Raw genomic sequence first — 108807 nt, 5'->3', positions numbered from 1 at the left:
AGCTCCTTGGGCAGCACCGCGAGGTTGGCCTGCACATGGCCGGGGGCGAGGCCCGCGGTGCTGCCGGTGATCTCGCCGCGGCGGCAGGCGAGCCGCGCCTCGTGGGCGCTGAGGTGCGAGAGGTCGGCGGGTCGGCGGAGGGGAGCGGTCTGCATCGGCGTCTCCATTGCCCAGGAATGAGGCATGGTCACATTCTGTGCGATCGAGCGCCAATCGTGATTCATCATCGAAATCGATAAGCTGCGCTTATGTCTGCCACGTCCCGCCCGCGACCGCGCAGGCGAGGCGGGCAGCGGGCGCGGCGAGGCCGCAATCGGGCGTGTTGGCGTAGGTGGCCGTGAAGACGATGTCGGGCAGGCGGACCGCCGTATTGAGGATGCGCAGCTGGCCGCTCTCGATCTCGCGCGAGACGATCTCCGGCGGGATCACGCAGACGCCGATCCCTTCGAGGGTCATGCGGACGATCGTGGACAGGGAGGCGTTGCTGTAGAGGCGCGGCGGCGGCAGGTTCGAGCGCGCGAGCAGGTCGTGGAGCTGGACGTAAGGGTTGGTGTTCTTCGGGTAGGTGATGATGGGAAAGCGCACGAGGTCGGCCAGCGCCACCTCGCCGGGCCCGAAATCCAGCCGCGGCGAGGCGATCCAGGCGACCGAGTAGCTGCACAGCGGCAGGTTCACGAGGCTCGGCATGGTGATCGGCCCGACCAGGAAGGCGAGGTCGAGGTCGCGGGACAGGAGAGCGTCGCGCATGTTGGGCGAGATGTCGACCGAGAGGTCCACGGTGACGCCCGGATAGGTCTGGCTCATCGCCTCGATGAAGCGCATCAGCCATGTGTGCACGATGGTCTCGGAGACCCCGAGGCGCAGCACGCCCTTCATGGTGCCGGGGCTCGCGATGGCGGCCATCATCTCGGTGCGCAGGCGCAGGAACCGCTCGGCATAGACGAGGAGATCGCGCCCCTTGGCAGTGAGGCAGACCGAGCGGGCGCGCCGCTCGAACAGCTTGACGCCGAACTCCTCCTCCAGGGCAGCGATCCGCTGGGACACGGCCGGCTGCGTCGTGTTCAGGCGCTCGGCCGCTTGGCGGAAGCTGCATAGCGTCGCTGTCCAGTAGAAGATTTCGAGACTTCTCAGGTCCGCCATTCCCCGCCCCGGCTTCGGCCGTGGCGGATTCTGCAGCAAGGACCGTACCGGGCGCCAGCGGCGCCCGCGCGGCAGCGGCGCCCGCGCGCCGCCCTCAGCCGTGCCCCCGCCCCACCACCGTGCGGATCGCGAAGCTCGACTGGATGCGGGCGACGCCGGGAAGCCGGGAGAGCACCTCCTTGTGCAGGCGCTCGTAATCCCCTGCATCCTTCACCTCGATCCGCATCAGATAGTCGGAGAGGCCGGTCATCAGGTAGCAGTCGCGCACCTCCGGGCAGCGGCGCACCGCCGCCTCGAAGCGGTTGAGGAATTCCTCCGTCTGCCGGTCGAGGGTGATCTGCGTCAGCACCACGAGCGGCGCGGCGCCGTCCGGCTCGTCGATCAGGGCCGTGTAGCCGCGGATGACGCCGCTCCTCTCCAGGAGCCTTAAGCGGCGCAAGGTAGCGGAGGGCGACAGGCCGACCTGCGCGGCGAGGTCCGCGTTGCTGATGCGCCCGTCGCCGCGCAGCACGCGCAGGATGCGCGCATCGATGTCGTCCCGGGTCATCGCAGATCCTCTCAATGGGCCGCAGACGATTGCGTGTCCGCTCCCTGTATCGCAGATCCTGCGGCGAAGAGGCGGGACATTCGACGATCCTTGCGCGAGACTCCGGGCCTCAAGCGGTGTCCGGATCGAAGGGGTCGGTGCGATGCGCGTTCTCGTGCTGGGTGGCGGCGTGGTGGGCGTCGCCTCGGCCTATTACCTCGCCCGCGCGGGGCATGAGGTCACGGTCCTCGACCGGCAGCCCGGCGCGGGGCTCGAGACGAGCTTCGCCAATGCGGGCCAGGTCTCGCCCGGCTATTCGGCGCCCTGGGCGGCCCCCGGCATCCCGCTCAAGGCCATGAAGTGGCTCATGATGCGCCACCGGCCGCTGGTGCTCTGGCCGCGCCTGGAGCCGCGCCTCTACGGCTGGCTCGCGCAGATGCTGGCGAACTGCACCGAGGAGGCCTACCGGCGCAACAAGGGCCGGATGGTCCGCCTCGCCGAGTTCAGCCGCGACGCCCTGCGGGAGCTGCGCGCGGAGACCGGCATCGCCTACGACCACCGCGAGAAGGGCACCCTCCAGCTCTTCCGCACCCGCAAGCAGCTCGACCATGTCGGCGAGGATACCTCCGTCCTCGATGAGTACGGCGTCGCCTACGAGGTGCTGGACGAGGGCGGCTGCATCGCCGCCGAGCCGGCCCTCGCGCGGGTGAGGGGCGGGTTCGTCGGCGGGCTTCGCCTGCCGGGCGACGAGACCGGCGACGCGCATCTCTTCACGCAGCGGCTCGCTGCGATCTGCGCGCGGCGGGGCGTGAGCTTCCGCTACGGCGTCACCGTCGCGCGGCTGCGGCACGAGGCCGGGCGGATCACCGGCGTCGAGACGGGCACCGGCGAGGTTCTCACCGCCGACGCCTATGTGGCGGCCATGGGCAGCTACACGCCCGCGCTCCTGCGCCCGCTCGGCCTTGCGCTGCCGGTCTACCCGGTGAAGGGCTATTCGCTGACGCTGCCCGTGACGGACGAGAGCGCAGCCCCCGTCTCGACCGTGATGGACGAGACCTTCAAGGTGGCGATCACGCGTCTGGGCGACCGCATCCGGGTCGGCGGCACGGCAGAGCTTGCCGGGTTCAGCGGGACGCTGCGGGGCCCGCGGCGGGCGACGCTGGAGCGCTCCCTGCGCGACCTCTTCCCGGCCGGCGGGGATGCGCGGCAGGCGCAATTCTGGACGGGCCTGCGCCCGATGACGCCGGACGGCACGCCCATCGTGGGTCCGACCGTCTATGACAATCTCTACACCAATACCGGACACGGCACGCTCGGCTGGACCATGGCCTGCGGCTCGGGCCGGCTGCTCGCGGACCTGATCACCGGCCGCGCGCCCGAGATCGCGCACGAGGACCTGTCGGGCGCCCGCTACCTCAAGGCGGCCTGAGGCGCAGGGCGCGGAACTCGGGTATGGAAGGGGCCTGCTCGCGCCCGACCAAGGGGGCGCGGGGAAGAACCCCTCTCCCGCTCGGGAGAGGGGTTCTTCCCCGCGCGTCGCCCGAGACGATGTGGCAGGGTGAGCGAAGCCACAGGATCCGACTCGTGCCTCACCCCTCCCCCCTTCCCCGCGCCACCCGGGTGGTGCGCCGGGACGACCTCGCCTCGGGCGAGATCATCGACCGCATCGTCCTCGATCACGGCGACCGGCACCGGCGCCGCTTGGCCATGCGGGGGCTCGGCGGGCTCGCCTTCCTGCTCGACCTGCCCGAGCCGACGGTGCTGGAGGACGGCGACGCGCTGCGGCTGGAGGACGGCCGTCTGGTCTGGGTCGAGGCGGCGCCGGAGCGGCTCCTGGAGATCCGGGCGCCCGATCCCCGCGCCCTCAAGCGCCTGATCTGGCATATCGGCAACCGGCACATCCCGGCCGAGATCGGCGACGATGTGGTCTGGATCGCCGAGGACCACGTGCTTGCCGCCATGGTCGAGGGGCTCGGCGGCACCGCGACGCCGGTCGTCCGCCCCTTCCGGCCGGAGGGAGGCGCCTATGCGGGCGGCCATTCACACGACCACGCGCATGACCACGGCCATTCCCACGGCCACGCCCATGGCTGAGGGGCCGGCTCGGGACGCGCTGCTGCTGCTGTCCTGGCTCTCGCCCGGCTATCCGGTCGGCGCCTACGCCTATTCGCACGGGCTCGAATGGGCGGCGGAGGCGGGCGACGTGCGCGACGAGGCGAGCCTGCGGGCTTGGCTCGCCGACGTGCTGGCGCACGGAGCCGCGCGCAACGATGCGATCCTGGCCGCGCACGCCCATGCGGCGGGGGCGCGGGGCGACGCAGAGGCCGCGGCGGCGCTGAACGACCTCGCGCTGGCGCTGGCGCCCTCGCGCGAGCTCCACCTGGAGACGAGCCAGCAGGGCCGCTCCTTCCTCGATGCGACCTGCGCGGCGTGGCCCGTGCCGGCTCTCTCGGCGCTGGCCGGGCGGCTCGCGGGGCCGGTCGCCTATCCGGTCGCGGTCGGGCTCGCGGCGGGGGCCCACGGCATCGCCCGCCCGATGCTCCTCACCGGCTATCTCGCCGCTTTCCTGCAGAACCTCGTCTCGGCGGCCTTACGCCTCGCGCCGGTGGGACAGAGCGCCGGCACGCGGGTCGTGGCGTCCTTAAGCCCCGCGGTGGCGGCCGTGGCGGCGGAGGCCGAGGCGGCGTCCCTCAATGACATCGGTGCCGCGACGGTGCGGCTCGACCTCGGCAGCTTCCGGCACGAGACGCAGTACAGCCGCATCTTCCGGTCCTGAGGCGACGCGGATCGCAACGGGCCGGACGTAAGAGCCCCGAGCGCTCCCCAAGCTCTCCGGCAGCACCATTGACAGGCCAGCGTGGCTACGGCTTTATTCCCGCGCATGTAACACTATAACATTCCATAGGCCGATGCCGCAGCCCCCCTCACCCCGCCTGCCCGTCACCGTCCTGTCCGGCTTCCTGGGCGCGGGCAAGACCACGCTCCTCAACCACGTGCTGAACAACCGGCAGGGCCGGCGCGTCGCCGTGATCGTCAACGACATGAGCGAGGTGAACATCGACGCCGATCTCGTGCGCGGCGGGGCCGACCTCTCGCGGACCGACGAGAAGCTGGTCGAGATGACGAATGGCTGCATCTGCTGCACGCTGCGCGACGACCTGCTCCAGGAGGTGCGCCGGCTCGCCCGCGAGGGCCGATTCGACTACCTCCTGATCGAGAGCACCGGCATCTCGGAGCCGCTGCCGGTCGCCAGCACCTTCTCGTTCCGGGACGAGGCCGGCGAGAGCCTCTCGGATGTCGCGCGGCTCGACACGATGGTCACCGTCGTCGATGCGGTGAACCTGCTGCGCGATTACGGCTCGAACGACTTCCTGCGCGACCGCGGCGAGACGGCCGGCACGGAGGACCATCGCACGCTCGTCGACCTGCTGGTCGAGCAGATCGAGTTCGCCGACGTCGTGGTGGTCAACAAGGCCGACGATGTCGACGCGGACCACCTCGCCCAGGTTCTGGCCGTGGTGCGGGGCCTCAATGCCGACGCGCGCATCGTGCCGGCTCGCTACGGCGAGGTGCCGCTCGATGCGGTCCTGAACACCGGCCTCTTCAGCGAGGAGAAGGCCGAGCGCCACCCGCTCTGGTACAAGGAACTGTTCTCGCCCGAGGCGCACAGGCCCGAGACCGAGGAATACGGCATCCGCTCCTTCGTCTATCGGGCGCGCCGGCCGTTCCACCCGGAGCGGTTCGACGCCGTCCTGCGCCGGACCTGGCCGGGCCTGATCCGCGCCAAGGGGCATTTCTGGCTCGCGACCCGCCCGGACTGGGTGGGCGAGGTCTCGCTCGCCGGGGCGATCGCCCGCACGGGCGCCCTGGGCCGCTGGTGGGCGGCGGTCCCGCGCCGGCACTGGCCGGATCACCCGGAATGGCGCCAGCTCCTCGACCGGCACTGGAGCCCGGTCTGGGGCGACCGGCGCCAGGAACTGGTCTTCATCGGCATGGACCTCGACGAGGCGGCGCTCCGCGCGGCCCTGGATGCCTGCCTCGTCGGCTCGGCGGCGACGGCCCGTTTCGAGCCGCAGCTGTTCCGCCACCTGCCCGACCCGTTCCCGGCCTGGACGGCTGTGGCGGCCTGACCATGGGATTCGTCTCCCTCAAGGCGTGGCGGGCCCGGGCGGCCGCCAACGCGGCCCGGATCGCCGAGCTGAAGGAGCAGCTCATCCCCGGCCTCGGGCTCGGGCCCGAGGACAGCCTCACGGTGAGCGAGATCGCCTGCGCGGATCCCGGCTGCCCGGATGTCGAGACCGTCGTCCTCGTCATGCGGGCGGGCGAGCGGAGCCGCGCCATCCGCATTCCCCGCGCCCTTCACGAGGTCGACGACGCGGACATCAATGCCGCCTGCGCGGAGGAGGGATTTCGGCGGGGGGCGCAAATGCCGTGACGCCGCGCCCCGGCTCCGGAATGGCGCGTTGCCGAGGGCGCACCGTGGTGTCAGGTTCCGTCATCCGCAAACCCGCGGAATAGCCTCGCGCGGCAGCATGACGACATCTCGACACGGCCCCCTGCGGGTCGGCATCGGCGGCCCGGTCGGGTCGGGCAAGACGGCCCTGATGGAGGGGCTCTGCAAGGCGCTGCGCGCCCGCTACGACCTCTGCGCCATCACCAACGACATCTACACCAAGGAGGATGCACGGCTCCTCACAGTAGCGGGGGCGCTGCCCGAGGAGCGGATCATGGGCGTCGAGACCGGCGGCTGCCCGCACACCGCCATCCGAGAGGACGCCTCGATCAACCTCGCGGCGGTGGCCGAGATGCGCCGCCGCTTCCCCGCCCTCGATCTCATCCTGATCGAATCCGGCGGCGACAACCTCGCGGCGACGTTCTCGCCCGAACTCGCCGACCTGACCCTCTACGTCATCGACGTGGCGGGCGGGGAGAAGATCCCGCGCAAGGGCGGGCCCGGCATCACCCGCTCCGACCTCCTCGTCATCAACAAGACCGACCTCGCGCCCCTCGTCGGCGCCGACCTCGCGGTGATGGAGGCCGATACGCGGCGGATGCGCGGGAGCCGGCCTTATGTCTTCACCAGCCTGCGGCAGGGCGAGGGCGTGGAGGAGGTAGCCCGCTTCGTCGTCGAGGCGGGTGGTCTGTAGCCGGCTATTCAGGCGGGCGCGCCGGGTGGACCGGCACCGCCCCGTAGGGCGCCTCGACCCGGCGGCAGAGATAGACCTCCTCCTCCGGGTGGCTCTCGATGGCAAAGCCCGCCGCGCGCAGCATCGCCTCCGTGCAGGCCCGGTTCGGCACCCACCAGTTGGTCGGATCGCCCGCATAGGAATGCTCGATGAAGTGGAGCTTCGGGTAGTCCGGCCGGTCGAAGTGGTCCATCTCGAAGAAGTCGTAATCCGCCCTGATCTCCGGGACGGTCTTGGCGCCCCGCTGCATCGACTGGAAGACCAGCAGGTCCGCCGCCGCGTGGGCGTGGATCAGGTCGAGGGCGAGGAGCGGGTGGCGCAGGTGGTAGAGCACGCCCATGAACAGGACGAGGTCGAAGCGCTCGCCGAGCGCCGCGACGTCGTAGACGGAGCCCTGCCGGAACTCGATCTCGGCGCCGAGCGCCTCGGCGGCGAAGCGGGCCTGCGCGAGGTAGTCCGGATCCTCGTCGAGGCCGACGACGCGGGCGGCGCCCCGGCGCTTCATCTCAATGGCGTAGAAGCCGCCGTTGCAGCCGATGTCGAGCACGCTCCTGCCCGACAGGTCGGAGGGGATCGCATGCGCGAAGCCGCGCCACTTCACGGATGGGTAGTCGCCCAGGAAGTGGTCCGGCGCCGTGAACACGCCGGGCGCGATCTCGATGTTGTGGAACCAGGGGCCGAGCGCAGCGGCCCGGGTGCGGAGGTCGTCGGTCCGGCTCATGCGGATACCCGTTCGTTGATGCTCTCGACCTTGGCGCCCCATTCGCCGAGCACCACGGCGCTGATGGAGGCAGGGCTCACCTCGAAGCGGCCCAGGGCGTCCGGCGCGAGTCCGAGCGCGAAGGCGAGCACGAGCTTGATCAGGTCGGCATGGCTCACGAGGGCGATGCGGGCCTCGCCGTGGCTTGCGCGCAGCTCCTCCAGGGCGCCGACCGCGCGGGCCTGCGCCTCCAGGATCGTCTCGCCGCCGGGCGGGCGGGTCACGTGCCGGGCGGTGTTCCAGAGCGTCCAGCGCGGATCCGCGTGCAGCTCCTCGAAGCTGCACCCCGACCAGGCACCGAAATCGATCTCGTTGAGCGCCGGCAGAACGCGCATCGGCACGCCCGCGGCGGCCGCGATCGGCTCGCCCGTCTCCTGCGCCCGCTCGAGCGGGCTCGCATAGACCGCGTCGAGGCGCTCGCTCTTCAGCCGCGCCGCGAGCGCCCGCGCCTGCGCCCTCCCCTCCTCGCCGAGACGGATGCCCGGCATCCGCCCACACAGCGTGCGGTCGAGATGCCCGTGGGCGGCGTGCCGCACGAGGAAGAAGGTGGTGGTCATGCGCGCGCCGATCTCCCGATGGCTCCGGGGATACTCCCGGAGGGCCTCGGACCAGATAGGCGCGCCGCTTGCCGCGGCCATGGTCGGGAGGCTGGGCCGGATCGGGTTCGATCCGCCCGTCGATATTTTGCCGGTTCACATAACCGGCAAAGGAATGCAAGCCCGACGGCTTGCGGCCGGCAGGACACCGGTGTGATCGTCGCCGGTCCTCTCCGGCCAATTCAGCGTGAGGCTCGTCCGGACCCTGCGTCAGAGGCCGATCAGCGCGGCGATCAGGTCGGCCCCCGCCGCGGCCGAGCGCTCGCCCGCCATGACCGCCCGTTCGGCCGCAGCCGTCTTCGCTCGCACCTCCGCGCTGCCGACGAGACGCTGGTGGAGGCGCTCATGCACCATCGCCCACATCCACTTCACGTCCTGCTCCCGGCGCCTTGCCGCGAGCTCGCCGGAAGCGGTGAGCTTGGCGCGGTGGTCCAGAATCGTGGCCCAGAGCGCATCGAGGCCCAGGTTGGCGAGGCCGGAAATCGTCACGACCGGCGGAGTCCAGGTGGCGCTCGCGGGCGTGAGGATGTGGAGCGCCGCCCGGTACTCCGCCGCCGCGGCCTTGGCGCGCCGGCTCCCCTCCTCGCCGTCGGCCTTGTTGACCGCGATCATGTCGGCGAGTTCGAGAATACCCTTCTTGATGCCCTGGAGCTCGTCGCCGGCCCCCGGCAACATCAGCACGAGGAAGAAATCCGTGAGATCGGCCACCGCCGTCTCGGACTGGCCGACCCCGACGGTCTCGACCAGGATCACGTCGAAGCCCGCCGCCTCGCAGAGCAGCATCGTCTCGCGGGTCTTGGCCGCGACGCCCCCGAGGGTGCCCGAGGAGGGCGAGGGGCGGATATAGGCGTTCGGATCGGCGGCGAGCCGCGCCATCCGGGTCTTGTCGCCGAGGATCGAGCCGCCGGTGCGGGTCGAGCTCGGATCGACCGCGAGCACTGCGACCTTGTGGCCCTGCGCCGTCAGGTTGGAGCCGAGCGCATCGATGGTGGTGGACTTGCCGACCCCGGGCACGCCCGTGATGCCGACCCGCACGGCCTTGCCGGTATGTGGCAGCGCCGCATCGAGGAGTTCGCGTGCGGCGGCCCGATGGTCGGCCCGCTTGGACTCGGCCAGGGTGATGGCGCGGGCGAGCGCGGCACGATTGCCCTGGAGGAGCTGGTCGAGATCGGGAACGGGCACGCGCGTCATCGGGCCTTTCTGCCGGCTCGCCGCCGTGGCGTCGAGGGCGGCCTTTGGCCGATCCACCGAGGGATCCGTGGCGCCGCGGCCACGCGCGCGGATCCTTCGCCGGCCGCCCCGCCCTGGTCACGATCACCCGGCATCACGCGGGCCGAAGCGCGGCCGCGGAGACCCACAGGTGCGACATTCCCCGACTTTGCCCGAACGCCCGACCCGGCGCGGCATGCTGCGCCTCGGCGCCCGCCTCGGCGGCGCGGTGCTCACCGCCCACGCGCTCGGCGGCTGCCTCGCCGAAGGGTTCGTCTCCGGCACGGTCGCAGGGCCCGAGAAGCAATCGGCCCTCGACGTCAGCCCCGTCCTTCTCGTGGCGACGACTCGCCGGCCGGCCCGCGACCCGAAGAATGCCCCCTATTTCACCGACGAGCGCGGGCGGGGCCTAAGCTTCGCGGAGCTGCGCCTCGACGCGCCCGACCGCTCCCTCGTCGGCAAGGTCTCGGCCGTGGTCACGGGCGACTGGACGATCCGCAGCGTGTCGCGGGTCGAGACCGGAGCGGGCGCCGCCACCGCCTTCGCGGATGCCACCCTCGGGCGCGACGTCCTGCTCTACGTCCACGGCTACCGCGAATCCTTCGAGACCGCATCCGTCAGCGCCGCGCGCCTCTCGGACGGCATCCGCTTCCGCGGGGTCTCCGGCCTGTTCACCTGGCCCTCGGCCGGCTCGACCTTCGATTACGGCTACGACCGCGAGAGCGCCCTGTGGTCGCGCGACGCGCTGGAGGACCTGCTGCGGGCGCTGGCCGGCCCGGCGGGGGGCGGGCGCATCCACATCGTGGCGCATTCCATGGGCACGCTGCTCACCCTCGAAACCCTGCGCATGCTGCGCGCGGATGCGGGCGCGGGCGCCATGGCCCGGATCGGCGCCGTAGTGCTGGCCGCCCCCGACATCGACATCGACCTCTTCACCAAGGGGGTCGAGCGGCTGGGGCCGGACGCCGCCAAGATCACCGTGATCTCGTCCACTAAGGACCGGGCGCTGGAGCTGTCGAGCACCATCGCGGGCGGCGTGATGCGGGCAGGCGCAGCCGAGCGCGAGCGGCTCGAAGCCCTCGGCGTGCGGGTGGCCGATGCCTCCGACTACGGCAGCGGCCTCATCAACCACGACCTGTTCCTCTCCAACCCGGAGGTCCAGCAGGTGGTCAAGCGCGCGGTGGCGCGGGCGACGGGCGCCTGATCCGGTTTTCCGGGCGATCGGTTCGAAGGCAGTCTCACCACGCCCGCACGGCGACGGAGCGCAGCCGGACATCCGCATGGTCAAGCAAGCAGCCGGATGTCGGATGGGGCGCCACCGGCTGCGCCGACCCTGACGGATGAAGCCTCAGGATGCGCCATGCGTCGTGCCGCTCAGGGCTTCGGGGCGCCGGCCTTCGTGGTGAAGGTGCCTTCGAAGCGCCCGCGCTGGGTGTCGGCGGTGCAGGCCACCGTCGAGGTGCCGGGCGCGGCAGGCGGGAAGCGGCAGGAGCCCACCGTCATCAGCGTGTCGCGCATCACGGCGCCGTCCGGCCCCTTGCTGGTGAGGATCAGCACGCTCACCGGCTGCGAGGCATCGACGCCGAACTCCTCTTGGCGCTCCTGCTGGGCGCCGGTGCCGCTGAAGCTCACCGCCGTGCCGTCGCTGGACTTGAACTCGAACGCGGTGCGCCGGCCCTGCACGCTGTTCACGAGCTCGTCCGCGCAGGTGGCGCTGGCGTCGCGCCCGCCCAGGACGAGCTTCTCGCAGGTGCCCTTGAGGACGTTGGTCGTGGGCGATTGCCCCCGCGCCTCGACCAGGCAGGCGAGACCGAGGAGCGGCAGGATCGTGATCAGGCGGGGCGGCATGCTGCCGATCTAGAGCATTTTCCGACGAAGTGGACACCGGTTCGTCGCAGAAAATACGGGCAAAGCACCGCGGACACCCCGGTGCCCCCCGCCGTGCTCGCGCCGCAACCCCCGGGGCCTCATGCCGTTACGGCAGGGCGCGCTCCAGGAGGAGGCCGGCCGCCGGGCCGAGATCGCGGCAGCCGAAGAAGCCGTGCTCCCGGCGCAGCCGCGTCTCGGCATAGGCCTCGGCGATCGCCGGGGGCGCCGAGGTCGCGAGGGCCGCGGCGCCGGCGAGCGCGGCAAGCCGCCCGGTCGCGAAGCGGGCCTGCGCCTCCGCATCCGGCGCCTCGAGCGCCTCCGCCACGTCCCGCGCCGCCTCCCGGGCGCCCGGCAGGCCGCGCGCCTCCGTGGCGAGTTCCGCCAGGAGCGATCGCGCCTCCTCGGGCGCCCGGGCGGCGGCGCGCAGCACGTCGAGGGCCATGACGTTGCCCGATCCCTCCCAGATCGCGTTGACCGGCGCCTCCCGGTAGAGGCGGGGGAGCGGGCTCTCCTCCACGTAGCCGTTGCCGCCCAGGCACTCCATGGCCTCGTAGACGAGGGCGGGCGCCGCCTTGCAGACGGCGTATTTGACCGCCGGCGTGAGGAGACGGGCGCGGGCCCCCTCCCCCCGGTCGAAGCTCGCCGCGAGCCGCATCACCAGGGCGGTCTGCGCCTCGACGGCGAGCGCGAGGTCGGCGAGGACCCCCCGCATCGCCGGCTGGTCGGCGAGGCGCTTCTGGAAGACGCTGCGGTGCTGCGCATGATGGAGCGCCAGCGCGAGGGCCATGCGGGCAAGGCCCGAAGAGGCCACCGCGCAGTCGAGGCGGGTGAGCTGCACCATGGCCAGGATGGTGCGGATCCCGCGTCCCTCCTCGCCGATGCGCCACCCGAAGGCCCGGTCGAACTCGACTTCCGAGGAGGCGTTGGAGCGATTGCCGAGCTTGTCCTTGAGCCGCTGCAGCTCAAGGGCGTTCACGCTGCCGTCCGGCCGGTGGCGCGGCACGAGGAAGCAGGCGAGCCCCGCCGGCGCCTGCGCCAGCACCAGGAAGGCATCGCACATCGGGGCGGAGAAGAACCACTTGTGGCCGGTGAGCGCGTAGGTGTCGGCGCCGGTCGGCTCCGCCCGCGTGGAATTGGCGCGGACATCGGTGCCGCCCTGCTTCTCGGTCATGCCCATGCCGAGGGTGACGCCGGCCTTCTCGAACCAGGGCAGGAAGCGCGGATCGTAGCGGCGGGCGGTGATGCGCGGCCACCACGCGGCGAGGTGGTCGGGGGAGGCCGCCAGCGCCGCGACGGCGGCGCTCGTCATCGTCATCGGGCAGAGATGCCCGCTCTCGACCCCCGCGACGATGTGGAGGCGCGCCGCCCGCGCGAGGTGGCCCCGTCCCGCCGGCAGGGGCGGTGCGGGCCCGTCCCAGACCGAGGCGTGGAGCCCCTCCGCGATGCTCGCGCCCATCAGGGCGTGATAGGCCGGATGGAACTCCACGATGTCCGCCCGGCGGCCGCGCGGGTCGTGCGTGCGCAGGCGGGGCGGGTTCTCGTTGGCGAGCCGGCCGAGATCGAGCCGCTCCGCCGAGCCCCAGGCGGCCCCGAAGGCCAGGAGCGCGGGATCCTCGGGATCCGCCCCGTTCGCCCCGAGTGCACCCCGCAGGGCCGCATCGGCCGCGACGAGGTTCACGTCCACGAAGGGCGGGCTCTGGTTGAGGACGTCGTGCGTGTGCATCGCCAAGCCTGCCGGCCAAGCTCTTCGTCCCGGCAGGTCATCCTGCGTGCGGGATGAGGCGGATGCAACCGGCGCTCAGGCGGGCGGATGGGGGTCGGGGCGGGGCGGGCGCACCAGCCAAGTGAGCGACGCGAAGGCGCCGAGCCAGGAGCCGAGCGCCGCGAAGGCGACGTAGACCGCATTCTCCGTGTAGTTGATGACCGCGAAGGCGGAGAGCAGGTACCAGACCGCGCTCCAGTTCGCGGCCGGCACCCGCCGCCGGGCGGCCACCGCCGCGTTGAAGAACACATAGGCGGAATCCGTCACCGCGGTCGCCGCGACGACGCCGAGGGCGATCAGGGGGTCGATCATGGCTGCCTTCCGGGCCGGGACGCGCCGGCGGCAGGATAGCGGACCGACATGCCGCCCTTCCACCCGCCGGCCCGGGCCGCGCGACGGCGGGAGATGATTGCCCTTAGGCCTCTGCGCGGCATATCGGAGCATCCGACCGGGCCTTCCCCGGATGGATCGTGGCATGGATGCAAGCGAGACCCCGGACATCACCAGCGCCGTCTACGGCCTGCCGCCCCCGGATCTGGCGGCGGTTCCGGAGGGCGCGCGGCAGCTCTCGCCGATGCTGCCGGGCGCGGCGGCCCTGGAGGATCTCCCGCCCGGCGCGCTGAGCGAGATCGTGCTCCTCGCCCCGCCGGGCACGGCGGAGCGGCGCGCGGTGCTCGCCCTGGCCTTGCGGGCCTTGCGGGCGGGCGGACGGATCACCGCGCTCGCGCCCAAGGATCGGGGCGGGGCGCGGCTCGGGCGCGAGCTCGCGGGCTTCGGCTGCACGGTCGAGGAGACGGCCAAGCGGCACCACCGCACCTGCCGCGCGGCCCGGCCCGCCGTGCCGGCCGGGCTCGATGCGGCGATCGCCGAGGGCGCGCCCCGGTTCGTCCCGGAGCTCGGGCTGTGGTCGCAGCCCGGGGTGTTCAGCTGGAACCGGATCGATCCGGGGACCGTGCTCCTCCTCGACCACCTGCCACCGCTCTCCGGGCGCGGGGCGGATCTCGGCTGCGGCCTCGGCGTGATCGCCCGGGCGGTGCTGGCCTCGCCGGCGGTCACGGCGCTCGCCCTCGTCGATATCGACCGGCGGGCAGTGGCGGCGGCGCGGCGCAATGTCGAGGATCCGCGCGCGAGCTTCGCCTGGGCGGATGCGCGCCGGCCCGACGCCGTGCCCGGGCGGCTCGATTTCGTGGTGACGAACCCGCCCTTCCACCACGAGGGCAGCGAGGATCAGGGGCTCGGGCAGGCCTTCATCCGCCGCGCCGCGGAGGTGCTGCGCCCCGGCGGCATTTTTTGGCTCACGGCCAACGCGCATCTGCCCTACGAGGCGGTGCTCGCCGGGGCCTTCCGGCAGGTGACGCCGCGGGCCGCCGCGAACGGCTACAAGCTCTACGAGGCCCGCCGATGAGCCGCGTCCCCACCTTTCGCCTCGACAGGCTCCTGGCCAATCTCGGCTATGGCTCGCGCCGGGAGATCCAGGCCCTCGCGCGGGCGGGGGCGATCATCCTCGACGGCGCGCGCTTGCGCGCCGCGGACGAACGCATCCCGGTGACGCGGGACCTGCCCGAGCGGCTCACCGTCGGCGGCGTGGCCCTCGACCCGCCGCCCGGCCTCGTGCTGATGCTGCACAAGCCGACCGGCGTCACCTGCTCGCACAAGGAGGCCGGTCCCCTCGTGTACGGGCTCCTGCCCGAGCGCTGGCGCCGCCGGGACCCGCCCCTCTCCACGGTCGGCCGCCTCGACAAGGAGACCTCGGGCCTGCTGCTGCTCACCGATGACGGCGCGCTCCTCCACCGCATCATCTCGCCGAAGGCCAAGGTGGCGAAGCGCTACCGGGTGGAGCTCGCCCGGCCGCTCGCCGGGGATGAGGGCGCGCTCTTCGCCTCCGGCACGCTGATGCTGGAGGGGGAGGACAAGCCGCTGCTTCCCGTGGAGCTCGTGGCGGAGGGCCCGACGCGGGCGAGCGTGACGCTCACCGAGGGCCGCTACCACCAGGTCCGCCGGATGTTCGCGGCGGTCGGCAATCACGTGACGGCCCTGCACCGCGACCGGGTCGGGCGGCTGGACCTGCCGGCCGACCTCGCCCCGGGCGCCTACCGGATCCTCGGCGAGGCGGAGCTGGCACAGGTCTTCGACGAGGGGCGCTGACCGGCGGGTCCGCGATCGCCTCCGGCGAGCACGAAACGGCCGAGACCGAGCAGGACAAGGCACGCCGCCAGGGTCCTGATCCGGGCGGCGAGCAGGGCCGGCCGGACGCGCGGCCCGGGCGGCCTGTCCGGCCCTCCCGCATCGGGCGATGCGGCGGCGCAGCGTTCGAGGGCGCGCAAGCCCAGGCTCCGGAACCGCGCGTCCCGGCGCGCGAGCAGGAGCGGGCCGATCAGCCTCAGGCAATTCGCACTGCCGCCCTCGACGGCGCGCGCGAACCACGGCAGCGCCTCGCCGGTCCTGCCGCCCTCGACGAGAAGCCGGCCGAGATTGAACTGCGCCCAGCAATCCCCGCCCTCGGCCGCCCGGCGGTACCAGGTCAGCGCGGCCGTGCGGTCGATCGGCTGGGCCCAGCCTTCCTCGTGGAAGCGTCCGAGCATGCCCATCGCCTTGGCGTGACCCTGCGCGGCGGCGCGGCGGAACCACGCATAGGCTTCGCGGTGATCGCGCCGAACCCCATTCCCGTAGAGCAGCAGCGTGCCGACATTGTACTGCCCCCAGGCATGGCCCGCGGCGGCGGCCTTGCGGAAATGGATCAGGGCCTGGGCGTGGTCGACCGGAACGCCCCATCCCAGCTCGTGGCAGCGCCCCACCATGTTGACGGCCTCGATGCTGCCGATGCGAGCGGCGCGGCTGAACCAGCCATAGGCCGCGCCCAGGTCGCGGGGCACAAGACGGCCATCGAGATGCATCTGCCCGAGCACGACCTGGGCGGCCTTGAACCCGTGCTCGGCGGCCAGACGGATCCAGGCCACCGCCTCGTCGCCATCCGCGTCCAGGATCCTCGCCCACTCGGCGGCATCGAGGCGACGCAGGCGCTCCAGCGACGGAGGCTCCCGCCGGGCTGCGCCCGGCCGGCCTGTCGCCCGCGTCATGCGCCTGTCGTTCCGCCGGCTCGGGTGAGGACGACACGGGGGTGGGACCGGGTTTGCGGACTCACGACGCTTCATCTCGATAGTGGGTTCCGTAGAGACCATCTCAAAAAAGCCGAACGCTTGCAAGTCAAGCTACAGAACACAAACTAGAATAGGTACAATGAAAGACTGAGAAGCAAGCAAAGTTTTTGATTGCAACGGCAACGACAATGTTGATAGGGCTGCATTGTAGCTGGTTTTTGAGGATGACGATGAGCGCGCGCGGTTCCGTGTTCGAGGCTGGGTCAAATGCGGCGTTGGGCGTGAGCCTCGCGGCCTCCCTGGGCAGCTTCGCGAGCGGTGCCGCGGCTCAGGAGGCCGACACGGTCGAGCTCTCCACCATCGACATCGCGGGCATCCGGGCCGTGGGCCAGGCGAACACGCTCAACGAGAGCACCGGCCTGTCGCGCCTGCCCGGGCGCGTCCAGGATACGCCCCAGGCCATCACGGTCGTGCCCGGCGAGGTCATTCGCCAGCAGCAGGCCACCACCCTGGAACAGGCCCTGCGCAACGTTCCGGGCATCACCGTCTCGGCCGGCGAGGGCAATGGTGGCCTCAACGGCGACCAGTTCCGCATCCGCGGCTTCCAGGCCAAGAACGACATCTATCTCGACGGGTTGCGCGACTTCGGCGTCTACGTCCGCGACAGCTTCAACATCAGCGACGTCGTCGTCATCAAGGGTCCGTCATCGGAGACCTTCGGCCTCGGCACCGTCGGCGGCGCCATCAACATCGTGTCGAAGCGAGCCTCCCTGGCGGACTTCACCGAGGTCGAGGGGGCGTTCGGCAGCGGGCCGCTCGGACGCTCCACGCTCGACGTCAACCGCCGGATCGACGAGACCACCGCGGTCCGGCTGAACGCGATGGTGCACCGGCAGGACGTCGCCGACCGTGACAACATCAAGAGCGACCGTTGGGGCGCGGCCGCCTCCCTCGGCTTCGGCCTCGGCACGGACACGACGTGGTTCCTGAACTACGCGCACCAGTACACGGACCGGACGCCCGATTTCGGCGTCCCGACGATTCTGCTCCCCGGCACGAGCCGGGCGGTGCCGGCGACCGAGTTGGGGCTGCGGCGCAGCACAGCCTACGCCCGGGCGAGCGACATGGACCGGGCCAATGCCGACCTGCTCACCTCGCTGATGAAGTGGCAGGTCAACGATTGGCTGACCGTCACCAACGATTCCCGCATCGCCTTCTACACCCGCGACTTCTCGTCGACCGCGCCGGTATGCCGGACGAGCAGCTGCGTGCTCGGCTTCCTGCAGGGCGGCAACCCATTCGTCGGCTACAGCGCGGGCGGCGGCCTGAGCTTTCTCCAGGACGCCTGGGGCGCCCAGAACGTCACGACCGCCGTCGCGCGGTTCGAGACCGGGGCCCTGCGCCACGAGGTCGTGGCCGGCATCGACTACTTCTATCAGGCGGATGAGCGCCAGGGCCTGACGATCACCCGCCCCAACCAGCAGATCCGCACGCCCCTCTTCGACAATGCGGGCTTCAGCTTCGCGCGCAACCCCCTCGGGCGCCGGGAGAGCACGGGCAGCAACATCGGCGTGTTCGGCTCGGACCGGATCTGGTTCGCGCCCCAGCTGTCGATCCTGGCCGGAATCCGCTACGACGACTACACGGCCCGCTACCGCACGAGCGCGGCGGCCGCAGGCGTCCCCGCCGGGGAGTTCGGCGCCTGGCGCGAGAGCCGGACCGGCTTCGCCAGCCCCAAGGTCGCCCTCATCCTCGAACCGAACAAGGACGTGACCGTCTACGCGTCGTGGTCGCACGCCACGACGCCGGCCGGCGCCTTCGTCACGCAATCGACCAATATCGAGCTTCCCTCCAGCATCGTCAGCCAGAAGCCGGAGCGCACGAACCTCTACGAGGTCGGCACCAAGATGAGCTTCCTCGACGGGCGCCTCGGCTTCTCGGCCGCGGCGTTCCGGGTGGAGAAGACGAACTCGATCGACGTCGATCCGGTGACCGGGGCGCTGATCCTCGGGTCGCTCGACGCCTACGACGCGCGGCTCGTCAACGGCTTCGAGCTCGGGCTGACCGGCAGCCTGACGGAACACTGGCACGTTCAGTTCGGCTATACCCACCTCGACGGGCGCATCACCGCCTCGGGTGATCCGGTCATCGGCAATCGCACGCCCTTCACGCCCGAGAACGCGGTGTCGGCCTTCACGACCTACAATCTCGCGCCCGCCCTCCAGCTTCCCGGGCGGTTCCTCATCGGCGGCGGCGTATTCTGGGATGACGGCTACTTCCCGGGCGCCGACAACATCACCCGCATCCCCGGCAGTTTCTCCCTCGACGGGCTGATCTCCTACGAGCACGACGGCTACCGGGTCGCGGTCAACGTCTACAACCTCACCGACGCGCTGAATTACGGCGCCGCCTTCTCGAGCCGCGCTGTGCCGCTCTCCGGCCGCACGGTGCTGGTGAGCCTCGGCACCCGGTTCTGAGGCCGGACGGAGGATCGCCGCGTGCTGGTTCACGTCCCGAACGTGCTGACCCCCGCCGAGATCGCGCTTTGCCGCGCACGCCTGGAGGCGGGGGAGTGGATCGACGGCCGCGCCACTGCCGGGCAGCAGGCGGCGCGGGCGAAGCACAACCTTCAGATCCCCGAGGATTCCGACACCGCCCGGGAACTCGGCGAGCTGATCCTGCGGGCGCTCGGGCGCAGCCCGCTGTTCAATGCGGCCGCCCTGCCGCTGCGCGTGCTGCCGCCGCTGTTCAACCGCTACGATGTGGGCATGAGCTTCCGCAATCACGTCGACGGGGCCGTGCGGGCGATCCCCGGGGCCGGGATGCGCCTGCGCGCGGACGTCTCGACCACGCTGTTCCTGACCGACCCGGACGCCTACGAGGGCGGCGAGCTGGTGATCGAGGACACGTTCGGGAGCCACGCCGTGAAGCTGCCGGCGGGCGACATGATCGTGTATCCGGCCACCAGCCTGCACCGGGTCGAGCCGATCACCCGCGGCAGCCGCTGGTCGGCGTTCTTCTGGTCCCAGTCCATGGTCAAGGATGACGGCCGGCGCGCGCTGCTGTTCGACCTGGACCAGGGCATCACGGGCGTGCGGCGGAAGCTCTCGGACGACGATCCGGCGGCCATCGCCCTGACGAGCTGCTACCACAACCTGCTGCGCCGCTGGGCCGAGATGTGAGCGGGGTGCTCTTGCGCGTCCACGATCCCGCCGCGGCCGCCGAGGATGCCCGCCGGCGCGCCCGGACGCGGCGCGCCTTCTGGCTGAAGCAGCTCTATGCCTGGCACTGGGTCAGCTCGGCTCTGTGCCTCGTCGGCATGCTGCTGTTCGCAGGCACCGGCCTCACGCTGAACCACGCCGCGCAGCTGGAGGCCCGCGCGAAGGTCGCGACCCGCGAGGCGCTGCTGCCGGGCGATCTGGTCCCGCTGGTGCAAGCCCTGCCGGCGCGCGGGCGCGGCCCGCTGCCGCCCGCCGTGGCGGATTGGCTGAACCGGCAGCTCGGCATCCCGGCGGGGCCGCGAGAGGCCGAGTTCTCGGCCGACGAGATCTACGTCGCCCTGCCGCGCCCGGGGGGCGACGCCTGGGTCAGCCTCGCGCGCAGGGACGGCAGCGTGCTGCACGAAGTGACCGGCCGCGGCTGGATTGCCTATCTCAACGACCTGCACAAGGGCCGCCACACCGGCCCCGCCTGGTCGTGGTTCATCGACGGGTTCGCGGCGGCCTGCCTGGTGTTCTGCCTGACCGGGCTGGTGCTGCTGTGGTTCCATGCCGGCCGCCGCCCGGCGACCTGGCCGATGGTGGGGCTCGGCCTCGCAGCCCCGCTCCTCATCGCCCTCCTGTTCATCCATGCCTGAGGTCTGCCCCGTGCGCATGCGCGCCACCGCCCTGTTCTCCACCCTCCTGACGGCGCCGGCCGGAGCGGCCGAGCTGAGCATCAGCCTGCAGGTCCCGCGGCTGGACGTGGCCGAGTACCACCGGCCCTACGTGGCGGTCTGGATCGAGCGGCCGGACCAGAGCGTCGCGGCCAACCTCGCCGTCTGGTACGACATTGCCAAGCCTGGGCGCGAGGGCACCAAGTGGCTGAAGGACATGCGGCAATGGTGGCGCCGCATCGGCCGCGAGCTCGACATGCCGGTGGACGGTGTCAGCGGCGCGACGAAGCCCGCCGGGGAGCATGCGCTGCGCTTTTCGGGCGACGCGGCCCCGCTGAAGAGCCTCGAACCCGGCACCTATCAGCTCGTGGTCGAGGCCGCTCGGGAGGTGGGCGGGCGGGAGGTCGTGCGCCTGCCGCTCACCTGGCCCGCCCCCGAGCCTCAGACCCGGGAGACGCGCGGCGCGGAGGAACTCGGCCGCGTTTCCGTCACGCTCACCCCCTGATCCCGGCCCGGGCCGTGTCTGCTCCGGCCGGACCGGACGCCTCTCCCATCGCCTGATTGTCCCCGCATGGTCCGACCGGCCGGTCTCCGCTCCGGCGGACCATGCTCTCGACCGACGAGGCCCGTCATGCCCCTGCCCCGCTCCCGCCGCGCCGCCCTCGCGGCGCTCGCTCTCGCCGCCTCGCCCCTGTCCGGGCCGGCCGAGGCCCACAGGGCCTGGATGCTGCCCTCCGCCACCGTGCTGTCGGGCGACGATGCCTGGGTCACGGTCGACGCCGCGATCTCGAACGACCTGTTCTACTTCGAACATTTTCCGATGCGGCTCGACGGGCTCACGGTGACAGGCCCGGACGGCAAGCCGGTGCCGGCCCAGAACGGCAACACCGGCAAGTACCGCAGCACCTTCGACCTGCATCTCGACAAGCCCGGCACCTACAGGGCGAGCGTGGTCCAGTCGGCCGTGTTCGCCAGCTACAAGCTGAACGGCGAGCCGAAGCGCTGGCGCGGCGCCCCGGAGAACCTCGACAAGGAGGTGCCGCGCGAGGCGGAGGGGCTGCAGGTGACGCAATCGCAGCAGCGCACGGAGGTGTTCGTCACGGCCGGCAAGCCGAGCGAGGCCGCCCTGGAGCCCGGCACGACGGGACTGGCCCTGCGTCCGGTGACGCATCCGAACAGCCTCGTCTCGGGCGAGGAGGCCCGGTTCGTCCTGCTGCTCGACGGCAAGCCGGCGGCCGATGTCGAGGTCGAGGCGGTGCCGGGCGGGATCCGCTACCGCGACAAGCTGAACGAGATCAGGCTGCGCACCGGAGCCGACGGCAGCTTCGCGGTGATCTGGCCGGCGCCCGGCATGTACTGGCTCAGCGCCTCCGTGCAGGACGCCAAGGCCACGCTGCCGAATGCCCGACGGCGGGCGACCTACAACGCCACGCTGGAAGTCCTGCCGCCCTAGAGCATTGTCCGACGAAGTGGATACCGGTTCGTCGCCGGCCATGCGGCACGATCGAGGATCGAGAGCGGTGCGGCGCGTCCTGATCCCCTGCGCGGTGCCGGCCATCGGCCGCGCCCTGCAGGACGGCACCCTGGCCGAGTGGTCCGGCGAGACCATGGGCACGACCTGGTCGGTGAAGGCCGTGGTTCCGGCCGGGTGCCGGACGGACGGGCTTGCGGCCGATCTCGCGCGGCTGCTCGACGGCATCGACCGCGAGATGAGCCAATGGCGGCCGGATTCGGACCTCTCCCGCTTCAACCGAGCGCCGGCCGGGAGCTGGGTCCGGCTGCCGCGGCGTCTGCACGCGGTGCTCGGCGTCGGGCTCGACCTCGCGCGACGGACGCAGGGCGCCTACGACCCGACGATCGGCGCCCTGGCGGATCTGTGGGGCTTCGGGCCGTCCGGGCCGATCTTGCAGAGGCCCGGCCCGGCCGCGATCGCGGCCGCGCAGGCACGCAGCGGCTGGTCGCGCGTGCGGCTCGACCCCGCCGGAGAGGCGGCCTTCCAGCCCGGGGGCGTGCAGCTGGATCTCTCCTCGATCGCCAAAGGCTACGCCGTCGACGCCCTCTCGGAGGCGCTCGGCGGGCGGGGTCTGGCGAGCCATCTCGCCGAGATCGGGGGCGAGCTGCGCGGGACAGGGGTCAAGCCGGACCGCCAGCCCTGGTGGGTCGGGCTGGAGGACCCGCTGACGGCGTCGGCGGAGACGATCGTCGCCCTGCATGGACTGAGCGTGGCCACATCGGGCGACTACCGGCGCGTCCTCGCCTGCGGGGCGGAGCGCCACGGCCATACCCTCGATCCCCGGACGGGCCGGCCGCGCACCAACGACCTGCTCGCGGTCACGGTCCTGCACCCGAGCTGCATGATCGCCGACGCGGCGGCCACCGCCCTGTTGGTGCTGGGGCGTGAGGCCGGGCTGGACCATGCCGATCGCCACGGCCTTGCCGCGCGCTTCCTGTTTCGAACCGCGGATGGCGATGCGGGCGAGCGCATGAGCGCGTCCCTGCGGAGGATGCTCCTGTGAAGGGCGAACCCGCCAAGGGCGTCCGGCTGACGGACGCCGCCATCCGCGCCTGATCGACGGCCGCTCGGGCCCGCGGTCGCGGTGCGGCCTCGACCGGCCTCTGCACCTCAGCGCAGGCCGTTCCACTGCGAGATGTCCTCCTTGGCGAGGCCGCCGACCCGCGCATGGGGACGTCCGCCGGTGGTCATGGCGAGCGCGAACAGGATCTCGTCGGCCCTCGGCGCATCCGCCACCGCGACCGTGATCCCGTCGAAATGCGAGCGCACATAGGCCGCGTCCTTGTGGTGGATCGGCACGTCGAGGACGGCGCCCATCGGACCGACCTTCGTCATCGAGGGCACGATGGCGAGCGCCTGTCCCAGAAGCTCGCGCATGGCGTAGCCGCCCGGCACGTGCCAGAGAGCGCCGTGCTCCAGCTCGCCCGCCGACCCGACCAGCGCGCCCTTGCCGTAGGCCTCGATCCGGCCGGGCTCGTTGCCGAGCGCCGCGAGCAGCTTCGTCGCGCATTCGAGCCCGAGCGGCTTGAGCGCCTCCATCATCGGCACGATGTCAGGCTCGTAGCGGCCGGCGAAGGGATTCCTCACCACGCAGGCGAGCGCGCCCTTGAGCAGGGGCGCGGCGAGCGGCGGGCCGCCATCATGGCGCACCTCCTCGACGGTGACGACGATCTTGCGGACCTCGATCATGGGCCTCTCCCGGCAGGGACGTCCGGCCGCGCCCGGCGCAGCCGTCTGCGCTTTTCCGCCGAAGACGGCGCGGCCGCAACGGGGCCGGGTCGCCTCTGGACCCGCCCCCCTCTTCGCCGCATGGAAGCTTTGGACGATCGCGAGGCTCATCATGGCTCAGACCCCCGTCAGCGCTGCGGCCCCGACCGAGACGATGCACGACCTCGACGTGCTGGTGATCGGCGCAGGGATCTCCGGCATCGCCGCGGGCTATTACCTGCAGACGCATCTCCCGACGAAGACCTACGCGATCCTGGAGGCGCGCGACGCCATCGGGGGCACCTGGGACCTGTTCCGCTATCCGGGCTTGCGCTCGGATTCCGACCTCTACACCTTCGGCTTCAGCTTCCGGCCCTGGGGCGGCGAGCGGTCGATCGCGGACGGAGCCTCGATCCTGCGCTATCTGCGCGAGACCGCCGCGGCCTTTGGCATCGACCGGCGGATCCGCTTTGGGCACCGGGCCCTGCGCGCCGCGTGGCGCTCGCAGGAGGCGCGCTGGCACGTGGAGGTGGAGATCCGCGGCGAGCCGGCGCCCGTGACCTTCTCCTGCCGCTTCCTCTCCATCTGTGCCGGCTATTACGACTACGCGGAGGGCTACCGGCCGGTCTGGCCGGGCATGGAGCGCTTCGGCGGCCGCATCGTGCATCCGCAGGATTGGCCGGCGGATCTCGACCTGACGGGCCAGCGCGTGGTGGTGATCGGCAGCGGCGCCACGGCGGTGACGCTGGTGCCCGAACTCGCCCGCACGGCGGCCCATGTCAGCATGCTGCAGCGCTCGCCGAGCCACATCCTGTCGCTGCCCGCCGAGGACCGGATCGCCAATTGGCTGCGCAGGCGCCTGCCCGCGCGCCTCGCGCACGGCCTCGTGCGGTGGAAGAACATCGGCCTCGGCATCCTCTTCTACCAGCTCGCCCGGCGGAAGCCGGACCTGGTGGCCCGCAAGATCCGCGAGGGCGTGCGTGCCCAGCTCGGTGAGGGCTACGACGTCGCCACCCATTTCACGCCGACCTACGACCCCTGGGACCAGCGCGTCTGCTTCGTGCCGGACGGCGACCTGTTCCGGGCGATCCGCGGCGGCCGAGCCTCGATCGTGACCGACCACATCGAGAGCTTTACCGAGACGGGGCTCGCACTCCGCTCGGGCGCGCAGCTGGAGGCGGACGTCATCGTCACGGCCACGGGCCTCAAGCTGAAGATGCTCGGCGGCATGACGCTCGCGGTCGACGGGCGGCCCGTCGAGGCGTCGAACACCCTCCTGTACAAGGGAATGATGCTGAGCGACGTGCCCAACCTCGCCGTCGCGATCGGCTACACGAACGCCTCCTGGACGCTCAAATGCGAGCTCACCGCGCGCTTCGTCTGCCGTCTGATCGCCCGGATGGAGGCGCGCGGGGACGCGTGGTGCGTGCCGCGCCGGGGCGCTGGCGTGGGCGAGGAGCCGGCGATCGACTTCACCTCCGGCTATATCCGGCGGTCGCTCGCGCTCCTGCCCAAGCAGGGCACGCGCAAGCCCTGGAGGCTGTACCAGAACTACGCCCTCGACCTCGCCGCCCTGCGCTTCGGCGCCCTGGAGGACGAGGCGCTGGAATTCGGGAGGGCGGATCGGCGGCGGCCCATCGCATGAGCCGGGACCGCGTGCGGTGAGCGACGCGGATCCGGGGGCTGCGCTCCGAACGCTGATGGAGATCGCCCTGCTCCTCAATCGAACCTGAGGTGCGGGATTGGCTGCCCTGGAGCGCTCAGGCAGCCGCGGTTTCATCCGCCAGGGTCGGCCCGGACCCGGAGCGGAGCTCTGCGCCGCACAGGCACGACGAGACGGTCTGCGAACGCTCGTTCGCAGGCCGGATCACAGGGTCTCCGCCCCTTCCCGGATTCTCCGCCCCTCGCGCTCTCTCTTTCCCGGATCTCCTTCCGCTGCCGCTGCAGTCGTCCAGGAAAGGGAGGAGCGGACATCCTCGCCTGGGCCGACGCGTCTCAATCGAAACCGAGGAGCGCAGTGGCCGCCAGGGCAGAGCCCCGTCCAGGACCCGCAATCCGTCAGCCCGTGGTGGCGCGGGCGCCGCGGCGCTTGCGGGCGTAGTCGAGCAGCACCTCGTCGGCGCTGGCGGGCAGCACGATCGCCATGGTGGCGAGGAGGTCGCCCCTCGTGCCGTCCTTCCGGGGCAGGCCCTTGCCGCGCAGGCGGAAGGTGCGGCCGGAACTCGTCATCGGCGGGATCTTCATCTCCACCGCGCCCGTCAGGGTCTGGATCCGGACGGGACCGCCCAGCACGGCGTCCTCCAGCGACACCTCGGCGGTCACGCGCAGGTCCGCCCCGTCGATCTGGAAGCGGGAATCGGGCGCGAGGCGGATGGTGAGAAGGGCGTCGCCCGGCTCGCCGCCGCCCCGGCCCAGATGGCCGAGGCCGCGCAGGCGAATCACCTGCCCGTCGGTGACGCCCTTGGGCACCACCACGTCGACCTCGCGGCCCGTGGGCAGGACGAGGCGCAGCTTTGCCTCGCTCGCCACCTGGTCGAGGGTCACGGTGAGTTCCGCCGCGACGTCGTCGCCCTTCTGGGCGGTGGTGCGCGCCCCGGCGCCGGCGCTGCGGAAGGCCTCGCCGAAGAGCTGCGAGAAGATGTCCTCGCCGAACCCGCCCGCGCCCGCGCCCGCTCCGGTGCCGCGCCCGCGCGCCATCGACTCGAAGTCGAAGCCCGAGAACCCGCCGCGCGGCCCGCCCGCGAAGCCTTCGAAGCCCTGGAAGCGCGGCTTGCCCTCCGCATCGATGGCGCCGCGGTCGAACTCGGCCCGCTTCTTGGCGTCGCCCAGGATTTCGTAGGCTTGGTTCACCTCCGCGAAGCGATCCTTCGCCTTGGCGTCGTTCTTGTTGCGGTCGGGGTGGTAGGTCTTCGCGAGCTTGCGGAAGGCCTTCTTGATCTCCGCCTCGGCGGCGGTTCGGCTGACGCCGAGCACGTCGTAAGGATTGCGCATGGTGGTCCGGGTGCCGTTGCGGAGCGTCGGCGCTCCGTGAGCCAGTCGAGCGTCAATGTGGGAGATGTGTTGCCGGATTGCAACGCATGGCTCCCTCCCGGGTCAGGCGGGGGCCCGCGCTGCCTTCAGGCTCTTCAGCTCCCAGGAGCCCCCCGAGGGACGGCAGCCGGTGCCGCGCACGAAGCGGCTGCCGGAGGGCGCGATCACGGTCGCCAGGAAGTTGCGGCAGATCTCGTCATTGGCCACGTAGGGCAGCCCGGTCGGGTTGACCATGCCGCGCATCTTCGATTCGGGGTTGTCCCACTTCACCGGCTGCCCGTTGCCCTGCGGGTCGAGCGCCACGGCGAGCGCCGCCTTCGCCCGGCGCCAATCCTCCGGCGTCAGGTCGCTGCCGAAGCTCTTCGGCGCTACCGGCCCGATGCTCCCGGTGCTGACCGGCTCCGGGGCGGGCGCAGCCGCCTCGGGCTTGGCCTGGAACACCAGGAGCGGCTGGCTGCATCCCGCTAAAGTGAGAAGGCCGGCCGCCGCAACCGTCGTGGCCAGGAGCGCGAGACCGGGTCTCCATGTCGCTTGCGGGATCACTTTACACACGTGGCGACGCATTCCACCTGTTCTCACCGCGGGAACGGCCCCGGCGCCACGGCGTGACCTGCGACGCCGGCCTGCCCCCGCATTCCCGGGTGTCACATGCGAAGGACGATGCCGTGGCTGCGTTAACGAACGGTGATTTCACCGTGAGGTCGGATCCGTGGACCCTGTTCCAGGACTGGTTTGCGGAAGCCGTGGCGTCGGAGCCGGAGGATCCGGACGCCATGGCGCTGGCCACGGCCGGCCGCGACGGGCTGCCGGACGTCCGCATCGTGCTGCTCAAGGGCTGCGACGAGCGCGGCTTCGTCTTCTACACCAACTCCCGCTCGATGAAGGGCATCGAACTCGCCGAGAACCCGCAGGCCGCCCTGGTGTTCCACTGGAAGAGCCTGCGCCGGCAGGTGCGCGCCCGCGGCAGCGTCACGCGGGTGGAGGATGCGGAGGCCGATGCCTATTTCGCCTCGCGCCCCCGCGACAGCCGGATCGGCGCCTGGGCGAGCCAGCAATCGGAACCCCTGGCGAGCCGCGGCACTCTCGAACGGGCCGTGGCCGAGGTGGCGGCGCGCTTCCCGGAGGGCGAGGTGCCGCGCCCGCCCCACTGGACGGGCTACCGTGTCGCTCCGAGCAGCATCGAGTTCTGGCAGAACGGCGCCTTCCGGTTGCACGACCGGGTCCGTTTCACCCGCACGGGCGAGGGCTGGGAGCGCACCCGGCTCTATCCATGATGCTGCGCTGCGGCACCGCGAGGCTGGATTTTCGGCCCTCCGCATCCTAGACCTGATCGTCAACCCGCGCGCCGCGTCCGGCGGCGCGCCCCGCACCGGATTCGAGGAACGGCCTTGGCCCAATCCAGCAACGAACGCCGGCGCGTGATGCTGCTCACGGGCGCGAGCCGCGGCATCGGCCACGCCACCGTCAAGCGCTTCTCCGCCGCAGGCTGGCGCGTCATCACCTGCTCGCGCCACCCTTTCCCGGAGAATTGTCCCTGGGAGATGGGTCCGGAGGACCACCTCCAGGTCGACCTCGCCGATCCCGAGGACACGCTGCGCGGGGTCGCGGAGGTGACGCGGCGGCTCGAGGCGGAGGGCGGCCTGCTCCACGCGCTCGTCAACAATGCAGGCATCTCGCCGAAAGGACCGGGCGGCGAGCGCATGGGCGCCATCGCGACGCCCTTCTCCGACTGGCAGCGGGTGTTCCAGGTCAACTTCTTCGCGCCGATCCTGCTGGCGCGGGGCCTGTGCAACGAGCTCACCCGGGCGCGCGGCTCCATCGTCAACGTCACCTCGATCGCGGGCTCGCGGGTGCACCCCTTCGCGGGCGCCGCCTACGCGACCTCGAAGGCGGCGCTCGCCGGCCTCACCCGCGAGATGGCGGCGGATTTCGGCCCCCTCGGCGTGCGCGTGAACGCGATCTCGCCCGGCGAGATCGACACCTCGATCCTCTCGCCCGGCACCGACAAGCTCGTGGCGCAGATCCCGCAGCGGCGGCTCGGCACGCCCGACGAGGTCGCCAAGGCGATCTACTTCCTGTGCACCGAAGCCTCGTCCTACGTGAACGGGGCGGAACTGCACATCAACGGCGGGCAGCATGTCTGAGGCGATGCCCGGACGCTCCGTTCGGGAATCGCGCCGCGGCGCAGGCAAGCGGATCGCGGATCACGGGGCGGGGCTCGCCTGCCTCGCCGTCCTCGCCCTGGCGGGCGCGGAGCCGGCGCGGGCGGAGCCTTCGGTCTCGATCCTGCCGCTGTCCTTCCGCGTGACCGAGATCCGGGGCCCCGGCAGCGAGGCGGCGCTCGCCGCCGAGACCTCCGGGCTCCTGCCGCGCGCCCGCGCGGGCACCGTCGCGGTGGTCTGGGGCGAGGAGGGCGGCGCCGTGCTGTCGCTCGGCGAGGACGGCCTGTCGACGACGGCGATCCCGGCCGAGGCCGCGCAGGGCCTCGCGGCGGCGGAGACGCCGCGGGGCGCCGTGCCTGGGTCGCGGCGGGCGCTGTCCGGCCCGGTCTCGGCTTACTTGAGCAATCCGCGCAGCGGTCCGGACGGCCATCCGGCCGCTGCCACGGTGACGGTGCGCGAGCGCCAGCCCGTCGCCCGCAGCGCCGACCCGAAGCCGGTCCCGGTCTCGACCGCCACGGTGGCGGCGGGACCGGATGCGGTCTTCACCGGCGGCGCGGTCCAGGCCGTCGATCTCGACGGTCGCCTCCATCTCCTCGCCGCCAGGACCGTGGGCGACAAGGCGAGCCTCGCGGTGATCGGCCGGGAGGGCGAGACCTGGAGCGTGACGGCCGAGACGCCCGCCGAGACCGGGACCGTGGGCCAGGCGGCGGTCGGGAATTTCGACGGGTCGGGCCACGCCACGGTCGCGCTCGTGCGCGCGGCGGCGGGCGAAGGGCGCCTGCAGCACTGGCGGATCGCGCCGGGCGGGGCCGTGCTCGCGGGCGAGGCGCCGGGCTACGCGGAAGCCGGCGCGGCGGCCGACCTCGACGGCGACGGGGTGCCGGAGCTGGCGATCCCGACCCGCGACCGCACCGCGCTCGCGCTCGTCTCGCTCAAGGGCGGCATCAGCGAGCGCGCCCGCGTGACCCTGCCAGTGCCGGCCCGCTCGGGGCCGGTGGTGCTCGGCAGTGGGCGCGGCCTGCATGTGCTGGTCGAACTCGAGGACGGCCGCGTCGCCGACCTGCGCCCGTGACAGCGAGCGACGCGCAGGGCCGGCGCTACCCGGCCCGCCCCTATCTCGCCGCCTCGGTGGCGGTGGTGCGGGACGGGCGGGTTCTGGTCGCGGCCCGCGGCGGCTCGCCCCTGCGCGGGCTCTACTCGCTCCCGGGCGGCCTCGTGGAACTCGGCGAGCCGCTGGCCGAGACGGCGCTGCGGGAGCTGCGCGAGGAGGTCGGCGTCGAGGCCGAGATCGTCGCGAGCCTGACCCCCCTCGAGGTGATCGAGCGGGACGCGGATGGCCGCGTCCTGCATCATTTCGTGATCGTTCCGCATGCGGCGCGCTGGCTTCGGCATGAGCCGGCGCCGGGCGAGGAGGCGCTCGACGTGCGCTGGGTGACCCTCGCGGAGCTGGCGGCCCTGCCCACGACCGAAGGGCTTGCGGAAATCCTGGAACAGGCCGTCGCGGCCGTGGAGGGGAGCGCGTGAGGCTTCGCCTCGCCTTGTCGGTCGTCCTGTGCCTCGCGGCGGCGCAGGCTGCCCTCGCGCAGACCCGTCCGCGCGCGCCCGCCAAGCCGCCGGAGAAGGAGGCGCCCCCTCCCTCGCCGGCCGATCTGCCGGCCCCCTACGACAAGGACCTGCTGCGCCTGTCCGAGATCATCGGCGCGCTGAGCTTCCTGCGCGACCTGTGCGGGCAGGCGGACGCGGCCGAATGGCCCGTCCGGATGAAGGCACTCCTCGATGCGGAGGGCACCAGCCCCGGCCGTCGCGACCGGCTCGCCGGCGCCTATAACCGCGGCTATCGCGGCTACGCGATCAACTACCGGGTCTGCACCGACTCGGCCCGCGAGGCCGCGGCCCGGTTCATCGCCGAGGGCGAGCGCCTGAGCGTGACCCTGGCCGGGCGGTTCGGCGGATAGGGCGCTCTCCACCGAAGTGGATGCCGGTTCGGCGGAAGTGCGCCTCCCCCGGCCGGGCGTCCCGCCGCGTCGGCGGCGAGCGCTACTCCCGCGGCTCGAATTGCAGCGCGGCGCCGTTCATGCAGTAGCGCAAGCCGGTCGGGGCCGGGCCGTCGTCGAAGACATGGCCGAGATGGCCCTTGCAGCGCTGGCAATGCACCTCGGTGCGGGTCATGAAGAAGGAGCGGTCGACCTGCGTCTCCACGGCGCCCTCGATCGGCGCGAAGAAGCTCGGCCAGCCCGAGCCGGATTCGTACTTGGTCTCGCTCTCGAAGAGCGGCTGGCCGCAGCCGGCGCACAGGAAGGTGCCCGGCCGCTTCTCGTGGTTGAGGGGGCTGGTCCCCGCCCGCTCGGTGCCGTGGCCGCGCAGCACCCGGTACTGCTCCGGCGTCAGGCGCTCGCGCCACTCCTCCTCGGAGCGCGCCGCCTCGTCCTTTGCCGTCTCGAACGCACCCATCGGATCCCTCCTCGGCCGCTTCTGTTCTCGCCGGCCGATATGGGGGTTCGCAGCCGGGTCGGCGAGGGCGTCAGGCGGGCGCGCCCACCGTGTCGGCCATGCGGGCGCGGCGGGTGCCGAGGGGCTGCTCGGGGCCCTTCGTGGTGTCGCGGACGGTCTGGTGCTCCATCTCGGCGTTGATCTCGCCGCCGAGCAGCACGATCGTGGCCGAGATCCAGATCCAGGTCATGAAGCCGATGGCGGCGCCGAGAGACCCGTAGGTCTCGTTGTAGCTGCCGAAATGGGCCACGTACCAGGAGAAGGCGATCGAGCCGACGAGCCAGACCACGCCTGCGATCAGGCTGCCGGGCGTCACCCAGCGCCATTTCGGCTCGTCCCGGCTCGGTCCGTAGCGGTAGAGCAGCGCCAGCGCGAAGAGCAGGATCGCGAGCAGGAGCGGCCAGCGCAGGAGCGCGATGTACCATGCCTTCGGGCTGATGCTGATGCCGAAATTCCCAATGAAGTTCAGGATCACCGGCAGCACCACGATGCCGGAGAGCGCCACCACGACGAAGAGCAGGCCGCCCAGCGTGAAGGTGAGGGATTGCAGGTTCAGCTTGATGAAGCTGCGCTTCTCCTCCTCCTCGTAGACGATGTTGAGCGCATCGAAGATCGCCTTCACGCCCGCATTGGCGCTCCAGAGCGAGAGGGCGAGGGTGGTGAAGAAGGTCAGGCCCAGCGTCGTGCCGCCCTTGGACGAGATGCGCTTGACCTGCTCGCCGATGATGTCGAGGGCGCCCGACGGCAGCACGCCCTGGAGCAGGGCGATGTGGTCGTTGATCGTGGCGGGATCGGCGATGAGCCCGTAGAGCGAGACGAGGGCGGCGATGGCCGGGAACATCGCCAGCAGCGTATAGAAGGTCACGCCCGCCGCGACCGAGAGCACCCGGTCCTTCTGGAACTCCAGGTAGACCCGGTAGAGAACGTCCTTCCAGCCCTTGGCGGGCATCTCGGTCGGGGACTCGGCCTTGCGCCCGCGGTCGGCCTCGGTGTCGCCGACCCGCTGCGCGGGCCGGCCGGAATAGGATCTGGCGCCCTCGCCGAAATGCCGGGTCGGGTCGGCGGGCGCGGGGACGTCCTCGGGCCGCCGCGCCGTCACGAGGCGCACCAGCGCGAGACCGAGGAAGACGGTCCACAGGGTCGAGGTCACGCCGCCGGACGAGGCGGGACCGGGTGGCGGATTCGGCGTCATCGGGCGACCATTGGCGAGGGATGCAAAGCCCGCCGGTGCGGGCCGTCGCGGTCACAACGTGGGCGCTGGCCGCGCGTTCCTCGGCCGTGACAGGTCCAGCGCGCGAAAGCCGCGCCGCCGCTGCATCGGTCCCCGTTGTCCTGCCTCCTGCCCTGCAAGGCGGCTGCGGCGGTCAGCTCCGCCCGCTGCGCCGCGCCGACACCAGGGCGAGCGCCGCGAGGTCCTTCGCCCCGTGGCCATGCGCGATGGCCTCGATCAGGCCGTCGCGCAGGAGGCTCGCGAGCGGCATCGGCACGCCCGCCGCCTCGCCGGCCGCGAGCGCGAGGCGGATGTCCTTGGCGCCGAGCGACAGGTTGAAGCCCGGCGGCTCGTAGCGGCCCGCCGCGATCGCGGCGCCGTAATTCTTGTAGACCGGTGCGGCGAAGATGGTGCCGGTGAGGAGGTCGAGAAGATCCGCGGCCGGCACCCCGTGCGCCTCGGCGAAGGCGGATGCCTCGCTCATCGCCTCGATGGCAGCCACCAGCATGAAGTTGCCCGCGAGCTTCACCGCATTGGCCCGGGCGGGCTCCGGCCCGAAGGGCCAGGTCTTCGCGCCGAGCGCGTCGAGGACCGGCTGCGCCCGGGTGATCGCCGCCTCGGGCCCCGCCGCCACGATGGCGAGCTTGGCCGCCGCGGCCACGTCCGGCCGTCCGAAGACCGGAGCCGAGAGGTAGGCCACGCCCGCCCGCTCGTGCAGGGCGGTGAGGTCGCGGGCGAGCGCCACCGAGATCGTGCTCATCCCCACATGGATGCCGGGCAGCTCGGCCTGATCGAGCACGCCGCCCTCGACGATCACGCTGCGCAGGGCCGCGTCGTCCGCGAGCATCGTGATGGCCACCTCACCCCGGAACGCCTCGGCCGGGCTCGCCACCGGCACGGCCCCCTCGGCCCGCAGGCTCTCGGCGGCCTCGGCCGATCGGTTCCAGACCCGCACCCGGTGTCCCGCCTTGACGAGGTTGAGCGCCATGGGCCGGCCCATCCGGCCGAGCCCGAGAAATCCGACATCCATCGCCACCGGCTCCAACTTCGACGGGGATCACCTATGGCTGCAGGGGGCCGCCGCACAGGGGCGTCAGGCGGAGAGCAGGGCCGCCTTGTCGACGCCGAGCGCCTCGGCGACCTCATCGAGCACCTTGTGCTCCAGCTCGCTGATCCCGCCCTGGTCGGCCACGTCGGCGGCGATCAGGAAGACGTCCTGACGCTGTTCGAGCGGCCGGTCGGCGATGGCCGAGAGGAAGCGCAGGTTCTCGATGCGGCCGGCCCGGCTCTTGGCCCGGGCGATTGCCTCGTGCAGCTCCTGCTCCAGCTTCAGGACGCCGTAGGATTTCTGCAGGATCGGGTTCGCGGAGAGATTTGTGAGGGCGGTCTCGATCTCGTCCTCGTCGATCTCGCGGTCGGCCAGGATGACGTTGGCCGCCCCCGAGGCCGCCGCGTACAGGAACGCGGTGTCTCCGGCATACGACATCACGGCCCGGCCGATCCGGGTGAAGGTATCCTGAAACAGCCCCATCGTCTCATCCTTGGCGCGGGCGTTGTCTGCCGCGGGCGAGCCGGCTCCCCGCAGGTCCAGCGGAATCGATGCACACCCTTGGCCGTGCAGGCAAGCTCATCCGTACAACAGTGCGGGTCCGAGATACGCGGACATCAGGGCGCGGCTACACGGCCTCGACCGGAAACACCTGGCTCGGCGCCACGAATTCGTCCTGGGCCTCGACCGTGAGGATCTCGCGGGAGCCGGCCTCCGCGGTGCGGCGCAGGAGCCCGAAGATGGAAGGCCCCATGGCGCCCAGCGCCTCGGCGGCCGAGCGCGTGCGCGCGTAATGGACGAAGAACAGGGCGGCGCTGGCATCTCCCGCCCCGTTCACGTCGAGGGCGAGCCTCGGGGTGCGCAGGCGCCAGAACGCGCCCGCCTCGCCGACCAGGAGGTCGATCGCGTCGGGCGGGGTCTCGGCCGTGTGGAGCGAGGTGACGAGCACCACCCGCGGCCCGCGCGCCTGCACGGCCGCGACCGCGCGCTTGGCCTCGGCGATGGTGGCGCTCGGAAGGCCGGACAGGAAATCCAGCTCGAACTGGTTGGGCGTGACGATGTCGGCGGCGGGCACGGCGTGGTCGCGCATGAATTCGGGCACGCCCGGCCGCACGAAGATGCCGCGGCCGACATCGCCGATCACCGGGTCGCAGCAATAGAGCGTGGCCGGATTCGCGGCCCGCACCCGCGCCACGGCGGCGCCGATCGCCTCCCCGATCTCGGCCGAGCCCATGTAGCCGGACAGCACCCCGTCGCAGGCGCCGAGCACGCCGCGCTCGGCGATGCCCTCGACGAGTTCGCTGATCGACGGGCCGTCATAGACGCGGCCGCGCCACGACCCGTAGCCGGTATGGTTGGAGAACTGCACCGTGTGGATCGGCCAGACCTCGACCCCGAGCCGCTGCATCGGGAAGACCGCCGAGGCATTGCCGACATGGCCGTAGGCGACGTGGGACTGGATCGACAGGATGTTCATCGAGAACCCTCGGGCCCATGGCCACGGTGGTAGCGCGCGGGCGGCCCGCGCTCAATGCCAGGATCCTGTGCGGGATCCCGCCCCGCGCCGATTGCATTCCCGATGCCCGGCCCCACATCCGGGGCGGCTCACCGGTCAAGGTTCATGGACTTCGAGACGATCCGCACCGCCACGCTCGACTTCGTGCGCGACCACCATGCCTGGGCACCCGTCGTCACCGGCATCATCGCCTTCTGCGAATCCCTCGCGGTGCTCTCGCTGTTCGTGCCCGCCACCGTGATCCTGCTCGGGATCGGGGCGCTGCTCGGCGCCGGCGGGATCCCGTTCCTGCCGGTGATGATCGGGGCGGCTGTGGGCGCCATCCTGGGCGACTGGGTCTCCTACGAATTCGGGCGCTACTACAAGGAGGGCGCCAAGCGGATCTGGCCGCTCACGCGCTACCCGGAGATGGTCGCCTCGGGCGAGGTGTTCTGCCACCGCTGGGGCGCCTGGGCCATCTTCATCGGCCGTTTCATCGGGCCGGCGCGGGCGGTGGTGCCGCTCGTCGCCGGCGTTTTCGCGGTGGGCCGAATCCCGTTCCAGCTCGCCAACGTCTCCTCGGGCTTCGTCTGGGCCTTCGTGTGGCTGGCGCCGGGGGCGGGGCTGTTCGGCTTCCTGAAGGGCTGACGGGGCCCTGCCGCCCCTCCGTTTCCGGCGGCGCAGACGCGCGGCCAGAGCGGCATCCGTTCACGGTGGACCGGATGCCGTATGAGCTTGCCGCATTGTCTGCGACGGACCGGCATCCACTTCGTCGGAAAATGCCTATCCCATCGCGCGCTTCACGAAGCGGTCGTCCAGGGTGGTGGCGAGGTCGATCTTGGCGCCCTGCAACTCCGGGTCGAGGGTGCGCACGAGGTCGAGCACGCTCGCCATGCCCTCCTGCGAGGGAATGCCGGTGCGCGAATAGCTCTCGAGCGAGTTCTTCACCGCCTGCACGTAGAGCGGCCGGTCGCCGAAATGATAGGCGGGCGGCACCGTGTCGGCGACCTCCTCGGGCGTCGCGCTCGCCAGCCACTTGAGCGCCTTGACGAAGGCGTTGACGACCTTCTGGGTCGCGACGGCGTGGTGCTCGATCCAGTCCTGCTTGGTGTAGACCACCGCCGCCGGGTTCGGCCCGCCGAACAGCGCGCGGGTGCCGGCCTCCGTGCGGGTGTCGATGAGGATCGCGATGTCGCCGTCAGCCTCGAGCTTGGCGATCACCGGGTCGAGGTGGGAGATCGCCTCGATCTCGCCCTTCTTCATCGCCGCGATGGCGCCCGCGCCGCCGCCGACGCCGATGAGGGGCGCGTCGGTTGCCTTCAGCCCGGCCTTGATCATCGCGTATTGCACGGCGAGCGCCGTCGAGGAGCCGGGCGCCGTCACGCCGATCTTGCGGCCCTTGAGGTCGGCGGGCGACTTCACGGTCTGGGCGAGGTCCTTGCGCACGGCGATGACGATCGCCGGGTAGCGGCCGAGCTCGCAGACCGCCCGCACGTCCTGGCCCTTGGCCTGCATGCGGATCGTGTGCTCGTAGGCCCCCGTCACCATGTCGACCGAGCCGCCGATCAGGGCCTGGAGCGAGCGGGCGCCGCCGCCGAAATCGTTGATGTCGGCCTCGACGCCCTCCGCGGTGAAGAAGCCCTTCCGCTCCGCAATGGTGAGCGGCAGGTAGTAGAGCAGGGGCTTGCCGCCGACCCCGATGCGGACCTTGACGGTCTCGGCGCGGGCTGGCGCCGCGAGGGTGAGCGCGGCGGCGCCGGCGAGGAAGCTGCGGCGGTCCATGAGGGTGTCCTCCGTTGTCCGTTCTGCGTTCAGGCGTGGCCGCCGGCCGGGCCGGGGCGCCAGACGAGCAGCCTGTTCTCGATCAGGGTCACGACCGCGTCGATGACGATCACGAACACGGTCAGGATCAGCATGCCGGCGAAGACCCCGGTGACGTCGAAGACGCTCTCGGCCTCGTGGATCTTGTAGCCGAGCCCCGCCGAGGACCCGAGATACTCGCCCACCACCGCGCCCACGAGGGCGAAGCCCACCGCCGTGTGCAGCGACGAGAACATCCAGGTGAGCGCCGACGGCCAGTAGACGTGGCGCAGGAGGCCGCACTCGTTCATCCCCAGCATGCGCGCGTTGTTCAGCACGACCGGGCTCACCTCGCGCACGCCCTGGTAGACGTTGAAGAACACGATGAAGAACACGAGGGTGAAGCCGAGCGCCACCTTCGACCAGATGCCGAGCCCGAACCACAGGGCGAAGATCGGCGCCAGCACCACCCGCGGCAGGGCGTTCGCCGCCTTGATGTAGGGGTCGAAGACGGCGGCGAGCAGCGCGTTGCGGGCGAACAGGAAGCCGAAGGCGATGCCGCCCAGCGCCCCGAATACGAAGGCCAGCACCGTCTCCTGCAGGGTGATCCAGAGATGGCTCCAGATCTCCGGATTCGTCATCTCGGCCCAGGTGCGCTTGAGGACGTCGACCGGGGTCGAGAAGAAGAACTGGATCTGCCTGGGCTGGCCCAGGATCGGATAGACGGTGAGCACGTGCCAGACGGCCAGGATGGCGAGGCCGACGAGGATCTGCAGGGCGAGGAGGCCGAGGCGGTTCATCGGAGATTTCATGGGGGTTCCGGTCAGCGGGAGGTCACGCCGGGCCGCTCGCATAGGCGCGGGAGACCTCGACCCGCAGGCGGGCCCAGATCTCCTTGTAGAGGGCGTGGAATTGCGGTTCGAGGCGGATCTCGCTGGTGTCGCGGGGGCGCGGCAGGGCGACGGGGAAGTCGCCGACGATCCGGGCGGCGGGGCCGGCCGAGAGCACGACGACCCGGTCGGAGAGGGCGATCGCCTCCTCCAGGTCGTGGGTGACGAAGATCACTGCCTTGCGGTTGGCGGCCCAGAGGTCGAGCAGGAGATTTCCCATGATCTGCCGGGTCTGCGCGTCGAGCGGCCCGAAGGGCTCGTCCATCAGCAGGATCTCGGGGTCGCGGATCAGCATCTGGGCGAGGGCCACGCGCTTGCGCTGGCCGCCCGAGAGCATGTGCGGGTAGCGGTCCGTGAAGGTCGCGAGGCCCACCCGCCCGAGCCAGTCGCGGGCCCGCCCGAGCGCCTCGGCGCGGGGCACGCGCTGCGGCTCGAGGGCGACCGCGACATTGTCGAGGGCGGTCTTCCAGGGCATCAGGGCGTCGGCCTGGAACAGGTAGCCGGCCCGGGCATTGAGGCCCGACAGCCTTCCGCCGAAGACCGTGACGAGGCCGGCGGCGGGCTTCAGCAGCCCCGCGGCGGCGTTGAGGATCGTCGACTTGCCGGAGCCCGTCGGCCCGACCACCGCTACGAATTCGCCGGGCGCGACGGACAGATCGATACCCTCGACCGCCACGTAGCGCTGGCCGCCCTTGAGCGTGAAGGCGATGGAGACGCCCTCGAGGCGCACCGCACTGGCGCTGCGGGCCACCGCGGTGCCGCCGACGAGCCGCACGCCCGTGCGACCCCCTTTACGTCCCTCGGCGAAGCCCTGCTGGCTCATGCGGCTCCCTCCCGTGCCGGGGCCATGCCTCCGGCTGTTGCGGGCGACATTCGGCGAGAGGCCGTCCGAGATCAACCACCTCGTGCCCCTCGCTCACCGGCCGAGCCGGCCACCCTCGGCTGCGACATGGCCGACCATGACAAGCCTGTCGCGACCTGCTGGGATGGCGTTCCCGATTCGATCTCGCCCAGGTTCCTCGCAACCCCTCTCGCATCCGGTCTCCACCGCCTTGTCCGCTGCCCTCTCCCTCCCCCTCGACCGCCGCCAGTCGCCGCTTGCGCTCGGGGTGCAGCGCGGGGTGCGCCGCCTCTTCGCCGAACTCGGCCACGTCACCATCCCGGAATTCACCCTGGCCAATGGGCGGCGGGCCGACCTGATCGCGCTCGGGCCGACCGGCCAGCTGACCATCGTCGAGATCAAGTCCGGCCTGCCGGACTTCCGGGCCGACCGGAAATGGCCGGACTATCGCGATTTCTGCGACCGCTTCTACTTCGCGGTGCCGGAGGACATGCGCACCGACGTGCTGCCCGAGGATACCGGTCTCATCATCGCCGATGCCTTCGGGGCCGCGATCCTGCGCGAGGCGCCCGAGCACGCCCTGGCGGGAGCCCGCCGCAAGGCCGTGACGCTGCGCTTCGCCCATATGGCGGCGGGGCTGCTGCACGCGCTTGCCGATCCGGGCTCGGTGCGGGAGGGAAGCCTGTAGGCATGCGCGTGCGCGACATGGAGCCTGCCGACATCCCCGCCGTGGCGGCTCTGCTCCGGGAGATGCAGGCGTATTACGGGGTGCCCTGCCCGCCGGACGAGACGACCCGCGCCGATCTGAGCGATCTGCCCGCGGGCGTCACGATCCTGGTCGCGGCCGATCCGGCCCCGATCGGTTTTGCGGCGGTCGGCACGACCTATCCGGGACCGGGCCTGCGGCCGGGGCTGTTTCTGAAGGATCTGTTCGTCTCGCGCCCGGAGCGCGGGCGCGGCGCGGGCCGACGCCTGCTCCAGGCGGTAGCGGCCCTCGCGGTGGAACGCGGCTCCGGCCGGGTGGACTGGACCGCGGACGGCGCCAACGCCCCGCTCCTCGCCCACTACGAAGCGACCGGGGCGGCGGCTCATCGGGAGAGGGTGTTCTTCCGCCTGTCCGGCGCGGCGCTGACGCGCCTTGCCGCCGGCCCGCCCGACGCGCCGGCCTGACCTCCGCGCGGCATAGTAAAACTCATGACTCTTTCCCCCTTCCGGTTCGGGGAGAAACGGCCATGCCGAGGAACACGGTCATGGCCTGATTGAGCCGCACCATGTCCTCGTCATCGAGCCGCCCGATAGGCGCGCCCATCTTCGCCTTGGGAATGGTGGTGATCTTGTCCACCATCAGACGGCAGGTCGAGCGCAGGCCGTTGCGCTCGTTCGGCTCCACGACAAGGCGGAACAGCGGTGCGTCGGTCGGGTCCGTGGTGAAGGCGCAAATCGTGATGGAGTCGGTGGCGTCGAAGCTGTCGTCCTGCACGATGACGACGGGACGCGGCTTGCCCGCATAGTCCTTGCCCCCGGAGACGGTCCAGACCTCACCGCGCCTCATTCATCACCCCAATCCGCTATGGCGTCGATGAAAGCCTGATCCTCGCGCGCATGAGCGCTGGCGGCGACCGCCTGCGACTGGCGATGTGCCTGCTCCCGGAAAGAGGGAGCGCGCACGTCCGGCACCCAAATCTGGATGGGTCGTAGCCCCTGGGCGCGGAGCCGGTCGCGATGCTCGCGCACCTTCACCCGCACGGGCTTGGAATTCGATGCCGCAGCCATGATCTGCCTCCATGATGCCAGTTACATGTAACCTATCGTGGCGCATGTCAGCAGGCCAGCCCTTTTCGTCGTGCCGCATCCGCCCTTGCCTGCTTGGAGAGCCTTGAGCGGAGCTGCCGGCCCGCCCGACGCACCGGCCTGATCTCCGCGCGGCGCATTGGACAGGCTTGCCGGAGCGGAGCCATGATCCGCGCCGACCGGCGCGTCGCGGAATGCGCCCGGCGCAAGGGAGGACCGGCATGAGGCTCAAGGGCAAGGTCGCAATCGTGACGGGGGCCGGCGGCGGCTTCGGCGAGGGCATCGCGCGGCGTTTCGCGCAAGAAGGCGCCCGGGTGGCGGTGGTCGACCTGCGGGGGGATGCCGCCGAGCGGGTGGCGGCCGCGATCGGTAAGGCCGCGATCGCGGTCACGGCCGATGTCGGATCGCAGGCGGATGTGGAGCGCGCGGTCGCCCGCACGATGGAGGCCTTCGGCACGCCTCACATCCTCGTCAACAATGCCGGCACGACGCACCGGAACCAGCCGCTGATGGAGGTCGACGAGGACACGTTCGACCGCGTCTTCCGGGTCAACGTGAAGTCGATCTTCCATTTCGTGCGCGCCGTGGCGCCCGCCATGCGCGACAACGGCGGGGGCGTGATCCTCAATGTCGGCTCGACGGCCGGGATTCGGCCGCGGCCCGGCCTGACCTGGTACAACGCCTCGAAGGGCGCCGTGAACCTGATGTCGAAGTCGCTCGCCGTCGAACTCGCGCCCTGGAAGATCCGGGTCAACGCGCTCTGCCCGGTAATGGGCGAGACGGGGCTCCTCGAAGCCTTCATGGGATTGCCCGACACGCCCGAGAACCGGGCGAAGTTCATCGCCACGATCCCCCTCGGCCGGCTCTCGCGCGCGGAGGACATCGCCGCCACCGCCCTCTTCCTCGCCTCGGACGAGGCGGAGTTCCTCACCGGCATCGAGATGCCGATCGACGGCGGGCGGACCGTGTGAGGCAGGGAAGGCTACCTCGCGGCGCAGCCCGTCTGCCGTAATCCCTGTCCCGGGCGCATGCAGCGATAGCGGAATGCGACCCGGGATCCGCACAGGAATCCGCGAAGCGACCGCCTGTCGGCCACGGTGCCGGAGCAGGGAGCTGCCTCGCGGCAAATCCTCGTGCTGGATCCCGGATCCCCTTGCCGTGGCGCTACAATCGTCCGGAAAAGGAATGGAGCCGCCGGTGCGCGTGCGGATCGCCCGACGGCGGCTTCTTCTGCCTCACGCCCGCCCTTGTCTTGGTCCTCTGGTGATGCCATCGGCCGCATGGTGCCGACAGCCGCCGCCGGGATGCGAGGGGACGATGAACTGGGTGGAAGCGATCGGTTATCTCGGGACCGCCCTGACGATCACGTCCTCGGCGATGACGACCATGATCCCGCTGCGCATCCTCTCGATTCTCGCCAGCGTCGCGGTCATCACCTACGGCATCCTCACGGGCAGCCTGCCGGTGGTGCTCACCGAGGCGATCCAGATCCCGTTCAACACCTGGCGCCTCTACCAGATGGTGAAGCTCGTCAGGGATGTGGAGAAGGCGGCGGACGGCGACCTCTCCCTCGACTGGCTCAAGCCCTTCGGCACCTCGCGCCGCTTCAGGGCCGGCGAAGTCCTGTTCCGCATGGGAGATCCGGCGAGCGAGATGTACTACGTCGAGAGCGGCCGTTTCCGCATCGAGGAGCGCGGCATCGACATCGCGCCCGGCGCCATCGTGGGGGAGCTCGGCATGCTCTCGCCCGGCAACGTCCGCACCGCCTCGGTGGTCTGCGCCGAGGACGGGGTTGCGCTCTGCGTGCCCTATTCCGAGGTCAAGCAGCTCTACTACCAGAATCCCGAATTCGGCTTCTATTTCCTGAAGCTGACCAGCGAGCGCCTGTTCCAGGGCACCGGGCAGGGGGCGCGCGGAGCCGTCGCGATCCCCGAGCCGGAGGTGGCCTGATGCCGCCCGCCGGCCGGTCCCGCATGTGATCCCCGCGAAGGAGCCGATGACCGACTTCACCCTCGACCCGCGCCTGGCCGGCGACACGATCGCGATCGGCGACCTGCCGCTCTGCAGCGTGCTGCTCCTCGACGACGCGCGCTTTCCCTGGTTCGTCCTCGTGCCGCGGCGGGCGGGCCTGACGGAGATCACCGATCTACCCCCCGACGAGGCGGCGACTCTGATGCAGGAGATGCGGATCGCAACCGGGGTCATGCAGAGCCTCGCCAAGCCCGACAAGGTGAATCTCGGGGCGCTCGGCAATCTGGTTAGCCAGCTCCATATCCACGTCGTCGGGCGCTTCCGCTCCGACCCGGCCTGGCCCGGCCCGGTCTGGGGCCATGGCACCCGCACCCCCTACCCGCCCCACGCCGCCGCGCAGCTCGTCGAGCGCGCCCGGGCGCTGTTCCAGGCCGCCTGAGGAGGTTTCGTGATCACACCGCTGGACCGGCTCGGCTTCGCGCAGAGCCTTCTCGTCCGCCACTCCGCCGAGCGGACCGGCCCCACCCCGACCCTTGCCGATCATCCGGAGGCGGGCCTCGTCCTGTTCGCCGGGGAGATTCCGGTGCTGCGCCGGGCCGGCGAGAGCGCGAGCGCGATCCTCACGGCCGCCGACGGGGCGCGGGCGCCCGCGCCGCTCCCGCTCCTGTTCCTCGGGCGGGTCGAGGCGCGGCCGGTCTTCGCGGGCGCCCTGCCGGTCGATGCCGCGGCTTCCTACGCCGAGGACCCGTCCTACCGGGTCCTCGACCTGCGCTCCATCGCGGTCGAGGGCGCGGTGCCGCCCGCGGAGCTCGGCCTCCTCGCCACCGCGAAGTCGCTTCTCTCCTGGCACGCGCGCCACGGCTTCTGCGCGAATTGCGGGGCACCGACCACGATCGCCTGCGGGGGCTTCCGGCGCGACTGCTCTTCCTGCGGCAGCCAGCACTTCCCCCGCACCGACCCGGTCGTGATCATGCTGGTCACCCGGGGCGACCATTGCCTGCTCGGACGGCAGGCGCGGTTCCTGCCGGGGGTCTATTCCTGCCTCGCGGGCTTCCTGGAGCCCGGCGAGACGATCGAGGACGCGGTGCGCCGCGAGACCTTCGAGGAGGCCGGCCTGCGCGTCGGCGCAGTGCATTACCGCGCCTCCCAGCCCTGGCCCTTCCCCTCCTCGCTGATGATCGGCTGCGAGGCTGAGGCGCTCCACGACGAACTGGTGCTCGACCGGGAGGAACTGGAGGACGCCCGCTGGTTCTCCCGCGAGGAGGTGCGGCGGATGCTGGAGCGCCGCCACCCGGACGGCCTCCTCACGCCGCCGCCCATGGCGATCGCGAATCTCCTGGTGCGCGGCTTCGCGGACGGGTTCTGATCCGGTCTGCGAACACTCCGTTCGGAGAGCGGATCATCGCGCCCGCTTTAGCGAAGCCGACATCCGCAAGGCGAAACTGTCGATCGGATGTCGGATGAGGCCGCGTCAGCCCAGGCGAGGATGTCCGCTCCGCCCTTTCCCGGGCGCATGCAGCGCCAGCGGAATGCGACCCGGGAAAGGGCGGAGAACCATCCGCCTGAGCAGAGCCGGCGTCGCCTGGCGAAGCAATCGATCGGCCTGCGCTCAGTGCGCCATCAGCACCGGCATGGTGGCGTGGGCGAGGATGTGGCTGGTCGGCCCGCCGAAGATCATCTGGCGCAGGCGGCTCTGGGTGTAGGCGCCCTTCACGAGAAGGTCGCAGCCGAGCGCCTCGGCCTCCTCCAGGTAGATCTCGCCCGCGGTGCGGCGGCCGGCCGCGAGGGTGCGGCCCCGGGCCGAGAGGCCCTCGCGGGTGAGAGCCGCCGCCATCTGCTCGGCGCTCGGCCCCGGCACCATGCCGACATCGATCCCCAGCACCTCGATGCGGGCGGCCTGCCGCAGGAAGGGCTCCGCATAGGCCACCGTGCGGGCGGTCTCGGTGGAGCCGTTCCAGGCGATCAGCACGGTCTCCCCGAGGCTCTGGGGCGGGGTCTGCGGGGCGATGATGAGCGGGCGCCCGCTCTCGAACAGGGCCGCCTCCAGGGTCGTCATGCGCGGACCGCCCTCCCCGCCCGGGCGGCCCACCACGGTGGCACAGAACAGCCGGGCGTATTGAGCCAGGAAACCGTCGCCTGGCGGCGCGTCGGGGAGCCAGCGGTAGCGGGGAGCGGAGGGATTCGCTGCGGCGCTCTCGCGCCCGACCCCGTGCTCCTCCATGAAGGTGCAGAACTGGCTGCCGCAATCGCGGGCCTCGGCGAGATCGGCCTCCTCGTCGCGCACCCAGGTCATGCCGCCCACCATGTCGACCGGCACGTATTCGGCCAGCGCCGGGCGCAGGCCGAAGCCCTCGACGCAGGATCCGAACCGCTGGGCGGTCAGGAGCGCGGTTTCCAGCACGGAATCGAGCAGCGCGTGGCGCGCGACCGGGACGAGCAGGGTCTTCATGGCGGCCTCCGCGCGGATTGCATCATGGCCCTGCATCGGCGTCCAGAGGGGAGAGAGGCCAGAAGGGGCTGGCCCCTCGCGCGGCGGCGCCGAGTCTGCGAGAACCGGAGCATCGCTGCCCCGGGAGCGCTGCCATGCCCCATCCTCTACTCGATTTCGCGCCGGAGGTGCGGTCCGCGCTCGATGCGGGGGCGCCCGTGGTGGCACTCGAATCCACCATCGTCACCCATGGCATGCCGCATCCGCAGAACGTGGAGACGGCCCGGGCCGTCGCCGCCGTGGTGCGCGCGAACGGGGCGGTGCCGGCCATCGTCGCGGTGGTCGCGGGCCGCATCCGGATCGGGCTGCCGGAGGAGATTCTGGACTGGCTCGGCACGGCGAAGGAGGTGCTGAAGCTCAGCCGCGCCGACCTGCCCCATGCCGTGGCGGCGGGCCTCCACGGCTCCACCACGGTCGCCGCCACCATGATCTGCGCCCATCGCGCCGGGATCCGGGTGTTCGCGACCGGCGGGATCGGCGGCGTGCATCGCGGCGTCGAGGAGACGCTCGACATCTCGGCGGATCTCGACGAGCTCGCCCGCACGCCAGTCGCGGTGGTCTGCGCCGGCGCGAAGGCCATCCTCGACCTGCCCCGCACGCTCGAATATCTCGAGACCCGCGGCGTCCCGGTCGTGGGCTACCGCACCGACCGGTTCCCGGCCTTCTGGAGCCGGGACAGCGGGCTTCCGGCGCCGCTGCGCCTCGACACGCCCGAGGCGATCGCCGCCCTGATGCGGACCAAGGAGGCGCTGGACCTCGGCGGCGGCATCCTGGTGGCCAATCCGGTTCCGGAGGCGGACGAGATCCCGGCACGCGAGATCGCCGCGCTGATCGCGACGGCGGTGGCGCAGGCGCGGGCGGCCGGGATCGCCGGCAAGGCCGTGACCCCCTTCCTGCTGTCCCGCCTTCTCGACCTCACGGGCGGGCGCAGCCTGTCCACCAACATCGCGCTCGTGAAGAACAACGCCGCGCTCGCCGCGCAACTCGCGGTGGCCCTGCGGGGCGCGCGGTCCTCGGGCCCGCAGGCCGGCGCGGGCGCGCCAGGGGCCGAGCCGGGTCCCGCGCGTCGGACATCACCCGCGCGCGCCCCGTCCGGCGAAGGTTGGTGAGGCCCGCCGCAGCCGCAGGGCGTTCCCCACCACGAAGACGCTCGACAGGGCCATGGCGCCGGCGGCCAGGACCGGCGAGAGGAGCGGCCCGCCGAAGGCCCGCAGCAGGCCGGCCGCGACCGGGATCAGGGCCACGTTGCAGGCGGGATCGGGAGCTTCGCCCCCTGCGCCGCCTCCACCATGCGGACGATCTGGGCGAGCACCGCATCGGCCCCGACGCGCTCGACCGCGACCTCCAGGCTGCGGGTGCCGTTGACGGTGCCGCCCGTGACGGCGCCTCCGGCTCCTTGCGCACCGGCACCGGCTCGCCGGTGATCATGTTCTCATCCACCGCGGAGGCGCCCGCAACCACGCGCTCATCCGCGGGGAGGCGCTCGCCGGGGCGCACGCGCACGCGGTCGCCCGGGCTCAGGCTCGCCACCGGCACCTCGACCTCTGCCGAGCCGCGGATCAGCCGCGCGGTCTTGGGCGCGAGCCCACGGCCTCGGCCAGGGCCGTCGGGTCGTTGTCCGGCGCGAGGTCGAGGGTCGCGCGGCCGGTCGCGAGGTTGACGGCCACGCCCGAGACGCCCGGCACCGCCTCGCCTTGAGCACGCGCTCGATGCACCCCCTGCAGGACGTGCAGGTCATGCCCTCGACGGGCAGGGTGAGGCGGCGGGCGGTCGCGGTCATGGCAGCATTCTGGTGCGCGCGGCCGATACGGGAATCCGGCGCTGCCTCCGGGATACCGCTCCGCTTCGCGGCGCCTCTGCGCCCGCAACATGGTTTCGCCGCTCTTCGCCGCCAGAGCGGCCCGATGCACCGGATCCACGCAGCCCTGCTCCTCCTCGGCCTGCTTCTCCCTGGCCTCCTGGCGCCCGCAGGCGCTGAGGCCCATCCGCATGTCTGGGTCCAGGCGCGGAGCGAGGTGGTGCTGGACGAGGCCCGCAATCTCGTCGGGATGCGCGTCTCCTGGACCTTCGACCCCGACTATTCCGCCTTCGCGGTGCTGAACCTCGACTCGAAGCGCGACGGGGTGCCGGATCCCGACAAGCTCGCGACGCTCGCCCGCGAGCGCGTCGCGGCGCTGGCCGAAACCGGCTACTTCGTACAGGCGAAGCTCAACGGACGCCCTCTCGCCTTCTCGCCGCCGGGCGACGCCCGGGCCGAATACCGGGACGGGCGGCTGACGCTCTCCTTCACCCTCGCGCCACTCGCCTCGCCCGGCGCCGTGCGGACCCTCGTGGTCACCACCTCCGATCCGGATTTCTACGTCGCCTTCGGCCTCGCGCCCGGCCCCGAGGCGGTGCGGCTCGCCGGCTCGCCGGCCTGCCTCCTCAAGGTGACGCATCCGGCCAAGGAGGCGCGGATCGGCGAGCAGCTCATTCCGGATTCCGAGGCGACCGCCCGTCCGGGCGCCGCGGCTGCGACGGGCGCCGACTACACCGGCCGGGTGCTTGTCGCCTGTCCGTAGCCGTAGGGGCTGCCGGTTGAATGAGCGCTCCCTCCCGGGGCAGCCCCACTGCACCTCAGCATGAGGAGCGGGGTGGTTTCCATGCACGGTGTCTGGGACGGGGATGGGCCTCTGCTTCCGATCAAGGCCCTTCTTGAGGCGTCCGACAATCGCCAAACCGCTCGGTGGCCCGTCGCCTTCAGGCGGATTGCGGCGACGGCACGGGCCGCGCCGGCGGCGTCTCCTCCACCAGCGCCGGGATCACGGCCCGGAAGGTCGAGCCGCGGCCGGGCTCGCTCTCGACGCTGAGACGGCCCCGGTGGCGGTTGAGGATGTGCTTGACGATGGCAAGCCCGAGCCCTGTGCCGCCCTGCTGGCGGCTCGACACGGCATCGACCCGGTAGAAGCGTTCGGTCAGGCGCGGCAGGTGCTCGGGGGCGATCCCGGGACCGTCGTCCTGGACGGCGATCTCGATCTGGGGCGTACGCCCCTCCTCGCACGGGGTGCGGGCGACCCGCACCGCCACATGCGCGCCCTCGCCCCCGTACTTCACGGCGTTCTCCACGAGATTCTCGACGAGGCGCAGGATCTCGTCGCGGTCGCCGAGCACCGCGAGGGGTTCGGGATCCGCCTCCAGGGTCACCGCGACCCCGCGCTCCTCCGCGAGCGGGGTCAGCGAAACCACGATCTGGCGGGCGAGCGGCCCGACATCGATCGGGGTCGTCGGCGGCACGTGGGCCCGCAGCTCGATCCGCGAGAGCGAGAGCAGGTCGTCGATGAGCCGCGTCATGCGCAGCGCCTGCTCGCGCATGATGGCGAGGAAGCGGTCGCGCGCCGCGGGATCGTTGCGGGCCGGCCCCTGCAGGGTCTCGATGAAGCCGAGCAGGGAGGCGAGCGGCGTGCGCAGCTCGTGGCTGGCATTGGCCACGAAATCCACCCGCATGGCCTCGAGCCGCTTGGCCGAGGTGAGGTCGCGCAGGAACAGGACGAGGTTCGGCTGCCCTTCCGCATCCGACGACCCCTGCATGGCCCCGATCTGCACCTCGAAGGTGCGCTCGGTCGGAACACGGGGGGCGTAGAGGGTCTTCAGCGGCTCGCCCGAGTGGAGCACCGTCTCGATGCCGTCGAGCACGGCCGGGTCGCGCAGGGCGAAGGACAGCGGGTATTTCGGGCGCAGGGCCGGCAGCAGGGCGCGGGCCGCCGCATTGGCCTCGATGACGAGGGCGCGCCGGTCGATCAGGATCACCGGGTCGGGGATGTTGGCGAGGAGGGCCTCCGCGAGGCTGTGGCGGGTATCCCGCGCGGTCTCCCGGAGTGGCAGAGACCCTTCCGCGCGCGGCGAGGCCAGCCAGCCGCCCGCCAGGATGCTGACGAGGGCGCAGGCCCAGAACCACGGGTCGGCCGCCCGGTCATGGGCGACGATCGCGACGACGAGGAGGCCCGCGATCAGCGCGCCGCGCCATGCTGCCCGGCGGGCCGGCGCGCTCCGGCGCGGATCGAAGGGAAGGGACGGCATGAGGCCACTCTACGCGGGCCGCGTGACGGGTTCGCGATGGGAGGGAGAGGCGCTCCTCGGACCCGAGGCCTCAGGGATCGCCCATCCGGACGCGGGAACCGGATTCCTCCCCGTACCAACGGCCCAAGATGCTGCCGCATCGGGCCGTTGATACCCGGGACGGAGTTTAGCCCGCCGGCTCCTCCTCGTCCTCGGAGGCCTCGCGGGGGGTCAGGCGCACGCGCTTGGCGATCTCGTAGGCACCGAGCGCCGCGAGCGCGATGACGAAGGGCACCAGATAGTAGCAGACCCGGAACAGCAGCAGCGCGCCGAGCACGGATTCCCGCGGCAGGCCCGAGAGGGCGAGAAGCACGGTGGCCTCGAACACGCCGAGCCCGCCCGGGGCGTGGCTCGCGATGCCGAGCATGGCGGCGAGCACGTAGATCGCCACGAAGGCTTCGAAGCTGACGCCGTGGCCGTTTGGCAGCAGCACGTAGAGCACCCCCGCCGCCGCGCAGACGTCGCCCGCCCCGACCAGCATCTGGCTTAAGGAAACGCCGAGACCGGGCAGTTCGAGCCGCCAGCCCCTCACCCGCACGCTGCGCCGCCTCTGCGTGACCCAGGCGAGATAGCCGAGCACCGCCGCCAGGGCGGCGAAGCCCAGCCCCTGGTTGATCCGGCTGCTGACCGAGGTGAGGCGCGACAGGGGTTCGGCCTCGCGCACGAGGCTGAAGCCCAGGACCGCCCCCATGCCGAGCCAGAAGGTGAAGCCCGCCACGATGGTGAGCGCCGCGATCCGCCCCGGGCTCAGGCCCTTGCCCGAATAGATCCAGTACCGGATCGTGCCTGCCGTCAGGAGCGGGAAGCCGAGGTTGAAGCTCACCGCGTAGCTCGTGAACGAGGCGAGCGCCGTCGTCCGGTACGGCACCCTGATCCTGAGCTGGCGCAGCGCCAGGGCGTCGTAGCAGGTGAGGAACAGGTAGCTCACCGCGACCAGCATCACGGCGAGGCTCACCTGCTCGGCCGTCGCGGCCGTGAAGGCGGCGCGCAGCTCCGACCACGTCACCGTCGAGACGAGTTCGTAGAGGACGCCGAGCGAGATCAGGAACAGGATCGCGCTCGCGGCGGTGCCGATCCAGGCGTAGCGCCGCCTCCGATGCCCGGTCCCCTCGGCCCTGACCTCCGCTCTGACCTCGGGCGGGGGACCCGGATCCTGGCCGGAGGGATCGTCGTCCCGCGGCAGCGCGGTCGGTGCAGCCCGCGCGAGGTGCTTGTCCTCTCTGGCGAAATTCATGTCGTCGGCGTCCGACTCCGCTGGCCGCCGGCGAGACCTGCCCGTCTCGGGAGGCACCCGGTCGGCCCGTTCGGCGGCACTCCGACCGAGCCCCGCTTGCGCCCGCCATTTAGGCGTTTGCGGGCGGGAAGGCCAGACGACCGGATGGCCGGGCGTCCCGAGCAGGCCGGGTCGACCCTTCGTGCCGAGGCGGATTCAGTCCGCCACCGGCATCGCGACGCTGAGGAATGAAACCGGCTGATTGAGCGCTTCCTCCGACGGCACCCTCGACCTCCTCATGCTGAGGTGCTCCTTCGGAGCACCTCAGCATGAGGAGCGGGGCGATTTCCACCCACATTGGTTTCGATTCAGGGCGAGAACCGCGCTCCGAGGCTGTAGGTGTCGCCCCGGAAGATCTGCCGGACATAGGTGAGGGTCTCGCCGCCGCGCCACGTGCGGCGCTCGACCGCGAGGCAGGCGCCGCCGAGCGGCAGGTCGAGGGCGCGAGCGAGGCGCGCTGCGGCGTTGATCGCCGTGATGCGGTGCGAGGCCTCCGTCCAGGGCACGTGGCGCAGGAGCCAGGTGCCCGGCGGCACCCGGGCGAAATCGGCCGCGGCCGCAGCCGGCACGGCCGCGAGGCTGATCAGGCGCTCCTCCCAGGCGAAGGGACGCCCGTCCGCAAGGTGGCGGCAGGTGAGGTCGAGGAGAGGCTGGCCGGGCGTGAAGCCGGATTCCGCCGGCTCCGCCGCCCCCGCCGGACGCTCGCGCCGGGCGACGAGTTCGAGCGCATAGCGGGCACCCCGGGCCTCGATCTCGCTCGGGATGTCGGGGATCTGCAGCACGGCCGATTGCCGGGCGGGCCGGGCCACGAACGAGCCGGCCCGGCGGCGGCGCTCGATCAGCCCCGCCTCGGCGAGGCCGGCCAGCACCTTGTTCACGGTCATGCGCGAGCAGCCGTAGAGGGCCGACAGCTCCGACTCGAAGGGGATGCGATGGCCCGGCGGCCATTCGCCGGACAGGATCCGCCCTTCGAGGTCGCCGCGGATGCGCGCGTTGAGCGTCGCCGCCCGGGTCACGCGGCGAGCCTTGCCAGGGCGGACCGGAAGCGTGCCGCCACCGCCTCGCGCTTCAGGTGCCGGCCCTGCGCCACGACCCGCCGCCCCGCCCGCCAGACGCTCTCCACCGCGCCGTCGCGGGCGGCGAAGATCCAGCCGTCGAGCCACGCATCGCCGGCGCGCTCCGCGAGGGCCGGATGGTCGGGATCGAGGCCGACGATGTCGGCGAGGCACCCCGCCGCGAGCCCGCAGGCCACCCCGAGCGCCTGCCCTCCCCCGGCGAGGCAGGCCTCGACGAGCGCCCGCCCGGTCGAGAGGGAGTGCGGCGAGGTCGCGATGTTGCGCGCGCGCCCCGCGAGGCGCTGGCCGTATTCGAGGAGCCGCATCTCCTCCGCGGCCGAGATCAGCACGTTCGAGTCGCTGCCGATGCCGAACCGCCCGCCCTCGCGGGCGAAGGCGGCAAGCGGAAACAGGCCGTCGCCGAGATTGGCCTCGGTGATCGGGCAGAGCCCCGCGACCGCGCCGCTCCGCGCGAGCCGGCGGGGTCTCGGCCTCGCTTAAGTGCGTGGCATGGATCAGGCACCAACGCCCATCGACGGGGGCATGGTCGAGGAGGAGGTCGACCGGGCGCGCGCCGGTGGCGGCAAGGCACTCCTCCACCTCCCGCACCTGCTCGGCCACATGGATGTGGACCGGCCCACCTCCCGCGAGCGGCAGGAGCGCTTCGACCTCCGCCGGGGTCGCGGCCCGCAGGCTGTGGGGCGCGACCCCGACCACGGCGTCGGGGAGGCCCGCCACGGCCCGGCGGCTTGCCGCCATCAGGTCCGCGAAACGCTCGGGGTCGGTCACGAAGCGGCGCTGCCCGGCGCTCGGCGGCAGCGGGCCGAAGCCGCCATGGGCGTAGTAGACCGGGAGCAGGGTGAGGCCGATGCCCGTAGCGTCAGCCGCCGCCGCGATGCGGGAGGCCATCTCGGCCGGATCGGCATAGGGGGCGCCCGCCGGATCGTGGTGCAGGTAGTGGAACTCGCCGACGCGCGTGAAGCCCGCCTCCAGCATCTCCACATAGGCCTGCGCTGCCACCGCCTCGACGTCGTCCGGCTGCATGCGGTCGACGAACCGGTACATCACCTCGCGCCAGGTCCAGAAGGAATCGAGGCCGGCACCCCGCCGCTCGGCGAGGCCGGCCATGCCGCGCTGGAAGGCGTGGCTGTGCAGGTTCGGCAGGCCCGGAAGCCCGATTACCCCGGTCTCGTCACCGGGGGCGGCGGGCACGCCCCGGGTCACCGCCGTGATCCGTCCGTCCCGGATGTCGAGGGCGACGCCCTCCGCCCAGCCGTCGGGCAGAAGGGCGGAGCGGAACCAGAGCCGTGCCATCGCGGGTCCTCCCCTGACGCGCGGGACGGATGGACAAGGCTCCGCGCGGCCGATTATGTCTATACATACTCGGCGCGCATCGCCATCCCGGCGCAGGAATCGTCCCATGCAGTGCGACCGCCTCTGGCACAACGCCCGGCTCGCCACCCTGGCTGAAAGCCGGCCCGGCCTCGGTCTCGTGGAGGATGGGGTGATCGCTGCCCGCGACGGGCGCATCCTTCATGCGGGGCCCACCGCGGAGGCACCGTCCTTCGCGGCGCGCGAGACGATCGACTGCGAGGGCCGCTGGATCACCCCGGGGCTGATCGACTGCCACACCCACCTCGTCTTCGGCGGCGACCGGGCGCAGGAATTCGAGGCGCGCCTCGCGGGCGCCAGCTACGAGGAGATTGCGCGGGCAGGCGGCGGCATCGTGTCGACGGTGCGGGCGACGCGGGCGGCCTCGGAGGACGATCTCGTGGCGGGCGCGCTCCGGCGCCTCGACGCGCTGATCGCCGAGGGCGTGACCACGGTCGAGGTGAAGTCCGGCTACGGCCTCTCCCTCGCGGCGGAGCGCGCGAGCCTGCGGGCTGCTCGGCGGCTCGGGGCGGAGCGCGACGTCACGGTGACGACCACTTTCCTCGGCGCCCACGCCCTGCCGCCCGAGGAGAGCGACCGGGACCGCTTCATCGACCGCATCTGCGCGGAGATGCTGCCGGCGATCGCGCAGGAGGGCCTCGCCGACGCGGTCGATGCCTTCTGCGAGGGGATCGCCTTCTCGCCGGTTGAGACCGCGCGGGTGTTCGAGGCCGCGCGGGACGCGGGGCTGCCGGTGAAGCTCCACGCCGATCAGCTCTCGAATCTCGGCGGGGCGGCGCTCGCGGCCCGCTTCGGCGCGCTCTCGGCCGACCATCTGGAATATACGGACGAGGCCGGGGCCGCCGCGATGGCTCAGGCCGGCACCGTCGCGGTGCTCCTGCCCGGCGCCTTCTACTTCATCCGGGAAACCAAGGTGCCGCCGGTCGACCTGTTTCGCCGCCACGGCACCCGGATCGCGCTCGCCACCGACTGCAATCCCGGCACCTCGCCGCTGACCTCGCTGCTCCTCGTCCTCAACATGGGCGCGACGCTGTTCCGCCTCACGGTCGAGGAATGCCTCGCGGGCGTCACCCGGGAGGCGGCGCGGGCGCTCGGGCGCCTGCACGACCTCGGCACGCTGGAAGCGGGCAAGTGGTGCGACCTCGCCATCTGGGACATCGAGCGCCCGGCCGAACTCGTCTACCGCATGGGCTTCAATCCGCTCCATGCCCGCATCCGGAGGGGCCGATGAGCAGCGTCGCGATCACGCCGGGCTGCGTTCCGCTCTCCGGCTGGCGCGCCATCCTGGCCGGGGCCGCAATCCGGCTCGACGAAAGCTGCCGGCCCGCCATCGCGCGCGCGGCCGAGGCGGTGGCGGCGATCGTCACCCGGGCCGAGCCCGTCTACGGGATCAATACCGGGTTCGGGAAGCTCGCGACGGTGCGGATCGACGCCGCCGACCTCGCCACGCTCCAGCGCAACATCGTGCTCTCGCACGCGGCCGGAACCGGCGAGCCGATGCCGGTTGCGGTCGCCCGGCTGATGATGGCGCTCAAGCTCGCGAGCCTCGGCCAGGGTGCCTCGGGGGTGCGGCCGGAGACGGTCGCCCTTCTCGAAGCGATGCTGGCGCGGGGCGTGACCCCGCTCGTGCCGGCGCAGGGCTCGGTCGGCGCCTCGGGCGACCTCGCCCCCCTCGCCCATATGACGGCGGCGATGATCGGCGTCGGCGCGTGCATCGACGAAGCGGGCACGCGGATCCCGGCGGCCGAGGCCCTGTCCCGCGTGGGCCTGGAGCCGCTGACGCTCGGCCCGAAGGAGGGGCTCGCCCTCCTCAACGGCACGCAGTTCTCGACCGCCTATGCGCTCGCGGGGCTGTTCGGGGCCGAGGATCTGCTCCGGGCCGCCCTTGTCGCGGGGGCGCTGTCGGTCGATGCGGCGCGTGGCTCGGACACGCCCTTCGACCCGCGCATCCACGCGCTGCGCCGCCACCGCGGCCAGATCGAGACGGCGCGCGCCCTGCGGGACCTCCTCTCCGGCTCGGCGATCCGGGCCTCGCACCTCGTCGGGGACGAGCGGGTGCAGGATCCCTATTGCCTGCGCTGCCAGCCCCAGGTGATGGGGGCGGCCCTCGACCTGCTGCGGCAGGCGGCCGCGACCCTGGAGACGGAAGCCAACGGCGTCTCGGACAATCCGCTCGTTTTCCCCGAGACCGGCGAGGCCCTGTCGGGCGGCAATTTCCACGCCGAGCCGGTCGCCTTCGCGGCCGACATGATCGCGCTTGCCCTCTGCGAGATCGGCGCGCTGTCCGAGCGGCGCATCGCGCTTCTCGTCGATCCGGCCCTGTCCTCGGGCCTGCCCGCCTTCCTGACGCCCCGGCCGGGGCTGAATTCGGGCTTCATGATCCCGCAGGTCACGGCGGCGGCCCTCGTCTCGGAGAACAAGCAGCGCGCCCATCCGGCGAGCGTCGATTCGATCCCGACCTCCGCCAACCAGGAGGACCACGTCTCGATGGCGGCTCATGGCGCGCGGCGCCTGCTGCCGATGGTCGAGAATGCGATGGCGGTGATCGCCATCGAGCTGCTCGCCGCCGCGCAGGGCTGCGACTTCCTGGCGCCGCTGCGGTCGAGCGAGCCCCTGGAGCGGGTGCGCGCGCGCCTGCGCGCCGCCGTGCCGCGCCTCGACGAGGACCGGTATTTTCATCCCGACCTCGCTGCCGCCGCGGCCCTGGTGCGCGGCGGGGCCGTGGTGGAGGCGGCGGGCGTGGGCCTGCCGGGGGTGAGCGGGGGCGTCGCGTGACCCACGCAGCCGCTTCCGAGTTCGGCGCGGGCAGCGCAGGGAACCCCTCTCCCGTGCGGGAGAGGGGCAGGGGTGAGGGTCCCGGACCCTCCCGCAAGATGGCTGAGACGGCAGTGCTGGCAGCGGCACGGTTCAGCCGTCTTGCGGAACCACCTGGTCCCTCGCCCCTACCCCTCTCCCGCACGGGAGAGGGGATCCCGCGCTTCCCGCGCCTTCATCGCAGAGGATGGCATCGTCCCCTCATCAGGCAGAATCGCGCGTCATGACATCCCCCTGGCTCACCGTCCGGCAGGGCACGGCCCCGCTGATCCTCAGCCTGCCGCATACCGGCACGGAGATCCCGCCGGAGATCGAGGCTGCCCTGGTCTCGCCCTGGCTCGCCCGCAAGGACACCGACTGGTGGATCGAGCGGCTCTACGACTTCGCCGCCGGCCTCGACGCCACGATCATCCGCACGGCTTTGTCCCGCACGGTGATCGACGTGAACCGGGATCCGTCGGGCGTCTCGCTCTATCCGGGACAGGCGACGACGGAGCTGTGCCCGACCACCACCTTCGACGGCGAGCCGCTCTACCGGGAGGGCGAGGGCCCGGACGTGGCGGAGAGGCGGACCCGCTGGTTCGACCCCTACCATGCGGCGCTGCAGGGCGAGATCGCGCGGCTGCGGCGGCTCCATCCGCGGATCGTGCTCTATGACTGCCATTCGATCCGCTCGGAGATCCCCCGCCTCTTCCCCGGCCTGCTGCCCCATTTCAACATCGGCACCGACGGGGGCCGGACCTGCGATCCCGCCCTTCAGGACGAGATCGAGCGGATCTGCGCGGCGACCGGGCTGAGCGTGGTCAGCAACGGCCGGTTCCGGGGCGGCTTCATCACCCGCGCCTATGGGTGCCCGGCGGACGGCGTCCACGCGGTGCAGATGGAACTCGCCTGCCGGGCCTACCTGGACGAACCAGTCGGGCCGGTCGGGCCCGAGACCTGGCCTGTGCCCTACGATCCCGTCCGGGCCGCGCCGGTCCGCACGGCCCTCGAATCGATCCTCGCCGCGTGCCTCGCCTTCGGAGCCCGCCCGACATGACCCGCCTCGACAATGCCCGCATCGTCCGCGCTCCCCGCGGCCCCGCCCTCACGGCCAAGAGCTGGCTCACCGAGGCGCCCCTGCGGATGCTGATGAACAACCTCGATCCGGATGTCGCGGAGCGGCCGGGCGACCTCGTCGTCTATGGCGGCATCGGCCGGGCGGCGCGGGACTGGGCCAGCTTCGACCGGATCGTCGCCGCGCTCAAGGACCTCGACGAGGACCAGACGCTCCTCGTGCAGTCGGGTAAGCCGGTCGGAATCTTCCGCACCCATCCGGACGCGCCGCGGGTGCTGATCGCCAATTCCAACCTCGTGCCGCACTGGGCGACCTGGGCCCATTTCCACGAGCTCGATCGCAAGGGCCTGATGATGTACGGCCAGATGACGGCCGGCTCCTGGATCTACATCGGCAGCCAGGGCATCGTGCAGGGCACCTACGAGACCTTCGTGGAGATGGGCCGCCAGCATTACGGCGGCGACCTCGCGGGGCGCTGGATCCTGACCGCGGGCCTCGGGGGCATGGGCGGCGCGCAGCCGCTCGCCGCCACCATGGCCGGGGCCTCCTGCCTCGCCGTCGAGTGCCGGGCATCGAGCATCGAGTTCCGCCTGCGCACGGGCTATGTCGACGTCCAGGCCCGCGACCTCGACGAGGCGCTCGCCCTGATCGACGAATCCTGCCGGGCGCGGGTGCCCCGCTCCGTGGCGCTCATCGGCAACGCCGCCGAGGTCTTCGCCGAGATCCAGCGCCGTGGCGTGCGGCCGGATTGCGTCACCGACCAGACCTCCGCGCACGACCCCGTCAATGGCTACCTGCCCCGGGGCTGGAGCATCGCCGAGTGGGAGGCGCGGCGCGAGAGCGACCCGGACGGGGTCGCGGCGGCCGCCAAGCGCTCCATGGCCGAGCAGGTGCGGGTGATGCTGGCCTTCCACCGGGCCGGCGTGCCGACCGTCGATTACGGCAACAACATCCGGCAGATGGCGCTGGAGGAAGGGGTGGCGGACGCCTTCGCCTTCCCGGGCTTCGTGCCGGCCTATATCCGCCCGCTCTTCTGCCGCGGCGTCGGGCCGTTCCGCTGGTGCGCCCTCTCGGGCGATCCGGAGGACATTTACCGCACCGACGCCAAGGTGAAGCAGCTTCTGCCCGACAATGCCCACCTGCACCGCTGGCTCGACATGGCCCGGGACAAGATCCGGTTCCAGGGCCTGCCGGCGCGGATCTGCTGGGTGGGCCTGGGCGACCGCCACCGGCTCGGCCTTGCCTTCAACGCCATGGTGCGCAGCGGGGAGCTCAAGGCGCCGATCGTGATCGGGCGCGACCACCTCGATTCCGGCTCCGTCGCCTCCCCCAACCGGGAGACGGAGGCGATGCGCGACGGCTCGGACGCGGTCTCGGACTGGCCGCTTCTCAACGCCCTCCTCAACACCGCCTCGGGCGCCACCTGGGTGTCGCTCCACCACGGCGGCGGGGTCGGGATGGGCTTCTCGCAGCATGCCGGCATGGTGATCGTCTGCGACGGCAGCGAGGCCGCGGACCGGCGCCTGGAGCGGGTGCTGTGGAACGATCCGGCCACGGGCGTGATGCGCCACGCCGATGCCGGCTACCCGGAGGCGATCGCCTGTGCGCGGGAACAGGGGTTGGTCCTGCCGAGCCTGGGCTAGCGGATGTTTCGATGCCAGTCGGTATGATACGGCTCCGGTTGATTTCTTCCGAGACGAGGCCGCGCGGGGAACCCCTCTCCCGTGCGGCTGAAATCCCGCCTGTGGCAGCTAACCCCAGCCCTCATGCTGAGGTGCAGGGCGGCTTCCATGCAAGTCAGTGCTCACGGCCGAGGCGCCGGCGATGATGAGGACGGGCGTCACAGGCCGGCTCAGGCCGCGGCGCGGGGCAGCCCGTAGCGCGCCGCCGGCCGGGCGTTCGAGAGATGGGGCAGCATCTGCTGCCGCGCCGCCTCGTAGGCCTCCCAGTCACCGGCATCCGGGAGCGCCGGAATGGTTACGAACTCGCCCGCATCGAGCCCGGCGAGCGCCGCATCGACCATGTCCCCGGGAGTCATGACCCAGGATTCCGGTAGGTTGCCGAGCGGGTTGCCGGCGATCTCCCAGAACTCCGTGCCGGTGGCCCCGGGCAGCACGGCCTGGACCCGCACACCCGTCTGGCCGAGTTCCTTGCGCAGCGACTGGCTGAAGGCGAGCACGAAGGCCTTGCTCCCCCCGTAGACGCCGTTGAGGATCTCCGGGCCGATCGCCACGATCGACGCGATGTTGATGAGGGTGCCGCCGCCCCGCGCCACGAGCCCGGGCACGGCCGCGTAGGTGAGGCGCATCACCGCCGTGACGTTCACGGCGATCATCGCGGCCATGCGCTCGACGTCCGAGGCGAGGAGCGGCGCCGCGGCTCCGAAGCCCGCATTGTTCACGAGCATCGTCAGGCTGTCGTCGGTGCGCAGCACCGTCTCGACGCCGGCAAGCTGCGCGGGATCGGTCAGGTCGGCCGCGATCGTGCCGACGGCGCGGCCGTGACGCGCGGTGATCCCCTCGGCGACCGCCTGGAGGCGCGCGGCGTTGCGGGCAACGAGGATGAGGTCGTGGCCCCGGGCCGCCAGGCGATCGGCATAGACGGCGCCGATCCCCGCCGAGGCGCCCGTGACGAGGGCCGTTCCGCTGTTCCGCTCGGTCGTCATGATCTCTGTCCACTCGAGCCGCGCCGGGGCGGCGATGGCAGGACCCTACGGCTGGACCCCTTCGTCTCAAATGTCGTATATACCACTTTTCAGGACATGGGAGCGACCCGATGCGCAGCGTGGCCTTCCTGCTCTTTCCCGGCTTCCAGATGATGAGCCTCGCGGCCGTGACCGCCTTCGAGCTCGCCAATGCGGCCTCCGGCGATGCCGCCTATACGGTGAACTTCCTGTCGGAGACGGGAGGGCCCGTCGCGAGCTCCATCGGGGCTGCCGTCGAGACGCAGCCCTTCGGGGAGGCCCACCACGACACGGTCGTCGTGGTCGGTGAGCTGTCGGCGGGCCTCGCACCGGCGGGCTTCATCGCCGGCGTGCAGGCGGCGAGCCGGCGTACGCGGCGGATTGCCGGCATCTGCACCGGTGCCTTCCCGCTGGCGCAGGCGGGCCTGCTCGACGGGCGGCGGGCGACCACCCATTGGGCCTATGCCCGCGCGCTTCAGCGCCTCTATCCGGCGGTGAAGGTGGAGGAGGACCGCATCTTCATCGCTGATGGTCCCGTCTGGACCTCGGCCGGGATGACCGCCGCGATCGATCTCGCGCTCGCCCTGATCGAGGAGGATCTGGGGCGTGACATGTCGCGGGCTCTGGCCCGCAAGCTCGTGGTCTATCACCGGCGCTCGGGCGGCCAGTCGCAATTCTCGGCGCTCCTGGAGCTCGAGCCGAAATCCGACCGGATCCAGAGCGCCCTCACCTATGCGCGGCGCAACCTGCGCAACCCGCTGTCGGTCGAGGAACTCGCCGAGGCCGCGCATCTGAGCCCGCGCCAGTTCAGCCGGGTCTTCCGCGCGGAGACCGGGCAATCCCCCGCCAAGGCAGTGGAGAACCTGCGCCTCGAAGCGGCCCGGGCGATGATGGAGGACGGCCGCCACGCGATCGACGTGGTGGCGCGGGAGACGGGCTTTGCCGACCGCGAGCGGATGCGGCGCGCCTTCCTGCGCGCCTTCGGGCAGCCGCCGCAGGTGATCCGCCGCAGCGCCCGCGCCGAGGAGATCCGGGCCGCCTGACCGGCGATGTCCGGAAATGCGGGGTTTACGACATTCCGCCCCCCGGACCGCCAGCCTAGGCTTGGGCATCCGCCTCCTGTCCCCGGGATGCCCTCGCCATGTTCCAGGTCACGATCAACGGCCGCGACCATCGGGTGGATGTCGAGCCCGACACGCCGCTCCTCTGGGTCCTGCGGGACACGCTCGGCCTCAGCGGCACCAAGTACGGCTGCGGCATCGCCCAGTGCGGCGCCTGCACGGTTCTGGTCGATGGTCAGGCGACCCGCTCCTGCCAGCTGCCGATCGAGAGCCTGGGCCCCGCGAAGGTCCAGACCATCGAGGCCATCGAGCAGGATCCGGTCGGCCGCAAGGTGGTGGAGGCCTGGGTGTCGGGGCAGGTGCCGCAATGCGGCTACTGCCAGTCGGGTCAGGTCATGGCCGCCACCGCCCTCCTCAAGCAGACGCCCAGGCCGACCGACGCGGACATCGCGGCCGCGATGACCAATCTGTGCCGCTGCGGCACCTACAACCGCATCGCCGCCGCCGTGCGGCAGGCCGCCGCCTGAGGAGGCCGGCATGACGCAGCTCCCGACATCCGACCTCTCGGCTGCCGTCCCGGTCGTCGCGCCCGAGGGCGTCGCCAATCTCTCCCGCCGCCGCTTCCTCGGCACCGCCGCGGGTGCGCTGGTGCTCGGCATCGCCCTGCCGGGCGGCCGGGCGCGAGCCGAGGCGCAGGGTCCCGCCGAGGGGGCGGGCGCCGTCGCGCCCAAACCCGGCACCCGGGTGCCGGCCTTCCTGGAGATCCGCCCGGACGGCACCGTGCGGCTGCTCAGCCCCTTCGTCGAGGGCGGGCAGGGCATCGCCACCGGCATGGCGCAGATCGTCGGCGAGGAGCTCGACGTGAACCCGGCCCGCTTCCTGGTAGAATGCGCGCCGCCCGGTCCCGACTACGCCGTGGTGAACGGCCTGCGCATGACCGGCGGCAGCTTCTCCACCCGCTCCAGCTACGCGCTGATGCGCCAGCTCGGCGCCACGGCCCGCGACATGCTGATCCGCGCCGCCGCCGCTCGGCTGAAGGTGCAGGAGAGCGAGCTCACCACCCGCGACGGCACCGTCCTGCACCAAGCCTCGGGCCGCGCCCTGCCCTATGGCGATCTCGCCGCCGCGGCCCTGGCGCTCAAGCCCAGCGAGAGCGTGCCCCTGCGCGACCCGAAGGACTTCCGCTACATCCGCCAGCCGGTTCCCCGCATCGACGTGCGCGACAAGTCGACCGGGCGTGCGGTCTATGCCATCGACCTGACGGTCGCGGGCATGCTCCACGCCGCAATCCGGCACGCACCCTATCCGGGGACCGAGCCCGAGAGCCTCGACAACGAGGCCGAGGTCCGGCGGATGCCCGGCGTGCACGGGGTGCATCGGGTCCCCGGCGCCGTGGCGGTGACGGCCGACAGCTGGTTTCGGGCCCGCAAGGCCGTCGACGCCCTGAGCCTGCGCTGGACCGCCCCGAAGCCGCACGGGATCGACACCGTGGCGGCCGACTTCTCGTCGGAGGGCATGCGGGCGGCGCTTGGCTCGGCGACGGGGCAGGGCCACGTGGCCGAGCAGGAGGGCGACGTTGAGGGTGCCTTCGCGCGCGCCGCCACGATCATCGAGGCCGAGTACCACGCGCCCTACCTCGCGCATGCGCAGCTCGAGCCGCCCTCCGCCATCGCCCGCTTCAACCCGGACGGCACGCTCGATGTCTGGACGCCCAACCAGATGCCGGAGGTGTTCCAGGCGGTCTCGGCTCAGGTCGCGGGGCTTGCGCCCGACAGGGTGCGGATCCACTCGCCGATGCTCGGCGGCTTCTTCGGCCGCCACTTCTCCTACGGGCCGGCCAATCCCTATCCGCAGGCCATCCTGCTGGCCAAGGTGACGGGCCGGCCCGTGAAGGTGCTGTGGTCGCGCGAGGAGGAGTTCCTCAACGATGCGCTGCGCCCGCTGAGCACCAGCCGGTTCCGTGCCGCCCTGGACGCCGCCGGCCAGCCCACCGCGATCACGGTGCGCACGGTCGGCGAGGGGCCAATCGGCCGCTGGTTCGGGGCGGTGTTCAAGAGCCCGGTCGATTCCTCCGCGGTCGAGGGGATCGTCGAGAAGCCCTACGCCATCCCGAACCGCCGCATGACCTTCGTGAAGCTGGCCCATCCGGTCACCATCGCCTTCTGGCGATCGGTCGGCCACTCGATGAACGACTTCTTCTACGAGGGCTTCCTCGACGAGGTCGCGCAGGCGGGCGGGCAGGACCCCTTCGCTCTGCGGATGGCGCTCCTCAAGGACAAGCCGCGCCACCGCCGGCTCCTCGAAGAGGTGGCCGATCTCGCGGGCGGCTGGAGGCGGGGCCCCTACGAGGCCGAGGGCGGCAGGCGCGCGCGGGGCATTGCCATGGCCTCCCCCTTCGGCTCGGAGACCGCCACCATCGCGGAAGTCTCGGTGGAGGGCGGCGAGGCGCGGGTGCACAATCTCTGGATCGCGTTCGATCCAGGCAGCGTGGTCAACCCGGCGATCGTCAGGGCGCAGGTGGAATCGGCGGCGGCGCTCGGGCTGTCCGCGGCCCTGTTCGAGCAGGTGGTCTACCGGGACGGCCTGCGGCAGGCGCGCAACTTCGACGCCTATCCGATCCTGCGCCGCGAGCACATGCCGGCGGTGCATGTGCGCATCATCGAGAGCGGCGCGCCGATGGGCGGCGTCGGCGAGCCCGGCCTGCCCGGCGTGCCGCCGGCGGTGGCGAATGCGGTCGCGGCGCTCACCGGCCAGCGCATCCGGGCGCTGCCGCTTGCCAACGCCAAGCTGTCCGGCGCCTGAACCGATACCGGGACGGAACAGCTCGGCAGGCTTGCGTTGCCCTCCTCCCGCGGAGCGGGCGGTCGTGATCGGGCAACCTTGCGGCGATCTCGGCCTGACTTGCGCTCCGACACCCGTTCTGCAAGGGCGGGGCGGTGCCGCAGGAGACAGCCATGAGCCGCGAAACCCCGCCCGCCTGGTCGAAGCGCAGCCTCGCCGCGCAGGCGATGGGCCATATCGATCCGCTGACGAAGGCGGTCGTGCCGCCGATCCACCTCGCCTCGACCTATATCCGCGATCCCGACAACCAGTACAGCTCGGGCTATTGCTACGGCCGGCCGGACAACGCCACGGTGCGGGAGGCCGAGGCCGTGCTCGCCATGCTGGAGGAGGCGCCGGCCGGGGCGCTCCTGTTCGGCTCCGGCATGGCGGCGGCCACCGCCGTGTTCGGGGCGCTCGATCCCGGCGACCACGTGGTGGCGCCGACCGTAATGTACTGGGCCCTGCGCCGCTGGCTCGGCCAGGAGGCGACGCGCTGGGGCCTCAAGGTCGATTTCGTCGCGACCGACGACCTCAATGCCCTGCGGGCGGCCGTGATCCCGGGCAAGACCAAGCTCGTGTGGCTGGAGACCCCCGCGAACCCGCTCTGGACCATCACGGACATCGCGGCGGCTGCGGAGATCGCCCATGCGGCGGGCGCGCGGCTCGCGGTCGATTCCACCGCCGCCTCGCCCGTGGTCACGCGCCCGCTCGCGCTCGGAGCCGACGTGGTGATGCATTCGGCCACCAAGGTGCTGAACGGGCATTCCGACGTGATCGCGGGCGTGCTGGCCGGGGCGCGGATCGATGCGTTCTGGGCCCGCATCCAGAGCGTGCGCTCCAGCCAGGGCGCCATCCTGGGTCCCTTCGAGGCCTATCTGCTGCTGCGGGGCCTGCGCACCCTGCACCTGCGCATCGCTGCCCAGATGGCGGGCGCTGCCGCGCTCGCGGAGCGCTTCGCGGCCCATCCTTACGTCCTCGCCGTGCTCTATCCGGGCCTGCCGGAACATCCGGGCCACGCGGTCGCGGCCCGGCAGATGGAGGGCGGGTTCGGCACGATGCTGTCGATCCGCGTGAAGGGGGGCGAGGCGGCCGCGATCGGGACGGCTGCCCGCGTCGCCCTCTGGAAGCGCGCCACCTCGCTCGGCGGCGTCGAGAGCCTGATCGAGCACCGGGCCTCCGTCGAGGGGCCCGGAACCCCCTGCCCTCCCGACCTGCTGCGCCTCTCCACCGGCATCGAGGATCCGGACGATCTGTTCGCGGATCTCGACGCGGCCCTGCGCGGGGCGGCCTGAGGCCGCCCCGCGCGGGCGGGCTGAGGTCGCCCTGCGCGGGCGGGCTGAGGCGGTGCGGCTCATGGTAAACTGCCCGTAAATGCGGATGCCGCCGCGGGAAACGGGTGTGCCGAGGATTCTCTCGACACGCCGCCCTTCATCGAACCGATCCCATCCCGGCGCGTTCTCCTGCAAAGCTCATTGTGCCCGGGGATCCGCCATGCCTGCCGCCCTGCCTGCCGCGCTTCTCGGTGCGCAGCTCATCCTCACCGCTGCGGCCGACGGTCCGCCGCGCTTCGACGTCGCCGCGACCTGCAACTCGCCCGGCCGGAACGCCGTGGCCGCCGAATCCAGCTCGGATGGCTGCCTGCGCTCCGAGCGCGCTGCGGGCGACGAGCTGCGCAAGCGCTGGGGCGACTTCTCCGCCGCCGCCAAGCGCCAATGCTCGCAGCAATCGCGGGCCGGCGGCTTCCCGAGCTATGTCGAAATGCTGACCTGTCTCGAACTCGCCAGCGGGAACGTGCCGGCGCGGGGTCCCGAGAACCGCGCCACCACGGGCCAGGGCAGTGTCGGCCCGGCAGCGACGGGCAGCACCGGCAGGGCCGCCAGAGGCGGTGGCAGCGCGCTCACGGACGAGCCCTCGCCCCGTCAGCGCACCGATCCGCTCAAGGTGCTGGGCAAACCCGCGCAGTGAACCCGGATCGATGCGGCGGTGAGTCGTTGCGTCGTCGGTGTCGGTGAAGAGCCGGACCGGCGCCTCACCGCGTGCGGCCCGCCTCCGGGAGTAGGCGGAACTCCTGGAGCGCTCTGCGCCGTACGGGATGCCGGTTCGGCGCCAGAGAGCGCGACACGGCACAGCTCCGACCGGCCCGCCGGCACAGCGCCCCTCGCCAGTGTGGTGGCAGAGGATCTCGCCGGCGAGCGGCGATGCCCCTGGGACCGGTCGCGCATCGAGGTGCCGGCCTTGCGGCCCGTGCTCTCGACCCCTCGCGGCCTTCCACGGTGCGCATAGCTCCGCCAGGGGGCGTTCTGCGGATCCTTGGCACGGCCGGATTGACGCCAGACCGATGACGCGACTGGCGGACGGCTCGACAGGCGCGGCGACCGCTGTCAATCCCGAGGCTGCTTGCGACCCCGGGTGCTGGGTCCCGCGCGGGAATCGGGGTGGCGCCCCGAAGGAGATGGGTGTGGTGGACACGATCTTTGCACCGGCCTCGGGGTTCGGACGGGCTGCCGTCGCGGTGGTGCGGATCAGCGGCCCCGGGGCCGCGGCGGCTCTGGAGGCACTGACGCGCCAGCCCCCTCCCCCGCCGCGGCGCCTGTCGCTGCGGACGCTGGTCGCTCCCGGGAGCGGCGAGATTCTGGATCGGGCGCTCGTCGCCTGGATGCCGGCTCCCGGCACCTTCACGGGCGAGGACAGTGTCGAGCTCCAGCTCCATGGCGGCCCGGCGGTGCGGGCGGCCGTGCTGCGGGCCCTGGCGCATCTGCCCGGCCTCGCTCCCGCCGAGCCCGGCGCCTTCACGCGGCGGGCCTTCCTCAACGGCCGCATGGACCTCACGGAGGTCGAGGGCCTCGCCGATCTGATCGATGCCGAGACGGAGGCACAGCGGCGCCAGGCGATGCGCCAGCTCGACGGCGCCCTCAGCCGGCTGGTGGAGGATTGGCGCGCCACGCTTCTCGACGTGCTGGCGATGACGGAAGCGGCGCTCGATTTTTCGGACGAGGGCGACGTGGATGCGGAGACGCTCACGACGGCCGGGCTCGCGGCGGCTACTCGGGTCCGCGACGGGATCCTGTCGGCTCTGGCGAATGGACGCCGGGGAGAACGGCTGCGCGAGGGTCTCATGGTGGTGCTGGCGGGCGCGCCGAATGCAGGGAAATCGACCCTGCTCAATGCGCTGGCGCGGCGCGACGCTGCCATCGTCTCGGCCATCCCCGGCACCACCCGCGACGCGATCGAGGTGCGCTGCGATCTCGGTGGTCTGCCGGTGATGCTGGTGGATACGGCGGGCCTGCGCGAGAGCGTGGACGCGATCGAGGTCGAAGGGATGGCGCGCAGCCGAAGGCGGATCGCGGATGCGGATCTCGTGCTCTGGCTGGTGCCGCCGGAGGGCTCCGGCGAGACTCCGCCCGCTGGCGCGCTGGTGGTCCGCACCAAGGCGGACCTCTCCTCCCCTTCTCCCGGGGACGGTCTCGCGATCTCGGCGCTCACCGGACAGGGGCTCGATGCCCTGCTCGACCGGATCGAGGTCTCCGCCCAGGCCGCCCTCGGTCAGGGCGATGCCGTCGTCACGCGGGAGCGGCAGCGCCTCGCCCTGGAAAGCTGCGCGGAGCATCTCGACCGCGCGATCGCCGGAGCCGCTTCGCTGCCGGCAGAACTGGTGGCCGAGGACCTTCGGCTGGCGGTGCGGGCGCTCGGCGAGGTGGCCGGACGGGTGGGTGTCGAGGAGATGCTGGACCGGCTGTTCGCGAGCTTCTGCATCGGCAAGTGAGATCGGCAATTGAGGCGCCTGTTTCACGTGAAACAACGGCCCGGTAGGCTTCGATTCCGCGTTGACGCCCGCGCCGGCTCGGATCACATCACGGCCATGCACAGTCTCGACCGCACCCGCTTCGACGTCATCGTCGTGGGCGGCGGCCATGCCGGCGCGGAAGCCGCGGCGGCGGCCGCGCGCACCGGCGCCCGCACGGCCCTCGTCACCCACCGCCGGGACACAATCGGCGCCATGTCCTGCAACCCCGCGATCGGCGGCCTTGGCAAGGGCCATCTGGTACGCGAGGTGGATGCCCTCGACGGGCTGATGGGGCGCGCCGCCGACCGGGCCGGCATCCAGTTCCGCCTGCTCAACCGCCGCAAGGGCCCAGCGGTGCGCGGACCGCGCACGCAAGCCGACCGCAAGCTCTATGCCCGCGCTATTCAGGCAGCCCTCGGTTCGGTACCGGGCCTCACCCTCGTCGAGGGCGAGGCCCATGATCTCACCGTCACGGAGGGCCGCGTGACCGGCATCGTGATGGCGGATGGACGCGCCCTCCCCTGCGCGGCCGTGGTGCTCACCACCGGGACCTTCCTGCGCGGTCTGATCCATATCGGTGAGCGGACGACGCCCGCTGGCCGCGTCGGAGAGGCGCCCTCCCTCGGGCTCGCTGCCACCCTGGAGCGGCACGGCTTCGGACTCGGCCGGCTCAAGACCGGAACGCCGGCGCGGCTCGACGGGCGCAGTATCGACTGGGCGGGCGTCGAGCGGCAGGCTGCCGACGACGAGCCGGTGCCCTTCTCGACCATGACCGAGCGGATCACCACGCCGCAGATCGAGTGCGGCGTCACCCGCACGACGCAGAGCGTGCATGACCTGATCCGGGCCAACCTGCACCGCTCGCCGATGTATTCGGGCGGCATCACCAGCCGCGGACCGCGCTACTGCCCCTCGATCGAGGACAAGGTGGTGCGATTCGGCGACCGCGAGGGGCACCAGATCTTCCTCGAGCCGGAGGGCCTCGACGATCTCACGGTCTATCCCAACGGGATCTCCACGGCCCTGCCCGAGGAGGTCCAGCGGGAGATCCTGCGCCTGATCCCGGGCTGCGAGCGGGCCAGGATGCTGCGTCCGGGCTATGCCATCGAGTACGACTACGTCGATCCGCGCGAGCTCGATCCGACGCTGCAGACGCGCCGTATCGCCGGCCTGTTCCTGGCCGGGCAGATCAACGGGACCACCGGATACGAGGAGGCGGCGGGACAGGGCCTCGTCGCCGGCCTGAACGCGGCGCGCCTCGCGGGCGGGGCCGACCTCGCCGTGTTCGACAGGGCCGAATCCTATATCGGCGTGATGATCGACGATCTCGTCACCCATGGGGTGAGCGAGCCCTACCGCATGTTCACCTCGCGCTCCGAGTACCGCCTGAGCCTGCGCATCGACAATGCGGATGAGCGCCTGACGCCGCGCGGCCTCGCCCTCGGCTGCGTCTCGAGCGAGCGCGCCCGGCATTTCGCGGCCGGCCGCACGGCCCTGAGCGCGGCGCGGGCGCGCCTCGATGCGCTCAGCCTGACACCCACCGAGGCGGCGCAGCACGGCCTCAGCCTCAACCGCGACGGTATCCGCCGCTCCGCCTTCCAGCTCCTCTCCTATCCGGAGATCAGCTGGGAGTGTCTCGCCGGGATCTGGCCGGAACTCGGCGCGATCCCGGCCGCCCTCGCCGAGCGGCTGCGGACCGATGCGACCTACGCGGTCTATCTCGATCGGCAGCAGGCCGATATCGCGGCCTTTCGCCGGGATGAGGCGGTGCGGCTGCCCGCCTCCCTCGATTACAGCCGGATCGCCGGTCTCTCGAACGAGCTGCGCGCCAAGCTGGAAGGGGTCCGGCCGCACACCCTCGGCCAAGCGGCCCGGATCGAAGGCGTCACGCCTGCCGCGCTGACGCTGCTGGCGGCCCATGCGCGGCGGGTTCCCGCCCCCTCCCCGGCCGAGGCGTGATGTCCGCTTCGGATCGCGATCGGGTCCTCGCGGCGGCCGCTGTTTCACGTGAAACAGCCGCGGCGCTCGACCTCTATGTCGCCCAGCTCGCCCGCTGGCAGACGGTCAAGAACCTCGTCGGCCCCTCCACCCTGCCGGAGGTGTGGACGCGGCACATCGCCGATTCCCTCCAGCTCCTCGACGCTGCCCCCGGTGCGACGCGCTGGTTGGATCTCGGCAGCGGCGCCGGCATTCCGGGGTTGATCCTCGCCATTGCCGGCCGCGAGGCCAGGCCCCAGATGCAGGTCGATCTCGTGGAGAGCAATGCCCGCAAGGGCGCCTTCCTCCAGGAAACGGCGAGACTGACGGGCGCGTCGGCCCGCATCCATGTCAGCCGCATCGAGAGCGTGATCGGCCGCTTCACGGGTGTCGAGGTCGTCTGCGCCCGGGCGCTTGCCCCCCTGCCCCAGCTCCTCGCCTGGACGGCCCCACTGTTGAAAAGCGGCACCATCGGCCTGTTTCCGAAGGGGCGCGAGGCCCAATCCGAATTGACCGCCGCCCGCGAAACATGGACATTCGAGGCGGACGTGATTCCGAGTCGGACTGATTCCTCCGCGGGAATCGTCCGCATCTCCAGCTTGAGCGGCCAGCTTCCATGATCGTGGACCGAACCGAGGCCCAGGCGGGTGGCACTTCGCGCCCCCTCCGCATCATCGCGCTCGCCAACCAGAAGGGCGGCGTCGGCAAGACCACGACCGCCATCAACCTCGGGACCGCGCTCGCCGCGATCGGCGAGCGGGTTCTCATCATCGATCTCGACCCGCAGGGCAACGCATCGACGGGCCTCGGCATCGACCGGCGTCAGCGCCGCCTCTCCACCTACGACGTGCTGGCGGGCGAGGCTCCGCTCCGGGAGGCCATCCGGGCGACCGCCGTCCCGCGTCTTGCCATCGCCCCCTCCACCATGGACCTGCTCGGCCTGGAGATGGAGATGGCGAGCGCGCAGGATCGTGCACATCGGCTGCGCCGCGTGCTCGAGCCCGTGACCCGGAGCGATCTGCCGGATGAGGAGCGCTTCACCTACGTCCTCATCGACTGCCCGCCCTCCCTCAACCTGCTCACCATCAACGCGCTCGCGGCGGCTGACGCGGTGCTGGTACCGCTGCAATGCGAGTTCTTCGCGCTGGAGGGCCTCAGCCAGCTCCTGCGCACCGTCGAGCAGGTCAAGGGGGCGCTCAATCCGCGCCTCGCCATCCAGGGCATCGTCCTGACGATGTTCGACCCGCGCAACAATCTGTCGACCCAGGTCGTCGCGGATGTGCGCGAGTTCATGGGCGACAAGGTCTATGACACCATGATCCCGCGCAACGTACGCGTGTCCGAGGCCCCCTCGCACGGCAAGCCCGTGCTGCTCTACGACCTGAAATGCGCCGGCTCGCAGGCCTATCTGCGGCTCGCATCCGAGATCATCCAGCGCGAAGGGCGCCTCCCCGCTGCCGCCTGACAGGGCCCGGGGCTGACACATAAGGACAAGACCATATGGCGGACGAGGTAGTCCGGCCGCGGCTCGGGCGTGGGCTCGCGGCGTTGATCGGTGACGTGAGCGAGGATGCCCCACCGGCGAATGCCGACCGCAAGGGCCAGCGGCGGGTCCCGATCGAGTTCCTGCGGCCGAACCCCCGCAATCCGCGCCGCCACTTCGCCGAGGCGGAGCTGGAGGAGCTGGCGGCCTCGATCCGCGCCCGCGGCGTGATCCAGCCCATCGTCGTCCGTTCGGTCGCCAAGGTTCCGGACACTTTCGAGATCGTGGCCGGTGAGCGACGCTGGCGCGCTGCGCAGCGCGCCGGCCTGCACGAGGTTCCGGTGGTCGAGGTCGAGATCGACGACCGCACCTCCCTCGAATACGCGATCCTGGAGAATGTTCAGCGCGCCGACCTCAATCCCATCGAGGAGGCTGCGGGCTATGAGCGGCTGATGAGCGAGTTCCGCTACAGCCAGTCCGAACTCGCCGAGATCATCGGCAAGAGCCGCAGCCATCTCGCCAATACGCTGCGCCTCCTCAACCTGCCGCCCGCCGTGCAGGAGCAGGTCATCGCCGGGGCGCTTACGGCCGGCCATGCGCGCGCATTGCTCTCGGTCAATGATCCGGAGGCGGTGGCGCGCCGCGTCGTCGCGGAGGGGCTCACCGTTCGGGAGGTCGAGGCCCTGGCCGCATCCGAGCAGCCGACGGAGGCCGGTCCGCGGCCGGGTCGTCCGCGCAGCAAGCAGGCTCCGGAGAAGGACGCCGACACGCGCGCGCTGGAACGGCGCCTGGAGGATGTTCTCGGCGTCACCGTGTCGATCGAGCACCGCGGCAGCGGTGGCGAGGTGCGCCTGCGCTATGGCAGCCTGGAGCAGCTCGACGGGCTCTGCCGCCGGCTGGAGATGCAGTAGGGCCGAGGCACGGACCAACGGTCACTGGAAATGACCGTTGGCATCAGTTCGCCACCGGCTGCGCCGACCCTGACAGATGACACCGGCCGTCATGCGGAGGTGTTCCGAAGGAGCCTCGAAGCACCCCGGACTGGTGATCCCATCCACCAGAGCCTCGGACCACCGTTCAGGGGCGCTACGAGGGCCGGCTCGCGCCGGCCACCTCAGCATGAGGAGCGGGGCGGCTGACACGCAGGTCAGGTTCTATTCAGGCGCGGCGGCTGGCTTCGAGGGCCAAGCGCAGAAACACGTCGCTGGCGATGCTATGCGCAAAATCGGCGTCCGCCCGGCGGCAGGCCAACACCGCCTCCTGCAGCCGTGTCACGGCCCGCCGTAGCCCGTCGGGCGACCAGCGCGCGAGCTGGATCTCGACGATCTTTTGCCGGCGAAAATGCAATCCGCGCCAATTCGCCACCAGCTGGCTCGGGCTCTTGCCGTCGCCTTCGAGCCGGACCGTCAGCAGCGTCAGGACGTGGCGCAACCCCGCTCCCAGCATCACCGAGGCGTCCATGCCCTCGGTCTGGAAGCGGCGGTAGCTGCGCTCCGTCTCGCCGGCCTGGCCGGCGAAGGCCGCATCGATCAGCGCATTGAGCGCCGATCCCGAGACGTCGCTGGCGATCGCCTCGACATCCTCCAGCGTGATCTCACCCCGGCCCCGCGCATAGAGGGCGAGCTTCTCGATCTCGCCGAGACTCGCCCTCCGGTCGCCGCCGAGGCTGGCAACGAAGACCTCGCGGGCGTCGCGGGCGATCCGCAGGCCCTCGTCCTGCAAGCGGCTGTCGATCAGCTCGGCCAACGTCCGCGCATCGTCCGGATAGCAGGGGAGGGCGAGTGCCCGCTGAGACCGCTCGCAGAGGGCCCGCAGGGGCGCCGACTTGGCGAGGTCGCCGGCCTCGACGACGATGCGTGTCGCGGCGAGTTCGGCTTTGAGCACCGCCTCGACGGCCGGCGCATAATTGCGGCTGCCGGGCCGGACCCAGATTGCGCGCTGGCCGCCGAACAGACCGACGGTGCCGGCCTCGTCCACCAGCCGGCCGGGATCGCCCGCGAGCGTGTCGCCGTCGAGCTTGACCAGGGCGAAAGGGTCGGACGGGTCTGCGACGGCGCTCTCGGCGAGGCGCCGTGCCCGCTCGGCCACAAGTCCCGTATCGGGGCCATAAACCAGGATCACCGCGATGCGCGGATCGGGGCCGCGCCGCAGCAGCCCCTCGATATCGCCGGGGCGGACGGCCGTCACGGCTGCGTGGCGAGGATCGCCGCCACCCGCGTCTTGATCTGATCCGCGAGGAGCTTGGCAAGGCGGATCTCGGCGTCACGCGCCGCGCGCAAGCTCGCGAAACGCTGCACCGAGCGGTCATAGGTGGCGAGCCCGGTCGCGGTGCCGTCGGTCAGCGTGCGGCTGCCATCGAGCGTGACCACCTTGTAGGTGGCGGTGCCGTAGAGGGTGGCGGCTTCGGCGCGGGCCGTTACCGAGCTGACGAGCGGCGTCTGCACCGTCTCATTCACGGCAAGCTGGAGGCGGTAGCGCTTCTCCGAAGGCTGGCCGGAGCCATCGAGATCGAAGACGAGCTCGCTGCGCAGGTAGTGGCCGAGGCGCTCCTGGCCCTGCGGTGTCGTCGCCTGATCGACCTGGATCGAGGCCAGGACTGCGCTCAACGGGGCGCCCGAGGCGGTCGGCCCGTAGAGCGGCCGGAAACAGGCCGAGAGACCGAGCATCAGGGTTGCCGCAAGCGCGAACCGTCTTGCTGTCCCGACCATGCTGCGTGCCATTCCGGTCCGTCCCACACGTGTCGCGGATCTGCCCCGAGGCGGGCGGCCCGCAGGAGGCCAAGCCTGCCTGGGGCAGACCATAGCTCGGATCGTTTAAGGAAGCTCTGCGGCAGGAGCGTGATCGCGGGGAGCGCTGTCCCCGCTTTCCTCATGCGACCACATTCACGATGCGCTGCGGCACCACGATCACCTTGCGGGGCGCCTTGCCGTCGAGGGCGCGCTGGACCGCTTCGAGAGCGAGCACGGCGGCCTCGACGAAGGCCGCGTCGGCCTCCCGTGGGACCGTGACATCCGCACGCTTCTTGCCGTTCACCTGCACCGGCAGGGTCATGCTGTCCTCGACGAGGAGATCGCGCTCGACTTCGGGCCAGGCAGCCTCGGCGACGAGGCCGGGCTGCTCCAGCACCGCCCAGGCGGATTCGGCGAGATGCGGCATCATCGGCGCGAGGAGCTGAACCAGGATCGTCCCGGCCTCCAGAAGGGCAGGGCGGCTCAAGGTCGCCTGGCCCGCGAGCGCGTCCTGGAGGGTGTTGGCGAGCTCATAGATATGCGCCACGCAGCGATTGAAGCGCAGGCGCTCGATATCCTCGCCCACCGCCGCCAGGGCCTTGTGCGCGGCCTTGCGCAGGGCGAGATCCGCCGTCGCGTCCCCGCTCGTCTCCGCGCGCGCCGCGATCTCGTTGACGAGGCGCCAGACGCGCTGGACGAAGCGGGAGGCGCCCTGCACGCCATCCTCGGTCCAGATCACGTCGCGCTCCGGGGGCGAGTCGGAGAGCATGAACCAGCGGGCGGTGTCGGCGCCGTAGGACGCGATGATGTCGTCCGGATCGACGACATTGCGCTTCGACTTCGACATCTTCTCGATGGCGCCGATCGTGACCGGCTCCGCGGTTTTCACGTGAAACGCACGGCGCTCCCCGTCCTCGACCGTGATGCGCACCTCGGCGGGCTGCACCCAGCCGCCGGCCGCGTCCTTGTAGGTCTCGTGGACCACCATGCCCTGCGTGAACAGGCCCGCGAAGGGCTCCTCGGCGCCGCCCCAGCCGGCCCTGCGCATCGCCCGGGCGAAGAAGCGCGAGTAGAGCAGGTGCAGGATCGCGTGCTCGATGCCGCCGATATACTGGTCCACCGGCAGCCAGCGATCCGCCGTCGCCGGATCGGTCGGCGCGTCTTCGAGCCAGGGCGCGGTGAAGCGGGCGAAGTACCAGGACGAGTCCACGAAGGTGTCCATGGTGTCCGTCTCGCGCTTGGCCGGCGCGCCGCAGGACGGGCAGGGGACGTTGCGCCACGCGGCGTCCCGCTCGAGCGGGTTGCCGGGCTGATCGAAGGAGACATTCTCCGGCAGCTTCACCGGCAGGTCCTCCACCGGCACCGGCACCACGCCGCAGGATTCGCAGTGGATCACCGGGATCGGGCAGCCCCAGTAGCGCTGGCGTGAGATGCCCCAGTCGCGGAGCCGAAACTGCACCCGCCGCCGCGCCACCGGCGCGTCGCCGAGCCGCTCGGCTTCGAGACGCGCGGCCACCGCCTCGAAGGCCTCCTGCGAAGTCATCCCGTCGAGGAAGCGCGAATTGATCATCCGGCCGTCGCCCTCATAGGCGGTGTCGGTGATCGTGAAGGTGGCGGGATCCTGGCCGGGCGGGCAGACCACCGGCGTGTTGCCGAGGCCGTATTTGTTGGTGAAGTCGAGGTCGCGCTGGTCATGCGCCGGGCAGCCGAAGACCGCGCCCGTGCCGTATTCCATCAGCACGAAGTTTGCGACATAGACCGGCAGCAGCCAGGACGGATCGAACGGGTGGCGCACCCGCAGGCCCGTATCGAACCCAAGTTTTTCCGCCGTGTCGATCGCCTCCTGGGCGGTGCCCATGCGGTGGCATGCGGCGATGAAGTCCTGGAGGGCCGGTTGCGTCGCCGCGACGCTCGCAGCGAGCGGGTGGTCGGCGGCGATCGCCAGGAACTTCGCGCCGAACAGGGTGTCGGGCCGCGTCGTGTAGACCTTCACGTCCGGGGCGACGCCCGCAGGCGGGCTGGCGAGCGCGAAGCGGACCTCCAGCCCCTCGGAGCGGCCGATCCAATTCTTCTGCATGAGCCGGACCTTCTCCGGCCAGCGCTCCAGGCCGTCGAGCCGGTCGTTCAGGTCCTGCGCGTAATCGGTGATCTTGAAGAACCACTGGGTCAGCTCGCGCTGCTCGACAAGCGCGCCCGAGCGCCAGCCGCGCCCGTCGATCACCTGCTCGTTGGCCAGCACGGTATGGTCGACCGGATCCCAGTTCACCTTGGCGGTGCGCCGCGCCACCAGCCCGGCCTTCAGGAAGTCCAGGAACATCCGCTGCTGGTGCTTGTAGTAGGACGGGTCGCAGGTCGCGATCTCGCGGCTCCAGTCCAGCGACAGGCCCATGGCCTGGAGCTGCGAGCGCATGGTCGCGATATTGGCATAGGTCCAGTCGCGCGGGTTGATCTTGCGCTCCATGGCGGCGTTCTCGGCCGGCAGGCCGAACGCGTCCCAGCCCATCGGATGGAGCACATTGAAGCCTTTGGCCCGCTTGTAGCGGGCCACCACGTCGCCCATGGCGTAGTTGCGCACGTGGCCCATATGGATGCGCCCCGATGGGTAGGGGAACATCTCAAGCACGTAATAGGTCGGCCGCGGGTCGTCGTTGCGGGTGCGGAAGAGATCGCGCTCGGCCCAGACCGCCTGCCAGTGGGGCTCGGATTCCTTCGCATTGTAACGTTCGGCCATGGGGAGCGTCTTCATCGAACCGTGGGCGCCGGCCGCACAAGGCCGGAACCGGGAGGCGAAACGGGAAAGCGCCGCGGCCGCAAACGGTTGAGCTTGCCCGGCCCGGCGCCGGCGGACTAGGACACGGTTTGGTCCCCGGGGTCAACGGTTGAGCCGGCCGGGGCGGCGCGAGGGAGAGCCGGAATGATCGAGCCTGCGGCGGTCGCGGCGAATCTGGCGGCGGTGCGGGCCGAGATCGCCCGCGCGGCCCTGGACCACGAGCGCGACCCGGCTTCCATCGCCTTGATCGCGGTCTCGAAGACCGTGCCGGGTGAGGGGATCCTGCCCGCCCTGGAGGCGGGCCAGCGGCTCTTCGGCGAGAACTACGTGCAGGAGGCCAAGGCCAAGTGGCCGCTCCTCCGCGAACGCTACCCGGATGTCGAGCTCCACATGATCGGCCCGCTGCAATCGAACAAGGCGCGGGAGGCGGTGGAACTGTTCGACGTGATCCACTCTCTCGACCGGCCCTCGCTCGCCGCCGCCCTCGCCAAGGAGATGCAGCGCACGGGCCGCCGGCCGCGACTCCTCGTCCAGGTCAACACAGGCGACGAGCCGCAGAAGGGCGGCGTTTCGCCGGCCGAGGTCGATGCCTTTCTGGCCGCCTGCCGGGATACGCACGGCCTGACAATTGCCGGGCTGATGTGCATCCCGCCCGCTGCGGATCCACCCTCGCCGCATTTCGCGCTGCTCGCCCGAATCGCGGCGCGGCACGGCCTCGGCCTGCTCTCGATGGGAATGAGTTCGGATTTCGCGGCGGCGATCCAGATGGGCGCCACCCATGTCCGCGTCGGCACGGCGATCTTCGGCGCGCGCGCCTCCAAGGGATGATCGGCCGGCGCCGGGGCCGCTTCGCGGAGCGCGGCCTCGGGGGCGGGTGCAGCCTGCCTCAGCGCGCTCGGAGGCGCTCAGTTCGTGTGCAGGCGCCGGATCTCCTCGCGGGCCTGTTCCAGGAAGCGCAGGCGATCGTCGTCCGAGAGCAGCACGAGCGCGTCGACATCCCCGCGATACCGCACGCCGATGTCCCACAGCGTGCCCTTCGGGCCTTCGGCCGCGTGGATCTGCCGGGCGCGCACGATTTCGGTCGCAGTATACGCGTCGAGCAGCATGCGCGTCTCCCTGTCTCCAGGTTGTGAGGTTGGGCGCACACTACAGGAGGTCCAACGGCAAGGCGAGCGTGGCAGCGTTACCAATGTTTCCGAACTTCAAACCGGCCCGACGTTGCACTGCAGCGGAAAAGACCAGGGACAGTGTTGTGAGCAGTGTTCATTGTGCGGTTGCGAAGAGATGGTCAGATCAGAAGCCGGGTGGCCGGACCGAGACGGATGAGGAGACGGCGGAGATCCGGCCGGCGCAGGGCCACGCAGCCTTCGGTGGGCCGGAAACCCGGACGCGCGACGTGCAGGAAGATGGCGCTGCCGCGCCCGGGCCGGATCGGGCCACGGTTGTAGTCGAGGTCGATCACAAAATCGTAGAGGTTGTCCTCGCGCCACATCCGCTCGGCGCTCACGCCGGGGGCCGGGAGGGCGATCGGGCGGTTGTAGCGCCGGTCGCGCGGGTCGTCGCACCAGCCATCCTGCGGGCGGATCGGGCGGAGCCGCAGGCCGGAGCGAGGCCGGATGCCGACGTGATCGGGCCGGTAGAAGCCGGCGCGCAGGCGGAACCGGCCCTGCGGGGAGGCGCCGTCCCCCTCGCGCTTCGTGCGGGTGCGGCCCGTCCTGCCGAGGGCGCAGGGAATCTGCACGGGCCCGGCGATGAGCGTGCCGCGGGAGCGGTCGAGCACGCTCGCGCGCACGCGCAGGAGCGGAAGGGTGATGCGCTTCATGGCGGCCAAGGTTTAGGACGATCGCGCCCGCGGTTCCAGGCGCCGCGACGGGGACAGGGGGAGAGCCGGATGGGGAGGGGCAGGGACGACGCGGTGCCCGACTGGCTCGGGTGGCTGCCGCCGCGGCTCCTTGCCATCGATGTCGAGGCGACGGGCCTCGCCGCCCGGGACCGGATCGTCAGCTTCGGCGCCGTCGCCCTCGACACTGCCTCGCTCCTCGGCCCGTCTCCGGCACCGACCTGCCACCACCTGATCTTCGATCCGCAGCGGGTGAGCCATCCCCGGGCCGAGGCGGTGCATGGCTACGACGACTGGCTGCTGCGTCATCAGGATCCCGCGGCGCTCCATCTCAATGCGATCGCGGCCCTCCTCGGGCAGGCCGACCTGATCGTGGCGCACAACGCCGCCTTCGACTTCGGCCTCCTGCAGCGGGAATTCGCCGCGGCCGGCCGGCCCGCCCTCGCGGCCAGGACCTACTGCACCCTGGAGGCCTATCGACGCCGGGGCGAGGCGGGCCCGGCCACTCTCGATGCGGTCTGCCGCCGTGTGCGCCTGCAGCGGACGGGCGAGCGCCATGGCGCGCTGGAGGATGCGTGGCTGGCGCTGCGGGTCTATCTCTGGCTCCAGGGCTGCCCTGTCCGCGTGACGCGGCCGCCGCTCGGCCCGCCGGCCAATCTGCGCCCGCCCCCGCCGCGCCCCGAGGGAGCACTGCCTCCGCGCGTCATCTTCTCTGCGTAGAGCCGTGCGAACGCCCCGTCGCTCCGCCCGTGGACGCGCCCAAGGCGGGCCTTGCCGCGACACCGCGCTCCGCTACTCTCGCCCCCGCATGCTGTTAAGCAGCGGTCCCGTGCCGCATGCGCTGGCCGGCCGGGGCCGCCGTTCGGCCGGAGCATGGACCTTCAGCAGAGCCGGCGCCCGGCGCCGGATCGTGTTCTCGAGAGTGCCGTTCCGATGTCGAACGCCCATCGCCTGCTCGTCGTCGACGACGACCCCTCGCTCCGCGAGACCCTCACCGAGCAGCTCGAGCTCGATGCCGAGTTCGAGGTCGCATCGGAAGAGACCGCGCGGGGCGCCGTCGCACGGGTCACGGCGGAGCGGATCGACCTCGTCGTCATGGATGTCGGGCTGCCCGACATGGACGGGCGCGACGCCGTCAGGCAGATGCGCCAGAACGGCTTCCGCAGCCCGATCATCATGCTGACGGCTCAGACCTCCGAGATCGATACCGTGATGGGGCTCGATGCGGGCGCCAACGATTACGTGACGAAGCCCTTCAAGTTCGCGGTGCTGCTCGCCCGCATCCGCGCGCAGCTGCGCCAGTACGAGGCGAGCGAGGACGCGATCTTCCAGATCGGCCCCTACACCTTCCGGCCCGGCGCCAAGCTGCTCGTCGGGGAGCGCGGCTCGAAGCTGAAGCTCACCGAGAAGGAGACCGCGATCCTGCGCTTCCTCTACCGGGCGGGCCGGCAGGTGGTCGGGCGTGACACGCTGCTCGCCGAGGTCTGGGGCTACAACGCCCAGGTCACGACGCACACGCTGGAGACCCACATCTACCGGCTGCGCCAGAAGATCGAGCCGAATCCGGCCGCGGCCTCGATCCTGGTGACGGAGGGTGGCGGCTACAAGCTGCTGCCCTGATCCCGCCCCGTAGTGCAGCCAAGCCGGATCAGCTAATCAGGCGTCGACCGCCCCCGGGCGGTGGGGGAGGCCGGGGCCGTTGGCGCTCGACGACGACATCGCGATCCTGGCTTCGAGCCCGCTCTTCGGATTGATGACCCGGGACGCCCTGCGGTTGATCGGCTTCGCCGCCGAGCGCCGCTCCCTTGCGCCGGAGGCCGTGCTGTTCGAGCGGGGCGATCCGGCGGACGGGGCTTACGTGGTGCTGCACGGCACGATCCGCCTCGATCCCCGTCTGCCCGGCACGCCGCCGGTCGAGGCCGGCCCGGCCACCCTCATCGGCCGGATCGCGCTCTTCCTGCCCCAGGAGCGCCCGACCACGGCCCGCGCCGCGAGCGCCGCCGAGGTCATGGTGATCCCCCGTGCGCTGATGCGCCGGGTACTGGAGGTGTTTCCCGATGCGGCGGCGGCGATTCACGACGCGCTCGCCGAGGATTTGGCCTCCCTCACGCAGGACCTGACGCGCCTGCGGGTCGCGCGGCCGGACTGAAACCTCCGACCCGTCACCGGTCCGGACTTGAGCCGGGATGACAGCGGCGGCGGGGCTTTGCTAAGCAGGCGCCCCGACTGCACTGCCAGGATCTCGCCATGTCGCACGCCGATCTCGCCCGGACCATCGAAGCCGCCTGGGAGGACCGCGCGAGCGTCGGCCCGACCACGCAAGGGACGGTGCGCGAGGCCGTCGAGGCCGCCCTGGCCCTCCTCGATTCCGGTCAGGCGCGCGTGGCGGAGAAATCCGGCAGCGCCGACTGGCAGGTCAACCAATGGCTCAAGAAGGCGGTGCTGCTGTCCTTCCGCCTCAACGACATGTCGGTCATCCCCGGCGGCCCGGGCGGCGCGGCGTGGTGGGACAAGGTGCCTTCGAAGTTCGAGGGCTGGGATGCCGACCGCTTCCGCGCGGCGGGCTTCCGGGCCGTGCCGGGCGCCGTGGTGCGCCGCGGCTCCTACATCGCCCCCGGCGCGGTGCTGATGCCCTCCTTCGTCAATCTCGGCGCCTATGTGGGCGAGGGCACCATGGTCGATACCTGGGCGACCATCGGCTCCTGCGCGCAGGTGGGGAAGAACTGCCACATCTCCGGTGGTGCCGGCATTGCGGGCGTGCTGGAGCCGCTCCAGGCCAACCCGGTCATCATCGAGGACAATTGCTTCATCGGCGCCCGCGCCGAGGTGGCCGAGGGCGTGATCGTCGGCGAGGGCAGCGTGCTCTCGATGGGCGTCTATATCGGCGCCTCGACCAAGATCATCGACCGGGCGACGGGCGAGGTGATGTATGGCCGCGTCCCGCCCTATTCGGTCGTCGTGTCGGGCACGCAGCCCGGCAAGCCGCTGCCGGACGGCACGCCCGGCCCCTCGCTCTACTGTGCCGTCATCGTCAAGCGCGTCGATGCCGGCACCCGGGCGAAGACCGGCATCAACGAGCTGCTGCGCGACTGAGCCGCGGCAGACGTGACCCTCAAGTGCGATGCCGTGCTCTCCGGACGAAGCGTCCGGAGAGCGGCAGGTCACACCGCGACGTTGTCGATGAGCCGCGTGCGGCCGAGATAGGCCGCCGCGAGCACCCGGGCCGGCCCGGCCACGCGGTCGAGCGGCGCGAGCGACTCGGCGTCGTTCACCGAGAGGTATTGCACCGGCCCGAAGCCGGCCGCCTCGAGCGTGGCCCGGCCCTCCGCCAGCGCGGGCGCCGTCTCGGCCCCGCCCCGCACCGCCTCGGCGACGCGGCGCAGCACCGCATTGAGCCGCGGAGCCACCGCGCGCTCGGCGGCCGAGAGGTACTGGTTGCGCGACGAGAGCGCGAGCCCGTCGGCCTCCCGGACCGTCGGCACGCCCTCGATCGCCACCGGGATGTCGAGGTCGTGCACGAAGCGGCGGATTAGCTGGAGCTGCTGGTAATCCTTCTCGCCGAACAGCGCCCGGTCGGGCAGGGCCTGGAGCAGCAGCTTCGTCACCACGGTCGCGACGCCCGCGAAATGCCCCGGCCGCAAGGGGCCGCACAGCACCTCCGTCAATCCCCCGACACTCACCGTCGTGGCGAAGCCCGGCGGGTACATGGTGCCGACATCCGGCAGGTAGGCGGCATCCGCCCCGGCCTCGCCGAGCAGGGCGATGTCGCGCTCCGGGTCGCGGGGATAGCGTGCGAAATCCTCGTTGGGGCCGAACTGCGTCGGGTTGACGAAGATGCTGACGACGACGCGCCGGCAGGTCTCGCGCGCCCGCCGCACCAGGGTCAGGTGCCCCTGGTGGAGCGCCCCCATGGTGGGGACCAGGGCCACGCTCTCGCCGGCCGCCCGCCACGCCCGGACCTGCGCCCTCAGAGCGGGCACGTCGCCGAGCCGCGCGACCGTCTCGGCGGCAGGGGAGGGGGACAGGGCGGTCATCGCGGGCTCCGGCATCGAAACGGCGGGACCCTAGGGCATGCGGCGCAGGAGCGAAACCCGCCCTCCGGGCGGAGAGGCTGCGCCGGCCGGCCCTGGCCGTGCCGCGGTGTCAGCCCCGGTCAGGGACAGATGCGCAGGCGGCGCCCATAGGGATCATCGATACCGGGCGGCGGCGTGAGACCGTAGTAGCTCGGCTTGCCGAGGCCGAAGGAGGAGCCGACATAGCTCGGATCGAATGGCCCGTTCGTCGGCACGATCGCGGATCCGGGCAAGCAGGCGGCGACCGGGACAGGCGGCGGAGCACGCCGCACCACCTCCTCGTCACTGCGCGGGAAATACCGCAGGGCCGGATAGTAAGCCGGCTCAGCAAGATCTGCGGCCTCGGCGGCGCCCATCATCCAGATCAGACCGACGAGGCCGGCCAGGGCGGTCGTCTGGGCCCGCGCGGCCATCCCCGATGCTCTCACGTCCGGCTCCCTCGCCCCGCGCATCCGGCCCGTTCAGGCCCGGGATCCGAACTGTGCGGCGCCATGGTTAACACCCCGTCGCCGTGTCCGGCATCCGGCCCGCCGCAAGCCCGGTCATCCCGCCTCAGGTCACCACCGCGGCGGTTCGGGCGCCGAGCAAAGCCACCAGATCCGCCGGCGCGAGCTGCACCTGCAGGCCCCGCTGCCCCCCATTCACGAAGACCCGCTCATGCCGCAGCGCCTCCTCCTCCACCAGGGTCGGCACGGCGCGTTTCTGGCCGAGGGGCGAGATGCCGCCGACGTGATAGCCCGTCAGGCGCTCCGCTTCGGCCGGCTGCAGCATCGCGGCCGTCTTGCCGCCGAAGGCCGCCGCGAGCTTCTTCAGCGAGACCTCCCGGTCCGAGGGCACCAGCGCGCAGACCGGCTTGCCGTCCACCTGCGCCATCAGGGTCTTCAGCACGCGCTCGGGCGCGATGCCCAGCGCCTCCGCCGCCTGGAGCCCGATGCGCGCGGCGTCCGGGTCGTACGCGTAGGCGTGGATGCTGTACGGCACGCCCGCCTTGGTCAGGGCCAGAGTGGCGCGGGTGGTCTTGGACATGCGGACGGGCAGATCAGGACGGGAAGGTGCGGGCGATCAGCCGCCCGACTTCGGCATGAAGGCCGTTGCGGGCCTCCGGCGCGGACGGCGATTGCGTGAGATACACGCTGGCGAGGAGCGGCGCACCCGCCGGGCGGCGCACCAGGGCCACCACATTGGCGGTGCCGTTCTCGCCGGTGCCGGTCTTGTCGGCAACCGTCCAGCCCGGCGGCAGGCCGGCCCGCAGGCGCTTGGTGCCGGTCGGGCTCTCGGTCATCCAGCCGAGGAGCCGGGCGCGGCTGTCCGCCATGAGCGCGGGGCCGAGAAGCACGCGCTCCAGCAGGCCGGTCACTGCGGCCGGGCTGGTCGTGTCGCGCGGATCGCCCGGAATCGCGGTGTTGAGGGTCGGCTCGGTGCGGTCGAGCCGGGTGACCGTGTCACCCTGCGCCCGGGCGAAGGCGGTGACGCCCTCCGGCCCGCCGAGCGCCTGCAGCATCAGGTTTCCGGCGGTGTTGTCGCTCCAGATCACGGCCGCCGCGCAGGCGTCGCCAAGGCTGATCCCGCCCTCGGCCACGCGGCGGCCCGTCACCGGCGCATAGGTGTCGAGATCCTCCGGGCCGTACGTCATGCGGCGCTCCAGGCTCTCCTCGCCGCGATCCACCCGGGCGAGGATGGCCGCCGCCGCCACGGCCTTGAACGTGCTGCAGAGCGGGAAACGCTCGTCCGCCCGGTAGGAGAGGACGCGTCCGGTTCCGGTGTCGCGGACGGTCAGGCCGAGGCGTCCGCCATCCTGCCGCTCCAGGGCCGCTAGCCGCGCGATGGCCTCTTCCGGCCCTTCCGCGGCGCGGGCGGCGCAGGAGAGGAGAAGGCTGCCGATCAGGGCGGCGCGGCGGGTGAGGCTCGGCATGGCTGCGCTCCGGTTCTGGCGATTCGGGGCGCGGAGGCTCGCGCGCAACCTTGGCCATTCCGGGCAGGCGGCGTGGCCGAACGGCGGCGTTTCAGCGGAGACCGTCGAGAGACGCAAGCGGATCGGGCGCGGACGGGCGCCGGAAGGGCGGGCGGCTCGCCGCGAGCGCCCGGACCAGGGCGGACAGGTCCGGCATCGGGGTCTCGCCCGGCCCGAACAGCGCCCGGTCGAGGGCGGCGAGATGGGGCGCCGTCGCAGGGTCGCGCCGCCAATGGTCGGCCAGCGCCGGATCCGCGCCGGACAGGAGCGCCCGCACGCTCAAGCCGTCGCCGCGGCGGGCGGCCCGCCGCAGGGCGCGCAGGAGGCCGATACGTGGATCCGATGTTGTTCTGAAGCCGGCAAATAAAATCAATCCGAGCCCGAAGGCGGCAAGGCTCGCGAGCGGTGCGAGCCACGGTGAGCGGGGCGGCGGGCGATCGGCCTCGTCCGGGTCGGCCTTGGCGCGGCTGCCCACGATGCGGGCCGGGATCTCGGCCTCCCGCATGGTGCGCGAAACCGTGTCGAACCACGGCACCCGGATCTCACTGAGCGTGACTGGCTCGGACACGCCGGGGCGCACGTCCCACTGATAGGTGGCGCGGCTGACCGGGCCGGTCGGCGTGATCACGGTCTGCCGCTCGGTCGGCCCCGCGAAGGTCAGCACGCCGCGCGTGCGCATGATCGGGCGCGGCGGCAGGCCGTCGCCGGTCATCCCCTTCGCCTCGATGATGACGGTGCGGCGCGCCGATTCGCCGACCTTCAGGGTCTCGGGCTCCGGGTTCCACACATCCGTGACGGTCACGGCAGAGGCGGGCAGCCACCACGGCTCCTTGACCTCCGGGCCGCCCGGGCCGGTCCAGGCCTTCACCGCAAGGGGCACGGGCGCCGAGGGCACGTCGACGACCCGACGCCCACCGCCATCGACGATGGTCAGGCGGTGGACGAAGGGGTCGATGGTGAACTGCCCGGCATGCTGGGGAAAGACCGCGACCACGCGCTCGAACCCGCGCGCCTCCTGGCCGTCGACGCTGGTCTTGAACCAGCGGTCGCGCCCGAGCTGGGTCCAGCTGAAGTTCTGCAGCGGCGGCTGGCGCAGGTCCTCCAGGGTGATCTGAGCCCGGTAGGTGCCGCGGATATGCAGCAGCACCATCTCGCGCGGATAGGGCGTGGCATTGCCGCCGGTCTCGGGCGTCACCGTGAGGGTGAGGTCGCCGGGCTCCAGGGCGAGAGCCGGCGAGGTGAGGAGGAGGGCGAGGGCGGCGGCCTTCCAGCCCGGCAGAGGAAGCGCGACGCGGACCCCCTCTCCCGTGCGGGAGAGGGGTAGGGGTGAGGGTCCCGGACCGTTCCGCAATGATTCTGAAGCCGTGGTGCTGGCAGCGGGCCGGTTCAGTCCCCTTGCTGAACCACCTGGGCCCTCACCCCTACCCCTCTCCCGCACGGGAGAGGGGTTCCCGCGGGTTTTGTGGAGTGCTGCGGCACGGAAAGATAGCCGACGCAGTATCATCACCACGGGTTGCTCCCCGGTTGCACCGCCGTACCGGCCTCCTGCCGGCGCAGGTGCTCGGCCTCCAGGCGACGCTTGAGAAAGCGGCCGGGATCATCCGTCATGGTGGTGAGCCAGTGCCGGTCGGCGCGGATCTCCTTGGCCTCGAAGCTCTTCGAGATGCGACGCGCCTCGCGCTCCACGATCTGGGATACGCTGGCGATGCCGCCGCCGCTGCGCCCGCCGCCCTCGGCGTCGCTGGCCGAGCCGCGTGCCTCACCGCGACCGGGATCGACGGAGCGCTGCTCCGCCTTGCCGGTCCGCGCCGCCTTCGAGGTGCCGGGCGAGTCGGCCGCCGCCGAGGCCTCCCGGTTGCCCGCGAGGCCCTCACCGAAGGAGTTGTTCCCGGGATCGTCCGGATCGCTGCTCGCCTTGGCATTGTAGCGCGTGGTCTGGTCCGCGCGGGCATTGGCCTCGCCCGCCGCCTGGCTGCCCAGGGTCAGGGCTTCGTCGAGCAGGCGGGCGATCAGGTCGCGGTTGGCCCGCGCATCCTCGTTGCCGGGATCGCGGGCGAGGAGATCCTCGTAGGCCCGCAAGGCCCCCGCGAGGTCGCCGGCCCTGGCGAGCGCATTGCCGTGATTATAGGCGGCCGCCCGGCCCTTGGCCTCCGCGAAGGCCGCCGCGGCCTCCCGGTAGCGCCCTGCGGCGTAGAGCGCGGTGCCGCGCCAGCCCGGATCGTCGGCGACGCGTGCCGCAAGGTCGGGCAGGCCCGCGGCGAGGAGAGCCCGGCCGAATGTCGCCCGCGGCACGGCCAGCAGGGCGAGCCCGGCGAGCGCGGCTGCGGCGACGAGCAGCAGGCCGGTCCCGCCGAGGCTCGGGCGGGCGAGAGCCGGGCGGCCGGCGGGGACGGCGGGGGAAAAGGGCATCAGGCGCTCCTGCGGAACAGGAGCAGGGCCGGCGCCAGGGCGCCGAGCAGGAGCCAGCGCCCGAGATCCTGCCAGACCAGCACCGCGTAGCCCCCGGCCGAGAGGTGACGGGCGGTCGTCTCGCCCACAGCGGCGAGGACAAGAGAGGGGGCATCGGCCTCCCCTGCGGTGCCGCCGCCGATCCCGGCCAGCCGGTCGAGGGCGGCGCGGTCGGGCCGCGGCGCCTCGGGCGGCAGCGCGGGCGTGGGGACGAAGAGCGTGTGCAGCCGGTGGCCGTCCTGGGCGAGGCCGGTGGCCTCCCGGCGCGCCGGGTCGTCGATGCCGCCGCCATCCGACAGCAGCACGACATCCGCCGCGACGGCGCCCATCTCGGCCAGCGTGCGGCGGGCGAGCGCGAGGCCGCGGGCCGGATGACTGCCGCGGTCGGGGATTGTGGCGCCGTCGAGGGCGAACAGGATGGTGCCGAGAACCTCGCGATCCGTGGTCGGCGTGGCCGCCAGATAGGCGTCGCCCGCATAGACGATGAGGGCCACCTGCCGGGTGCCCGCCGCTTCGGCGACGCTCTGGGCGACGCCCCGCGCCTCGTCGAGCCGCCCGCCCTCGGCGACGGAGCGGGAGAGGTCCATCACCAGGATCATGGCGTCGAGATTGCGGAATCCCGCCGCGTCGCTGCGCCGGAAGGCCGGACCGGTGAGCGCGAGCGCCAGGATCGCGGCCGTGGCCGCGAGCGCACCCTGCGCCTGCCGCCGCCCCGGCAGCACGGCGCCGCGCGCCCGCAGGCTCGCGAACAGGCGCGGCTCGATGGCGCGCATCCAGTCCCCGAGCGGCGCGGCCCGGAAGGCCGCGCGCCACGCGAGCAGCGCCAGAAGCGGCAGCGCGAGGAGCCACCAGGGGCGCAGAAGGGTCACGGCATCGCTCATGCCATGCGCCTCGTGAGCAGCAGCCCGACGGCCGTGAGCAGGGCGAGCCCGCCGGGCCAGGGCCAGAGATCCCGGCGCAGCGGCACGGGCGGAGCCTTGGCCCGGCCTCCTTCGATGGCGTCGATGGAATCGGCCACGGCGGCAAGGTCGTCGGTGGTGCGCACCCGGAAGAAGCGCCCGCCGCTCGTCGTGGCGACGTCGCGCAGGGCTTCCGTATCGACCACGTCCGGATCGCCCTCCGCATCCGACAAGTCGCGGGGTCCGAGCGCGATGGTGTGGACCCGGATGCCGAGTTCGCGGGCGAGGGCTGCCACATCGTGCGGCGTCGTCTGCCCGGCATTGTTGGCGCCGTCCGAGAGCAGCACCACCACCTTCTCGCGCGCCGGCGTGGCGTCGAGGCGCTTGAGGGCAAGGCCGAGCCCGTCGCCGATGCCGGTCGAGCGGCCGACGAGGCCGATCTGCGCCTCGTCGAGGGCATGCGCCACCGAGGCGGTGTCGAAGGACAGGGAGGCCGCGACATCCGCCTGATCGGCGAAGATCACGAGGCCGATCCGGTCGCCCGCGCGGCGGCGGATGAAATCGGCGCCGACCCGTTTCACCGCCGCGAGCCGCGCGACGTTGCGCCCGTCGAGGGAGAAATCCACCCGCTCCATGCTGCCCGAGAGGTCGAGGGCCAGCATGATCTCCCGGCCCGAAGCCGGGAGGGCGGCAGCCGGCAGGACGAGGCGGGGCCCCGCGAGCGCCACGACGAGGGCGATCCAGAGCAGCCAGGCGAGGAAGGTCTGCCGGCGCGCCCGGGCGAGCAGGTTCTCGCCGCGGCCGATGCGGGCCACGATGGAGGCGGGCACCACGAGGGCGCCGGCGCCCCCCGACCGCTCCGGCGGCAGCAGGCGCGCGACCAGGAGCGGCAGCGGCAGCAGCAACAGCAGCAGCGGCGCCGCGAAGTCGAAGGCGGTGAGCGGCATCGCCATGGTCAGGCCCGGATGCGTGCGAGGAGGTGGCTCAGGCCGGCATCGATCGCGTCGAGGTCGGGTGCGGCGCGCGCGTAGAGGTCGCGGGTGAGCGCCCGGCCCGGCCCGGCTGTGAAGAAGTCGGTCGCGAACAGGCGGTCGAAGGCCGCCGCCCTGTCCTCGCCCTCGATGCCGAGGGTCCGGGCGAGGCGCGCGAGGAGCCGCGCCTGCGCGACCAGACGTCCCGGCGGGTCGAGCCCGCGGGAGGCGGCGAGTTCCGCGAGCGCGGCCCGCCGCACGGACATCCTGCGCCGACGCATCGCCGCCTGCGCCGCGAGCACGAGGGCGGCGAGGATCAGGCCGAGCGCGATGGCCGCGAGCACGTCGAGCCGCAGGCTGCCGGTTTCGGGCGGCGGGTGCAGGCCGCGCAGATCCGCGAGCGCCGCCTGGACGGCCGGAGAGAGGGCGCCCTCACAGCACGGCATCGAGCCGCTCCATCAGGGGTGCGAAGGATTCCGGCCCGCTCTCGGCGTCGAGCCGCACGCCCTCCAGCCCGGCCCGGGCCCAGCGGGCGAGCCGGTCGTCGGCGGAAGGCGGCCGGCGCCCGGCCCGCGCCGTGCCCCGCTGCCCGTCCGGCGTCGCGAAGGGGTAGAGGCCGGGAGGCGGCGCGCGCTCGAAGGGATCGCTCACCAGGATCAGGCTGAGCGAGACCCGCTCGGCGAGGGCCGTGAGCGCGGCCTCGAACCCCTCGCCGGGATCGTCGAGGGCGCTCGCGATCACGAGGTGGCCGCCCGCCGGCAGCAGCGATTGGGCCCGGGCGAGGGCCGGAACCAGAGGAGGATCCGGCCGCAGAGGAGCCGCCAGGGCGAGCGCATGGGCGCGGGCGAGAGCCCCGGCGAGCGCGCCCATGCCGCGTCCGCCGCCGGTCGGGCGCAGGCTGATCGGCTCGGGATCGGCCGAGGCGACGACGAGGCCGATGCGGCCGCCGTCCCCGACGATGCGCCAGCCGAGGAGGGCGAGCGCCTCCGCGGCAGCGACCGAGCGGAGCGCCCGGCGCGTGCCGAACAGCATCGAGGGCCGGAAATCGGCCAGCAGCAGGACGGCGCGGTCGCGCTCCTCGTGGTGGGTACGGGTGTGCAGGGTGCCGGTGCGGGCGGTGGCGTTGCGGTCGATATGGCGCACGTCGTCGCCCTCGGCGTAGGGGCGCACGTCGTCGGGCTCGGAGCCGCGCCCGCGCCGCCGCGTGACGATGCCGCCCGGCAGGCCGACAAGGTTGCGGGTCGCGCGGCCCGCCCCGCGCCGGGCGAGATGGCGTAGGCCCATCAGCGCGGCGGCATCGAGGGCAACCCCCCGAGCGGCGAAGGGATCGCCGTCGGCCGGGTCGAGCGGGACGGGGCGGGCCACGGCCGGGCTCCTCAGCAGGTTTCGGAAAAGTGCCATGCGGTTTTCCGTCAAAAACCTGCGACACAGCAAAAACCGAAGCGGACGAAGCGGTGGCCTGCCAACTCTGCTTAGAGAGGCCGCACCCGTTCGAGCAGACCTGCGACGAGGCCGCGGGCGGTCTGTCCCTCGGCGGCGGCGCGCCAGGTCAGCGCGAGGCGGTGGGAGAGGGCGTCGGCGGCGAGCGCCGCCACGTCCTCCGGCACCACGTGGTCGCGCCCGTGCAGATAGGCCCGTGCCTTGCCGGCGATCATCAGGGCGAGGGTGCCGCGGGGCGAGACCGGGTGCTCGATCGCCGCCCGCAGATCGGGCGCGATCGCGTCGCTGCGGGTGCCGGCGACGAGACGCACGAGGTAGTCCTTCAAGGCCGGGGACACGTAGGTCCTGAGGGCGGCGGCGCGCGCGGCGCGCAGGTCCTCGGCGGTGAGGCGCACCGGCATCGGGGCGGCCTCCGCATTCATCTCGCCCTCGACGAGATCGAGGATGCGTCGCTCGGAGGCCTCGTCCGGCATCTCGACCACCACGTGGAGCAGGAAGCGGTCGAGCTGCGCCTCCGGCAGCGGGTAGGTGCCCGCATGCTCGATCGGGTTCTGGGTCGCCACCACCATGAAGGGATCGGGCAGCGGGTGGGTGGTGCCGGCGACCGTCACCTGCTGCTCGGCCATGGCCTCGAGCAGGGCCGACTGCACCTTGGGCGGCGCCCGGTTGATCTCGTCGACGAGGACCAGGGAATGGAACAGGGGGCCGGCCAGGAACTCGAAGCGCCCCCCGTCCGGCCGCCAGACGGTGGTGCCGGTCAGGTCGGCCGGCATCAGGTCGGGGGTGCACTGCACCCGCGCGAAGCCCGTGTGCAGCCCGTCCGCAAGGCGCTTGACCGCCCGCGTCTTGGCGAGGCCGGGCGCTCCCTCGATCAGAAGGTGGCCGCCCGTGAGCAGGCCGATCAGCAGCCGCTCGACCAGCCCGCGGCAGCCGATCAGCCCCTCCTCCAGGCCGGCCCGCAGGGTGAGCACCCGCTCGCGCAGCAACTCGCCGTCGTCGCGCGGGACGGTCGCGGCAGCGGGCGGCAAGGCGAGATCCGCATGCCTCATCGCGCGCTGCACCTGCGCTTTGCTGTCGGGACCGCGCTCCACGCCATCCGGCCGTCTCCTCGCGGCGGGCCTTGTCGCTGAAGCCCGCTCGTCGGCCGATGAGGACGCAGGTCGGGGCGAGCGTCAATCCCGACCGCAGTCCAAGAGAAGGGATCCAAGAGAACACATGTTCGCGAGACGAACGGGCACGAGGGATGCGGGATCCGGGCCCGGGCACCCGTCAACGGCGCGCCCATGCGGGCAGAGGAGCCGCGGCGGATCCGCCATGCGCCTCACGGCCGTCTCCCAACACCATGGACTTGCCATGCATCGTCAGCGTAATCGAAGATAATTGACCGGTGGCATCCTCCCGCGCCGCCGCGTGGCGGAGTTCGTGACAGCGATGGATTCGGTCCGACAAGCAACGTTCGACGTGATCGGGCGGCTGCAGGCCGCATCCTCGCAAACCGCGCTGTTCTCCGAATTGAAGGAAGCTGGGCGCTATTTCGGCTACGACTCGTTCATCGTGACCGGCCTGCCCCATCGCCAGGGCGAGAACCTGAACGACTGCTCGCTCCTGGTGGGCTGGCCGATGGAATGGGCCAAGCGCTACACCGAGCGGCGCTACATCCATGTCGATCCAGTGATCGCCCAGATCCGCCGCACCCTCGATCCGTTCATGTGGGACGAGGCGCCTTACGACCGCAGCGATCCGGGCCCCGCGACGGTGATGAACGAGTCGCCGTCCTTCGGGCTCAACCAGGGCTTCTGCGTGCCGATCCACCGGATCGACGGGCGCGAGGCCGGCGTCTCCTTCGGCGCATCCCGGATGGACCTGTCGGACGATGCCCGGGCCGGGCTTCACCTCGTCGCGATCTACGCCTTCTCGGCGGCGCGGGCCCTCTCGGCGATGCCGTCGAACCCCGCCGATCCCGAGCGCCAGCCGCCGCGTTGCAGCGCCCGCGAGATCGAGTGCATGCGGTGGGCCGCCGCCGGCAAGACGGGCTGGGAGATCTCCGAGATCCTCTCCCTGTCTCAGCGCACGGTCGAGGCCTACCTCAACAATGCGGCCCGCAAGCTCGGCGTCGCCAACCGTGTCCATTTGATCGCCGAGGCGATCCGGCACGGTCTCATCGACTGATCGCCGGCTCAGTGCTACCGTAAATTTACAGTATTTTCGCCCCGAGCAAGATCTTCCATTATCTGCCCGCGTTGGTCGGGGATAATGCGATGATCAAATTAATCGATCGCAGCAACTGCGACGATCATGCGGCGCTTATCGAACAGGTTTATCGATTCCGGCACCGCTTTTTCGTCGAGCATTTGAAGTGGGAGGCTTGCCGCAAGCCGGACGGACGGGAGAAGGACCAGTTCGACGGCCCGGACTGCATCCATCTGGTGGGTGTGGACGGAGGCGAGGTGATCTCCTATGCGCGCCTGCTGCCGACGACGCGGCCGCACCTGCAGAGCCACGTCTATCCGGAGATCCTGCGGGGGGCGCGGGCCCCGACGGGGCCGCGCATCTACGAGTGGACGCGCTGCGCGGCGGCGCCCTGGAAGCGCGATTCGAGCCGGGCGCTCGATCCGATCGCCGGCTACCAGTTCGCGGCCGTCGTCCGAGGCGGTCGGCCTGCTCGGCATCGAGGGCCTGCTGGTGCAGACCCACCCGATCATCGTCGAGCGGCTGATCACGCTGGGCTGGCAGGTGGAGCCGCTCGGGCTGCCCTATCCGTATGACGGCAAGCCGCTGGTGCCGATCTACGCCCGCTGGACGCCCCGGACGGCGGCGGCGAGCCTCGCCGCCTACGAGCTGCGCGGGCCGGCACTCTCGCACGACGAGGTGGTGGACGAGCGGCGGCGGGAGATCGTGCTCCCCAGCCACTACGCCGCCTGACGCGAACCGAAACGGTGCCCCGCGGGGCGCCGCCTGGAGCAGGGTCCGTTCCACCGTGAACAGACCCTGCTCCAGGTTTTTGATTGTGCCGCATTGTCTGCGACGAACCGGCATCCCCTTCGTCGGAAAATGCTCTGGCTCGATCAGGTGTTCATGGAATCGAAGAAATCCGCGTTGCTCTTCGTCTGCCGCAGCTTGTCGAGGAGGAACTCGATCGCGTCGGTGACGCCCATCGGGTTGAGGATGCGGCGCAGCACGTAGGTCTTCTTGAGCGTGTCCGGCGGCACCAGCAGCTCCTCCTTGCGGGTGCCGGAGCGGGTGATGTCGATGGCCGGGAAGGTGCGCTTGTCGGCGACCTTGCGGTCCAGGATGATCTCGGAATTGCCGGTGCCCTTGAACTCCTCGAAGATCACCTCGTCCATGCGCGAGCCGGTGTCGATGAGGGCGGTCGCGATGATGGTGAGGGAGCCGCCCTCCTCGATGTTGCGGGCCGCGCCGAAGAAGCGCTTGGGCCGCTGCAGGGCGTTGGCGTCGACGCCGCCGGTCAGCACCTTGCCGGAGGAGGGCACGACCGTGTTGTAGGCGCGCCCGAGGCGGGTGATCGAATCGAGCAGGATCACCACGTCCCGGCCGTGCTCGACGAGGCGCTTGGCCTTCTCGATCACCATCTCGGCCACCTGGACGTGGCGGGTCGCCGGCTCGTCGAAGGTGGAGGCGATCACCTCGCCCTTCACGGAGCGCTGCATGTCGGTGACCTCCTCGGGCCGCTCGTCGATGAGCAGCACGATGAGGTAGCATTCCGGGTGGTTGATGGTGATCGACTGGGCGATGTTCTGCATCAGCACCGTCTTGCCGGTGCGCGGCGGCGCCACGATCAGGGCGCGCTGGCCTTTGCCGATCGGCGAGACGATGTCGATGACCCGCGGCGAGTAGTCCTTGCGGGTCGGCTCGCTGAGTTCGAGCTTGAAGCGCTGCGTCGGGAACAGCGGCGTCAGGTTGTCGAAATGGACCTTGTGCTTGATCTTGTCCGGGTTCTCGAAGTTGATGGTGTTGACCTTGAGCAGCGCGAAGTAGCGCTCGCCATCCTTCGGCCCCCGGATCGGGCCATCGACGGTGTCGCCGGTGCGCAGGCCGAAGCGGCGGATCTGGGTCGGCGACACGTAGATGTCGTCCGGGCCCGGCAGGTAGTTGGAATCGGAGGAGCGCAGGAAGCCAAACCCGTCCTGCAGCACCTCGACCGTCCCGGCCCCGATGATCTCCACATCCTTGGCAGCGAGCTGCTTCAGGATGGCGAACATCAGTTCCTGCTTGCGCATGGTCGAGGCGTTCTCGACCTCGACCTCCTCGGCGAAGGCGATCAGTTCGGTGGGAGTCTTCGATTTGAGGTCCTGGAGCTTCACCTCCCGCATCGGGGGCGTGAAGGTCTCGATGGGTGCGATGGTGTCTTCGATCATCGGAGTTCAGGCTGTGAGAGCGAGGTGCTGGGAGGTGTCATCTCGGGATCGACTCGGGCCGCAGAGGGCCGGAGCGGGGGGCGTGTGCCTGTGAACCGGAAAACCGGTCGCGGATCGTCGCCTGTCGTCCCGGAAGGTCGCGAGGATTGAGCCTTTGGCTCGCGAGCGACGTGACCTGACCTTTAGGAGGGGATGCCTTTATGTAGCGGTTTCTGGGGGTGGACTCAAGGCCCTGGCGCGCGAAAAGGGGGCGTTCTCCCAGGCTTGGACCCCCATACTCACGCCGTTTCCGCCGGGCGCGCATTAACATTGGTGGCCTTGATCCAGGGATCTCCCCACGATTTTCGCCTCACGCCCCGCCCCGGCGCCGCAGCCGCACGTAGAGGGCGCCGCTGCCGCCATGGTGGAGCGCCGCCTCCTCGAAGCCGAGCACCAGAGGGCGCAGGTCCGGCAGCCGCAGCCAATGGGGCACGCTGCGGCGCAGCACCCCGCGCTCCGCGTAAGGGTCGTCCCCGGGCCCGCCCTTGCCGGTGACGACGAGAACCAGGACATGCCCGGCCCCCCGCGACCGGTGCAGGAAGGCGACGAGGGCCGCATGCGCCTCTGCCTGCCGCAAGCCGTGCAGGTCGATCACGGCGTCGACCGTCCGTGATCCCCGCCGCAGGGCCGTGCGGACCCGCCGCTCGATCGGCGCGAGCGGCGGCAGCGCCGGTTTCGGGCGCGCCGCCGCCGGAACGGCCCGCGCCATGGTCGCGCGGACCGGCGCCGGGGGAGGGGGCTCGGGGACAGACGGCGGCTCGGGCGGCAGGCTGCGCCCCTGGAGCGGCGTCACCTGCCGGGCGATCTCCGCCCAGAGCCGGCGCTCGTCGGGGGTGAGGCGCCGCTCGCGCGGACGGCGCGGGGCGCTCACGGCCGGGGCTCCGGCGCGGCGGGCGCGAGGGGATCGGCCGTGCGAGGGTCGGCCTTGGGCAGCAGCACCACGAATCGGGCGGGGTCCCGCAGCAGGCCCGCCACCGCGCCGGCCACCGGCCCGGTGCCGAGATAGAGATCGCCGCGGGCGGGGCCGACGATCGCCGAGCCGGTATCCTGCGCGATCACCAGCCGGGCGAGGGGCACGGCGCCACCCTCGGGCGTCGGCAGGCTTCCCTCCAGCCAGAAGGGCAGGCCGTAGCGCCAGAGCGCCGCATCGACCGCGAGGCTGCGGCCGGGCGTGAGCGGCGCGCCGCCCCCGCCGAGGGGGCCGGGCGCCTCCGGCGGCGACTCCTCCAGGCGGAAGAAGACGTAAGCCGCGTTGCGGCGAATGAGGCGCCGGGCCGTCTCGGGGTTGGCGCGCAGCCACGCGGTCCAGCGCGCGAGCGTCAGCCCCTCCAGGGGCAGGTGGCCCTCCGTCACGAGCAGGCGGGCCACCGAGGTGTAGGGCTGGCCGTTGCGGCCGTCATAGGCGAGCCGGACCACGCGGCCGTCGGTGAGCCGCACGCGCCCGGAACCCTGCACCTGCAGCACCAGGAGGTCGACCGCGTCGCGCAGGTAGAGGAGGGGCCGCGCCCGCTGCCCGAGCGCCCCGTCCTCGATCGCGGCCCGGTCCGGATAGGGGGCGAAGCCGGCCTCCAGGCGCCGGGCGGCGCGCAGGCCGGCCTCGAGGCCGGGCAGGGTCTCGCCCGGCTCCAGGGAGACGAGGTCGTCGGGGCGCGCGAGCGCCGGCACGGTGAAATCCGGCGTCGGCACGAGGGAGCCCTGGAGTTCCGGCTCGAAATAGCCGGTGAGGAAGCCCGCCTGCCGCTCGGAGGGTGCAGCCCGAGCCGGCCGCGTGATGCGGTAGGCATCGAACCAGGTCTCGAAGAAGCTGCGGGCGCCGGCCGGATCGGCCGGCGCGGCGGCGCAGGCGGCGGCGAGGTCCTGGCTCGGGCTCCCGGGAATAGCCTCCGCGGGAACGGGGCGGGACATTTGCGCGCAGGAGGCGCGGAAGGCGGCGAGCGCCGCCCCGAGGTCGTCCGCCGCGAAGCCGGGCAGGCGGGACACCGCCACGGGCTCCAGCACCGCCTCGCCGACCTGCAGCGGCTCGGCCCTGGCGCCGCCGACGGCCAGCGCGGCCATGAGCGCAGCGCGGATCAGGCCGAACCCAGGCGGCATCCCTATCGGCTCGCGCTCACTGCCCGGCTTCGGTGGCGACGAGCTGCCAATTGGGGTCGCGGCTGCCGAGGGTGCGGGCGAAGGTCCACACGTCGGTCACGTCCACGACCGTGTCCGGGCTGCCATCCACCACCGCGCCCTGCGGGTTGCGGGTCGCGGTGATGAGCTTCGACAGGAAGCGCACGGTGATCTGCGCGACGCGGTTGCGCACGTCGACGCCGACGATCTCGGCCCGGTCGATCGACACGAAGGTGGTCTCGACGGTCTGGCCGGCGCGCTCGCGGGCCTGGATCGCCCGTTCGAACCCGTCCGCGACCTCGCGGGAGAGCAGGCTCTTCAGCGTCTTGCGGTCGCCCTTGGCGAAGGCCATGACGATGGTCTCGTAGGCGACCTTGGCCCCGTCCGTGAAGGCACGGGGATCGAAGGATGGCTCCTGCTGCAGCACGAGATCGAGGCCGCGCGCCGCCGGGGAGTTCGGCTCGACCACGCCCTTCCAGTTGCGCGGCACCGTGGCGGCGACGGGCGCCGCCGCGCCGCGGTCGGCACCCGCCCCCGGCAGCCGCACGACGTTGTCCCCGCCCTCGCGGGGCGCCGGCGGCGGCTCCTCGCGGCGGCGGAGAAGGGGATTGAACGGGGGCCGCTCGTTGCCGGTCTTCTGGCCGAGGACCGAGCGCAGCTTCCAGATCACGAAGACCGCAAGCCCGAGGAAGATGAGGGTCGTAAGGTCGAGGGAGTCCTGCATCACCGATCCGATCGTGGCGGCCGCTCGCGCTCCGCCCGGGCCTGAATGCCTGCCCGGCGGCTTTGGCATCGGCCTCGGTGGAAGGCAAGCCGCGCGCCGGAATCGAGCCTCGCGCCGGGCCGCACCGGGGCCCAACTCCATATGGGTCCGCCCATCCGCCGCTTCCAGGCGCCGGCGGCCCGCCCGGTGGGCCAGCCGGATCGATGCCGCAGGGGAAGGGCCGGTTGCAGGATGACGCGTGCCCCGAGCTTGTTCGCGCGAGGCCGGCATGATAGCGGCTTCGCGGCCGCCGCGCGCGCCCCTTTTCGCGCCAGGGCGGCGGCACTGGATCGAAGAACATCTCTCGAAGGAAACCCCCACCATGGCCGATTCCCCGTTCCCGAACGGCAACGGTGGCGCCGCAGCGCAGCCCAACGACCTCGCGCCCACCCTCAACGCGCTGGCGCAATACGCCAAGGATCTCTCCTTCGAGAACCCGAACGCGCCGCGCTCGCTGCAGCCGCATCAGGGCCAGGGCCCGCAGATCAACATCCAGGTGAACGTGAACGCCCGCCAGCTGGCCGAGGCGGATTTCGAGGTCGACCTGCGCCTGGAGGGCGATGCGAAGATCGGCGCCGATGTGCTCTTCGCCTTCGAGCTCACCTATTCGGGCATCTTCCGCCTGCTCAACATCCCGCAGGACCAGATCCACCCGGCGGTGATGATCGAGTGCCCGCGCCTGCTGTTCCCCTTCGCCCGGCAGATCGTCGCCGACGCGGTGCGCAACGGCGGCTTCCCGCCCCTCTACATCGACCCGATCGATTTCGTGGGCCTCTACCGCCAGAAGGCCGTCGAGGCCCAGGCGCAGGCCGGCCAGCCCAACGCCTGAGGACGAGGGCCGGAGCGCCGCGCACGCCCGGCCCGTCTGCGGGCCGAGCCGGACCGGCGCCGGCCCTCCGGTCACGCGGCCTTGCGGGCGCGGCGCCTCTTCGGCTTGCCGGCACCCGCGGGCTCCGGCTCCGGCTCCGGAGCCGCGGGCGGAGCCGGCTGTGGGGCGGCGGGCTCCGCGGCCGATCTGGCTTCGCGGGTGATCATCTCGACCATGCTCTGCGGCAGGCGCACGAAGTGGCCGGTGCCGTGCCCGGTCCGGTCGAGGATCTCGGCGAAGACCGGCCGGTGCGGCTCGTGCCCGGCCTCGCTGAGGGGGCAGGGGCGGCGCGGCAATTCGCTCAGCCTCGCGGCGAGTTCCTTCGGCACCCATGCGTTCACCGGCATCCCTCCCGACCCGTTGCGGTCGCGACAGGCTCTAGACAGGTTTCGTTAAGGACCGCCTGACGCCCGCGTGAAGGCCGCGAAGGAGCGCCGCAGCAGGGCGGGGTCGAGGTCCCGGGCGATGGCGACGAGGCGGGTGCGCGCCCTCCCCTCCGGCCAGGCGGCCAGATGGACCGATGGGTGGATGAGGTGCTGCACGCCCCGGATCACCACCGGCGTCGCGCTGCCCTCCACCGCGACGAGCCCCTTGAGCCGCAGCACGCGGTCGCCGTGGCGATGGAGCAGCATCGAGAGCCAGAGCCCGAAGCGGATCCAGTCCAGGGGACCGGCTTCCAGGAGCACCGACCGGATGTCGGCATACGGATCGTCCTGTGATGCGAGGACCGGTTCGGACCGACCATCGGCGGCAGGTCGTCGAGGTATCACGAGGCCGGGATCTCGATGAGGCGGGTCTCGGTGCCGTGCTCGAACGGCTTCATCCAGGCCGAGGGGTCTGGCCGTAATCGATCCTGGTCCAGGCCCCGCCGATGCGGACGTAATAGGGGTGATGGTCGTTGTGCATCAGCGAGTGTCGTAGCGGAGGCCCCTGGCCTGAAGGAGCTCGTTGGTCTTCGGCCCGAACTCCCACCAGGGCGCGACGTAGCCCCGGGGCGGCTGTCCGGCGAGGCCGGCGATGAGGGCGACGCACCGGTCGAATTTCGCCTCTTCCTGCTCGGGCATCATGGCGATCGGGTTCTCGTGGCTGTAGTCGTGCATGCCGATCTCGTGGCCGGTGGCCGCCACGGCCTTCATCTCCTCCGGGAAGGTCTCGATGGAGTGGCCGGGGATGAACCACGTGGTCTGGATGCCCCAGCGCTCGAACAGGTGCAGGAGGCGCATGCTGCCGACCCGGCCGGCGAAGACGCCGCGGGAAATGTCTCAGGGGCTGTCCTCGCCCCCATAGGAGCCGAGCCAGCCCGCCACCGCATCGACGTCGACGCCGTAGGCGACGAAGGTCTCTTTGGCCATGCTGCACCTCCACAGCCGATGCCGTCATTGGCGCGAGCCGCGCTCCCGCGCTCAACCCGGGCATCCACGGCGAAGCTGCGAAACCGGGTTGACCGAATCCCGCTGATTCCCTAGAGCGATCCGACCCGGAGACGTGGCCGAGCGGCTGAAGGCACTCGTTTGCTAAATGAGCAAGCCCTGAAAGGGGCTTCGAGGGTTCGAATCCCTCCGTCTCCGCCAGAGCCTTCTCGGATTTCCACCATAAAATCAGTTAGATAGCCGAGATTGTTGACGAGCTGTCCGCCGGCGGGGCACGATTTCGTCCAACACGGCCGGCTCCCGATGCCCGAGGTCCTGACGCGACGCCAAGGCTTCTGGCACTTCGTGCGCCGCGTCCCCGCGCCGTTCGCTGCCCTGGACCGGCGCGGCATCGTCAAGCGATCCACCCACATCCGCATCGCCGACGACCCCCGAGGCGTGCGGGCCGCCCGCGCGGCCGCGCAGATGAACAGCGATCTCGAAGCCTACTGGCAAGGCCTCGCGAGTGGGCAGAGTGCGGAGGCGAAGGCGCGCTACGACGCCGCGCGCAAAGCGCGCCCACCAGCTCGGCTTCAGCTACATGCCGGCGGCCGAGGTCGCGGCCCAGCCGCTCGCCGAGATCCTGGCCCGCATCGAAGCGCTGGCCGCCCGCGACGTTGCCGACGATCCCGCCACGCGCGGCGCAGTCCTGGGCAAGGAACCCGTTCCGGTCGTGCTGCTCTCGCAGCTGTTCGACCAGTACGAGACCCTGACCGGGGCCGCGCGCCAGGACCTCTCGCCGGACCAACTGCGCAAATGGGCCAACCCGAAGAAGCGCGCCCTCGCCAACCTGCTGAAGGTGGTCGGAGACAAGCCCGTTACGGAGCTGACCCGCAACGATGCCCTCGATTTCCGGGTCTGGTGGCAGGAACGCGTGCTCGTCGCGGGCATCGAGATCGCCACGGCCAACAAGGATGTCGGCCACATCAACCGCATGCTCCGGCAGATCGAGCGCAGTCATCGGCTCGGCATGGGCCCGGTCTTCGCCGAGCTTCGCCTGGAAGGGGAGACCCAGGGCCAGCGCGTGGCCTTCGCGCCCGAATGGGTGCAGAGCCGGCCACGAAGCTGAGCGAGCCCGTGATCGTGATCTTCCGGGGCTACCTGCTCCCGGATCCGAACACGGTCGGGCACGGCCCCTTCCGGCTGCAGCTCGCCAACCTGAAGCGCAAGGGCGCTCCTGATTGGCAACGACGGGAACGATACGATCAATGACTATGGCGGCCCGGACACGATCAAAGGTAGTCTCGGGGCTGACCTTCTGAACGGCAGCGCGGGTGCAGAGACACGTTCGCCTTCACTCCGGCGGCGGAGTCCACCCAGTAGCGCCTGCAGGCCGCGCATCGTGGTCTCGCGAGCTTGAGTGGTGCGTCGCGACGGAGAATTGGTGCACAATGCAACCGCTGCCAATCTGAAGCGATTCACACATTGTACTTTCAATGTGCAGTTTTCGCTGACATGTTGGCGCCAATCCAGACCAAGTCTGCGCCTTGAAGGGGTAGCGCATGACTAATCGCCAAGCTGTCACATCCCGAAATAGATGGCAATTGCTGGACGAGGAGCAGCAGGACCTGGCCTCTGATAAAGCAACTCCCCTTCTGTCCGTCATTGCCGCATTCGTATGCTTGAGTGTTAGCTCAGCCGGCGCACTTCTCGTCTTGGTGAAGTAAAGCTGCCTTCTCACCAGATCGGCCCCTGCGCGTTGCGCCTGCTCATTTCCAGGGCGCGTGTGCGCCAGCCAAAGCTGCCCGTCACGGTGCCCGACCATTCTCGCAGGTTTCGGAGGAGCGCATGGTGGATGCGATCTGGTCGCCCCTGCCGCGGGAATGGCGGGACGCCGCCGACACCGCGGCGCACAATCTCGGGTTCGGGCGCGACCTCGCCGGGCTCCCGGCCGAGCACTGGCAGCGCGTGCTCGCCAACGTCGAAGCCCGGATGCGCATGAAGGGTATCGAGATGCCCGAGGGCTGGCGCGAGCGTCTGGCCCGGCAGGTCGGCCGTGAGAAACCCTGAGCGTTGGAGAGGCGCATGCCGGACCTTGAAGGCCTCGTCTCCCGATACGTGCAGGAGGCGGACTCGATTGCGTCTGCGGCCCAGGCGACGCCCGGCGCCGACCTCTGCAACAGGATCGCGGATTGGGTTCGTGCCGTGCGCGAGCAGGCCGATGCCCTTCCTGCCGGCCGGGGGCCCGCGCTTCTCATCCGCATCGCCGGGCAGCTGACGGTCAAGGGCGCCACTGTCCCGATCAGCGAGGATCAGCGCGGACGCACCTTGTTTCTCCTCGCTTCCCGATTGAGCGACGACGCTCCCTGAGAAGAGAACTGGTGGCCGACATTCGCTGCCAGCGCACTACAAGGTGGTCGGGCGGCTCCCAAGAGAGGGCGTTCGGGCGCAGATTTGTGATCTTGTTACTATGGATGTATGTATTCGACCCGATGAAATAGATAATCGGATCGGCGTTCGAGCCGTGTCTTGCCGTTATGCGATTGTCGTGAATCTCATGCGACTCACCTCCCGCCGGTGAAAAGACTGACCCGGAGGGGTCTGTATGACTAAATATCAGGCCGTGAACCCGCGCGAGGGGGCCGGTTGTCGTGAAGGTGCTGACGCCTGCCGTCGTACTGATGCAGGCGCCGGCACCGATGATTTCGACCCCCGACACATCCACGCTGCCGTTGACAAGATGGCAGCTGCTTCCAAGGCCGGGAACGATCAGCGGTCGGCCGGCGCTGCGAGCGGCAGCGACTGCCTTCCTCAGCGCTTCCGAGACATCGGCGCTGGCGGACACGGCCGCAGCCGAGACGAATTCCAACGCATTGACTGACTGCCGTGCGATCAGTGCATCGATCACGCCCGTCCATTCGGAAATCGTCCTCGCCGCCCCTCCATTGCTCGGGGTTGCCGTCAGGTCGCTTCGTCCCCTGCTCGACCGCCTTGCGGCCGGAGGGGAGCGCGTTGAGCGGAACGGTCGAGGGCTGGGGATCGAAGGCGTGGCCCGCGACGTTCGGGACGAGAGCGATGCCGAGCACAGCGGCGAGACGACGGAACTTGCGCGATCCTCAGCTCGATTCCAAACCCTGCTCGCGCCAGAGGGCACGGCGCACGACGGCCAGCGCATCACTGAAGATGGGCCGCGGTTTGACGGACCATGCCGCCGTCGCGACCGGCGGCTGGTTGCCTGATCAGGAGGGGTGAAACGAGAACGCCCGCCGCGGCGGGGCCGGGTCGTGGAAGTGGTCCTTCGGCCACAATTCGCGAAAGGCTTTGTCCTTTTGCCGAAGCGGTTGTGGATCGAACAAAGCATCGGCGCACTCACGGTGTCGCGCCGTCTCAAGCTGGATGACGATACGCTGCTTCACATCTCGGCGGCGGCCATGCTTTTCGCCTCGATAGCCCGGCTTCTTGCGTCAATAACTATGAAAAACTATGAAATGAACCTTTCCCAACGGACTCTCAGCGTTCAAGGACCTGGGCGTAAAGGGCGCCACGGTCGATGCGAGTGACCGCATTCTCTACAATAGCCGCACAGGCGTGCTGTCCTATGATGCGGATGGCTCTGGCACGGCATCTACGGCTGTGCCGTTCGCTACCCTCGACAACAAGCCCGTGATCACTGCGAGCCACTTCACGATCGTGTAGCGCTGGAACCGAACCTCGGCGGTGAGATGGCGAGAGGCTGCCCTGGCCTTTGGCGGCCTCATCCATTTTGGGCTGTCACTGATAGCTTTTTGCCGCGCCGATACCGGCGGGCCGCTCATCCAGAGCAGATGAACCGATGTATTTCGCGAGATCGGCCGCCAGACGTCTCACAGGATATGCTGCGATCAGAGCGAGGCTTCAATCGATCGGGCGCCGCTCCCAAGCACTAGCCCGAAAGGGGCCGTAGGCCGCCGCGGCCGCCGTTTCTATCGTCCGGGATGAGCCGGCGGCACCAGGCCGAGGGCCGGCCTGCCGCGATGCAATCGGGAGACATCATGTCCGAGGGAGCCTCCCGCGCCACAGCGCGCGCCGCCGCGGCCGAGCGGCCCCGCGCGCATCCGCCCGCCGCGCCGCTCCTCCGGCCGCCCCTGCTCTGGGCCGCTTCCGCCATCGCCGCCATGATCGCCTGCGGCATCGCGCTCCGGCTCGGCGGCTATGTGGGCAGCGCCTACAGCTGGTTCACGCTCGCGGGCGCGCTCGACGATTCGTGGATGCCGATGGGCCGCGCCTATGCCCGCATCACCGCGGCGCATCCGGCGCCCCTCTACGACCTGTTCTTCGTCGAGCACGTCAAGTTCCAGTACCCGCCGAGCTCGCTCCTGATCTACGCCGCCCTCGAGGCGCTCGGCATCACGCCGGGCGTGCCCGAACTCAACCGCCTGGTCTGGGTGAGCATCCTGGCGATGCCGGTCCTGATCTTCCTGATCTGCCGCCAGCTGATCGCGCAGAGCCCGCTGCGGGCGGGCGGCGCCGGGCCGGCCAGCCTGCTTGCGGCCCTCTTCGCGGGCGCGGCGCTGTTCTTCTATCCGCTGATGATCGCCTGGCGCCTCGGCCAGGTCCAGGCGCTCCTCAACGCGCTCTTCGCGCTCGCCTGCCTGCTCTGGCTGTGGGAACGCCGGCTCCTGGCCGGGCTCTGCATCGGCCTCGTCTGCCTGGTGAAGCCGCAATTCTCCCTGTTTCTCGTCTGGGCGCTGATCCGGCGGGAGACGGCCTTCGCGGCGGGCCAGGCCGCCAGCCTCGGCCTCGGCCTCGCCGCCTCGGTCGCCCTCTTCGGGTTGGGCAATCACCTCGATTACCTGTCGGTCCTGACCTACATCTCGCAGCGCGGGGAGATCTTTTGGGACAACACCTCCGTCAACGGGCTGATGAACGGGCTGATGTTCCCCGATGAGGTCCTGAAGTTCGACTACTCGGCGTTTCCGCCGCCGACGCCGCTGGTGCGCAGCGCGACCCTGTGGTCGTCCGTGCTCATCGTGGCCTATGCGCTGTTCCCGCGCCCCGGGGCGCGCCGGGCGGCCCTCCTCGACCTCTCGACCGCGGCCATGGCCTTCACCCTCGCCTCGCCGATCGCCTGGGGGCACCATTACGGCATCGCCTTCCCGGTGCTGGTCATCCTGTTCTTCGCTCTCGCGGGTGATCCCGACGCGCCGCGCCGCCGCGGCCGGCTCGTCCTGTGGGGCCTGTGCCTGGTGGCGATCGGCAATTACTGGAACATCTCGGAGCACCTTGCCGGCACGCTGGCGGCCCCGCTGCAATCCTGGCGGCTCGCGGCGGTGCTGGCGGTGCTGGTCCTCCTGCACCGGCTCCAGGCCGAGGCCGCCCGCCCCGTCGCCCCGGCCGCGGCCGAGCTGGATCCGGCCCGGGCATGAGCAGGCTCCCCCTGCCGGCCCGCCGGGCGGCGCTGCGGCCGCTTGCGGCGCTGCCGCCCGCGATCCGCTTCCTCTTCGCCGGGGGCACCGCCGCGCTGACGAGACCTGCATCGGGATCCGCGGCCAGTGGCGCTCCCTGCACCAGGCCATCGACCAGCACGGGGAGCCGGTCGACTTCCTGCTGAGCACCAAGCGGGATCTCAGGGCAGCCAAGTGCTTCTTCCGCAAGATGTTGCAGGTGGAGCTGCTGCTCGCCCCGGATCGACACGCCCCGACGACCCGCACGGCCTCAACCCGCTCGGGCTCGGCTCTGGTTCATCCGGATCTCGTAGGTATTAAGAGAGATCGTCATAACCCTGATGATCGATCGCCCATCGTGAAAGCCCGTCGGCTATGTTTCGGAAGCAAACCCCTGGGAGGGACGCACCCCCGCCGGGAAGCACTTTTTCGTTCTAGCCCTGATGATCGATTGCCCACCATGAAAGCCCGTCGGCAATATTTCAGAAACAAGCCCCTGGGAGGGACACTTTTATGCGCCACAAAATCGCAGTCACCGGAGCAGGGGGCTATATAGGTTCTGTACTAGCTCATACATTGCTTGAAAATAATTATAATGTCAAAGCTGTGGATATGTTTTTCTTTGGAGATGCGTCGCTCTCTCGACATCGTAATCATCCGTTCCTTGAGATTATCCGTCAGGATACCCGTTCGATCGAGCACGACGTCTTCGAGGATTGCGATAGCGTCATCGATCTTGCTGCCCTGTCGAATGATCCGTCCGGCGATCTCGATCCCGAGCTGACGCGCTCGATCAACGAGCGGGGCCGCACGCGCGTCGCGATGGCTGCCGAGCGCGCCGGAGTACGTTGCTACCTCTTCGCGAGCTCGTGCGCCGTCTACGGCGCCGGCCGGGGAATGAACCTCGCCGAGGACGCGCCGCTCCACCCGCTCACCGTCTATGCCCAGACCTGCGCGCGGGCCGAAGAGGCGGTGCTCGCCCGAAACTGCGCTCATTTCACGACTGCGGCCCTACGCAACGCGACCGTCTTCGGCCTGTCGCCGCGCATGCGCTTCGACCTCGTCGTGAACCAGATGACGCTCGACGCCCACGAGCGCGGCCGGATCACCGTTGGGGGCGACGGCACGCAATGGCGGCCGCTCGTCCACGTTCGCGACGTTGCAGAGGCGTTCCTGCTCGCCCTGCGCGCGCCGCGGCAGGCCATCGGTGGCCAAGCCTTCAATATCGGCTGGCAGAATCATCAGGTCATCGACATCGCCCGAGCCGTGAAACGTGCCGTCGCGGTCCCTTCCCTCATCACCTTCGGGCCAGGTGGCCCGGACCGGCGCGACTACCACGTCAGCTTCTCCAAGGCCGAGCGGACCTTCGGCTTCGTGGCGGGCCTGACGATCGACGAAGCGGTCCTGGAGATCGAGGGAGCGCTCAGGCGCAAGCGCCTGAGCGACACGCCGGCCTGCCATACGGTGGAATGGTACAGCCAACTCCTGAGCAAGCCCGGCCACAGGCTGCGGCTCCTCGACGGAGCGCCGGTCGGAGCGCCTGCTGGGACCCCATTCCCCGAAGCGGTCACCGCGTGCAGTCCGGTTCTCGAGCCGCTCGCCGAGGAGGTCACCCCATGATCGCCCATGCGTATGGGCCGGCGCAGGATCCGGGACAGGCACGCACGGTGTGCCAAGCGCGCGGGGCTCGCGATGAGACCCGCTAGCCCGGCCCGCCCGTCCAGGGCGCCCGCTCCGGATGGGCCCCTCGATATCCGCCATATCGTGATTGCCGACCGCGAGGGCTATCCATCCGCCTCGAACGGGGTCCATCAGATGGCCCGCTCGCTGGCCCTGGAACAGGTGCGCGCGGGCGACGCACCTCGCATCGTCTTCGTGGCGGACGATCCCAGCGGCATTGCGGTGCCGCCTGGCATCCGGCTCGATCACGTGCCTCTCGCCGGGCCGATCTTCCTCGGCCACCTCGTCGCTCTGGAGGCTTCGAGCCGCGAGGCCCTGCTCGCCGGGGCAGGGCCGCGCACCGTGTTCCACCTCCACGGAGCCCGCAAGCCGCTCTTCGTCGCGCTGACGCGTCACCTGCGGGCGCGCGGCCATCCCTACATATTCACCCTGCATAGCTGCTTTTCGCACCTGTTCGACCGCCACGGCCGGGTGAAGAAGCCGCTCGTCGCCCTCTACGTCACCCTTCTCGAACGCGCGGCCCTGAACGGCGCCCGGTTCGTCCACGTTCTCACCGAACTGGAACAGGCCGAACTCGGACGGCTTGCGCCTCGCGCGCGGGCCTGCCTGATCCCGAACGGCGCCTTCTCCAGCTCCGAATCGGGGCGTCCGCCGCCGCCCGAGCGGGACGGCAGGACGGATGGTGAGCCGGTCTTCGGTTTCTGCGGGCGTCTCGCGGTGTTCCACAAGGGGCTCGACCTGCTGGTCGAGGGGTTCGCGCTCCATTGCCGCCGCGGAGGCCGCGGGCGCCTCGTGTTGATGGGCCCGGGCGCCGGCGGAGAGAGCCTCGCCGTGCGCGCCGGCGCGCTCGGGATCGCGGATCGCGTCGCAGTCCTGGAACCGCGCTACGGACCGGAGCGGGACGCGGTGATGCGGGGATGGGACTTCTTCGCCATCCCCTCACGCCTCGACCATTGGCCGACAGCGGCGCTGGAAGCCGAGCTTCTGGGCGTGCCCATCCTCGTCACCCGCGAGACCGGACTGCACGAGATGGCGGCACAATACGGCGCTGGCCTGCTCGTCGCCGACCTCACGGCCGAGCATGTGGCCGATACCCTGGCTGAGGCCGGGCGCATTGATCCGGCCCGATGGGCGCGGATGTCGGCCAATGCCTATCGCATGGCCTGCGAGGTCGCAGACTGGAGCGTGGCGGCCGCGCGCATCCGCGCCCTCTATCAGGCTCCGCCGGAGCTCTACGCGGAAAGCCCGATCATCCAGCACAGGCCGGCGGGCGTCGCCCGCTCGGCGGAAACCCGGTGACGCGTCACCCATCAGAACCCGGACCAGGGAGGACCCGCATGGCTGTTCCGTTCTACCGGCATGCCCTCTCGCCCGCCTGCAGCGACCGCGTCGCCGCGGTCCTGGCGAGCCCGTTCCTGACGAGCGGCCCCCAGGGCGTCCGCGTCGAGGAGAAGCTGCGCGGTTTCTTCGGTGTGCAGCACGCGAAGCTGACCTCGAGCTGGACGCAAGGGGCCATCGCAACGCTGCTCGCTCTCGATATCGGGCCGGGCGACGAGGTGATCGTTCCCGCCATGACCTTCGCGGCGACAGCCAATGTCGTGCGCCTCGTCGGCGCAACCCCGGTCTTCGTCGATGTCGATCCGGCAACGCTCCTGATCGACCACCGGCTGGTGGCCGAGGCGGTGACGCCGAGGACCCGAGCGGTGATCCCGGTCCATCTCTACGGCCAGATGGTCGACATCCCGGCTCTGCGGAAGGCGATCCCCGCATCCGTCCGGATCATCGAGGATGCGGCGCATTGCTTCGAGGGCAAGCGCAACGGCCGGCGCCCCGGCCAGGACGGCGACGCCGCGATCTTCTCCTTCTACGCGACCAAGAACGTGACCTGTGGGGAAGGGGGGGCTGTGATCACCAACGATCCGGATCTTGCCGCGGCCCTGGTTCAGACGGTCCTGCACGGCATGTCGGCCGGCGCCGCCCAGCGCTTCCAGGGTGGCACCTACCGGCACTGGGACATCGCCCGCCTCGGCACCAAGGCCAACCTGCCCGACCTTCTGGCAGTCCTGCTCGAGCCACAGATCGACGGGATCGAGGCACAGCTCGCCCGCCGCGAGCGGCTCTGCGCACGCTACGAGGCGGAGCTTGCCAATACGCCGTTCACCTGGCCCATCATCGAGGCTGGTGTCGTCTCGGCACGCCACCTTTTCCCGATCCATGTGCCGGACGGGCAGCGCGACGCGGTGCTTCAGGCGCTGGGCCAGGCCGGGATCGGCGCGACCGTGAATTACCGCAGCGTGCCCTGCCTCACCCTGTACCGCACCTCCGGTGCCATCCCCGACCTGCCGGTCTCGCGCCGCTGGGGGGAGGGCACGCTCTCGCTTCCGCTGTTCCCGGACCTGCGGGACGAGGAGCAGGACGAGGTGATCGCCGTACTGCGTGCCCAGGCTCTCGCGATCAATCCGCCCGAAACGATGCGCCGGGCGGAGCCTGCGCTGGTGTGAAGACTTGTGTGACTATCTAACTTGGCAACAGCAAGATGGTAGTTGGCTATGGGCAGGGAAGCGCTTCGGTTGGTCGCTCTGGCGTCCGTTAGTTTGTGCATTTCTGGTTTCGCTTACGCTGCAGAAAATTGCACATTGAACTATGATAGATTTGCGGATGTAAAAATAAACCTCAAATGGTGCCTTGATCCAACTCGGCATGCTGCCGGCAACGCGCGGCACAGAATAATCTATGGCCGATACAATGACAAGGCGGCTCTTATAAGAGATGGATATGGTAAATGCCAGAAAGGAATGAATTCTTATCAAAACTATGATTTTTGTGACGAATACACCTTTATGCAAGCTGCGGCAGCTGAGCTTCCAGAAAGTGACCGCGGCAAATACCCAGAAGCCTCACGAGACCCTGAAAGACATGACGGTTACGATGCATACCCAACCGGCAGGTGCTTTACCCCGTCCGGCCGAAATTGTCAGTCAGGGAATCTGCCGAGGAATACCAGTTGCGCATGTGCCGGGGAGGCCGGAACGGTACGTTGACCAGGGATGATTCTGCGCAGGGAAAGGGAGCGGTCCTCGCCGCCATGCGCCCCTGCGCCTCGGTCGCATTCTCGACGCCATCATC

115 protein-coding genes, 1 tRNA gene and 6 pseudogenes (2 of these 122 only partly in view) are annotated in these 108807 nt (G+C 71.3%); 66 read left to right on the top strand and 56 right to left on the bottom strand.

Features of this window, described 5'->3' with window-relative positions; translation table 11 throughout:
* The 3 genes from MNOD_RS05300 to MNOD_RS05290 all read right to left on the bottom strand — a co-directional run.
* Nucleotides 1-155, bottom strand: the beginning of a protein-coding gene (locus MNOD_RS05300; RefSeq protein ID WP_015927802.1) for a putative hydro-lyase. It extends 661 nt beyond the left edge of the window; 155 of the gene's 816 nt are visible here — the first part of the coding sequence; it begins with the start codon at nucleotides 153-155; its stop codon lies off the left edge, out of view.
* 91 nt (nucleotides 156-246) lie between these two features.
* Entirely contained in the window at nucleotides 247-1140 is an 894-nt protein-coding gene (locus MNOD_RS05295; RefSeq protein WP_015927801.1) for a LysR family transcriptional regulator, read from the bottom strand.
* A 94-nt stretch (nucleotides 1141-1234) separates the two neighbouring features.
* Nucleotides 1235-1687, bottom strand: a complete 453-nt coding sequence (locus MNOD_RS05290) for an Lrp/AsnC family transcriptional regulator (protein WP_015927800.1) — start codon at nucleotides 1685-1687, stop codon at nucleotides 1235-1237.
* Between the two features lie 142 nt (nucleotides 1688-1829).
* On the opposite strand from MNOD_RS05290, the gene MNOD_RS05285 reads away from it, so the two are divergent.
* The 6 genes from MNOD_RS05285 (at nucleotide 1830) to ureG (ending at nucleotide 6813) form a co-directional block, all read left to right on the top strand.
* The gene (locus tag MNOD_RS05285) at nucleotides 1830-3095 is read left to right on the top strand and encodes a D-amino acid dehydrogenase (protein ID WP_015927799.1); all 1266 of its coding nucleotides are present in this window, start codon (nucleotides 1830-1832) and stop codon (nucleotides 3093-3095) included.
* A gap of 155 nt (nucleotides 3096-3250) precedes the next feature.
* Nucleotides 3251-3760, top strand: coding sequence for an urease accessory protein UreE (locus tag MNOD_RS05280; RefSeq protein WP_015927798.1), 510 nt, complete (start codon nucleotides 3251-3253; stop codon nucleotides 3758-3760).
* The gene (locus tag MNOD_RS05275; protein WP_015927797.1) at nucleotides 3723-4442 is read left to right on the top strand and encodes an urease accessory protein UreF; all 720 of its coding nucleotides are present in this window, start codon (nucleotides 3723-3725) and stop codon (nucleotides 4440-4442) included. Before MNOD_RS05280 ends, MNOD_RS05275 begins: the two co-directional genes overlap by 38 nt.
* 133 nt (nucleotides 4443-4575) lie before the next feature.
* Entirely contained in the window at nucleotides 4576-5796 is a 1221-nt protein-coding gene (gene zigA / locus MNOD_RS05270; protein WP_015927796.1) for a zinc metallochaperone GTPase ZigA, read from the top strand.
* Nucleotides 5797-5798: 2 nt separating this feature from the next.
* Nucleotides 5799-6101, top strand: a complete 303-nt coding sequence (locus MNOD_RS05265) for a hypothetical protein (protein ID WP_015927795.1) — start codon at nucleotides 5799-5801, stop codon at nucleotides 6099-6101.
* Between the two features lie 97 nt (nucleotides 6102-6198).
* A complete protein-coding gene (gene ureG / locus MNOD_RS05260) occupies nucleotides 6199-6813 on the top strand; it encodes an urease accessory protein UreG (protein ID WP_015927794.1) in 615 nt (204 codons plus the stop codon).
* A gap of 4 nt (nucleotides 6814-6817) precedes the next feature.
* Here ureG and MNOD_RS05255 read toward each other — a convergent pair whose 3' ends face one another.
* The 3 genes from MNOD_RS05255 to meaB form a co-directional block, all read right to left on the bottom strand.
* Nucleotides 6818-7573 (bottom strand): TIGR04290 family methyltransferase, encoded by a 756-nt coding sequence (locus tag MNOD_RS05255; protein WP_015927793.1) that lies wholly within the window; start codon nucleotides 7571-7573, stop codon nucleotides 6818-6820.
* Complete coding sequence (locus MNOD_RS05250) at nucleotides 7570-8169, bottom strand: histidine phosphatase family protein (protein WP_015927792.1); 600 nt, start codon at nucleotides 8167-8169, stop codon at nucleotides 7570-7572. Before MNOD_RS05250 ends, MNOD_RS05255 begins: the two co-directional genes overlap by 4 nt.
* A 249-nt stretch (nucleotides 8170-8418) precedes the next feature.
* Nucleotides 8419-9399 (bottom strand): methylmalonyl Co-A mutase-associated GTPase MeaB, encoded by a 981-nt coding sequence (gene meaB, locus MNOD_RS05245; RefSeq protein ID WP_043750453.1) that lies wholly within the window; start codon nucleotides 9397-9399, stop codon nucleotides 8419-8421.
* A gap of 214 nt (nucleotides 9400-9613) precedes the next feature.
* On the opposite strand from meaB, the gene MNOD_RS05240 reads away from it, so the two are divergent.
* Nucleotides 9614-10621, top strand: coding sequence for an alpha/beta hydrolase (locus MNOD_RS05240; protein ID WP_043748121.1), 1008 nt, complete (start codon nucleotides 9614-9616; stop codon nucleotides 10619-10621).
* 170 nt (nucleotides 10622-10791) lie between these two features.
* Here the strand turns inward: MNOD_RS05240 and MNOD_RS05235 are convergent, their stop codons facing one another.
* From MNOD_RS05235 to MNOD_RS05225, 3 genes are all read right to left on the bottom strand, one after another.
* Nucleotides 10792-11265 (bottom strand): hypothetical protein, encoded by a 474-nt coding sequence (locus tag MNOD_RS05235; RefSeq protein ID WP_015927789.1) that lies wholly within the window; start codon nucleotides 11263-11265, stop codon nucleotides 10792-10794.
* A gap of 127 nt (nucleotides 11266-11392) precedes the next feature.
* On the bottom strand, nucleotides 11393-13009 hold the full coding sequence (locus MNOD_RS05230) for an isovaleryl-CoA dehydrogenase (protein ID WP_015927788.1): 1617 nt from the start codon (nucleotides 13007-13009) through the stop codon (nucleotides 11393-11395).
* A 75-nt stretch (nucleotides 13010-13084) separates the two neighbouring features.
* Nucleotides 13085-13360 carry a hypothetical protein gene (locus tag MNOD_RS05225; protein WP_015927787.1) on the bottom strand — a complete coding sequence of 92 codons (276 nt, stop codon included), beginning with the start codon at nucleotides 13358-13360 and terminating at the stop codon, nucleotides 13085-13087.
* Nucleotides 13361-13523: 163 nt separating this feature from the next.
* Between MNOD_RS05225 and MNOD_RS05220 the strand changes: the two genes are divergently transcribed.
* The gene (locus tag MNOD_RS05220) at nucleotides 13524-14453 is read left to right on the top strand and encodes a class I SAM-dependent methyltransferase (protein ID WP_015927786.1); all 930 of its coding nucleotides are present in this window, start codon (nucleotides 13524-13526) and stop codon (nucleotides 14451-14453) included.
* A complete protein-coding gene (locus tag MNOD_RS05215; RefSeq protein ID WP_015927785.1) occupies nucleotides 14450-15193 on the top strand; it encodes a pseudouridine synthase in 744 nt (247 codons plus the stop codon). The genes MNOD_RS05220 and MNOD_RS05215 overlap by 4 nt, the downstream gene beginning before the upstream one ends.
* On the opposite strand, the gene MNOD_RS41275 is transcribed toward MNOD_RS05215, so the two are convergent.
* Nucleotides 15139-16125, bottom strand: coding sequence for a tetratricopeptide repeat protein (locus MNOD_RS41275; protein WP_015927784.1), 987 nt, complete (start codon nucleotides 16123-16125; stop codon nucleotides 15139-15141). The genes MNOD_RS05215 and MNOD_RS41275 overlap by 55 nt on opposite strands.
* Nucleotides 16126-16376: 251 nt before the next feature.
* Here MNOD_RS41275 and MNOD_RS05205 point away from each other — a divergent pair, with 251 nt between their 5' ends.
* From MNOD_RS05205 to MNOD_RS05180, 6 genes are all read left to right on the top strand, one after another.
* On the top strand, nucleotides 16377-18623 hold the full coding sequence (locus MNOD_RS05205; RefSeq protein ID WP_015927783.1) for a TonB-dependent receptor: 2247 nt from the start codon (nucleotides 16377-16379) through the stop codon (nucleotides 18621-18623).
* Nucleotides 18624-18644: 21 nt separating this feature from the next.
* A complete protein-coding gene (locus MNOD_RS05200; protein ID WP_015927782.1) occupies nucleotides 18645-19328 on the top strand; it encodes a Fe2+-dependent dioxygenase in 684 nt (227 codons plus the stop codon).
* Between the two features lie 5 nt (nucleotides 19329-19333).
* The gene (locus MNOD_RS05195) at nucleotides 19334-20002 is read left to right on the top strand and encodes a PepSY-associated TM helix domain-containing protein (RefSeq protein WP_244424667.1); all 669 of its coding nucleotides are present in this window, start codon (nucleotides 19334-19336) and stop codon (nucleotides 20000-20002) included.
* 16 nt (nucleotides 20003-20018) lie between these two features.
* Entirely contained in the window at nucleotides 20019-20525 is a 507-nt protein-coding gene (locus MNOD_RS05190; RefSeq protein ID WP_043748117.1) for a DUF2271 domain-containing protein, read from the top strand.
* 126 nt (nucleotides 20526-20651) lie between these two features.
* The gene (locus MNOD_RS05185) at nucleotides 20652-21473 is read left to right on the top strand and encodes a DUF4198 domain-containing protein (RefSeq protein WP_015927779.1); all 822 of its coding nucleotides are present in this window, start codon (nucleotides 20652-20654) and stop codon (nucleotides 21471-21473) included.
* Nucleotides 21474-21540: 67 nt separating this feature from the next.
* Complete coding sequence (locus tag MNOD_RS05180) at nucleotides 21541-22536, top strand: FAD:protein FMN transferase (RefSeq protein WP_015927778.1); 996 nt, start codon at nucleotides 21541-21543, stop codon at nucleotides 22534-22536.
* A gap of 107 nt (nucleotides 22537-22643) precedes the next feature.
* On the opposite strand, the gene MNOD_RS05175 is transcribed toward MNOD_RS05180, so the two are convergent.
* On the bottom strand, nucleotides 22644-23222 hold the full coding sequence (locus MNOD_RS05175) for an amino acid synthesis family protein (protein ID WP_015927777.1): 579 nt from the start codon (nucleotides 23220-23222) through the stop codon (nucleotides 22644-22646).
* A gap of 151 nt (nucleotides 23223-23373) precedes the next feature.
* Between MNOD_RS05175 and MNOD_RS05170 the strand changes: the two genes are divergently transcribed.
* Nucleotides 23374-24885, top strand: a complete 1512-nt coding sequence (locus MNOD_RS05170) for a flavin-containing monooxygenase (RefSeq protein ID WP_015927776.1) — start codon at nucleotides 23374-23376, stop codon at nucleotides 24883-24885.
* A gap of 413 nt (nucleotides 24886-25298) precedes the next feature.
* Here the strand turns inward: MNOD_RS05170 and MNOD_RS05165 are convergent, their stop codons facing one another.
* On the bottom strand, nucleotides 25299-26231 hold the full coding sequence (locus MNOD_RS05165; RefSeq protein WP_015927775.1) for a DnaJ C-terminal domain-containing protein: 933 nt from the start codon (nucleotides 26229-26231) through the stop codon (nucleotides 25299-25301).
* A 102-nt stretch (nucleotides 26232-26333) separates the two neighbouring features.
* Nucleotides 26334-26834 carry an RT0821/Lpp0805 family surface protein gene (locus MNOD_RS05160; protein WP_015927774.1) on the bottom strand — a complete coding sequence of 167 codons (501 nt, stop codon included), beginning with the start codon at nucleotides 26832-26834 and terminating at the stop codon, nucleotides 26334-26336.
* A 77-nt stretch (nucleotides 26835-26911) separates the two neighbouring features.
* On the opposite strand from MNOD_RS05160, the gene pdxH reads away from it, so the two are divergent.
* The 5 genes from pdxH (at nucleotide 26912) to MNOD_RS05135 (ending at nucleotide 30387) form a co-directional block, all read left to right on the top strand.
* On the top strand, nucleotides 26912-27544 hold the full coding sequence (gene pdxH, locus MNOD_RS05155; RefSeq protein WP_015927773.1) for a pyridoxamine 5'-phosphate oxidase: 633 nt from the start codon (nucleotides 26912-26914) through the stop codon (nucleotides 27542-27544).
* A gap of 147 nt (nucleotides 27545-27691) precedes the next feature.
* The gene (locus MNOD_RS05150) at nucleotides 27692-28414 is read left to right on the top strand and encodes an SDR family NAD(P)-dependent oxidoreductase (RefSeq protein ID WP_043750437.1); all 723 of its coding nucleotides are present in this window, start codon (nucleotides 27692-27694) and stop codon (nucleotides 28412-28414) included.
* Entirely contained in the window at nucleotides 28407-29504 is a 1098-nt protein-coding gene (locus tag MNOD_RS05145) for a VCBS repeat-containing protein (RefSeq protein WP_015927771.1), read from the top strand. Before MNOD_RS05150 ends, MNOD_RS05145 begins: the two co-directional genes overlap by 8 nt.
* Nucleotides 29501-29956 carry an NUDIX hydrolase gene (locus MNOD_RS05140; RefSeq protein WP_015927770.1) on the top strand — a complete coding sequence of 152 codons (456 nt, stop codon included), beginning with the start codon at nucleotides 29501-29503 and terminating at the stop codon, nucleotides 29954-29956. Before MNOD_RS05145 ends, MNOD_RS05140 begins: the two co-directional genes overlap by 4 nt.
* Nucleotides 29953-30387 (top strand): TIGR02301 family protein, encoded by a 435-nt coding sequence (locus MNOD_RS05135; RefSeq protein WP_015927769.1) that lies wholly within the window; start codon nucleotides 29953-29955, stop codon nucleotides 30385-30387. The genes MNOD_RS05140 and MNOD_RS05135 overlap by 4 nt, the downstream gene beginning before the upstream one ends.
* 82 nt (nucleotides 30388-30469) lie before the next feature.
* On the opposite strand, the gene msrB is transcribed toward MNOD_RS05135, so the two are convergent.
* The 5 genes from msrB to pdxY all read right to left on the bottom strand — a co-directional run bounded on the left by msrB (nucleotide 30470) and on the right by pdxY (nucleotide 34657).
* Nucleotides 30470-30883 carry a peptide-methionine (R)-S-oxide reductase MsrB gene (gene msrB / locus MNOD_RS05130; RefSeq protein ID WP_015927768.1) on the bottom strand — a complete coding sequence of 138 codons (414 nt, stop codon included), beginning with the start codon at nucleotides 30881-30883 and terminating at the stop codon, nucleotides 30470-30472.
* Between the two features lie 70 nt (nucleotides 30884-30953).
* Nucleotides 30954-32114, bottom strand: coding sequence for a YihY/virulence factor BrkB family protein (locus MNOD_RS05125; protein WP_015927767.1), 1161 nt, complete (start codon nucleotides 32112-32114; stop codon nucleotides 30954-30956).
* 172 nt (nucleotides 32115-32286) lie between these two features.
* Entirely contained in the window at nucleotides 32287-33162 is an 876-nt protein-coding gene (locus tag MNOD_RS05120) for an NAD(P)-dependent oxidoreductase (protein ID WP_015927766.1), read from the bottom strand.
* Between the two features lie 63 nt (nucleotides 33163-33225).
* Nucleotides 33226-33663, bottom strand: coding sequence for a tellurite resistance TerB family protein (locus MNOD_RS05115; protein ID WP_015927765.1), 438 nt, complete (start codon nucleotides 33661-33663; stop codon nucleotides 33226-33228).
* Nucleotides 33664-33808: 145 nt separating this feature from the next.
* Nucleotides 33809-34657, bottom strand: a complete 849-nt coding sequence (gene pdxY / locus MNOD_RS05110; protein WP_015927764.1) for a pyridoxal kinase PdxY — start codon at nucleotides 34655-34657, stop codon at nucleotides 33809-33811.
* A gap of 144 nt (nucleotides 34658-34801) precedes the next feature.
* On the opposite strand from pdxY, the gene MNOD_RS05105 reads away from it, so the two are divergent.
* Nucleotides 34802-35323, top strand: a complete 522-nt coding sequence (locus MNOD_RS05105; protein ID WP_015927763.1) for a DedA family protein — start codon at nucleotides 34802-34804, stop codon at nucleotides 35321-35323.
* A gap of 135 nt (nucleotides 35324-35458) precedes the next feature.
* Here the strand turns inward: MNOD_RS05105 and MNOD_RS05100 are convergent, their stop codons facing one another.
* Genes MNOD_RS05100 through MNOD_RS05090 form a run of 3 tightly spaced genes read right to left on the bottom strand, consistent with a single transcriptional unit; the run spans nucleotide 35459 to nucleotide 38188 of the window.
* Nucleotides 35459-36457: an ABC transporter substrate-binding protein gene (locus MNOD_RS05100; RefSeq protein WP_015927762.1), complete on the bottom strand. Its 999-nt coding sequence runs from the start codon at nucleotides 36455-36457 to the stop codon at nucleotides 35459-35461.
* A gap of 29 nt (nucleotides 36458-36486) precedes the next feature.
* Complete coding sequence (locus MNOD_RS05095; protein WP_043748111.1) at nucleotides 36487-37275, bottom strand: ABC transporter permease; 789 nt, start codon at nucleotides 37273-37275, stop codon at nucleotides 36487-36489.
* Between the two features lie 34 nt (nucleotides 37276-37309).
* Nucleotides 37310-38188 (bottom strand): ABC transporter ATP-binding protein, encoded by an 879-nt coding sequence (locus MNOD_RS05090; protein ID WP_015927760.1) that lies wholly within the window; start codon nucleotides 38186-38188, stop codon nucleotides 37310-37312.
* A gap of 229 nt (nucleotides 38189-38417) precedes the next feature.
* Between MNOD_RS05090 and MNOD_RS05085 the strand changes: the two genes are divergently transcribed.
* On the top strand, nucleotides 38418-38894 hold the full coding sequence (locus MNOD_RS05085; protein ID WP_043748108.1) for an MmcB family DNA repair protein: 477 nt from the start codon (nucleotides 38418-38420) through the stop codon (nucleotides 38892-38894).
* A 2-nt stretch (nucleotides 38895-38896) separates the two neighbouring features.
* Nucleotides 38897-39376 carry a GNAT family N-acetyltransferase gene (locus MNOD_RS05080; RefSeq protein ID WP_015927758.1) on the top strand — a complete coding sequence of 160 codons (480 nt, stop codon included), beginning with the start codon at nucleotides 38897-38899 and terminating at the stop codon, nucleotides 39374-39376.
* 22 nt (nucleotides 39377-39398) lie between these two features.
* On the opposite strand, the gene MNOD_RS05075 is transcribed toward MNOD_RS05080, so the two are convergent.
* Both MNOD_RS05075 and MNOD_RS05070 read right to left on the bottom strand, forming a co-directional pair.
* Nucleotides 39399-39758 carry a type II toxin-antitoxin system PemK/MazF family toxin gene (locus tag MNOD_RS05075; protein ID WP_015927757.1) on the bottom strand — a complete coding sequence of 120 codons (360 nt, stop codon included), beginning with the start codon at nucleotides 39756-39758 and terminating at the stop codon, nucleotides 39399-39401.
* A complete protein-coding gene (locus tag MNOD_RS05070) occupies nucleotides 39755-39979 on the bottom strand; it encodes an antitoxin MazE family protein (protein WP_015927756.1) in 225 nt (74 codons plus the stop codon). Before MNOD_RS05070 ends, MNOD_RS05075 begins: the two co-directional genes overlap by 4 nt.
* A gap of 239 nt (nucleotides 39980-40218) precedes the next feature.
* On the opposite strand from MNOD_RS05070, the gene MNOD_RS05065 reads away from it, so the two are divergent.
* The 4 genes from MNOD_RS05065 (at nucleotide 40219) to nudC (ending at nucleotide 43334) form a co-directional block, all read left to right on the top strand.
* A complete protein-coding gene (locus MNOD_RS05065; protein ID WP_015927755.1) occupies nucleotides 40219-40968 on the top strand; it encodes an SDR family oxidoreductase in 750 nt (249 codons plus the stop codon).
* A 346-nt stretch (nucleotides 40969-41314) separates the two neighbouring features.
* Nucleotides 41315-41947 carry a cyclic nucleotide-binding domain-containing protein gene (locus tag MNOD_RS05060; RefSeq protein WP_015927754.1) on the top strand — a complete coding sequence of 211 codons (633 nt, stop codon included), beginning with the start codon at nucleotides 41315-41317 and terminating at the stop codon, nucleotides 41945-41947.
* A gap of 46 nt (nucleotides 41948-41993) precedes the next feature.
* Nucleotides 41994-42407: an HIT domain-containing protein gene (locus MNOD_RS05055; RefSeq protein ID WP_015927753.1), complete on the top strand. Its 414-nt coding sequence runs from the start codon at nucleotides 41994-41996 to the stop codon at nucleotides 42405-42407.
* Nucleotides 42408-42416: 9 nt separating this feature from the next.
* On the top strand, nucleotides 42417-43334 hold the full coding sequence (nudC, locus tag MNOD_RS05050; protein WP_015927752.1) for an NAD(+) diphosphatase: 918 nt from the start codon (nucleotides 42417-42419) through the stop codon (nucleotides 43332-43334).
* A 243-nt stretch (nucleotides 43335-43577) separates the two neighbouring features.
* Here the strand turns inward: nudC and MNOD_RS05045 are convergent, their stop codons facing one another.
* A complete protein-coding gene (locus MNOD_RS05045; protein ID WP_015927751.1) occupies nucleotides 43578-44417 on the bottom strand; it encodes a universal stress protein in 840 nt (279 codons plus the stop codon).
* 134 nt (nucleotides 44418-44551) lie between these two features.
* Here MNOD_RS05045 and MNOD_RS05040 point away from each other — a divergent pair, with 134 nt between their 5' ends.
* Nucleotides 44552-45565 carry a pseudouridine-5'-phosphate glycosidase gene (locus MNOD_RS05040; RefSeq protein WP_015927750.1) on the top strand — a complete coding sequence of 338 codons (1014 nt, stop codon included), beginning with the start codon at nucleotides 44552-44554 and terminating at the stop codon, nucleotides 45563-45565.
* Here the strand turns inward: MNOD_RS05040 and MNOD_RS46160 are convergent.
* The 3 genes and pseudogenes from MNOD_RS46160 to MNOD_RS48810 all read right to left on the bottom strand — a co-directional run.
* A pseudogene (locus MNOD_RS46160) lies at nucleotides 45530-45709 on the bottom strand (hypothetical protein); the annotation flags it as partial. The gene MNOD_RS05040 and the pseudogene MNOD_RS46160 sit on opposite strands and share 36 nt — an antisense overlap.
* A gap of 193 nt (nucleotides 45710-45902) precedes the next feature.
* Nucleotides 45903-45986, bottom strand: a pseudogene (locus MNOD_RS50535) (P-type ATPase actuator domain-containing protein); the annotation flags it as partial.
* A 29-nt stretch (nucleotides 45987-46015) separates the two neighbouring features.
* Entirely contained in the window at nucleotides 46016-46171 is a 156-nt protein-coding gene (locus MNOD_RS48810) for a heavy-metal-associated domain-containing protein (RefSeq protein ID WP_244424666.1), read from the bottom strand.
* Nucleotides 46172-46360: 189 nt separating this feature from the next.
* Here MNOD_RS48810 and MNOD_RS05030 point away from each other — a divergent pair, with 189 nt between their 5' ends.
* Nucleotides 46361-47017, top strand: a complete 657-nt coding sequence (locus MNOD_RS05030; protein ID WP_015927749.1) for a DUF1007 family protein — start codon at nucleotides 46361-46363, stop codon at nucleotides 47015-47017.
* 178 nt (nucleotides 47018-47195) lie between these two features.
* Here MNOD_RS05030 and MNOD_RS05025 read toward each other — a convergent pair whose 3' ends face one another.
* From MNOD_RS05025 to MNOD_RS05010, 4 genes and pseudogenes are all read right to left on the bottom strand, one after another.
* Nucleotides 47196-48512, bottom strand: coding sequence for an ATP-binding protein (locus MNOD_RS05025; RefSeq protein WP_015927748.1), 1317 nt, complete (start codon nucleotides 48510-48512; stop codon nucleotides 47196-47198).
* 166 nt (nucleotides 48513-48678) lie between these two features.
* Complete coding sequence (locus MNOD_RS05020) at nucleotides 48679-49785, bottom strand: lysylphosphatidylglycerol synthase domain-containing protein (protein WP_015927747.1); 1107 nt, start codon at nucleotides 49783-49785, stop codon at nucleotides 48679-48681.
* 347 nt (nucleotides 49786-50132) lie between these two features.
* Nucleotides 50133-50840, bottom strand: coding sequence for a histidine utilization repressor (gene hutC / locus MNOD_RS05015; protein ID WP_043748101.1), 708 nt, complete (start codon nucleotides 50838-50840; stop codon nucleotides 50133-50135).
* A pseudogene (locus tag MNOD_RS05010) lies at nucleotides 50837-52193 on the bottom strand (formimidoylglutamate deiminase). Before MNOD_RS05010 ends, hutC begins: the two are co-directional and overlap by 4 nt.
* A gap of 106 nt (nucleotides 52194-52299) precedes the next feature.
* Here MNOD_RS05010 and hutI point away from each other — a divergent pair.
* The 4 genes from hutI to hutU all read left to right on the top strand — a co-directional run bounded on the left by hutI (nucleotide 52300) and on the right by hutU (nucleotide 57785).
* A complete protein-coding gene (hutI, locus tag MNOD_RS05005) occupies nucleotides 52300-53502 on the top strand; it encodes an imidazolonepropionase (protein ID WP_015927745.1) in 1203 nt (400 codons plus the stop codon).
* Nucleotides 53499-55046 (top strand): histidine ammonia-lyase, encoded by a 1548-nt coding sequence (gene hutH / locus MNOD_RS05000; RefSeq protein ID WP_015927744.1) that lies wholly within the window; start codon nucleotides 53499-53501, stop codon nucleotides 55044-55046. The genes hutI and hutH overlap by 4 nt, the downstream gene beginning before the upstream one ends.
* A gap of 262 nt (nucleotides 55047-55308) precedes the next feature.
* Nucleotides 55309-56124 (top strand): N-formylglutamate deformylase, encoded by an 816-nt coding sequence (gene hutG / locus MNOD_RS04995; protein ID WP_015927743.1) that lies wholly within the window; start codon nucleotides 55309-55311, stop codon nucleotides 56122-56124.
* Nucleotides 56121-57785 carry a urocanate hydratase gene (gene hutU, locus MNOD_RS04990; protein WP_015927742.1) on the top strand — a complete coding sequence of 555 codons (1665 nt, stop codon included), beginning with the start codon at nucleotides 56121-56123 and terminating at the stop codon, nucleotides 57783-57785. The genes hutG and hutU overlap by 4 nt, the downstream gene beginning before the upstream one ends.
* A gap of 209 nt (nucleotides 57786-57994) precedes the next feature.
* Here hutU and MNOD_RS04985 read toward each other — a convergent pair whose 3' ends face one another.
* Entirely contained in the window at nucleotides 57995-58807 is an 813-nt protein-coding gene (locus MNOD_RS04985; protein WP_015927741.1) for an SDR family NAD(P)-dependent oxidoreductase, read from the bottom strand.
* 110 nt (nucleotides 58808-58917) lie between these two features.
* Between MNOD_RS04985 and MNOD_RS04980 the strand changes: the two genes are divergently transcribed.
* The 10 genes from MNOD_RS04980 to MNOD_RS04935 all read left to right on the top strand — a co-directional run bounded on the left by MNOD_RS04980 (nucleotide 58918) and on the right by MNOD_RS04935 (nucleotide 70864).
* Nucleotides 58918-59868: a GlxA family transcriptional regulator gene (locus MNOD_RS04980; RefSeq protein WP_015927740.1), complete on the top strand. Its 951-nt coding sequence runs from the start codon at nucleotides 58918-58920 to the stop codon at nucleotides 59866-59868.
* Between the two features lie 98 nt (nucleotides 59869-59966).
* Nucleotides 59967-60413: a (2Fe-2S)-binding protein gene (locus MNOD_RS04975; protein WP_015927739.1), complete on the top strand. Its 447-nt coding sequence runs from the start codon at nucleotides 59967-59969 to the stop codon at nucleotides 60411-60413.
* Nucleotides 60414-60423: 10 nt separating this feature from the next.
* Nucleotides 60424-62688 (top strand): xanthine dehydrogenase family protein molybdopterin-binding subunit, encoded by a 2265-nt coding sequence (locus MNOD_RS04970; RefSeq protein ID WP_015927738.1) that lies wholly within the window; start codon nucleotides 60424-60426, stop codon nucleotides 62686-62688.
* Between the two features lie 152 nt (nucleotides 62689-62840).
* Nucleotides 62841-64001, top strand: a complete 1161-nt coding sequence (locus tag MNOD_RS04965; RefSeq protein ID WP_015927737.1) for a trans-sulfuration enzyme family protein — start codon at nucleotides 62841-62843, stop codon at nucleotides 63999-64001.
* A 199-nt stretch (nucleotides 64002-64200) separates the two neighbouring features.
* Nucleotides 64201-64674, top strand: coding sequence for a hypothetical protein (locus MNOD_RS04960; RefSeq protein WP_015927736.1), 474 nt, complete (start codon nucleotides 64201-64203; stop codon nucleotides 64672-64674).
* A 487-nt stretch (nucleotides 64675-65161) separates the two neighbouring features.
* Entirely contained in the window at nucleotides 65162-66472 is a 1311-nt protein-coding gene (gene mnmE, locus MNOD_RS04955; RefSeq protein WP_043748095.1) for a tRNA uridine-5-carboxymethylaminomethyl(34) synthesis GTPase MnmE, read from the top strand.
* 96 nt (nucleotides 66473-66568) lie between these two features.
* Nucleotides 66569-68452, top strand: a complete 1884-nt coding sequence (gene mnmG, locus MNOD_RS04950) for a tRNA uridine-5-carboxymethylaminomethyl(34) synthesis enzyme MnmG (RefSeq protein ID WP_015927734.1) — start codon at nucleotides 66569-66571, stop codon at nucleotides 68450-68452.
* Entirely contained in the window at nucleotides 68452-69090 is a 639-nt protein-coding gene (gene rsmG, locus MNOD_RS04945) for a 16S rRNA (guanine(527)-N(7))-methyltransferase RsmG (protein ID WP_015927733.1), read from the top strand. Before mnmG ends, rsmG begins: the two co-directional genes overlap by 1 nt.
* On the top strand, nucleotides 69087-69935 hold the full coding sequence (locus tag MNOD_RS04940) for a ParA family protein (protein ID WP_015927732.1): 849 nt from the start codon (nucleotides 69087-69089) through the stop codon (nucleotides 69933-69935). Before rsmG ends, MNOD_RS04940 begins: the two co-directional genes overlap by 4 nt.
* Nucleotides 69936-69970: 35 nt before the next feature.
* A complete protein-coding gene (locus MNOD_RS04935) occupies nucleotides 69971-70864 on the top strand; it encodes a ParB/RepB/Spo0J family partition protein (protein ID WP_015927731.1) in 894 nt (297 codons plus the stop codon).
* 247 nt (nucleotides 70865-71111) lie between these two features.
* On the opposite strand, the gene holA is transcribed toward MNOD_RS04935, so the two are convergent.
* The 3 genes from holA to leuS form a co-directional block, all read right to left on the bottom strand.
* The gene (gene holA / locus MNOD_RS04930; protein WP_015927730.1) at nucleotides 71112-72140 is read right to left on the bottom strand and encodes a DNA polymerase III subunit delta; all 1029 of its coding nucleotides are present in this window, start codon (nucleotides 72138-72140) and stop codon (nucleotides 71112-71114) included.
* Nucleotides 72137-72673: an LPS assembly lipoprotein LptE gene (locus MNOD_RS04925; RefSeq protein ID WP_015927729.1), complete on the bottom strand. Its 537-nt coding sequence runs from the start codon at nucleotides 72671-72673 to the stop codon at nucleotides 72137-72139. The genes holA and MNOD_RS04925 overlap by 4 nt, the downstream gene beginning before the upstream one ends.
* Nucleotides 72674-72821: 148 nt before the next feature.
* The gene (gene leuS / locus MNOD_RS04920; RefSeq protein WP_043748091.1) at nucleotides 72822-75413 is read right to left on the bottom strand and encodes a leucine--tRNA ligase; all 2592 of its coding nucleotides are present in this window, start codon (nucleotides 75411-75413) and stop codon (nucleotides 72822-72824) included.
* Nucleotides 75414-75596: 183 nt separating this feature from the next.
* On the opposite strand from leuS, the gene MNOD_RS04915 reads away from it, so the two are divergent.
* On the top strand, nucleotides 75597-76280 hold the full coding sequence (locus tag MNOD_RS04915; protein WP_015927727.1) for a YggS family pyridoxal phosphate-dependent enzyme: 684 nt from the start codon (nucleotides 75597-75599) through the stop codon (nucleotides 76278-76280).
* A 77-nt stretch (nucleotides 76281-76357) separates the two neighbouring features.
* Here MNOD_RS04915 and MNOD_RS04910 read toward each other — a convergent pair whose 3' ends face one another.
* Both MNOD_RS04910 and MNOD_RS04905 read right to left on the bottom strand, forming a co-directional pair.
* A complete protein-coding gene (locus MNOD_RS04910) occupies nucleotides 76358-76558 on the bottom strand; it encodes a hypothetical protein (protein WP_015927726.1) in 201 nt (66 codons plus the stop codon).
* A 182-nt stretch (nucleotides 76559-76740) separates the two neighbouring features.
* A complete protein-coding gene (locus tag MNOD_RS04905) occupies nucleotides 76741-77274 on the bottom strand; it encodes a L,D-transpeptidase family protein (protein ID WP_015927725.1) in 534 nt (177 codons plus the stop codon).
* 69 nt (nucleotides 77275-77343) lie between these two features.
* On the opposite strand from MNOD_RS04905, the gene MNOD_RS04900 reads away from it, so the two are divergent.
* From MNOD_RS04900 to dapD, 4 genes are all read left to right on the top strand, one after another.
* Entirely contained in the window at nucleotides 77344-78012 is a 669-nt protein-coding gene (locus tag MNOD_RS04900; RefSeq protein ID WP_015927724.1) for a 3'-5' exonuclease, read from the top strand.
* 213 nt (nucleotides 78013-78225) lie between these two features.
* Complete coding sequence (locus MNOD_RS04895) at nucleotides 78226-78912, top strand: response regulator transcription factor (RefSeq protein ID WP_015927723.1); 687 nt, start codon at nucleotides 78226-78228, stop codon at nucleotides 78910-78912.
* Between the two features lie 79 nt (nucleotides 78913-78991).
* Nucleotides 78992-79441 carry a cyclic nucleotide-binding domain-containing protein gene (locus tag MNOD_RS04890; RefSeq protein WP_015927722.1) on the top strand — a complete coding sequence of 150 codons (450 nt, stop codon included), beginning with the start codon at nucleotides 78992-78994 and terminating at the stop codon, nucleotides 79439-79441.
* Between the two features lie 98 nt (nucleotides 79442-79539).
* Nucleotides 79540-80385, top strand: coding sequence for a 2,3,4,5-tetrahydropyridine-2,6-dicarboxylate N-succinyltransferase (dapD, locus tag MNOD_RS04885; RefSeq protein WP_015927721.1), 846 nt, complete (start codon nucleotides 79540-79542; stop codon nucleotides 80383-80385).
* Nucleotides 80386-80453: 68 nt separating this feature from the next.
* Here the strand turns inward: dapD and panC are convergent, their stop codons facing one another.
* The 11 genes from panC to MNOD_RS04830 form a co-directional block, all read right to left on the bottom strand.
* Nucleotides 80454-81326 carry a pantoate--beta-alanine ligase gene (gene panC / locus MNOD_RS04880; protein WP_015927720.1) on the bottom strand — a complete coding sequence of 291 codons (873 nt, stop codon included), beginning with the start codon at nucleotides 81324-81326 and terminating at the stop codon, nucleotides 80454-80456.
* Between the two features lie 119 nt (nucleotides 81327-81445).
* Nucleotides 81446-81778 carry a hypothetical protein gene (locus tag MNOD_RS04875; protein WP_015927719.1) on the bottom strand — a complete coding sequence of 111 codons (333 nt, stop codon included), beginning with the start codon at nucleotides 81776-81778 and terminating at the stop codon, nucleotides 81446-81448.
* Between the two features lie 139 nt (nucleotides 81779-81917).
* Nucleotides 81918-82391, bottom strand: coding sequence for a Cys-tRNA(Pro) deacylase (gene ybaK, locus MNOD_RS04870; protein WP_015927718.1), 474 nt, complete (start codon nucleotides 82389-82391; stop codon nucleotides 81918-81920).
* A gap of 13 nt (nucleotides 82392-82404) precedes the next feature.
* On the bottom strand, nucleotides 82405-83277 hold the full coding sequence (bla, locus tag MNOD_RS04865; protein ID WP_015927717.1) for a class A beta-lactamase: 873 nt from the start codon (nucleotides 83275-83277) through the stop codon (nucleotides 82405-82407).
* A 91-nt stretch (nucleotides 83278-83368) separates the two neighbouring features.
* Nucleotides 83369-84667 (bottom strand): BatD family protein, encoded by a 1299-nt coding sequence (locus MNOD_RS04860; RefSeq protein ID WP_015927716.1) that lies wholly within the window; start codon nucleotides 84665-84667, stop codon nucleotides 83369-83371.
* Nucleotides 84668-84819: 152 nt separating this feature from the next.
* Complete coding sequence (locus tag MNOD_RS04855) at nucleotides 84820-85725, bottom strand: hypothetical protein (RefSeq protein WP_015927715.1); 906 nt, start codon at nucleotides 85723-85725, stop codon at nucleotides 84820-84822.
* The gene (locus tag MNOD_RS04850; RefSeq protein WP_015927714.1) at nucleotides 85725-86645 is read right to left on the bottom strand and encodes a vWA domain-containing protein; all 921 of its coding nucleotides are present in this window, start codon (nucleotides 86643-86645) and stop codon (nucleotides 85725-85727) included. The genes MNOD_RS04855 and MNOD_RS04850 overlap by 1 nt, the downstream gene beginning before the upstream one ends.
* Nucleotides 86642-87616 (bottom strand): VWA domain-containing protein, encoded by a 975-nt coding sequence (locus MNOD_RS04845; RefSeq protein ID WP_015927713.1) that lies wholly within the window; start codon nucleotides 87614-87616, stop codon nucleotides 86642-86644. The genes MNOD_RS04850 and MNOD_RS04845 overlap by 4 nt, the downstream gene beginning before the upstream one ends.
* 2 nt (nucleotides 87617-87618) lie before the next feature.
* Nucleotides 87619-88080: a DUF4381 family protein gene (locus tag MNOD_RS04840; protein ID WP_015927712.1), complete on the bottom strand. Its 462-nt coding sequence runs from the start codon at nucleotides 88078-88080 to the stop codon at nucleotides 87619-87621.
* Nucleotides 88067-88918: a DUF58 domain-containing protein gene (locus tag MNOD_RS04835; protein ID WP_198157624.1), complete on the bottom strand. Its 852-nt coding sequence runs from the start codon at nucleotides 88916-88918 to the stop codon at nucleotides 88067-88069. Before MNOD_RS04835 ends, MNOD_RS04840 begins: the two co-directional genes overlap by 14 nt.
* A gap of 188 nt (nucleotides 88919-89106) precedes the next feature.
* Nucleotides 89107-90123, bottom strand: a complete 1017-nt coding sequence (locus MNOD_RS04830; RefSeq protein WP_015927710.1) for an AAA family ATPase — start codon at nucleotides 90121-90123, stop codon at nucleotides 89107-89109.
* A gap of 382 nt (nucleotides 90124-90505) precedes the next feature.
* Between MNOD_RS04830 and MNOD_RS04825 the strand changes: the two genes are divergently transcribed.
* The 3 genes from MNOD_RS04825 (at nucleotide 90506) to MNOD_RS41265 (ending at nucleotide 91996) form a co-directional block, all read left to right on the top strand.
* Nucleotides 90506-91243 (top strand): LuxR family transcriptional regulator, encoded by a 738-nt coding sequence (locus tag MNOD_RS04825; RefSeq protein ID WP_015927709.1) that lies wholly within the window; start codon nucleotides 90506-90508, stop codon nucleotides 91241-91243.
* An 89-nt stretch (nucleotides 91244-91332) separates the two neighbouring features.
* The gene (locus tag MNOD_RS50530; RefSeq protein ID WP_083786325.1) at nucleotides 91333-91839 is read left to right on the top strand and encodes an acyl-homoserine-lactone synthase; all 507 of its coding nucleotides are present in this window, start codon (nucleotides 91333-91335) and stop codon (nucleotides 91837-91839) included.
* Entirely contained in the window at nucleotides 91757-91996 is a 240-nt protein-coding gene (locus MNOD_RS41265) for a hypothetical protein (protein ID WP_050783283.1), read from the top strand. The genes MNOD_RS50530 and MNOD_RS41265 overlap by 83 nt, the downstream gene beginning before the upstream one ends.
* Before the next feature lie 143 nt (nucleotides 91997-92139).
* Here MNOD_RS41265 and rho read toward each other — a convergent pair whose 3' ends face one another.
* The 4 genes from rho to MNOD_RS04800 form a co-directional block, all read right to left on the bottom strand.
* Nucleotides 92140-93450 carry a transcription termination factor Rho gene (gene rho, locus MNOD_RS04815; RefSeq protein ID WP_015927708.1) on the bottom strand — a complete coding sequence of 437 codons (1311 nt, stop codon included), beginning with the start codon at nucleotides 93448-93450 and terminating at the stop codon, nucleotides 92140-92142.
* Nucleotides 93451-93799: 349 nt separating this feature from the next.
* Complete coding sequence (locus MNOD_RS04810; protein WP_015927707.1) at nucleotides 93800-94360, bottom strand: Smr/MutS family protein; 561 nt, start codon at nucleotides 94358-94360, stop codon at nucleotides 93800-93802.
* On the bottom strand, nucleotides 94357-95580 hold the full coding sequence (gene mltA, locus MNOD_RS04805; RefSeq protein ID WP_015927706.1) for a murein transglycosylase A: 1224 nt from the start codon (nucleotides 95578-95580) through the stop codon (nucleotides 94357-94359). The genes MNOD_RS04810 and mltA overlap by 4 nt, the downstream gene beginning before the upstream one ends.
* A gap of 16 nt (nucleotides 95581-95596) precedes the next feature.
* Nucleotides 95597-96322, bottom strand: a complete 726-nt coding sequence (locus MNOD_RS04800) for a Tim44/TimA family putative adaptor protein (protein ID WP_015927705.1) — start codon at nucleotides 96320-96322, stop codon at nucleotides 95597-95599.
* A gap of 361 nt (nucleotides 96323-96683) precedes the next feature.
* Here MNOD_RS04800 and secB point away from each other — a divergent pair, with 361 nt between their 5' ends.
* A complete protein-coding gene (secB, locus tag MNOD_RS04795; RefSeq protein WP_015927704.1) occupies nucleotides 96684-97190 on the top strand; it encodes a protein-export chaperone SecB in 507 nt (168 codons plus the stop codon).
* 71 nt (nucleotides 97191-97261) lie between these two features.
* Here secB and MNOD_RS04790 read toward each other — a convergent pair whose 3' ends face one another.
* The 3 genes and pseudogenes from MNOD_RS04790 to MNOD_RS04780 all read right to left on the bottom strand — a co-directional run.
* Nucleotides 97262-97576, bottom strand: a complete 315-nt coding sequence (locus MNOD_RS04790; protein WP_043748083.1) for a hypothetical protein — start codon at nucleotides 97574-97576, stop codon at nucleotides 97262-97264.
* A 45-nt stretch (nucleotides 97577-97621) separates the two neighbouring features.
* Nucleotides 97622-97861 carry a CobW C-terminal domain-containing protein gene (locus MNOD_RS04785; protein ID WP_083786658.1) on the bottom strand — a complete coding sequence of 80 codons (240 nt, stop codon included), beginning with the start codon at nucleotides 97859-97861 and terminating at the stop codon, nucleotides 97622-97624.
* 41 nt (nucleotides 97862-97902) lie between these two features.
* Nucleotides 97903-98581: pseudogene (locus MNOD_RS04780) on the bottom strand (polysaccharide deacetylase family protein); the annotation flags it as partial.
* 127 nt (nucleotides 98582-98708) lie between these two features.
* Here MNOD_RS04780 and MNOD_RS04775 point away from each other — a divergent pair.
* From MNOD_RS04775 to MNOD_RS04740, 13 genes and pseudogenes are all read left to right on the top strand, one after another.
* A tRNA-Ser gene (locus tag MNOD_RS04775) sits at nucleotides 98709-98800 on the top strand.
* A 313-nt stretch (nucleotides 98801-99113) separates the two neighbouring features.
* Nucleotides 99114-99707 carry a hypothetical protein gene (locus tag MNOD_RS04770; protein WP_198157582.1) on the top strand — a complete coding sequence of 198 codons (594 nt, stop codon included), beginning with the start codon at nucleotides 99114-99116 and terminating at the stop codon, nucleotides 99705-99707.
* Nucleotides 99708-99715: 8 nt separating this feature from the next.
* Nucleotides 99716-99850, top strand: a complete 135-nt coding sequence (locus MNOD_RS49900; RefSeq protein ID WP_280113449.1) for a hypothetical protein — start codon at nucleotides 99716-99718, stop codon at nucleotides 99848-99850.
* On the top strand, nucleotides 99816-99998 hold the full coding sequence (locus MNOD_RS50525) for a hypothetical protein (protein WP_198157623.1): 183 nt from the start codon (nucleotides 99816-99818) through the stop codon (nucleotides 99996-99998). Before MNOD_RS49900 ends, MNOD_RS50525 begins: the two co-directional genes overlap by 35 nt.
* Nucleotides 99999-100426: 428 nt before the next feature.
* Nucleotides 100427-100648: a hypothetical protein gene (locus MNOD_RS04765; RefSeq protein ID WP_015927701.1), complete on the top strand. Its 222-nt coding sequence runs from the start codon at nucleotides 100427-100429 to the stop codon at nucleotides 100646-100648.
* A 15-nt stretch (nucleotides 100649-100663) separates the two neighbouring features.
* On the top strand, nucleotides 100664-100948 hold the full coding sequence (locus MNOD_RS04760; RefSeq protein ID WP_015927700.1) for a hypothetical protein: 285 nt from the start codon (nucleotides 100664-100666) through the stop codon (nucleotides 100946-100948).
* A 281-nt stretch (nucleotides 100949-101229) separates the two neighbouring features.
* A complete protein-coding gene (locus MNOD_RS46145; protein WP_157091388.1) occupies nucleotides 101230-101817 on the top strand; it encodes a hypothetical protein in 588 nt (195 codons plus the stop codon).
* 39 nt (nucleotides 101818-101856) lie between these two features.
* Nucleotides 101857-102138: pseudogene (locus MNOD_RS46140) on the top strand (hypothetical protein); the annotation flags it as partial.
* Between the two features lie 471 nt (nucleotides 102139-102609).
* Nucleotides 102610-103983 carry a glycosyltransferase family 87 protein gene (locus MNOD_RS04755; protein WP_015927698.1) on the top strand — a complete coding sequence of 458 codons (1374 nt, stop codon included), beginning with the start codon at nucleotides 102610-102612 and terminating at the stop codon, nucleotides 103981-103983.
* Between the two features lie 82 nt (nucleotides 103984-104065).
* Nucleotides 104066-104248, top strand: a pseudogene (locus MNOD_RS46135) (DDE-type integrase/transposase/recombinase); the annotation flags it as partial.
* A gap of 266 nt (nucleotides 104249-104514) precedes the next feature.
* The gene (locus MNOD_RS04750) at nucleotides 104515-105621 is read left to right on the top strand and encodes an NAD-dependent epimerase/dehydratase family protein (RefSeq protein WP_015927697.1); all 1107 of its coding nucleotides are present in this window, start codon (nucleotides 104515-104517) and stop codon (nucleotides 105619-105621) included.
* A 72-nt stretch (nucleotides 105622-105693) separates the two neighbouring features.
* A complete protein-coding gene (locus tag MNOD_RS04745; protein ID WP_157091386.1) occupies nucleotides 105694-106980 on the top strand; it encodes a glycosyltransferase in 1287 nt (428 codons plus the stop codon).
* Nucleotides 106981-107018: 38 nt separating this feature from the next.
* Nucleotides 107019-108182 (top strand): DegT/DnrJ/EryC1/StrS family aminotransferase, encoded by a 1164-nt coding sequence (locus tag MNOD_RS04740; protein WP_015927695.1) that lies wholly within the window; start codon nucleotides 107019-107021, stop codon nucleotides 108180-108182.
* A 620-nt stretch (nucleotides 108183-108802) separates the two neighbouring features.
* Here the strand turns inward: MNOD_RS04740 and MNOD_RS46130 are convergent.
* Nucleotides 108803-108807 carry the final stretch of a hypothetical protein gene (locus MNOD_RS46130; RefSeq protein WP_157091385.1) on the bottom strand. The gene runs 301 nt beyond the window's last position, so only the last 5 of its 306 coding nucleotides appear in the window; its start codon lies beyond the right edge, outside the window — the gene reads right to left on this strand; the stop codon is at nucleotides 108803-108805.

This window comes from Methylobacterium nodulans ORS 2060, assembly GCF_000022085.1.
GTDB lineage: Bacteria > Pseudomonadota > Alphaproteobacteria > Rhizobiales > Beijerinckiaceae > Methylobacterium > Methylobacterium nodulans.
Note: the sequence above shows the minus strand (reverse complement) of the source record. Positions and strands in the feature narration are given on the sequence as shown.

Coding starts and splice junctions, on each gene's coding strand:
- hutI (WP_015927745.1), top strand. CDS start 52,300: ATGCAGTGCGACCGCCTCTGGCACAACGCCCGGCTCGCCACCCTGGCT.
- mltA (WP_015927706.1), bottom strand. CDS start 95,580: ATGCCGCCTGGGTTCGGCCTGATCCGCGCTGCGCTCATGGCCGCGCTG.
- MNOD_RS05290 (WP_015927800.1), bottom strand. CDS start 1,687: ATGACCCGGGACGACATCGATGCGCGCATCCTGCGCGTGCTGCGCGGC.
- ybaK (WP_015927718.1), bottom strand. CDS start 82,391: ATGTCCAAGACCACCCGCGCCACTCTGGCCCTGACCAAGGCGGGCGTG.
- mnmG (WP_015927734.1), top strand. CDS start 66,569: ATGCACAGTCTCGACCGCACCCGCTTCGACGTCATCGTCGTGGGCGGC.
- rho (WP_015927708.1), bottom strand. CDS start 93,450: ATGATCGAAGACACCATCGCACCCATCGAGACCTTCACGCCCCCGATG.
- MNOD_RS04875 (WP_015927719.1), bottom strand. CDS start 81,778: ATGGCCGCGCGGGCCCAGACGACCGCCCTGGCCGGCCTCGTCGGTCTG.
- MNOD_RS04855 (WP_015927715.1), bottom strand. CDS start 85,725: ATGCCCTTTTCCCCCGCCGTCCCCGCCGGCCGCCCGGCTCTCGCCCGC.
- MNOD_RS05090 (WP_015927760.1), bottom strand. CDS start 38,188: ATGAGCCAGCAGGGCTTCGCCGAGGGACGTAAAGGGGGTCGCACGGGC.
- MNOD_RS50530 (WP_083786325.1), top strand. CDS start 91,333: ATGATCAAATTAATCGATCGCAGCAACTGCGACGATCATGCGGCGCTT.
- meaB (WP_043750453.1), bottom strand. CDS start 9,399: ATGACGCGCGTGCCCGTTCCCGATCTCGACCAGCTCCTCCAGGGCAAT.
- MNOD_RS04960 (WP_015927736.1), top strand. CDS start 64,201: ATGCCTGCCGCCCTGCCTGCCGCGCTTCTCGGTGCGCAGCTCATCCTC.
- zigA (WP_015927796.1), top strand. CDS start 4,576: ATGCCGCAGCCCCCCTCACCCCGCCTGCCCGTCACCGTCCTGTCCGGC.
- msrB (WP_015927768.1), bottom strand. CDS start 30,883: ATGGGTGCGTTCGAGACGGCAAAGGACGAGGCGGCGCGCTCCGAGGAG.
- MNOD_RS05240 (WP_043748121.1), top strand. CDS start 9,614: ATGCTGCGCCTCGGCGCCCGCCTCGGCGGCGCGGTGCTCACCGCCCAC.
- MNOD_RS05205 (WP_015927783.1), top strand. CDS start 16,377: ATGAGCGCGCGCGGTTCCGTGTTCGAGGCTGGGTCAAATGCGGCGTTG.
- MNOD_RS05220 (WP_015927786.1), top strand. CDS start 13,524: ATGGATGCAAGCGAGACCCCGGACATCACCAGCGCCGTCTACGGCCTG.
- hutU (WP_015927742.1), top strand. CDS start 56,121: ATGACCCGCCTCGACAATGCCCGCATCGTCCGCGCTCCCCGCGGCCCC.
- MNOD_RS05115 (WP_015927765.1), bottom strand. CDS start 33,663: ATGGGGCTGTTTCAGGATACCTTCACCCGGATCGGCCGGGCCGTGATG.
- MNOD_RS05170 (WP_015927776.1), top strand. CDS start 23,374: ATGGCTCAGACCCCCGTCAGCGCTGCGGCCCCGACCGAGACGATGCAC.
- MNOD_RS04850 (WP_015927714.1), bottom strand. CDS start 86,645: ATGAGCGATGCCGTGACCCTTCTGCGCCCCTGGTGGCTCCTCGCGCTG.
- MNOD_RS05215 (WP_015927785.1), top strand. CDS start 14,450: ATGAGCCGCGTCCCCACCTTTCGCCTCGACAGGCTCCTGGCCAATCTC.
- MNOD_RS05230 (WP_015927788.1), bottom strand. CDS start 13,009: ATGCACACGCACGACGTCCTCAACCAGAGCCCGCCCTTCGTGGACGTG.
- MNOD_RS05060 (WP_015927754.1), top strand. CDS start 41,315: ATGAACTGGGTGGAAGCGATCGGTTATCTCGGGACCGCCCTGACGATC.
- MNOD_RS04935 (WP_015927731.1), top strand. CDS start 69,971: ATGGCGGACGAGGTAGTCCGGCCGCGGCTCGGGCGTGGGCTCGCGGCG.
- leuS (WP_043748091.1), bottom strand. CDS start 75,413: ATGGCCGAACGTTACAATGCGAAGGAATCCGAGCCCCACTGGCAGGCG.
- MNOD_RS05040 (WP_015927750.1), top strand. CDS start 44,552: ATGCCCCATCCTCTACTCGATTTCGCGCCGGAGGTGCGGTCCGCGCTC.
- MNOD_RS04825 (WP_015927709.1), top strand. CDS start 90,506: ATGGATTCGGTCCGACAAGCAACGTTCGACGTGATCGGGCGGCTGCAG.
- pdxY (WP_015927764.1), bottom strand. CDS start 34,657: ATGAACATCCTGTCGATCCAGTCCCACGTCGCCTACGGCCATGTCGGC.
- MNOD_RS04740 (WP_015927695.1), top strand. CDS start 107,019: ATGGCTGTTCCGTTCTACCGGCATGCCCTCTCGCCCGCCTGCAGCGAC.
- MNOD_RS04840 (WP_015927712.1), bottom strand. CDS start 88,080: ATGCCGTGCTGTGAGGGCGCCCTCTCTCCGGCCGTCCAGGCGGCGCTC.
- MNOD_RS05150 (WP_043750437.1), top strand. CDS start 27,692: ATGCTGCTCACGGGCGCGAGCCGCGGCATCGGCCACGCCACCGTCAAG.
- MNOD_RS05275 (WP_015927797.1), top strand. CDS start 3,723: ATGACCACGGCCATTCCCACGGCCACGCCCATGGCTGAGGGGCCGGCT.
- MNOD_RS04760 (WP_015927700.1), top strand. CDS start 100,664: ATGCCGGACCTTGAAGGCCTCGTCTCCCGATACGTGCAGGAGGCGGAC.
- MNOD_RS05265 (WP_015927795.1), top strand. CDS start 5,799: ATGGGATTCGTCTCCCTCAAGGCGTGGCGGGCCCGGGCGGCCGCCAAC.
- MNOD_RS05165 (WP_015927775.1), bottom strand. CDS start 26,231: ATGCGCAATCCTTACGACGTGCTCGGCGTCAGCCGAACCGCCGCCGAG.
- MNOD_RS04900 (WP_015927724.1), top strand. CDS start 77,344: ATGGGGAGGGGCAGGGACGACGCGGTGCCCGACTGGCTCGGGTGGCTG.
- MNOD_RS04800 (WP_015927705.1), bottom strand. CDS start 96,322: ATGCAGGACTCCCTCGACCTTACGACCCTCATCTTCCTCGGGCTTGCG.
- MNOD_RS04910 (WP_015927726.1), bottom strand. CDS start 76,558: ATGCTGCTCGACGCGTATACTGCGACCGAAATCGTGCGCGCCCGGCAG.
- MNOD_RS05250 (WP_015927792.1), bottom strand. CDS start 8,169: ATGACCACCACCTTCTTCCTCGTGCGGCACGCCGCCCACGGGCATCTC.
- MNOD_RS05095 (WP_043748111.1), bottom strand. CDS start 37,275: ATGAACCGCCTCGGCCTCCTCGCCCTGCAGATCCTCGTCGGCCTCGCC.
- MNOD_RS05295 (WP_015927801.1), bottom strand. CDS start 1,140: ATGGCGGACCTGAGAAGTCTCGAAATCTTCTACTGGACAGCGACGCTA.
- MNOD_RS04790 (WP_043748083.1), bottom strand. CDS start 97,576: ATGCCGGTGAACGCATGGGTGCCGAAGGAACTCGCCGCGAGGCTGAGC.
- MNOD_RS05025 (WP_015927748.1), bottom strand. CDS start 48,512: ATGCCGTCCCTTCCCTTCGATCCGCGCCGGAGCGCGCCGGCCCGCCGG.
- MNOD_RS04755 (WP_015927698.1), top strand. CDS start 102,610: ATGTCCGAGGGAGCCTCCCGCGCCACAGCGCGCGCCGCCGCGGCCGAG.
- secB (WP_015927704.1), top strand. CDS start 96,684: ATGGCCGATTCCCCGTTCCCGAACGGCAACGGTGGCGCCGCAGCGCAG.
- MNOD_RS04905 (WP_015927725.1), bottom strand. CDS start 77,274: ATGAAGCGCATCACCCTTCCGCTCCTGCGCGTGCGCGCGAGCGTGCTC.
- MNOD_RS04785 (WP_083786658.1), bottom strand. CDS start 97,861: ATGCTGCTCCATCGCCACGGCGACCGCGTGCTGCGGCTCAAGGGGCTC.
- MNOD_RS04925 (WP_015927729.1), bottom strand. CDS start 72,673: ATGGCACGCAGCATGGTCGGGACAGCAAGACGGTTCGCGCTTGCGGCA.
- hutG (WP_015927743.1), top strand. CDS start 55,309: ATGACATCCCCCTGGCTCACCGTCCGGCAGGGCACGGCCCCGCTGATC.
- MNOD_RS05225 (WP_015927787.1), bottom strand. CDS start 13,360: ATGATCGACCCCCTGATCGCCCTCGGCGTCGTCGCGGCGACCGCGGTG.
- MNOD_RS05075 (WP_015927757.1), bottom strand. CDS start 39,758: ATGAGGCGCGGTGAGGTCTGGACCGTCTCCGGGGGCAAGGACTATGCG.
- MNOD_RS05080 (WP_015927758.1), top strand. CDS start 38,897: ATGCGCGTGCGCGACATGGAGCCTGCCGACATCCCCGCCGTGGCGGCT.
- MNOD_RS05255 (WP_015927793.1), bottom strand. CDS start 7,573: ATGAGCCGGACCGACGACCTCCGCACCCGGGCCGCTGCGCTCGGCCCC.
- MNOD_RS05055 (WP_015927753.1), top strand. CDS start 41,994: ATGACCGACTTCACCCTCGACCCGCGCCTGGCCGGCGACACGATCGCG.
- ureG (WP_015927794.1), top strand. CDS start 6,199: ATGACGACATCTCGACACGGCCCCCTGCGGGTCGGCATCGGCGGCCCG.
- MNOD_RS05145 (WP_015927771.1), top strand. CDS start 28,407: ATGTCTGAGGCGATGCCCGGACGCTCCGTTCGGGAATCGCGCCGCGGC.
- MNOD_RS05020 (WP_015927747.1), bottom strand. CDS start 49,785: ATGAATTTCGCCAGAGAGGACAAGCACCTCGCGCGGGCTGCACCGACC.
- MNOD_RS04980 (WP_015927740.1), top strand. CDS start 58,918: ATGCGCAGCGTGGCCTTCCTGCTCTTTCCCGGCTTCCAGATGATGAGC.
- MNOD_RS04985 (WP_015927741.1), bottom strand. CDS start 58,807: ATGACGACCGAGCGGAACAGCGGAACGGCCCTCGTCACGGGCGCCTCG.
- mnmE (WP_043748095.1), top strand. CDS start 65,162: ATGGGTGTGGTGGACACGATCTTTGCACCGGCCTCGGGGTTCGGACGG.
- MNOD_RS05185 (WP_015927779.1), top strand. CDS start 20,652: ATGCCCCTGCCCCGCTCCCGCCGCGCCGCCCTCGCGGCGCTCGCTCTC.
- MNOD_RS05190 (WP_043748117.1), top strand. CDS start 20,019: ATGCGCGCCACCGCCCTGTTCTCCACCCTCCTGACGGCGCCGGCCGGA.
- MNOD_RS05045 (WP_015927751.1), bottom strand. CDS start 44,417: ATGAAGACCCTGCTCGTCCCGGTCGCGCGCCACGCGCTGCTCGATTCC.
- MNOD_RS04835 (WP_198157624.1), bottom strand. CDS start 88,918: ATGGGCCTACGCCATCTCGCCCGGCGCGGGGCGGGCCGCGCGACCCGC.
- MNOD_RS05100 (WP_015927762.1), bottom strand. CDS start 36,457: ATGGACCGCCGCAGCTTCCTCGCCGGCGCCGCCGCGCTCACCCTCGCG.
- dapD (WP_015927721.1), top strand. CDS start 79,540: ATGTCGCACGCCGATCTCGCCCGGACCATCGAAGCCGCCTGGGAGGAC.
- MNOD_RS05030 (WP_015927749.1), top strand. CDS start 46,361: ATGCACCGGATCCACGCAGCCCTGCTCCTCCTCGGCCTGCTTCTCCCT.
- MNOD_RS05105 (WP_015927763.1), top strand. CDS start 34,802: ATGGACTTCGAGACGATCCGCACCGCCACGCTCGACTTCGTGCGCGAC.
- MNOD_RS05285 (WP_015927799.1), top strand. CDS start 1,830: ATGCGCGTTCTCGTGCTGGGTGGCGGCGTGGTGGGCGTCGCCTCGGCC.
- bla (WP_015927717.1), bottom strand. CDS start 83,277: ATGCCGAGCCTCACCCGCCGCGCCGCCCTGATCGGCAGCCTTCTCCTC.
- MNOD_RS04965 (WP_015927737.1), top strand. CDS start 62,841: ATGAGCCGCGAAACCCCGCCCGCCTGGTCGAAGCGCAGCCTCGCCGCG.
- hutH (WP_015927744.1), top strand. CDS start 53,499: ATGAGCAGCGTCGCGATCACGCCGGGCTGCGTTCCGCTCTCCGGCTGG.
- MNOD_RS05070 (WP_015927756.1), bottom strand. CDS start 39,979: ATGGCTGCGGCATCGAATTCCAAGCCCGTGCGGGTGAAGGTGCGCGAG.
- MNOD_RS04830 (WP_015927710.1), bottom strand. CDS start 90,123: ATGAGGCATGCGGATCTCGCCTTGCCGCCCGCTGCCGCGACCGTCCCG.
- MNOD_RS04845 (WP_015927713.1), bottom strand. CDS start 87,616: ATGGCGATGCCGCTCACCGCCTTCGACTTCGCGGCGCCGCTGCTGCTG.
- MNOD_RS04970 (WP_015927738.1), top strand. CDS start 60,424: ATGACGCAGCTCCCGACATCCGACCTCTCGGCTGCCGTCCCGGTCGTC.
- rsmG (WP_015927733.1), top strand. CDS start 68,452: ATGTCCGCTTCGGATCGCGATCGGGTCCTCGCGGCGGCCGCTGTTTCA.
- MNOD_RS41275 (WP_015927784.1), bottom strand. CDS start 16,125: ATGACGCGGGCGACAGGCCGGCCGGGCGCAGCCCGGCGGGAGCCTCCG.
- MNOD_RS04975 (WP_015927739.1), top strand. CDS start 59,967: ATGTTCCAGGTCACGATCAACGGCCGCGACCATCGGGTGGATGTCGAG.
- MNOD_RS04915 (WP_015927727.1), top strand. CDS start 75,597: ATGATCGAGCCTGCGGCGGTCGCGGCGAATCTGGCGGCGGTGCGGGCC.
- MNOD_RS05235 (WP_015927789.1), bottom strand. CDS start 11,265: ATGCCGCCCCGCCTGATCACGATCCTGCCGCTCCTCGGTCTCGCCTGC.
- MNOD_RS05175 (WP_015927777.1), bottom strand. CDS start 23,222: ATGATCGAGGTCCGCAAGATCGTCGTCACCGTCGAGGAGGTGCGCCAT.
- panC (WP_015927720.1), bottom strand. CDS start 81,326: ATGACCGCCCTGTCCCCCTCCCCTGCCGCCGAGACGGTCGCGCGGCTC.
- MNOD_RS04745 (WP_157091386.1), top strand. CDS start 105,694: ATGAGACCCGCTAGCCCGGCCCGCCCGTCCAGGGCGCCCGCTCCGGAT.
- MNOD_RS04940 (WP_015927732.1), top strand. CDS start 69,087: ATGATCGTGGACCGAACCGAGGCCCAGGCGGGTGGCACTTCGCGCCCC.
- MNOD_RS04765 (WP_015927701.1), top strand. CDS start 100,427: ATGGTGGATGCGATCTGGTCGCCCCTGCCGCGGGAATGGCGGGACGCC.
- MNOD_RS04895 (WP_015927723.1), top strand. CDS start 78,226: ATGTCGAACGCCCATCGCCTGCTCGTCGTCGACGACGACCCCTCGCTC.
- MNOD_RS04750 (WP_015927697.1), top strand. CDS start 104,515: ATGCGCCACAAAATCGCAGTCACCGGAGCAGGGGGCTATATAGGTTCT.
- MNOD_RS05120 (WP_015927766.1), bottom strand. CDS start 33,162: ATGGATGTCGGATTTCTCGGGCTCGGCCGGATGGGCCGGCCCATGGCG.
- MNOD_RS05125 (WP_015927767.1), bottom strand. CDS start 32,114: ATGACGCCGAATCCGCCACCCGGTCCCGCCTCGTCCGGCGGCGTGACC.
- MNOD_RS05160 (WP_015927774.1), bottom strand. CDS start 26,834: ATGCGTCGCCACGTGTGTAAAGTGATCCCGCAAGCGACATGGAGACCC.
- MNOD_RS05065 (WP_015927755.1), top strand. CDS start 40,219: ATGAGGCTCAAGGGCAAGGTCGCAATCGTGACGGGGGCCGGCGGCGGC.